Annotated in this window: 106 protein-coding genes and 3 pseudogenes (2 of these 109 running past the window's edge); 45 read left to right on the forward strand and 64 right to left on the reverse strand. The window is 71.8% G+C overall.

All coding sequences use genetic code 11. The features are described from left to right. Positions 1-638 carry the beginning of an ABC transporter family substrate-binding protein gene (locus HZZ00_RS31610; RefSeq protein ID WP_180329579.1) on the reverse strand. The gene continues 1,480 nt to the left of window position 1, outside the view, so only the first 638 of its 2,118 coding nucleotides appear in the window; it begins with the start codon at positions 636-638; the stop codon falls past the left edge of the window. Positions 639-926: 288 nt separating this feature from the next. Here HZZ00_RS31610 and HZZ00_RS31615 point away from each other — a divergent pair, with 288 nt between their 5' ends. Genes HZZ00_RS31615 through HZZ00_RS31630 form a run of 4 tightly spaced genes read left to right on the forward strand, consistent with a single transcriptional unit; the run spans position 927 to position 4,792 of the window. Continuing rightward, positions 927-1,217: a hypothetical protein gene (locus HZZ00_RS31615; RefSeq protein ID WP_180329580.1), complete on the forward strand. Its 291-nt coding sequence runs from the start codon at positions 927-929 to the stop codon at positions 1,215-1,217. Positions 1,218-1,275: 58 nt separating this feature from the next. Beyond that, a complete protein-coding gene (locus HZZ00_RS31620; protein WP_180329581.1) occupies positions 1,276-2,097 on the forward strand; it encodes a hypothetical protein in 822 nt (273 codons plus the stop codon). Continuing rightward, positions 2,097-4,025, forward strand: a complete 1,929-nt coding sequence (locus HZZ00_RS31625; RefSeq protein WP_180329582.1) for a fumarate reductase/succinate dehydrogenase flavoprotein subunit — start codon at positions 2,097-2,099, stop codon at positions 4,023-4,025. Before HZZ00_RS31620 ends, HZZ00_RS31625 begins: the two co-directional genes overlap by 1 nt. After that, a complete protein-coding gene (locus HZZ00_RS31630) occupies positions 4,022-4,792 on the forward strand; it encodes a succinate dehydrogenase/fumarate reductase iron-sulfur subunit (RefSeq protein ID WP_180329583.1) in 771 nt (256 codons plus the stop codon). The genes HZZ00_RS31625 and HZZ00_RS31630 overlap by 4 nt, the downstream gene beginning before the upstream one ends. A 13-nt stretch (positions 4,793-4,805) precedes the next feature. Here the strand turns inward: HZZ00_RS31630 and HZZ00_RS31635 are convergent, their stop codons facing one another. Beyond that, entirely contained in the window at positions 4,806-5,900 is a 1,095-nt protein-coding gene (locus HZZ00_RS31635; RefSeq protein WP_257585477.1) for a hypothetical protein, read from the reverse strand. Between the two features lie 80 nt (positions 5,901-5,980). Between HZZ00_RS31635 and HZZ00_RS31640 the strand changes: the two genes are divergently transcribed. Beyond that, complete coding sequence (locus HZZ00_RS31640) at positions 5,981-7,567, forward strand: hypothetical protein (protein WP_180329584.1); 1,587 nt, start codon at positions 5,981-5,983, stop codon at positions 7,565-7,567. A gap of 10 nt (positions 7,568-7,577) precedes the next feature. Here the strand turns inward: HZZ00_RS31640 and HZZ00_RS31645 are convergent, their stop codons facing one another. From HZZ00_RS31645 to HZZ00_RS31665, 5 genes are all read right to left on the reverse strand, one after another. Continuing rightward, complete coding sequence (locus HZZ00_RS31645) at positions 7,578-10,166, reverse strand: SpoIIE family protein phosphatase (RefSeq protein WP_180329585.1); 2,589 nt, start codon at positions 10,164-10,166, stop codon at positions 7,578-7,580. A 345-nt stretch (positions 10,167-10,511) separates the two neighbouring features. Next, positions 10,512-10,919, reverse strand: coding sequence for an ATP-binding protein (locus HZZ00_RS31650; protein ID WP_374028571.1), 408 nt, complete (start codon positions 10,917-10,919; stop codon positions 10,512-10,514). A 231-nt stretch (positions 10,920-11,150) separates the two neighbouring features. Beyond that, positions 11,151-11,570: a (deoxy)nucleoside triphosphate pyrophosphohydrolase gene (locus HZZ00_RS31655; protein WP_180329586.1), complete on the reverse strand. Its 420-nt coding sequence runs from the start codon at positions 11,568-11,570 to the stop codon at positions 11,151-11,153. 43 nt (positions 11,571-11,613) lie between these two features. Continuing rightward, a complete protein-coding gene (locus tag HZZ00_RS31660) occupies positions 11,614-11,805 on the reverse strand; it encodes an SPOR domain-containing protein (protein ID WP_180329587.1) in 192 nt (63 codons plus the stop codon). A 426-nt stretch (positions 11,806-12,231) separates the two neighbouring features. Next, a complete protein-coding gene (locus HZZ00_RS31665; protein ID WP_180329588.1) occupies positions 12,232-12,984 on the reverse strand; it encodes a GntR family transcriptional regulator in 753 nt (250 codons plus the stop codon). A gap of 260 nt (positions 12,985-13,244) precedes the next feature. Here HZZ00_RS31665 and HZZ00_RS31670 point away from each other — a divergent pair, with 260 nt between their 5' ends. Then, positions 13,245-14,447 (forward strand): serpin family protein, encoded by a 1,203-nt coding sequence (locus HZZ00_RS31670; RefSeq protein WP_180329589.1) that lies wholly within the window; start codon positions 13,245-13,247, stop codon positions 14,445-14,447. A 28-nt stretch (positions 14,448-14,475) separates the two neighbouring features. On the opposite strand, the gene HZZ00_RS31675 is transcribed toward HZZ00_RS31670, so the two are convergent. Next, positions 14,476-15,816: a DUF1266 domain-containing protein gene (locus HZZ00_RS31675; RefSeq protein ID WP_257585478.1), complete on the reverse strand. Its 1,341-nt coding sequence runs from the start codon at positions 15,814-15,816 to the stop codon at positions 14,476-14,478. A gap of 197 nt (positions 15,817-16,013) precedes the next feature. Beyond that, positions 16,014-16,667 carry a GPP34 family phosphoprotein gene (locus tag HZZ00_RS31680; RefSeq protein WP_180329591.1) on the reverse strand — a complete coding sequence of 218 codons (654 nt, stop codon included), beginning with the start codon at positions 16,665-16,667 and terminating at the stop codon, positions 16,014-16,016. A 318-nt stretch (positions 16,668-16,985) separates the two neighbouring features. Between HZZ00_RS31680 and HZZ00_RS31685 the strand changes: the two genes are divergently transcribed. Beyond that, positions 16,986-17,945, forward strand: a complete 960-nt coding sequence (locus tag HZZ00_RS31685) for a TrmB family transcriptional regulator sugar-binding domain-containing protein (RefSeq protein WP_180329592.1) — start codon at positions 16,986-16,988, stop codon at positions 17,943-17,945. On the opposite strand, the gene HZZ00_RS31690 is transcribed toward HZZ00_RS31685, so the two are convergent. From HZZ00_RS31690 to rfbA, 15 genes are all read right to left on the reverse strand, one after another. After that, positions 17,916-19,001 (reverse strand): glycosyltransferase, encoded by a 1,086-nt coding sequence (locus HZZ00_RS31690; protein WP_257585479.1) that lies wholly within the window; start codon positions 18,999-19,001, stop codon positions 17,916-17,918. The genes HZZ00_RS31685 and HZZ00_RS31690 overlap by 30 nt on opposite strands. A 29-nt stretch (positions 19,002-19,030) precedes the next feature. After that, on the reverse strand, positions 19,031-21,568 hold the full coding sequence (gene lanKC, locus HZZ00_RS31695; RefSeq protein WP_180329593.1) for a class III lanthionine synthetase LanKC: 2,538 nt from the start codon (positions 21,566-21,568) through the stop codon (positions 19,031-19,033). A 113-nt stretch (positions 21,569-21,681) separates the two neighbouring features. Then, a complete protein-coding gene (gene mpaP / locus HZZ00_RS31700; RefSeq protein ID WP_180329594.1) occupies positions 21,682-23,346 on the reverse strand; it encodes a daptide biosynthesis intramembrane metalloprotease in 1,665 nt (554 codons plus the stop codon). Then, on the reverse strand, positions 23,343-24,086 hold the full coding sequence (locus HZZ00_RS31705) for an ABC transporter permease (RefSeq protein ID WP_180329595.1): 744 nt from the start codon (positions 24,084-24,086) through the stop codon (positions 23,343-23,345). Before HZZ00_RS31705 ends, mpaP begins: the two co-directional genes overlap by 4 nt. Next, positions 24,079-24,807, reverse strand: a complete 729-nt coding sequence (locus HZZ00_RS31710) for an ABC transporter ATP-binding protein (RefSeq protein WP_180329596.1) — start codon at positions 24,805-24,807, stop codon at positions 24,079-24,081. The genes HZZ00_RS31705 and HZZ00_RS31710 overlap by 8 nt, the downstream gene beginning before the upstream one ends. Before the next feature lie 2 nt (positions 24,808-24,809). Then, the gene (locus HZZ00_RS31715; protein ID WP_070026970.1) at positions 24,810-25,007 is read right to left on the reverse strand and encodes a hypothetical protein; all 198 of its coding nucleotides are present in this window, start codon (positions 25,005-25,007) and stop codon (positions 24,810-24,812) included. Positions 25,008-25,118: 111 nt separating this feature from the next. Next, positions 25,119-25,295, reverse strand: coding sequence for a daptide-type RiPP (locus HZZ00_RS31720; protein ID WP_167381432.1), 177 nt, complete (start codon positions 25,293-25,295; stop codon positions 25,119-25,121). A gap of 82 nt (positions 25,296-25,377) precedes the next feature. After that, a complete protein-coding gene (locus HZZ00_RS31725; protein ID WP_070026971.1) occupies positions 25,378-25,575 on the reverse strand; it encodes a daptide-type RiPP in 198 nt (65 codons plus the stop codon). Positions 25,576-25,662: 87 nt separating this feature from the next. Further along, positions 25,663-26,877, reverse strand: coding sequence for a daptide-type RiPP biosynthesis dehydogenase (mpaC, locus tag HZZ00_RS31730; RefSeq protein WP_180329597.1), 1,215 nt, complete (start codon positions 26,875-26,877; stop codon positions 25,663-25,665). Further along, positions 26,877-28,154 carry a daptide-type RiPP biosynthesis aminotransferase gene (mpaD, locus tag HZZ00_RS31735; RefSeq protein WP_180329598.1) on the reverse strand — a complete coding sequence of 426 codons (1,278 nt, stop codon included), beginning with the start codon at positions 28,152-28,154 and terminating at the stop codon, positions 26,877-26,879. The genes mpaC and mpaD overlap by 1 nt, the downstream gene beginning before the upstream one ends. Further along, a complete protein-coding gene (gene mpaM, locus HZZ00_RS31740) occupies positions 28,154-28,969 on the reverse strand; it encodes a daptide-type RiPP biosynthesis methyltransferase (RefSeq protein WP_180329599.1) in 816 nt (271 codons plus the stop codon). The genes mpaD and mpaM overlap by 1 nt, the downstream gene beginning before the upstream one ends. Next, the gene (mpaB, locus tag HZZ00_RS31745) at positions 28,966-30,045 is read right to left on the reverse strand and encodes a daptide biosynthesis RiPP recognition protein (RefSeq protein WP_180329600.1); all 1,080 of its coding nucleotides are present in this window, start codon (positions 30,043-30,045) and stop codon (positions 28,966-28,968) included. Before mpaB ends, mpaM begins: the two co-directional genes overlap by 4 nt. After that, positions 30,038-31,018, reverse strand: coding sequence for an LLM class flavin-dependent oxidoreductase (locus HZZ00_RS31750; RefSeq protein ID WP_180329601.1), 981 nt, complete (start codon positions 31,016-31,018; stop codon positions 30,038-30,040). Before HZZ00_RS31750 ends, mpaB begins: the two co-directional genes overlap by 8 nt. Positions 31,019-31,128: 110 nt before the next feature. Then, positions 31,129-31,758 (reverse strand): dTDP-4-dehydrorhamnose 3,5-epimerase family protein, encoded by a 630-nt coding sequence (locus HZZ00_RS31755; protein ID WP_180333784.1) that lies wholly within the window; start codon positions 31,756-31,758, stop codon positions 31,129-31,131. Then, on the reverse strand, positions 31,758-32,639 hold the full coding sequence (rfbA, locus tag HZZ00_RS31760; RefSeq protein WP_180329602.1) for a glucose-1-phosphate thymidylyltransferase RfbA: 882 nt from the start codon (positions 32,637-32,639) through the stop codon (positions 31,758-31,760). The genes HZZ00_RS31755 and rfbA overlap by 1 nt, the downstream gene beginning before the upstream one ends. Positions 32,640-32,803: 164 nt before the next feature. Between rfbA and rfbB the strand changes: the two genes are divergently transcribed. Together rfbB and rfbD are read left to right on the forward strand one after the other, a co-directional pair. After that, positions 32,804-33,793 (forward strand): dTDP-glucose 4,6-dehydratase, encoded by a 990-nt coding sequence (gene rfbB / locus HZZ00_RS31765; protein WP_180329603.1) that lies wholly within the window; start codon positions 32,804-32,806, stop codon positions 33,791-33,793. Further along, entirely contained in the window at positions 33,790-34,749 is a 960-nt protein-coding gene (gene rfbD, locus HZZ00_RS31770; RefSeq protein ID WP_180333785.1) for a dTDP-4-dehydrorhamnose reductase, read from the forward strand. The genes rfbB and rfbD overlap by 4 nt, the downstream gene beginning before the upstream one ends. Positions 34,750-34,780: 31 nt before the next feature. On the opposite strand, the gene HZZ00_RS31775 is transcribed toward rfbD, so the two are convergent. After that, entirely contained in the window at positions 34,781-35,641 is an 861-nt protein-coding gene (locus HZZ00_RS31775) for a DUF3152 domain-containing protein (protein WP_180329604.1), read from the reverse strand. 206 nt (positions 35,642-35,847) lie between these two features. Here HZZ00_RS31775 and HZZ00_RS31780 point away from each other — a divergent pair, with 206 nt between their 5' ends. From HZZ00_RS31780 to HZZ00_RS31790, 3 genes are all read left to right on the forward strand, one after another. After that, the gene (locus HZZ00_RS31780) at positions 35,848-36,537 is read left to right on the forward strand and encodes a response regulator transcription factor (protein ID WP_180329605.1); all 690 of its coding nucleotides are present in this window, start codon (positions 35,848-35,850) and stop codon (positions 36,535-36,537) included. A 119-nt stretch (positions 36,538-36,656) separates the two neighbouring features. Further along, entirely contained in the window at positions 36,657-38,147 is a 1,491-nt protein-coding gene (locus HZZ00_RS31785) for a cell wall metabolism sensor histidine kinase WalK (protein WP_180333786.1), read from the forward strand. Next, positions 38,144-38,716 (forward strand): GerMN domain-containing protein, encoded by a 573-nt coding sequence (locus HZZ00_RS31790; RefSeq protein WP_180329606.1) that lies wholly within the window; start codon positions 38,144-38,146, stop codon positions 38,714-38,716. Before HZZ00_RS31785 ends, HZZ00_RS31790 begins: the two co-directional genes overlap by 4 nt. A 155-nt stretch (positions 38,717-38,871) precedes the next feature. On the opposite strand, the pseudogene HZZ00_RS31795 reads toward HZZ00_RS31790, so the two are convergent. After that, positions 38,872-39,330 (reverse strand): annotated as a pseudogene (locus HZZ00_RS31795) (TIGR03618 family F420-dependent PPOX class oxidoreductase). Between the two features lie 480 nt (positions 39,331-39,810). Here HZZ00_RS31795 and HZZ00_RS31800 point away from each other — a divergent pair. The 5 genes and pseudogenes from HZZ00_RS31800 (at position 39,811) to HZZ00_RS31820 (ending at position 46,750) form a co-directional block, all read left to right on the forward strand. After that, positions 39,811-40,377, forward strand: a pseudogene (locus HZZ00_RS31800) (DUF6000 family protein). 125 nt (positions 40,378-40,502) lie between these two features. Beyond that, entirely contained in the window at positions 40,503-44,027 is a 3,525-nt protein-coding gene (locus tag HZZ00_RS31805; protein ID WP_257585480.1) for an NB-ARC domain-containing protein, read from the forward strand. 657 nt (positions 44,028-44,684) lie between these two features. Beyond that, entirely contained in the window at positions 44,685-44,831 is a 147-nt protein-coding gene (locus HZZ00_RS38875) for a hypothetical protein (protein WP_257585481.1), read from the forward strand. 262 nt (positions 44,832-45,093) lie between these two features. Continuing rightward, positions 45,094-46,143: a ParA family protein gene (locus HZZ00_RS31815; protein WP_180329608.1), complete on the forward strand. Its 1,050-nt coding sequence runs from the start codon at positions 45,094-45,096 to the stop codon at positions 46,141-46,143. Positions 46,144-46,150: 7 nt separating this feature from the next. After that, positions 46,151-46,750, forward strand: a complete 600-nt coding sequence (locus tag HZZ00_RS31820) for a HEPN domain-containing protein (RefSeq protein WP_180329609.1) — start codon at positions 46,151-46,153, stop codon at positions 46,748-46,750. 41 nt (positions 46,751-46,791) lie between these two features. Here the strand turns inward: HZZ00_RS31820 and HZZ00_RS31825 are convergent, their stop codons facing one another. Both HZZ00_RS31825 and HZZ00_RS31830 read right to left on the reverse strand, forming a co-directional pair. Further along, positions 46,792-47,322, reverse strand: coding sequence for an NUDIX domain-containing protein (locus tag HZZ00_RS31825; protein WP_180329610.1), 531 nt, complete (start codon positions 47,320-47,322; stop codon positions 46,792-46,794). Between the two features lies 1 nt (position 47,323). Continuing rightward, positions 47,324-48,679: a tetratricopeptide repeat protein gene (locus tag HZZ00_RS31830; RefSeq protein WP_180329611.1), complete on the reverse strand. Its 1,356-nt coding sequence runs from the start codon at positions 48,677-48,679 to the stop codon at positions 47,324-47,326. 223 nt (positions 48,680-48,902) lie between these two features. On the opposite strand from HZZ00_RS31830, the gene HZZ00_RS31835 reads away from it, so the two are divergent. From HZZ00_RS31835 to HZZ00_RS31855, 5 genes are all read left to right on the forward strand, one after another. Next, positions 48,903-49,652 carry a hypothetical protein gene (locus HZZ00_RS31835; protein ID WP_180329612.1) on the forward strand — a complete coding sequence of 250 codons (750 nt, stop codon included), beginning with the start codon at positions 48,903-48,905 and terminating at the stop codon, positions 49,650-49,652. Positions 49,653-49,727: 75 nt separating this feature from the next. Beyond that, positions 49,728-50,639 carry a phosphotransferase family protein gene (locus tag HZZ00_RS31840; protein ID WP_180329613.1) on the forward strand — a complete coding sequence of 304 codons (912 nt, stop codon included), beginning with the start codon at positions 49,728-49,730 and terminating at the stop codon, positions 50,637-50,639. A 1-nt stretch (position 50,640) separates the two neighbouring features. Beyond that, complete coding sequence (locus HZZ00_RS31845) at positions 50,641-51,333, forward strand: bifunctional 2-polyprenyl-6-hydroxyphenol methylase/3-demethylubiquinol 3-O-methyltransferase UbiG (RefSeq protein WP_180329614.1); 693 nt, start codon at positions 50,641-50,643, stop codon at positions 51,331-51,333. A 34-nt stretch (positions 51,334-51,367) separates the two neighbouring features. Beyond that, positions 51,368-51,913: an HAD domain-containing protein gene (locus HZZ00_RS31850; protein WP_180329615.1), complete on the forward strand. Its 546-nt coding sequence runs from the start codon at positions 51,368-51,370 to the stop codon at positions 51,911-51,913. Between the two features lie 246 nt (positions 51,914-52,159). Beyond that, positions 52,160-53,461, forward strand: coding sequence for a hypothetical protein (locus HZZ00_RS31855; RefSeq protein WP_257585482.1), 1,302 nt, complete (start codon positions 52,160-52,162; stop codon positions 53,459-53,461). A 143-nt stretch (positions 53,462-53,604) separates the two neighbouring features. Here the strand turns inward: HZZ00_RS31855 and HZZ00_RS38880 are convergent. Together HZZ00_RS38880 and ychF are read right to left on the reverse strand one after the other, a co-directional pair. Continuing rightward, positions 53,605-53,784, reverse strand: a pseudogene (locus HZZ00_RS38880) (mobilization protein); the annotation flags it as partial. A 267-nt stretch (positions 53,785-54,051) separates the two neighbouring features. Beyond that, complete coding sequence (gene ychF, locus HZZ00_RS31860; RefSeq protein ID WP_180329616.1) at positions 54,052-55,140, reverse strand: redox-regulated ATPase YchF; 1,089 nt, start codon at positions 55,138-55,140, stop codon at positions 54,052-54,054. 189 nt (positions 55,141-55,329) lie between these two features. Between ychF and HZZ00_RS31865 the strand changes: the two genes are divergently transcribed. Next, on the forward strand, positions 55,330-55,869 hold the full coding sequence (locus tag HZZ00_RS31865; RefSeq protein ID WP_180329617.1) for a DUF6542 domain-containing protein: 540 nt from the start codon (positions 55,330-55,332) through the stop codon (positions 55,867-55,869). Positions 55,870-55,883: 14 nt separating this feature from the next. Here HZZ00_RS31865 and ppgK read toward each other — a convergent pair whose 3' ends face one another. Together ppgK and HZZ00_RS31875 are read right to left on the reverse strand one after the other, a co-directional pair. Then, complete coding sequence (ppgK, locus tag HZZ00_RS31870) at positions 55,884-56,633, reverse strand: polyphosphate--glucose phosphotransferase (RefSeq protein ID WP_180329618.1); 750 nt, start codon at positions 56,631-56,633, stop codon at positions 55,884-55,886. A 49-nt stretch (positions 56,634-56,682) separates the two neighbouring features. Further along, on the reverse strand, positions 56,683-57,690 hold the full coding sequence (locus HZZ00_RS31875) for a 4-hydroxy-3-methylbut-2-enyl diphosphate reductase (RefSeq protein ID WP_180329619.1): 1,008 nt from the start codon (positions 57,688-57,690) through the stop codon (positions 56,683-56,685). A 100-nt stretch (positions 57,691-57,790) separates the two neighbouring features. Here HZZ00_RS31875 and xseA point away from each other — a divergent pair, with 100 nt between their 5' ends. The 3 genes from xseA (at position 57,791) to HZZ00_RS31890 (ending at position 59,945) form a co-directional block, all read left to right on the forward strand. Further along, positions 57,791-58,999 (forward strand): exodeoxyribonuclease VII large subunit, encoded by a 1,209-nt coding sequence (gene xseA, locus HZZ00_RS31880; protein ID WP_180329620.1) that lies wholly within the window; start codon positions 57,791-57,793, stop codon positions 58,997-58,999. Then, on the forward strand, positions 58,996-59,220 hold the full coding sequence (locus tag HZZ00_RS31885) for an exodeoxyribonuclease VII small subunit (RefSeq protein ID WP_070029076.1): 225 nt from the start codon (positions 58,996-58,998) through the stop codon (positions 59,218-59,220). The genes xseA and HZZ00_RS31885 overlap by 4 nt, the downstream gene beginning before the upstream one ends. A 134-nt stretch (positions 59,221-59,354) precedes the next feature. After that, positions 59,355-59,945 carry a malonic semialdehyde reductase gene (locus tag HZZ00_RS31890; RefSeq protein WP_180329621.1) on the forward strand — a complete coding sequence of 197 codons (591 nt, stop codon included), beginning with the start codon at positions 59,355-59,357 and terminating at the stop codon, positions 59,943-59,945. A gap of 135 nt (positions 59,946-60,080) precedes the next feature. On the opposite strand, the gene HZZ00_RS31895 is transcribed toward HZZ00_RS31890, so the two are convergent. After that, on the reverse strand, positions 60,081-60,638 hold the full coding sequence (locus HZZ00_RS31895) for a DUF4245 domain-containing protein (RefSeq protein WP_180329622.1): 558 nt from the start codon (positions 60,636-60,638) through the stop codon (positions 60,081-60,083). Between the two features lie 127 nt (positions 60,639-60,765). Between HZZ00_RS31895 and glpX the strand changes: the two genes are divergently transcribed. Continuing rightward, a complete protein-coding gene (gene glpX, locus HZZ00_RS31900) occupies positions 60,766-61,800 on the forward strand; it encodes a class II fructose-bisphosphatase (protein WP_180329623.1) in 1,035 nt (344 codons plus the stop codon). 180 nt (positions 61,801-61,980) lie between these two features. On the opposite strand, the gene HZZ00_RS31905 is transcribed toward glpX, so the two are convergent. After that, positions 61,981-62,358 (reverse strand): WhiB family transcriptional regulator, encoded by a 378-nt coding sequence (locus tag HZZ00_RS31905; protein WP_070029086.1) that lies wholly within the window; start codon positions 62,356-62,358, stop codon positions 61,981-61,983. Between the two features lie 175 nt (positions 62,359-62,533). Then, entirely contained in the window at positions 62,534-63,223 is a 690-nt protein-coding gene (locus HZZ00_RS31910; RefSeq protein ID WP_180329624.1) for a DUF1707 domain-containing protein, read from the reverse strand. Between the two features lie 156 nt (positions 63,224-63,379). On the opposite strand from HZZ00_RS31910, the gene HZZ00_RS31915 reads away from it, so the two are divergent. From HZZ00_RS31915 to HZZ00_RS31930, 4 genes are all read left to right on the forward strand, one after another. Beyond that, positions 63,380-65,050, forward strand: a complete 1,671-nt coding sequence (locus HZZ00_RS31915; RefSeq protein WP_180329625.1) for a fumarate hydratase — start codon at positions 63,380-63,382, stop codon at positions 65,048-65,050. 85 nt (positions 65,051-65,135) lie between these two features. Beyond that, on the forward strand, positions 65,136-66,521 hold the full coding sequence (locus tag HZZ00_RS31920; protein ID WP_180329626.1) for an aspartate ammonia-lyase: 1,386 nt from the start codon (positions 65,136-65,138) through the stop codon (positions 66,519-66,521). Positions 66,522-66,604: 83 nt separating this feature from the next. After that, entirely contained in the window at positions 66,605-67,294 is a 690-nt protein-coding gene (locus HZZ00_RS31925) for a DUF402 domain-containing protein (RefSeq protein ID WP_180329627.1), read from the forward strand. A 293-nt stretch (positions 67,295-67,587) separates the two neighbouring features. After that, positions 67,588-69,684, forward strand: coding sequence for an ATP-binding SpoIIE family protein phosphatase (locus HZZ00_RS31930; protein WP_180329628.1), 2,097 nt, complete (start codon positions 67,588-67,590; stop codon positions 69,682-69,684). A 51-nt stretch (positions 69,685-69,735) separates the two neighbouring features. On the opposite strand, the gene HZZ00_RS31935 is transcribed toward HZZ00_RS31930, so the two are convergent. Next, the gene (locus tag HZZ00_RS31935) at positions 69,736-72,126 is read right to left on the reverse strand and encodes a transglycosylase domain-containing protein (RefSeq protein WP_180329629.1); all 2,391 of its coding nucleotides are present in this window, start codon (positions 72,124-72,126) and stop codon (positions 69,736-69,738) included. 303 nt (positions 72,127-72,429) lie between these two features. On the opposite strand from HZZ00_RS31935, the gene HZZ00_RS31940 reads away from it, so the two are divergent. The 3 genes from HZZ00_RS31940 to HZZ00_RS31950 are packed head-to-tail and all read left to right on the forward strand — an operon-like array spanning position 72,430 to position 75,979. Next, positions 72,430-72,954, forward strand: coding sequence for a PadR family transcriptional regulator (locus HZZ00_RS31940; RefSeq protein WP_180329630.1), 525 nt, complete (start codon positions 72,430-72,432; stop codon positions 72,952-72,954). After that, a complete protein-coding gene (locus HZZ00_RS31945; RefSeq protein WP_180329631.1) occupies positions 72,951-73,640 on the forward strand; it encodes an ABC transporter ATP-binding protein in 690 nt (229 codons plus the stop codon). Before HZZ00_RS31940 ends, HZZ00_RS31945 begins: the two co-directional genes overlap by 4 nt. Next, entirely contained in the window at positions 73,637-75,979 is a 2,343-nt protein-coding gene (locus tag HZZ00_RS31950) for an FtsX-like permease family protein (protein ID WP_180329632.1), read from the forward strand. Before HZZ00_RS31945 ends, HZZ00_RS31950 begins: the two co-directional genes overlap by 4 nt. A 43-nt stretch (positions 75,980-76,022) precedes the next feature. Here HZZ00_RS31950 and HZZ00_RS31955 read toward each other — a convergent pair whose 3' ends face one another. Next, entirely contained in the window at positions 76,023-76,967 is a 945-nt protein-coding gene (locus tag HZZ00_RS31955) for a LysR substrate-binding domain-containing protein (RefSeq protein ID WP_180333788.1), read from the reverse strand. A 139-nt stretch (positions 76,968-77,106) separates the two neighbouring features. Here HZZ00_RS31955 and HZZ00_RS31960 point away from each other — a divergent pair, with 139 nt between their 5' ends. Both HZZ00_RS31960 and HZZ00_RS31965 read left to right on the forward strand, forming a co-directional pair. Beyond that, positions 77,107-77,661 carry a peroxiredoxin gene (locus tag HZZ00_RS31960; protein ID WP_180329633.1) on the forward strand — a complete coding sequence of 185 codons (555 nt, stop codon included), beginning with the start codon at positions 77,107-77,109 and terminating at the stop codon, positions 77,659-77,661. Between the two features lie 3 nt (positions 77,662-77,664). Then, the gene (locus HZZ00_RS31965; RefSeq protein ID WP_070029116.1) at positions 77,665-78,198 is read left to right on the forward strand and encodes an alkyl hydroperoxide reductase; all 534 of its coding nucleotides are present in this window, start codon (positions 77,665-77,667) and stop codon (positions 78,196-78,198) included. 25 nt (positions 78,199-78,223) lie between these two features. Here HZZ00_RS31965 and HZZ00_RS31970 read toward each other — a convergent pair whose 3' ends face one another. The 5 genes from HZZ00_RS31970 to HZZ00_RS31990 form a co-directional block, all read right to left on the reverse strand. After that, positions 78,224-79,585 (reverse strand): AI-2E family transporter, encoded by a 1,362-nt coding sequence (locus tag HZZ00_RS31970; RefSeq protein WP_180329634.1) that lies wholly within the window; start codon positions 79,583-79,585, stop codon positions 78,224-78,226. 132 nt (positions 79,586-79,717) lie between these two features. Further along, a complete protein-coding gene (locus tag HZZ00_RS31975; RefSeq protein ID WP_074993130.1) occupies positions 79,718-80,431 on the reverse strand; it encodes a transglycosylase SLT domain-containing protein in 714 nt (237 codons plus the stop codon). Between the two features lie 376 nt (positions 80,432-80,807). Next, entirely contained in the window at positions 80,808-82,133 is a 1,326-nt protein-coding gene (locus tag HZZ00_RS31980) for a PhoH family protein (protein ID WP_180329635.1), read from the reverse strand. Positions 82,134-82,504: 371 nt separating this feature from the next. After that, a complete protein-coding gene (locus HZZ00_RS31985; protein WP_070029124.1) occupies positions 82,505-83,278 on the reverse strand; it encodes an isoprenyl transferase in 774 nt (257 codons plus the stop codon). Between the two features lie 659 nt (positions 83,279-83,937). Further along, positions 83,938-84,720, reverse strand: coding sequence for a class I SAM-dependent methyltransferase (locus tag HZZ00_RS31990; RefSeq protein WP_180329636.1), 783 nt, complete (start codon positions 84,718-84,720; stop codon positions 83,938-83,940). Between the two features lie 259 nt (positions 84,721-84,979). Between HZZ00_RS31990 and HZZ00_RS31995 the strand changes: the two genes are divergently transcribed. Then, positions 84,980-85,357, forward strand: coding sequence for a DUF192 domain-containing protein (locus HZZ00_RS31995; RefSeq protein WP_180329637.1), 378 nt, complete (start codon positions 84,980-84,982; stop codon positions 85,355-85,357). Positions 85,358-85,362: 5 nt separating this feature from the next. On the opposite strand, the gene HZZ00_RS32000 is transcribed toward HZZ00_RS31995, so the two are convergent. The 14 genes from HZZ00_RS32000 to HZZ00_RS32060 all read right to left on the reverse strand — a co-directional run bounded on the left by HZZ00_RS32000 (position 85,363) and on the right by HZZ00_RS32060 (position 96,392). Beyond that, positions 85,363-85,986 carry an OmpA family protein gene (locus HZZ00_RS32000; protein WP_180329638.1) on the reverse strand — a complete coding sequence of 208 codons (624 nt, stop codon included), beginning with the start codon at positions 85,984-85,986 and terminating at the stop codon, positions 85,363-85,365. A gap of 9 nt (positions 85,987-85,995) precedes the next feature. Continuing rightward, a complete protein-coding gene (locus HZZ00_RS32005; RefSeq protein ID WP_180333789.1) occupies positions 85,996-86,571 on the reverse strand; it encodes a hypothetical protein in 576 nt (191 codons plus the stop codon). Positions 86,572-86,604: 33 nt separating this feature from the next. Next, the gene (locus tag HZZ00_RS32010) at positions 86,605-87,198 is read right to left on the reverse strand and encodes a pilus assembly protein TadG-related protein (RefSeq protein ID WP_257586025.1); all 594 of its coding nucleotides are present in this window, start codon (positions 87,196-87,198) and stop codon (positions 86,605-86,607) included. Continuing rightward, positions 87,195-87,392 (reverse strand): Flp family type IVb pilin, encoded by a 198-nt coding sequence (locus tag HZZ00_RS38885; protein WP_070029141.1) that lies wholly within the window; start codon positions 87,390-87,392, stop codon positions 87,195-87,197. Before HZZ00_RS38885 ends, HZZ00_RS32010 begins: the two co-directional genes overlap by 4 nt. Before the next feature lie 125 nt (positions 87,393-87,517). Beyond that, on the reverse strand, positions 87,518-88,252 hold the full coding sequence (locus HZZ00_RS32015) for a response regulator transcription factor (protein WP_180329640.1): 735 nt from the start codon (positions 88,250-88,252) through the stop codon (positions 87,518-87,520). 11 nt (positions 88,253-88,263) lie between these two features. Next, positions 88,264-89,520, reverse strand: a complete 1,257-nt coding sequence (locus HZZ00_RS32020; protein WP_257586026.1) for a sensor histidine kinase — start codon at positions 89,518-89,520, stop codon at positions 88,264-88,266. 65 nt (positions 89,521-89,585) lie between these two features. Further along, positions 89,586-90,473, reverse strand: coding sequence for a DUF5936 domain-containing protein (locus HZZ00_RS32025; protein ID WP_074993128.1), 888 nt, complete (start codon positions 90,471-90,473; stop codon positions 89,586-89,588). Between the two features lie 11 nt (positions 90,474-90,484). After that, the gene (locus HZZ00_RS32030) at positions 90,485-91,432 is read right to left on the reverse strand and encodes a type II secretion system F family protein (RefSeq protein ID WP_180329641.1); all 948 of its coding nucleotides are present in this window, start codon (positions 91,430-91,432) and stop codon (positions 90,485-90,487) included. 7 nt (positions 91,433-91,439) lie between these two features. After that, positions 91,440-92,777, reverse strand: coding sequence for a CpaF family protein (locus HZZ00_RS32035; protein ID WP_180329642.1), 1,338 nt, complete (start codon positions 92,775-92,777; stop codon positions 91,440-91,442). A 13-nt stretch (positions 92,778-92,790) separates the two neighbouring features. Further along, positions 92,791-93,132 carry a TadE/TadG family type IV pilus assembly protein gene (locus HZZ00_RS32040; protein ID WP_180329643.1) on the reverse strand — a complete coding sequence of 114 codons (342 nt, stop codon included), beginning with the start codon at positions 93,130-93,132 and terminating at the stop codon, positions 92,791-92,793. A 1-nt stretch (position 93,133) separates the two neighbouring features. Continuing rightward, the gene (locus tag HZZ00_RS32045; protein WP_180329644.1) at positions 93,134-93,514 is read right to left on the reverse strand and encodes a TadE family protein; all 381 of its coding nucleotides are present in this window, start codon (positions 93,512-93,514) and stop codon (positions 93,134-93,136) included. A gap of 4 nt (positions 93,515-93,518) precedes the next feature. Further along, the gene (locus HZZ00_RS32050; protein WP_180329645.1) at positions 93,519-94,751 is read right to left on the reverse strand and encodes an AAA family ATPase; all 1,233 of its coding nucleotides are present in this window, start codon (positions 94,749-94,751) and stop codon (positions 93,519-93,521) included. 12 nt (positions 94,752-94,763) lie between these two features. Further along, positions 94,764-95,474 carry a Flp pilus assembly protein CpaB gene (gene cpaB, locus HZZ00_RS32055; RefSeq protein ID WP_180329646.1) on the reverse strand — a complete coding sequence of 237 codons (711 nt, stop codon included), beginning with the start codon at positions 95,472-95,474 and terminating at the stop codon, positions 94,764-94,766. A 57-nt stretch (positions 95,475-95,531) separates the two neighbouring features. Continuing rightward, on the reverse strand, positions 95,532-96,392 hold the full coding sequence (locus tag HZZ00_RS32060; protein ID WP_257585484.1) for a hypothetical protein: 861 nt from the start codon (positions 96,390-96,392) through the stop codon (positions 95,532-95,534). Positions 96,393-96,702: 310 nt separating this feature from the next. Between HZZ00_RS32060 and HZZ00_RS32065 the strand changes: the two genes are divergently transcribed. The 3 genes from HZZ00_RS32065 (at position 96,703) to HZZ00_RS32075 (ending at position 99,990) form a co-directional block, all read left to right on the forward strand. Beyond that, complete coding sequence (locus tag HZZ00_RS32065; RefSeq protein ID WP_180329647.1) at positions 96,703-98,445, forward strand: chitinase; 1,743 nt, start codon at positions 96,703-96,705, stop codon at positions 98,443-98,445. Between the two features lie 180 nt (positions 98,446-98,625). Continuing rightward, the gene (locus HZZ00_RS32070; RefSeq protein WP_180329648.1) at positions 98,626-99,012 is read left to right on the forward strand and encodes a hypothetical protein; all 387 of its coding nucleotides are present in this window, start codon (positions 98,626-98,628) and stop codon (positions 99,010-99,012) included. Between the two features lie 123 nt (positions 99,013-99,135). Then, positions 99,136-99,990, forward strand: coding sequence for a hypothetical protein (locus HZZ00_RS32075; RefSeq protein WP_180329649.1), 855 nt, complete (start codon positions 99,136-99,138; stop codon positions 99,988-99,990). Between the two features lie 247 nt (positions 99,991-100,237). On the opposite strand, the gene HZZ00_RS32080 is transcribed toward HZZ00_RS32075, so the two are convergent. The 5 genes from HZZ00_RS32080 to HZZ00_RS32100 form a co-directional block, all read right to left on the reverse strand. Further along, complete coding sequence (locus HZZ00_RS32080; protein ID WP_306856137.1) at positions 100,238-100,825, reverse strand: hypothetical protein; 588 nt, start codon at positions 100,823-100,825, stop codon at positions 100,238-100,240. Positions 100,826-100,896: 71 nt separating this feature from the next. Further along, the gene (locus tag HZZ00_RS32085; RefSeq protein WP_180329650.1) at positions 100,897-102,387 is read right to left on the reverse strand and encodes a GntP family permease; all 1,491 of its coding nucleotides are present in this window, start codon (positions 102,385-102,387) and stop codon (positions 100,897-100,899) included. Between the two features lie 105 nt (positions 102,388-102,492). Next, entirely contained in the window at positions 102,493-102,903 is a 411-nt protein-coding gene (locus HZZ00_RS32090) for a RidA family protein (RefSeq protein ID WP_180329651.1), read from the reverse strand. Beyond that, on the reverse strand, positions 102,900-103,688 hold the full coding sequence (locus HZZ00_RS32095) for an IclR family transcriptional regulator (RefSeq protein WP_180329652.1): 789 nt from the start codon (positions 103,686-103,688) through the stop codon (positions 102,900-102,902). The genes HZZ00_RS32090 and HZZ00_RS32095 overlap by 4 nt, the downstream gene beginning before the upstream one ends. Beyond that, positions 103,685-104,752 (reverse strand): sugar kinase, encoded by a 1,068-nt coding sequence (locus HZZ00_RS32100; RefSeq protein WP_257586028.1) that lies wholly within the window; start codon positions 104,750-104,752, stop codon positions 103,685-103,687. Before HZZ00_RS32100 ends, HZZ00_RS32095 begins: the two co-directional genes overlap by 4 nt. Positions 104,753-104,931: 179 nt before the next feature. Between HZZ00_RS32100 and HZZ00_RS32105 the strand changes: the two genes are divergently transcribed. Beyond that, positions 104,932-106,206, forward strand: a complete 1,275-nt coding sequence (locus HZZ00_RS32105; RefSeq protein ID WP_180329654.1) for an amino acid deaminase — start codon at positions 104,932-104,934, stop codon at positions 106,204-106,206. Between the two features lie 50 nt (positions 106,207-106,256). Continuing rightward, on the forward strand, positions 106,257-107,882 hold the full coding sequence (locus HZZ00_RS32110; RefSeq protein WP_180329655.1) for an amidohydrolase family protein: 1,626 nt from the start codon (positions 106,257-106,259) through the stop codon (positions 107,880-107,882). Positions 107,883-107,888: 6 nt separating this feature from the next. Here HZZ00_RS32110 and HZZ00_RS32115 read toward each other — a convergent pair whose 3' ends face one another. Further along, a complete protein-coding gene (locus tag HZZ00_RS32115; protein WP_180329656.1) occupies positions 107,889-108,743 on the reverse strand; it encodes a serine protease in 855 nt (284 codons plus the stop codon). Positions 108,744-108,915: 172 nt separating this feature from the next. Further along, complete coding sequence (locus HZZ00_RS32120) at positions 108,916-109,596, reverse strand: hypothetical protein (protein ID WP_180329657.1); 681 nt, start codon at positions 109,594-109,596, stop codon at positions 108,916-108,918. A gap of 124 nt (positions 109,597-109,720) precedes the next feature. Between HZZ00_RS32120 and HZZ00_RS32125 the strand changes: the two genes are divergently transcribed. Then, the gene (locus HZZ00_RS32125; protein ID WP_180329658.1) at positions 109,721-110,932 is read left to right on the forward strand and encodes a pyridoxal phosphate-dependent aminotransferase; all 1,212 of its coding nucleotides are present in this window, start codon (positions 109,721-109,723) and stop codon (positions 110,930-110,932) included. Positions 110,933-111,047: 115 nt separating this feature from the next. Next, entirely contained in the window at positions 111,048-111,464 is a 417-nt protein-coding gene (locus HZZ00_RS32130) for a hypothetical protein (RefSeq protein WP_180329659.1), read from the forward strand. A gap of 252 nt (positions 111,465-111,716) precedes the next feature. Here the strand turns inward: HZZ00_RS32130 and HZZ00_RS32135 are convergent, their stop codons facing one another. Further along, positions 111,717-113,537 carry a phosphoenolpyruvate carboxykinase (GTP) gene (locus tag HZZ00_RS32135; protein ID WP_180329660.1) on the reverse strand — a complete coding sequence of 607 codons (1,821 nt, stop codon included), beginning with the start codon at positions 113,535-113,537 and terminating at the stop codon, positions 111,717-111,719. A gap of 288 nt (positions 113,538-113,825) precedes the next feature. Between HZZ00_RS32135 and HZZ00_RS32140 the strand changes: the two genes are divergently transcribed. Beyond that, positions 113,826-113,948: the beginning of a hemolysin III family protein gene (locus tag HZZ00_RS32140; RefSeq protein WP_180329661.1), read on the forward strand. It continues 591 nt past the right edge of the window; the window shows 123 of its 714 coding nt (coding positions 1-123); the start codon lies at positions 113,826-113,828; its stop codon lies off the right edge, out of view.

Consider the following 113,948-nt stretch of genomic DNA (forward strand, 5'->3'; position numbering starts at 1 on the left):
TCGTTGAAGGCGTCGGGGGTGCCCATGACGTCCTTCGGGTACAGCGGGGAGAACAGCGACTTCCAGTCGGCGTAGGGGCGGGAGAAGGTGACCCGGACCTGGAGGTCGTTCGCGCCGCGCTCGATCTTCTCGATGCGGTCGTAGCCGGCGTTGCGGGCGGTCCAGTAGGCGGTGTCCTTGCCGGACAGGGCCCGCCACTGGGCGACGAAGTCGGCGGCGCCGATCTCCCGGCCGTCGCTCCAGACGGCCTGCTGGTTCAGCTTGTACAGCACCACCTGCCGCGGCTCGGTCTCGATGACCTTGGCCGACTCCAGGTAGGCCGGGTTGACGACCGGACGGCCGGTGGCGTCCATCCGGAACATCGAGGGCAGCGTGGCCTGGGCGACCCGGGTGGTGCCGGTGTCGGCGTCGGCCTGGTAGGTGTTCAGCGTCTCCGGGAGGGCGTCCACGGCCCACTTCAGGGTGCCGCCGTCGGCCACCTGGCCGCGCGCGACGAGATCGATGTCCTGGGCGGCGAGAGGCTTGGCCACGTCGTCGTCCGAGCCGCAGCCGGCCAGCAGCGGCACCGCGAGCACGCCCGCGGTGAGGAAGGCGGCCGGGCGCAGGACCGCGCGCAGGCCGACGCCGTGGTGGGACATCTCTGCTACCTCCGGGAAGCCGCGGGGCGTTATGATCACGTTTGGCGGTATTTGGAGCTGATCAGATCTATGCGGCTACTGAAGAGGAAAGGATCCGGCAACAACGAGCGACACGGCGGCCACGGACGGTAAGCCCACCCGTGCGGCGCAAACACACCGGGACAAGCGCCCGCACGCCTGTCCAATCGGTGCAGGCGCCTTCACAGCACCCGGTGTGACGCGCGACACTCTCTGGCGCATGAGCTATGCCGCCCGGGACCGCAGCATCCGCGGAAGTGAGGGCACATCATGTCCGTGTACGACGACCTGACCACGGTCCAGCGCAGCCTCGACGACCTCCAGCGGTCACTGGGCCGGCTGGAGCAGCAACTCGGCGGAAGCGGCCTGGAGATACGCAGGGTCCGGCTGGACGCCGACCATCTGCGCGAGAGCGTGGCGCTGCTGCGCGAGGCGGCCGCGGCCCGGGGCACCGCCCGTCGGCCCGACCTCGTCACCATCTCCGACACGCCCTACGACGTCAGCCTGTGGACGGACTCGGACGACGAGGGCCTGGGCGCCCGCGACCGGCACGCCCCCTGAGCCGTACGTCCCCCGGGCTGTTCCCCCAGTCGTTCCCTGAGCCGACCGGAGTGCTGTCTTGGCCACTGGTACGGAACACCGACGCCGCGGCGGCGGCGTGCGCGCCCCCGGGCGCGCCGCGATCGCCGCCGCCCATCTGCGGACCGACCGCTGGTGGCTGGCGCCCGCCTGCACGGCGGCCGGTCTGCTGGCCTTCGTCGCCTACTCGACCTGGCGGGCCTTCGCCAACGCCCACTACTACGCGGCGCCGTACGTCTCGCCCTTCTACTCCCCGTGCCTGGCGCAGAACTGCCGTCCCATGCACGGGGGTCCGAACGCGGACGTCTTCGGCGCCTGGTGGGGGATCTCCCCGGCGGTCATCATCCTGATCTTCCCGCTCGGCTTCCGGCTGACCTGCTACTACTACCGGAAGGCGTACTACCGGGGTTTCTGGGCGTCCCCGCCCGCCTGCGCGGTGGCCGAGCCGCACCGCTCGTACAGCGGCGAGACCCGGTTCCCGCTGATCCTCCAGAACGCCCACCGCTACTTCTTCTACGCGGCCCTGCTGGTCGCCGGGGTGCTGACGTACGACACCGCGCTGTCCTTCCGGGACGACCGGCACCACTGGGGCCACATGGGGCTCGGCACGCTGGTCTTCCTGCTCAACATCGTGCTGATCTGGTCGTACACCCTCTCCTGCCACTCCTGCCGGCACATCGTCGGCGGCCAGCTCAAGCACTTCTCCCGGCACCCGGTGCGCTACCGGGCCTGGCGGCTGGTGAGCCGGCTCAACGCCCGGCACATGCAGCTCGCGTGGGCCTCGCTGATCAGCGTGGCGCTCGCCGACTTCTACGTGTACCTGCTCGCGTCCGGTGCCTTCGACGATCCGAGGTTCTTCTGATGCCCGTGGTGGACCGCCAGGAGTGGGACGTCGTCGTGGTCGGGGCCGGCGGCGCCGGGCTGCGGGCCGCGATCGAGGCGCGCGAGCGGGGCGCCCGTACGGCGGTGATCTGCAAGTCCCTGTTCGGCAAGGCGCACACGGTGATGGCCGAGGGCGGCATCGCGGCGGCGATGGCCAACGCCAACGAGCACGACACCTGGCAGACGCACTTCCGCGACACGATGCGCGGCGGCAAGTTCCTCAATCAGTGGCGGATGGCCGAGCTGCACGCGCGGGAGGCCCCGCAGCGGGTGTGGGAGCTGGAGACCTGGGGCGCGCTGTTCGACCGCACGAAGGACGGCCGGATCTCGCAGCGCAACTTCGGCGGCCACGAGTACCCGCGCCTCGCGCACGTCGGCGACCGCACCGGCCTGGAGCTGATCCGCACCCTCCAGCAGCGCGTCGTCGCGCTCCAGCAGCAGGACTTCGCCGCCACCGGGGACCACGAGTCCGGGCTCAAGGTCTTCCAGGAGTGCACGGTGACCCGGGTGCTGAAGGACGGCGAGCCGGGCGGGGGCAGGGTCTCGGGGGTCTTCGCCTACGACCGGGAGAGCGGCCGGTTCTTCGTCCTGGAAGCCCCGGCGGTGGTCCTCGCCACCGGCGGCATCGGCAAGTCCTTCAAGGTCACGTCGAACTCGTGGGAGTACACCGGCGACGGCCACGCGCTGGCCCTGCTCGCGGGCGCGCCGCTGCTGAACATGGAGTTCGTGCAGTTCCACCCGACCGGCATGGTCTGGCCGCCGTCGGTCAAGGGCATCCTGGTCACCGAGTCGGTGCGCGGCGACGGCGGCGTGCTCAGGAACTCGGCGGGCGAGCGGTTCATGTTCGACTACGTCCCGGACGTGTTCAAGGACAAGTACGCCGAGTCGGAGCAGGAGGCCGACGGGTGGTACGACGATCCCGAACACCACCGCCGCCCGCCCGAGCTGCTCCCCCGCGACGAGGTGGCCAGGGCCATCAACGCCGAGGTGAAGGCGGGCCGGGGCTCCCCGCACGGCGGGGTCTTCCTGGACGTCTCCACCCGGATGCCGACGGAGGTGATCCGGCGGCGGCTGCCGTCCATGTACCACCAGTTCAAGGAGCTGGCGGACGTCGACATCACGGCGGAGCCGATGGAGGTCGGGCCGACCTGCCACTACGTGATGGGCGGCGTCGCCGTCGACTCGGACACGGCGGCGGCGCGCGGGGTGCCGGGGCTGTACGCGGCCGGCGAGGTGGCGGGCGGCATGCACGGCTCCAACCGGCTCGGCGGCAACTCGCTGTCGGACCTGCTGGTGTTCGGGCGGCGCGCGGGCCGGTACGCGGCCGAGTACGCGCGGGCACTGGCCCGGGAGCGGCCGCGGGTGAACGGCGCGCAGGTCGACCTGGCCTCGGCGGAGGCGCTGCGCCCCTTCTCCGTCGGGGCCGGGGGCGAGGCGGGGCCGCCGGAGAATCCGTACACCCTGCACCAGGAACTCCAGCAGACCATGAACGACCTGGTGGGCATCATCCGCCGGGAGGGCGAGATGGAGCAGGCGCTGCACAAGCTCGCCGAGCTGCGGCTGCGCGCCGGCCGGATCGGCATCGAGGGCCACCGCCAGTTCAACCCCGGCTGGCACCTGGCCCTGGACCTGCGGAACATGCTGCTGGTCAGCGAGTGTGTGGCGCGGGCGGCGCTGGAGCGGACGGAGTCGCGCGGCGGCCACACCCGGGAGGACTACCCGGGGATGGACCGCGGCTGGCGCAACGTCAACCTGCTGTGCACGCTGGCCGACCACGCCCAGGGCCGCATCCGTCTCGCCCGGGAGACCACCGCCCCGGTCCGCCCGGACCTGCTCGCCCTGTTCGAGAAGGAGGAGCTGGCCAAGTACCTCACCGACGAGGAGCTGGAAGGAGGGCTGTCCGGATGAGCGGCTACGAGGCCCGCTTCAGGGTGTGGCGCGGGGACGAACAGGGCGGCGGCCTGCGGGACTTCACGGTCGAGGTCAACGAGGGCGAGGTGGTCCTGGACATCGTCCACCGCATCCAGGCGACCCAGGCGCCGGACCTGGCCGTGCGCTGGAACTGCAAGGCGGGCAAGTGCGGTTCGTGCTCCGCGGAGATCAACGGCCGCCCCCGGCTGATGTGCATGACCCGCATGTCGGTCTTCGACCGCGCGGAGACCGTCACGATCACCCCGCTGCGTGCCTTCCCGGTGATCCGCGACCTGGTGACGGACGTGTCCTTCAACTACGAGAAGGCCAGGCAGATCCCGTCGTTCGTGCCGCCCGCGGGGCTCGGCCCCGGCGAGTACCGCATGTTCCAGGAGGACGTGGAGCGCTCGCAGGAGTTCCGCAAGTGCATCGAGTGCTACCTGTGCCAGAACACCTGCCACGTGGTGCGCGACCACGAGGAGAACAAGCAGGCGTTCGCCGGTCCGCGCTACCTGATGCGCGTGGCCGAACTGGACATGCACCCGCTGGACTCCGCCGCCGAGTCCGGCCTGGACCGCAGGCGCACGGCCCAGGACGAACACGGTCTCGGCTACTGCAACATCACCAAGTGCTGCACCGAGGTCTGCCCCGAGGGCATCCGGATCACGGACAACGCGCTGATCCCGCTGAAGGAACGGGCGGTGGACCGCAAGTACGACCCGCTGGTGTGGCTGGGCTCGAAGATCGGACGCCGCCCGTCCTAGTCCGTCGGGCGGCTCATTCCACCCAGTCCTTCCGGTACGCGCGCCAGTCCGCCTCCGTGGCGGCGAAGTCGACGTACAGGGCGACGCCGAAGCGGGTGCGGTGGGCGTCGGTGCGGGACAGGCCCAGGCGTACGCCCCGTACGGCGGCCGGGACGGTCTCCGCGTCGCCCACGTGCCCGAACCGGTTCTCGTAGTAGAACGGCAGGCCCATGAGGAGGTGGGTGGTATCGGGGGTGACCTCCAGGGCGAGGCTGGTCTGCTGGGCCACGTAGCCGCCGTACAGACTCGGCAGCGGCTGCATGGTGTCGTACGACATCACCGCGATCTGGTCCACCCGGCGGGCCACCTGCCCGAAGTATGCCTGCGACCACCACTTGGGGTGATGGGTGGTCGCGCCCCAGAAGGAGTGGAAACGCGGGAGGGGGTCGATCTGATGGGCGGCGACGGACAGCAGCGCATGCCGGGCGTGGGTGAGCCGGCGCAGGTCGTCGAGGAGGGCGAGGTAGTGGCGGTCGCCCGAGTGCAGGGGCTCCAGGTCGAAGTGGGCGCCCTGGTACCCGGCGCCGAGGATCCGCCGGGTCGAGGCGAGGATCGCGGCCCGGGTCGCGGGACGCTCCAGGCGCATCCCGGTGGGCCCCTCCGTGGCGAGGACGTCCCCGAGCCAGGCCTGCACCCGCACCCCGGGCAGCTCCCGGTGCACCGTTTTGATGAACCAACCCGCCTTCGGGTACGCGGAGTCGGGCAGTGTGCCGTCGTCCTCCAGCGGTCCGGAGTGCACGTACAGGTCCCGCACCCCGGTCCCCCGCAGCCGCCGCGCCAGCGCCCGCACGTCGGCCTCCGACTTGCGCCCGTCCACCCAGGCGTGGCCGAGCCAGAGCGCGTCCCGGTCGCGGGTGCGGGTGCCGGGGGCGGGATCACCGGCGTAGCCGACGCGCAACGCGGTCTCGCCGGCGAGGAGGGCGAGGAGCAGCAGCAGGAGGACCAGACCGAGGGCGGTGAGGGTGCGGCGCAGGACGCGGCGGGCGCGCGACCTGCCGTCGGCCGCGGGGGGTCCGGTGCCGGCCGCACCCTCGTCCGCCGCCGGTGTCGGTGCCGTCTGTGCGTCCATTCCGCCCCTCTGTCCGTCCGGTCCCCCACCCGTGTCGGCCCCGCTCGCGGAGCGCCTCACCGGCCCATACGCTCCGAAATGTGACGTCCTCCCTGATCCGGGGCCGGCCCCGGCGTGCCAAGGCGCACATACGGGCGCGGGTGACGCATGCCGTGCTGGGCGCCCTGGCGGGGGGCGGGTGGCTGATGGTGCCGTTGATGACGGTCACGGCCCGTGCTCCGGTTCCCGCCCCCTCCACCGGCCCGGTCGCGAGCGCGGCGCCGGGCCCGGGCGGGACGTCCGCGGCGGACTACGTGCTCCCGCTGATCGCGGTGGTCGCGGCGGCGGTGCTGGCGGGCTACGGCTGTCTGCGCCGCGTCCGCCGCAGCCGCACCCGTACGACCCCGGGCCCCTTCTCCGGACCCCCGCCCGAGCCGACCACCACCGACTCCGAACGCCAGGCACGCCGCGCCCTGGTCTTGGCCGACGACTGCGTACGGACGAGCCGTGAGGAGCTGTCGTTCGTGGCGGCGGGGTGCGGGGCGGCGGTGGCCGAGCCGTTCGGGCGGGCGTTGCGGGCGGCCGAGGAGGAGTCGGCCGCGGCGTTCGCCGTGTGGCGGCGGTACGAGCGGGGGCTGCCCGAGGCGTCGGCGGCGCGGCGGCAGGCGCTGGCCGGGGTGGTCGAGCGGTGCGCGCTGGCGGGGCGGTGGCTGGACGCGGAGGCGGCGGCGCTGGACCAGATACGCGGGCTGGAGGGCCCGGGCGCCGGCGATGCGCTGGAGGTGGCACGGGCGCGGGCGCGGGGGCTCGCGGCACGCGCGGTCGCCGCGCACGGCATCCTGAGCGCCCTCCGCGAGCGGTACGCCCCCTCGGCCACCGACCCCGTCACCGGTTCGGTGGAACAGGCCCAGGGCCGCCTGCTGTTCGCCACCGCCCGCCTCGGCGAGGCCCACCGGGCCGTCGTCGCGGGCGACGGCGACCGGGCCGCCCGGCAGCTGCGCGCCGGCGAGGGCGCCGTCGCCCAGGCGGAGATCCTGGTGCGCGCGGTGGAGCGGCTGGCGGCACGGCTGCGGGAGGCCGCCGCGCTGGTCCCGGCCGCGCTGACCGGCGCGGAGGCGGAGCTGGCGACCGCCCGGCACGGGGGTTCCCGGACGCCCCTGGCCGCGGGCGAGCTGCACGCCCGGCTGGCCCACGCGGACGGCGTACTCGGTTCAGTGCGCGAGGAGTTGACCGGCGCGCTGCCGTACGACCCGCTGGACGCCCTGCGCCGGATCACCCGCGCCGCCGACCGGCTGGACGTGGGCCGCTCCGGGGTGCTGGAGACGGCCGCGCTGCTCGTCGCCCGGGCCGCGGTCCGCGCGGCCGACGACTTCGTCGCGGTGCACCGGGGCGCCGTGGGCCCCGAGGCCCGCGCCCGGCTGGCGGAGGCGGTGCGGCACCTGCGCGCGGGCGACGGCACCGGCGCCGTCTTCCGGGCCGACACGGCCGCCCGGGAGGCCCGCGGTCTGGCGGAACGGGACGTCCGCGCGCACGGCAATCCCTGCCCCGGCACCGACGACCGCACGGCCGGCCTCTCCGGCGCCGTGCTCGGCGGCATCCTGCTGGCCGAGGACCCCGATGGCGGCCCCCCGGCCTGCTTCGGCGGCCCGGGGACGCGGGCCCGGAGACGACTGGCGCCGCCTTCGTGACACCATCGGTTCAGAACAGGCTGAGCAGCGCCTCCGCCGGGTCCGTGAGCGCGGCGTCGGCGCCGGGCAACGGCAGCTCGAACCACACCGTCTTGCCCCGGGGCGTCCGCCGGGACCCCCACGCCGCGCTGAGCAGCTGCACCAGTTGCAGCCCCCGGCCCCCCTCGTCGGTGTCCCGCGCCCGCCGGCGCCGGGGCTGCACCAGTCCGCCGTCCCACACCTCGCACACCAGCGTGCGGTCCAGCAGCAGCCGTAGCCGGATCTCCCCCTCGCCGTACCGCAGCGCGTTGGTCACCAGCTCGCTCACCAGCAGCTCCGTGGTGTCGACGAGCGCGTCGAGGCCCCAGCCGAGCAGCTGCGCCCGCGCGTGCTCCCGCGCCCGGCCCACGCTGCGCGGTTCCCGCGGCAGCGTCCAGTCGCCGACGGACTCGGCGGGCAGCCCCTGCACCCGGGCCATCAGCAGCGCGATGTCGTCCTCGCCGTGGTGGGTGTCGAGGGTGTTGAGGACGTGGTCGCAGACGTCCTCCAGCGGCCGCGCGGGATCGGTGAGCGCGCCGACGAACGCGTGCAGCCCCTCGTCCAGCGGGTGGTCCCGGGACTCGACCAGGCCGTCCGTGTACAGCGCGAGCAGCGCCCCCTCCGGAAGCTCGACCTCCACCTCCTCGAAGGGCTCGCCGCCCACCCCGAGCGGCATGCCGGGCGGCACGTCGAGCATCAGCGCGGGCTCGCCGGGCTCCACCAGCACCGGCGGCAGATGACCGGCGTTGGCGAACGTGCACCGCCGGGTCACCGAGTCGTACACGGCGTACACGCACGTCGCCAGGTACACCTCGGAGAGGTCCGCGTCCCGGGGCTGGCGTGCCGTGCGGGTGGCCTGCTGGATGCCGCCGGGCGTGCCGAGGCCCCGCGCGATCTCGTCGAGCGCGGAGAGGACTTCGGCAGGCTCCAGGTCGAGCAGCGCCAAGGTGCGTACCGCCGTGCGGAGTTCACCCATCGCCACCGCGGCGCGCAGCCCGCGGCCCATCACGTCACCGACCACCAACGCCGTGCGGTGGCCGGGGAGTTCGATGACGTCGAACCAGTCGCCGCCGACCTCGGTCGCCGCGTTGCCGGGCAGATAGCGGCAGGCGATGTCCAGGCCGGACGCCTCCGGGTCGCCGGGCGGCAGCAGGGAGCGCTGGAGGATCAACGCCCGTTCGTGCTCCCGGCGGTACAGGCGCGCGTTGTCGATGCAGACCGCGGCGCGCGCGGCCAGTTCCACCGCCAGGTCCCGGTCCCGGTCCCCGAACGGCTCGCTGCCCTTGGTCCGCGCGAACCGGACGAGCCCGACGACCGTGTCGTGGGCGACCATCGGCACGGCCAGCGTGGACTGCACCAGGCTGCCCTCCTCGGGCGGCACGTACCGCGGCCGGGCGGTGCGCAGGGCGTTGGCGCAGGGCGAGTGGAAGGGGAAGTGGTGGACGGCGCCGACCGAGACGGCCTCGGTGGAGCCGAACCGCGGCGCGTCGGCCACGGCGCTGGCGATGGCGACGCGCCGCAGTTCGGCGCTGCCGTCGGCCATGCCGGGCGGTGTCTCGTCACCGGTCAGCAGCCCCTGGTAGAGGTCGACGGTGGCCAGGTCGCAGAAGCCGGGGACGACGACGTCGAGGAGTTCGCGCGCGGTGGTCTCCAGGTCGAGCGAGTTGCCGATCCGGGCCCCGGCCTCGTTGAGCAGGGCCAGGTTGCGGCGGGCGGCGGCGGCCTCCCGGGCGGCGGCGCGGCGGGCGGTGACGTCGGTGGCGAGCCAGGCGACGCCGATGGTCCGGCCGCTGCCGCTGTGCACGCGGTAGAGGTTGACGGACCAGTGGCGGCGCTCCTCGGAGCCGGGGACGTTCCCGGTGATGTGCATGTCGGTGACGGGCTCGCCGGTCTCCAGCACCCGGCGCAGCGTCGCCGAGACCCGTTCGGCCTCGCCTCGCGGCAGGTAGTCGTGGACCTCCCTGCCCCGGTGTTCGTCCGGGCTGCCGCCGAAGACGGAGGCGAACCGCTGGTTGGCGCGCCGCACCCGCAGGTCGGTGTCGATGAGCAGGAAGCCGAAGGGGGATTGTCCGAATATCGCCTGGGACGCGGCGAGGTCGGTCTCGATCCGGCGCAGGGTGCGCACGTCCACGACGATGCAGACGGCCGCCCTCTCGCCCTCGACGGTCCGGGTGGGCATCACATAGACCTCGGCCAGGCCGTCCGTGCCGCGCCCGCCGTCCGGCCGGTCCGACATCCGGAAGGGCACCACGCCGGTCCACTCGCGCCCGTCCAGGATCTCCGCCATCTTGCGCTGGCCCCGTTCGCGCAGGTCGGGGTCGACGAACGCCTCTATGGGGTCCATGCCGACGGCGCGGGCGGCGGGGATGCCGAAGAGCTGTTCGGCGCGCAGGCTCCACTGGTCCACCAGACCGCCGGGGCCGATGGAGAAGGAAGCCACCTTTATGTAGTCGTACATGGAGCCGGGCGGGCTGCTCTGCCACATGGCGTCACCGGGAGCCGCCGCACCCTTCGCGGTCTGGTCCCTCGCGCCGTCCGACGGGTCCTCGGACTCCGTGGCCTTCGCTGGTATCTCGCTCACGCGAACCGTCCCCTCCAGCTCACCGCACCCGGCACCGGTCACCGGAGGCGGCTGCCCGCAGTATCCAGCACTACGGCGCCGCGCGACACGGTGTTCACGATCACAGCTCGGTCCAGACGTTTTTCGGACCGCTCCGCGACAACACTGCCACTCTTCTAACCAGGGAACACGCCCTCGAACCACACGCTCCGCACCGGCCGGCGAGCCGGAGTCACGCGAGGGGCCACGCGGCGGGCCGTGTACACCCCCTCCGCGCCCTCGGGCGCCCCTGCCTCACCCCGCACCGCCTCGTGCCACCCCATGCGCCCCCGCCCCACCGCCCCGGGGCAGGTGCTTGCGCGGACCTCACCTCGGCACGGCCAGCTCGAACCAGACGGTCTTTCCGCTCGCGCCGGGCCGGGTGCCCCAGCGGCGCGAGGAGCCGGCGAGCAGCTGGAGGCCGCGTCCGCTCTCGTCCTCGGGCCGGGCCACGCGTTCGCGCGGCGGGTCGGGGAGCGGGTCGGAGACCTCCACGAGCAGCGAGTCGTCGCCGCCGACGGGCCGCACCAGCCGGACGCCGATGGGGCCGGTGGCGTAGCGCAGCGAGTTGGTGACCAGCTCGCTGACGAGCAGCGCCGCGAGGTCGGCGACACAGTCGAGGTCCCAGCCGTGCAACTGGCCGCGCACCACGGCGCGGGCGCTGCGCACGGCGCCCGGCTCCGCGGGAAAGGTCCACTCGGCGCAGTCGCCATCGGTGTCGATCACGCCGATCACTTCCCAGGCCGCGAGCCCACCCAAGTCCGGTTTAGTGGGGTTAATGGGCCCATACCCGATATGTGATGGCCAGTACCGCCCCTGCCGTCCGTGTGTGGGTCGAACGGCCTAGACGGAGACGGCCGGCGGGTCCCGGCGGGGAGGCGCGGCAGTCGGCGGGGTGCGCGATGGCCGGCGGGTCCCGGTCGTGAGGCGTCCGGTGACCGGCGGTCCTGCCCCGAGGCGCCGCCGTCAGCGGGCCCCGGCGGCGAGGCGCGCGGCGACCTCGCGCACCGCCGGCACGTCCTGGTCCAGCCAGGGCACGTCCCACAGCTCGGCCGGGGTCAGCCAGCGCAATGCGTCGTGGTCCTCAAGGGGCCGGGGCGCGGGCGAGCCGGGGCGCGGGCGGGCGGTCCACACCCACAGGACGTACGGCTCCCGCAGGGGCCACTCGCCGGGTACGCGCTCCACCGTCTCGGCGTCGACGCCGAGTTCCTCGCGCAGTTCGCGCACCAGCGCGTCCTCGGGCCGTTCACCCGGCTCCACCTTGCCGCCGGGCAGCTCCCAGCGTCCGGCCAGTTCGGGGGGCGCGCTGCGGCGCGCGGCGAGCAGGCGGCCGCCGTCGAGCAGGGCGGCCCCCACCACCACGATCCGTCGGGTCTCGGGCGTCATGGAGCGGAGCCTACGGGAGGCTCCCTGACGCGGGCGCCACCGGTCAGTTGCGGCCGCCGTCCCCGTTCTGCGCGACGCGCTCGACCGAGTAGAGCTGCTTGTGCTCCCGGTCCTCGAAGCTGTCGGCCACCTTCTGGGCCTCGGCCTTGGTCGCGTAGCGGCCGACGCGGTAGCGATTGCCGTTGTCGTCCTGCCGTATCACGATCCAGGGCAGGGAAACCGTGCCCTCATTCATGCCCCGCACCGCCCCCATCGATCTCTTCACCCTTTCCGGCATCACGGGACCCCCATCCCGTCCGGGGCCCCCACCGGGCCTCGCCTAAGGAAACCGCAATCCGCATATGCCCGAGCGTACGCCCTACCTTCACGCACCGAATACGCCTTTTCACAAAGAGGTACGCAACCAGCCAGAACGCCGGGGGCGCACGCGAACGAATGCGCCCTCCGGGGAGGCACCGGCCCGGTCCGGGCACCCGCCGCTCCACCCCGGTTCCACCTGCGGGAACGATCCCGCGGTGACCCCGGTCCCGCACCGGGTCCGGCCGCGCGCCCGGCGCATCCGCGTACGGGACGAGCCCCGGGTGTGCGCTACGTCACTCCGGCAGTGTGTACGACGCCACGGGCACCGGTCGCGGTTTCCGGTGAACCGGCGCCCTCCCGTTCACTTCACGGGCAGGTGGTACGCCACCCGGTAGCGGTCCGCCGGGATCACCACGTCCGCCGTCTCCACCGGGCGGCCGGAGGCGTAGTAGGTCCGCTGGACGACCAGCACGACATGACCGGGGACGCCGCCGAGGAGATGGAGTTCCTCGGCGAGACCGGGGCGGGCGCCGACCTCCTCGGTGACGTTGTCCACGATGATGTCGATGGCGCGCATCCGCTCGACCACGCCCATGCCACCGAGCGGCCCCTCCTCGGGCAGCATCACCGGGGTGCGGCCGGTGAGGGCGAGCGGCTCCCAGGAGGTGGAGAGCATCATCGGCTCCCCGGCCTCGCGGAACAGGTACTTGGTGCGCATGACCCGCTCGCCGGCCTTGATCCCGAGCCGCTCGGCGATGACGCTCCCGGCCTCCGTCTGCTCGCTGCTGGACTCCCAGGTGCCGCGCACCGAGGCGTCGGCCTGCTCCTGCCGGAACGGCGTGGCGCCGCCGCCGGGGCGGTAGCCGGAGCGGGAGACCCGGCGCGGCACCGGCCGCTCCCGCACGTACGTCCCCGAGCCGGAGCGGCCCTCGACCAGCCCCTCGGCCATCAGCACCTTGCGGGCCTCCAGGGCGACCGTGTCCGAGACGCCGTACTCCTCGCGGATGCGGGCCTGCGAGGGGAGGCGGGTGTGGGGCGGCAGTGAACCGTCGACGATCTTCTTGCGGAGATCACCCGCGACACGCAGGTACGCCGGCTGCTCACCGAAAGTCACTGGCCGCTCCCATCAGGTTGTACAGACAGCAACAGCGTGGCAACCCTGGGTTGAGCCGTGCAAGCAAAGGCCAGAGAATCACTCGAAGTGATGACATCCGGCCGGGGAGGGCCGCACCCAGCACTTTCTCCCCCGCCCGGGCACCCCTTCACACCTGGTCGTACCTCCCGGACAACTCCGGGCGCCCGCGGGCGAGTCCATCGGCCCCGGTACCGTGCCTCTTACGACTTGTCGCAGGTAAGCGGGACACAGGGGGCGGAATGAAGGTGGGCAGCAGGGCCGAGGGCACCGCGCACACGGTGAACGGGCTCACGGCGCGCTGGGCGGCCGCCGCGCAGGGCGGCACGGCGTTCTCCGCCGCCGGGGTCTGGCCCCTGCTGGCCCTGCTCGCGGACGGCGCGGCGGGCCCCGCCCGGCAGGAGCTGGCGGGCGCGCTGGGCGTGCCCGCGGAGCAAGCGGCCCCGCTCGCACGGGAGTTGCTGGCGACCCTGGGCTCGACGCCCGGCCTGGACGCGGCCCTCGGCCTGTGGACGCACCACACGCTGCCGCTGCGCGACGAGTGGCGGGCCGGGCTGCCGGCCGGGGCGCACGGCGTGTTCGGGGACGACCTCGTCACCGCGCAGGAACGGCTGGACGCCTGGGCGGCCGAGCGGACCGGCGGTCTGGTCGAGCGGATGCCGGTGACGCTGGCCCGGGAGTCGCGGATGGTGCTGGCGGGCGCGCTCGCCCTGCACACCGGCTGGCGCCAGCCCTTCGACGAGCGGTCCCTCGTCCCCGAGGCGGGCCCCTGGCGCGGCCGCACCCTGCGCGGGCTGCACCGGCGCAGCGTGCGGCCCGACCGGGTGGGCGTCGCCGGCACCGCGGACGGCTTCGTCACCGCGCTGACGGTCCCCGGCGACAACGGGATCGACGTCCATCTGGTCCTCGGCGAGGAGCGCATGACGCCGGGACAGGTCCTGACGGCCGGGGTGGCCGTGGTGGAGCGCGCGCTGGCTCTCACGCCGGGCGGCGCCCTGCCGTACGGCCACGTCGGGCCCGGCCTGCACGTGGAGCGGCAGCAGGCCGCCGCGCCCGAGCCCACGTCGCTGGACGTGACGACGGTGGCGTACGAGGTGCGCGCGGACCACGATCTGCTGGCCCTGGCCGACCTGTTCGGGCTCAGGACGGCGGCGGACCCGCGGTTCGGCCACTTCCCCGGGGTGAGCGAGCAGCCACTGGCCGTGGAGCAGGCCCGGCAGTCGGCCGTGGCCCGGTTCGGCCCGCTGGGCTTTCGCGCGGGGGCGGTGACGGCCGTACAGGCCGTGTACGGCTCCGGGGCGCCCCAGGTGCGCTACGAGACCACGGTGGTCCGCGTCGCCTTCGACCGCCCCTTCGCCTTCCTCGCCACCGACCGCGACTCGCGCCTGGTCCTGCTGGCCGGCTGGGTGAACGATCCCGCACCGGGGTACGGGGGCACGTTCTAGGGTCTTCCGTTCGGACCGGGCCGGGTCGCTACCCGGCCCGCCCCGCCTCGCCCGGCAGCCGGAAGGGCACGGTGCTCCAGGGGCTGTCCGGCAGGGTGGCCAGGGCGTGGTGGGCCGCGCGCATCTCCTGGTACCAGCCGCCGAACTCCTCCTCGTCGAAGTGCAGGCAGCGGCCCAGCGCGTAGCCGGCGGAGAAGTCCGGCCAGGAGGTGTGGGCGGCCCGGGCGGCGTCGCTCGCCGCGGTGACGGCCTCGCGCAGCTCGGCGCGGGTGGCGTACCGGGCGCCGTACCCCCAGCGGGCCATCATCGAGGCGCGGCCGATGTCCCAGGCGGCGACGGAGCGCACCGTGCCGTCCGCCGGGAGCAGCCCGTCGGCGCGGAACCGGGCCTCGTAGCGCAGCACCTTGCCGACCAGGCCGACGACGTGTCCGACGAAGTCCTCCCAGTCCGCGCCGCGTTCCTCCGCCGGCAGCCCGGCCGCACGCTCGCGCAGCGTCAGCTCCACGCACTCGCGCCAGGCGGTGGCGTCGACGGCCCCCGGCCGCCCGCCCGGCTGCCGCTCGGCGAGGGCCTCGCGGGCGTCGAGGACGAACTCCCAGTACCAGGGGGTGACATCGCGGTCGAGCAGCCGCCGCTGGGTCTCCTGCCACTCCTCCCGGCCGGTCACGCCCCACCACTTGGCGAGCCGTTCGCGTTCCATGGAGAGGCCGAGCCCGTGGTAGTGGGGGTTGTTCCAGGCCTCGCCGTTGACGAAGCACATGTGGGCGCCGAGGGCCAGGCCGTGCAGGAGACGGCCGACGGGCGGGGCGCCGGTGCGCCGGGTGACCAGCCGGTCGGTGCGGCCGTCCTCGTCCCAGTGCTCCTCGTGCAGCGCCCGCCACACCTCGCGTTCCTCCTCGTCGGCCGCCATGAGCATGGGGACCGGCGTGCGGTTGTTGACGGCTATGCCGGCGACGTGGCCGGGCAGGTCGTCGGCCAGGTCGCGCAGCGTGTAGGCCTCGAAGACCACGTGCGGGTGGGGGCGGGGCAGCAGGCCGCGGGTGTAGACGGCGACGAGCCCCCCGACGGGGGTGTCGTGGACGTGGAAGGTGCGCCGGGCGGGGTCCGGCGAGGTCTCCTCGTACCGGAACGGCACGTACACCAGGTCCTCGGCGAGCGCCCGCAGATACGCGACCTGGAGATCGCCCCGGGCCTCCTCCGCCGACTCCTCGTCCGGCCACTCGCTCGCCGCGTGGCGGGTCAGCATGTCGTACAGGCGCTGTTCGAGCTCGGCGGGCGCCTGCCACGCGCCGGGCTCGGCGGGCGCCGGGATGTCCGGCCACGCCTCGTCGTGATCGTCCAGTTCGCCGACGACGTAGCGCTCTGCCACTTGCCCTCCGCTGCTCCCGTTCACCCGGCACCTCGTCCGGCACCGGGCCGCGGCCATCTTCGCCCGACGGGCGGCTGAAGATCCACTCGGGCGGGGCGCGGGGGCTGGGCGGACGAGCTGCCGGGTGACGGGGCGGGGCGGACGACGGCCACGCGGCGGGCGGGCCGGGTCCGTCCCGGTGCGGCGGCGGCCCGGGGTCAGCCCGTCAGGCCCGGGATCGAGGCGAGGAGGACCGTCACCGCGGCGAGGGCCGCCGAGACCGCGTCGCCCACCGTGCCGTCCGGCTCCAGGGCGGCGGACACCTCGGCCATGCGGGGGGCGATGCGTGCCGGGTCCGCGTCCGGCAGGGCGAGGGCGTCGAGGCCCGCCCGGTGCAGCAGGGTGAGGAGTTCGGCGGTGTCCGGGGCCGGCTCGGCGTTCGCGAGGAGCACGGCGGACAGTTCGGCGCGCAGGGCCGACAGCACCGCGGGGTCGGCCGGAGGATAGCGGTGGGAGCCGAAGACGCCGAGCCGCTTGCGGCCCTCCTGGCGGACCACGCCCTTGGCCAGCAGTCCCTCGTAGGCGGCGGTGACCGCCTCGTCGCGCACGGCCAGCAGCCACGCCTGGGGCTTGGCGTCCGGGGCGCGGCGCATCTGCGCGGCCACGGCCGCCGCCAACGGCTCGTCGTCCGGGGGCTCTTCCGTGAGGGCGAGCCCACCGTCACGCGCCACCACCCGGCCGGAGCGCACGAGGTCCAGCAGCGGCGCCGCCGCCACCGCGCAGCCCACCCGCAGCTGTTCACGCGGGGTGCCGTCCGCCTCGTCCAGCCCGAGCAGCACGATCCGCTCACCCACGGTAAGCCCAGCGTCCACAAGACCTCCCCAGTCTCTGGTCATGACGCGTCGCACGCGTCACCGGTTGCGGCCGTCAACGGCCTTGAGGATCAACGGTATTGATCCCTTCCTCCCCAACCGAAACAGGAGTACTCCACCTTCACACGGGGCACACATGTCCAGGGGAAGCACGGCGGCGCGCCGGGCGAACAGACCTATCCGGCAGGGCCGCCAGGTGACTTTACTTCCACTTTGACATGTTTCAGCCACCTATGGAAGGATCCGGTCAACTTCCAGCACCGGTGGCGACTGTTCGCGGGGGAACACATGGGCGTATGGGAATTGACCGCTTTGGGAGTGGAACCGCTGGACGAGTCCGTGTACCGGACGCTGCTGCAGAACCCCGACCTGACCAGAACGGGTCTGCTCGCGGCGCTCGGCCTGGAGGCGGCGGAACTCTGCCTCAGCCTCAAGCGGCTGGAACAGCAGGGGATGATCCACCTCGACACCGACGGGGAGCCCTCCCCCGTCGACCCGGGCATCGGCATAGAGCAGCTCGCCGAGCGGCGGTTGCGAGCCCTTCAGGAACAGCAGCTCGAAGTCCTGTCGACCACCCAGTCCTTCGTGCTGCGCGTCACCCGGGGCCGCGGCCGGACGGGCGACCCCGGCCAGGTGGAACCGCTGGACGGCGCGGACGCGGTGCACGAACGCATCGACGAACTCGCCTTCTTCGCCCGGCGCGAGGTCCTCGTCACCCAGCCGTCGTGGCTGCCGGCGCACGAGCACCTCACCGGCACCCGCGAGGCGGATCTGCGCTGCCTGCGCCGGGGCGTCGCCCTGCGGGTGCTCGCGCACCGCACCGCGCTCCGTGACCGCGAACCCGCCGGGCACCTGCGGGAACTGGCCGACCATGGCGCCGAGTTCCGGCTGCTGGACGGCAGCTTCGACCGGATCGCGGTGTTCGACCGGGAGACCGCCCTCGTCCAGACCACCGCCGACGCGACCGCACGACAGGCACTGATGGTGCGTCAGAACGTGCTGGTTCACGCGCTGCACAGCTTCTTCGAACGGTGCTGGTCCCAGGCGTCCGACGCGCTGCCCCGCCTGCGGCCCGACGAGGCGCGCGAGGGGCTGGACGAGCTGCACCTCAAGGTCCTCCAGGTGATGGCGTGCACCGACAAGGACGAGGCCGGCGCGCGGGAGCTGGGCATCTCGGTGCGCACCTACCGGGCCCGCATCGCCCGGCTGCTCCAGCACCTCAACGCGAGCACCCGCTTCCAGGCCGCGCTACTGGCCCGGGACAAGGGCTGGATCTGAGGAGCCGGCGGGCGCGCACACCGCCGTGCCCGCCAGCTCCCGCAGCAGCCGCAACTGCCGGGGCTGGATGGCGGGCAGCAGCCCGGTGGCCCGGCGGGCGTGTTCCGGACGGGCGCACAGCAGGTTCTTGGCGAGCGCGAACCGGCCCCGCTCCGGCACCAGGACGAGTTCCTCGAAGAGCTTTCCGGCGCCGGCCACCACCCGTTCGACCTCGGCCTCCAGATCGCCGTGCCAGTCCGCGGGGCGCGCGAACGTCCGGTCGGCCGCCATCCGCGTGTACCACTCCCGCATGTCCGCCAGGCACGCGGCGCGGAAGGCCGCGTCGTGCCGCCCGGCGCGCAGCTCCACCAGGAGGGCGTGCGCGGCCCTGGCGTCCGTCATGGTGATCAGCGGCATCCGGTGCGGCCGGGGCATGCGGTGCCTGCGGGTCCCGCCGTCGGTGAGCAGGACGGCGGTGGGCTCCAGCACCGTGCGGAAGACGTGCCCGGCGTCCGCCAGCCGCAGCCACAGGTCCCAGTCCTCAAGCCCGGCGCCCGCCCGCCAGCCGCCCACCGCCTCCACCAGCCCGCGCCGGTGCGCCACCCGTGACGGCTCGAACATGGGCCCCATCAACTGGAGCTGGGGGTGCCAGCAGCAGGACAGCGGGGGCAGCGGCGCCACTTCCCGCCCGGCCGCGTCGCGGTACTCGCAGCCCGTGGCGGCCATCTCGGCGCCCGCCTCCAGCATCCCGAGGACGACCCGGAGGTGGTGCGGGTACCAGGTGTCGTCGTGGTCGAGGTAGGCGATGTACGCGCCGCGGGCCGCGGCGAGCCCCGCGTTGCGCGGGCCGCTCGGGTGACCGGACCTGGCCACCCGCAGCAGGCGCACCCGCGGGTCCTCGCCCGCCGCCCGCGCCACCCAGTCCTCGGTGTCGTCGTCGCAGCCGTCGGAGACCACCAGGAGTTCCCAGTCCCCGACGGTCTGCGCCCGCACGGAGTCGATGGTCCTGGTGATCGCCCGCGACCGGTTGTACGTCGGGCAGACGACGGACACCCGGGGGGTGCCGGTGGCTGTCATGTCCGTGGGACCGTCCTTCGTCTCGGGGCTCAGCACAGCGGCAGGGCGACGGGCCGGCCGTCCAGGGCGTGCAGCGCGAGCAGCACTCCCGCCCCGCCGGTGGCCAGGTCGGTGGAGAGCCGCAGGTTCTCGTGGCCCAGGAAGGCGGGCCGTCCCTCGTGCTCCACCCGGAACAGGCCGAGGACGTCCAGCAGCCGCTCCCGCTGCCGCGCGGTGGGCTCGCCGCCCAGGCGCCGCAGGGTCAGGGCCACCCCCGCCCAGCCGTGGAAGAGCCCGGCGGTGCGGGGCATCGCGTCCCGCGCCGCGTCCAGGACACTGTCGCGGACCCGCGCGAGATCCGGGTCGGGCCGGTGGTCCAGGTAGTCCGCGAGCACCAGCGCGGTGCCCGCGCCGCCGGCCGCCAACTGCGGTCTGGAACCGGGCGAGCCGGGTGCCCAGCCGGCCGGCCCCGCGGTGTCCTGGCCGGGTTCCTCGCGCCAGCCGAGCGCCCGTACGTCGCTGTCGAGCAGCGCGCGGGCGGCGTCCAGCCAGGCGGTGTCTCCGGTGTGCCGGTACAGGGCCAGCGGGAGCAGGGCGCCGCCCGAACGGCCGCGCAGGAGACCCACGTGACCGCGGCGCGGCGGACCGGCGGCGGCCCGGGCGGCGAGCTGCTCGCCGGCCGCGAGGGCGTACTTGAGCGCGTCGTCGTCCCCGGTGGTCCGGGCGAAGTACAGCTGGGCCAGTCCGGTACCGGCCAGCCCGTCGAAGAGGCTGTCGTCCGGGGCGTCCGACTCCCGGACCCGCGCGAGGAGTTCACCGGCCGTCCCGGTACGGCCGAGCCGCGCGAGTACCCCGGCGATGCCGGACAGACCGGTCCACAGGCCGGGGGCGGGGTCGGTGAGCGCACCGGCCGCGCGCTCCAGCCAGTCCGTGTGCTCCTCGGACACCTCCTGCCCCGTCTCGGCGAGCGCCCAGAGCACGCCCGCGGCGCCGTACGCGAGGCAGGCGCCGCCCTCCGGGACGAAGAACTGCGCGGCGTCGCCGGGGAAGAGCCGGTCCGCGCGGTGCGGGGTGGCCGCCGCGACGAGGCCCGCGGCGAGCGCGCACCGCCCGTCGCCGTCCCCCGCACGGGCCGGGGCCCCGGCCGGGGGGCCGCCCGCCGTGCCCGGTCCGGCGGCGGAGGCGGCCGGTGCGAGGTCGGCGCGCACCCGGTCGCCCCAGTCGCCGGGCAGCGGATACCGCGACACCACGTAGTCGATCAGCTGGTCCACCTTGCCGGGGCCCCAGCCCATCAGCGTGGTGAGCGGCGCGAACAGGGCCAGCCGCAGGCAGCCGAGGGCGTACCGGTCGATGTCCGGGCCCCGGTGCCCGGCGGGCGCGGCGAACCCCGGGGCGGCGTGGATCTGGGTGGCGTCCGGGTCGGTCGACGCCGTCTCCAGGTCGATGAAGACGACCGTTCCGTCGGGGCGCACGAGGACGTTGCCGGGGTGCAGGTCGCCGAAGCAGACGCCCCGCTCGTGCATGGCGGCGACGCCCCGCGCCACCTCGTCGAGCACGCCGAGGGCCCAGTCCGTGTAGGCGCGGGCGCCCTGCGGGTCCGTCTCGGGGGCCTTGGGCAGGCGCCGGGTGATGGCGGTGGCGAGGGTCTCGCCCTCGACGAACTCCCGCACCAGGAAGTGGTGTTCGTGTCCCACCCGGGCGTCGAGCAGCCGCGGGAACCACGGCAGGCCGTCGAGCCGGCGCAGGCAGTCGTGTTCGCGCCGCAGCCGCGCCACGGCGTCCTCGCCCTGGGTGTCGAGTCCGGCGTACGGCCGGGCCTCGCGCAGCAGCACCGGCTCCCCGGTGCGCAGGTCGCTGCCCCGGTAGACGCCGCCGCCGTTGGAGAAGTGCAGGGCCTTCTCGGCCCGGTAGGGGAAGTCCTCCAGGGTGCCCGCCTCGCGTGCCCGCAGCGCCTCGTCGAGACAGGCGGGCGGCGTCACCCACTCCGGGGGGCGGAAGGAGGGACCGCGCCGGTCGGGCACCAGCCGTCCCTCGGGGTCCTCGATGCAGTGGACGCTCTCGCCGGTGGGCGTCTTCATGGTGCGGGCCACGAACCCGCCGTAGCGCACGTACAGCGGGCCGGAGCGCCAGCGCAGATCGCTGAGGATGTACGGTCCCGGCTCCCCGTCGAGGAGTTCGCCCAGCTCCGCCAGGACGAGCGCGAACCGCTCCTCGTCCTCGGGGTAGATGGTCACGAACTTGCCGCTGGCGCTGCGGTCGCCGTACTTGCCGTTGCGGCGCAGCAGCACCTTGCGGCTGCGGATGAACTTGAACGCGACGCCCCGCGGCACCAGATAGTCCCAGCAGCGCCGCAGGACGTCCTCGGCGTTGCCGGGGGTGGCCGAGACATGGATCTTCCAGCCCTGCGCGGGCAGCCGGTGGCCGGGCGGGGTCAGCATCGCCCAGTCCGGTCCGGTGCCGCGCGTCCAGCCCTCGGGCCCGGGGGCGGCGACGGCCGGGAAGTCGTCCGGTGCCGCCGAGTCCGCGTCGTCCCGGTCGAAGTACGGGGTGCCCGGCGGGCAGTACATCAGATGCCGAAGTATGTCCATGATCAACCGCCTTGGGGAGCTGGGGAAGAGGCGAGGGCCGGTACGCCGAGAAGGCGCGGCCGTCCGGGGGCGTGCCGCCCCGGACGGCCACGCGGTGCCCGTGGCGGCCGGGGTCAGCGCCAGAAAGGTGCCAGGTAGCGGAGGTAGAGCCAGTCGCCGACGCTGCGCCGGCCGGCGTCCACCTCGGCCAGGCCCGTGGCCGCGGCGGGCGGCCGGGGCACGCGCAGCGGCACGCCGGTGGCGGGCAGCTTCATCGAGTCGAGCCCGGCGACCGGCGCGAACACCGAGAACGGGGCCTCGACCTGCACGGTTCGGGAGCCGGCCACCCGCGCCTCGCCCAGGTCCTCGTGCAGCACGACGCCGCTGCCCTTCAGCCGCACCGTCGCGCCCGGGGTGACGGCGTCCATGTCGGCGGCGCCCGTCGCCACGAACAGCACCCGCCCGTCCCTGTGCACGAAGCCGCCGGAGACCGTGTAGGGGAGGGACACCTCCCGCGCGATGCCGGTCAGGGCGGCGAGCACGACCAGCGAGACGGCCCAGATCCGCCACCGGCGCGCACCCGCGGCACGTGCCTCGGCGCCCAGCCGCATGGCGCCCGAGTACAGGCGCAGCGCGAGGTAGGCGAGGCCCAGCGAGACGACGGTCGCGCCGACCAGTCCCATGGCCTCCAGCATGCTCTGCCACACCGTGAAGGCCATGGCGAGGACGTAGACCGGGAAGACCATGCAGGCCAGCCCGAACAGCGGTGCCCAGGGCACACCGGGCAGGGCCCGCTCGTAGCGCCCGCCGAACAGCACCCGGGCCACCAGCCGCCGCGCGTCGGTCATCGACCGGTCCCGCAGGTGGGAGATGTCGAGGTGGCTCATGAGCGCGAGGTAGCCGTCCAGCTTCACGAACGGCAGCGCGTTGAAGACCCCCGAGACGAAGGTGGTCAGCGTGAGCAGCAGCAGCGTGTCGCGGATGCCGGGGGCGCCCCCGGCCAGTGCGACGACGGCCGCGGCGATGCCCGACACCCCGCCGATGGCGGCCTGGGTGGTGATGCCGGCGAGCGCGATCCGCACCCGCTGCCCGCTGCCCGGCAGCCGCCAGCCGTCCGTGACGTCGCAGAAGAACGCCGGGGTCAGGTAGAAGAGCATCACGCCCATGCGGCTGGGCTTGCCGCCGTAGTGGCTGAGCACGATGCCGTGCGCCATCTCGTGCAGCACCGTGCCGACGTAGGTGACGACCACCAGGGTGACCAGCGTGGACACCGACACGCGGTGGCTCAGCGCGTGGGCGAGCGCGGGCAGCTGGAAGGCCAGGCAGAGGATGCCGACGACCACCAGCGCCACCAGCGCCGCCGCCCAGGAGCGGTGTGCCAGCCGGGCGGCCAGCGGCCGGAACCGGGCCAGGAACCGCTCCGGGCGCACCACCGTGAACTGGAAGGTCAGCGGGGGCACGAAGGCGAACCTGCGGCGCCCGGCGGGCTTGCGGGCCGTGCCGCTCAGCAGCTCCATCCGCTGCGCCCGGGTCAGCCCCTCCCCCACCAGCTCGGGCGTCCACGGGGCGCCGAGCACGGCGGCGATGTCGTCGGCCGTGCGGGTGCCGTCGGCCGAGCGCAGCAGCCGCGCCATCCCGGCGCCCACCCGCAGGTAGCGGCCGGCGTCGAACTGCACGATCCAGGGGGCGCCCGCCTCGGCCGGCTCGTGCACCACCACGTCCTCGGCCAGGCACGGGTACCGCGGCAGCGGCGGCGGCGCGGCGGCCTCCGGCCGCGGGCGGTTCAGCGTCGGTTTCACGGCAGGTCCCGGCGCAGGAACAGGGTCCGGCCCGCGACACCGGCGACGACGATCCAGGCGGCGAGCACCACCAGGGCCCATGGGATGGGCAGCACGCCGTCGTTGCCGCTGCGGTACACCGCGGCCATGGCCTCGTCGATGGTGAACCGGCCGATCTCCGGGGCGAGTCGCAGCAGGCCCTCGCTCACCAGCCAGGTGCTCAGCAGCAGCACGACGATGGCGACGACCTGCTGCCGGATGACGATGCCGAGCAGGCTGCCCCACAGGGCGCCCACCACGATCACCAGCATCACGCCGAGCAGCGTCCAGGTGGTGGTCGTCGTCCACTGCGGGTGCCATGCGCGGCCGGCCAGGAACAGCCAGGGGCTGGCCGCCGCCGCGGCGCCCGCGGCCAGCGCGTACACGGCCCCGGTGCCGGCCGCGGCCACGAGCTTCGCGGTGAGCACCCGGCCGCGCCCGCCGCCGAGCAGCGCCGTCCGGCAGATCGCGCCGTTGGAGAACTCGCGGGTCACGGCGAGCATGGTGGCGAGGGCGGCGACCAGTTCGACCATGAACCAGCCCTGTACCAGGGTGGAGGTCAGGTCGGCCTCGGTGGTCGTGCCCTTGGGCAGCTGGTCCAGCGCCTGGGTGAGGTAGCCGGCGTCGGCCAGCACGCACAGCAGCGCCGCGGACAGGCCGAGGGCCCACCAGGCGCGCCCGGTCCAGATCTTGCGCCATTCGGCGGCGATGAGGTCACGCATGGCTGGGCTCCTTCGCCGCCGGGCCGACGAGGTCGAAGAAGCTGCTCTCCAGGCTCACCGTGCCGTTGCGGGTGAGGTCGGCGACGGTGCCGCTGTAGCGCAGGGTGCGTTGCAGGATCACGATGTCGTCGGCGGTCTGCTCCACCTCGGCGAGCAGATGGCTGGAGAGCAGGACGGTGCGGCCCTCGTCGGCGAGGGACCGCAGGAACTGCCGCAGCCAGCGGATGCCGTCCGGGTCCAGGCCGTTGGCCGGCTCGTCCAGGATCAGCAGTTCGGGGTCGGCCAGCAGCGCCGTCGCCAGGGCGTGCCGCTGGCGCATCCCGGTGGAGAAGCCGCGCAGCTTGCGGTGGGCGTCGTCGGCCAGCCCGACCCGTTCGAGGACCTGCTCCACTCGGGAGCGGCCCAGGCCCAGGGTCCTGGCCCAGATGTTCAGGTCGCCCCGGCCGGTGGCGGCGTTGGAGGGCCCGATGCCGTCCATGGCGACACCGACGCGGTGGGCGGCGCGCGGGAGCTGCGCGTACGGGTGGCCGAACACCGTGGCCCGACCGGCGGTGGGCCGGGCCAGCCCGAGCAGCATGCGCAGGGTCGTCGTCTTGCCGGCGCCGTTGCGGCCCAGCAGTCCGACGACGCGGCCGGGTCTCACCTGGAAGGAGACGTCCTCGACCGCTGTCACCTCGCCGTAGCGCTTGGTCAGACCCTCGATGTCGACTACGTCCGTCATGCTCAGGTCCTCCCCCGGGCCCGGAGGAAGAGGCCGACACCGGCGATGATCAGCAGCTCCACGCCGATGCAGACGAGGAGGGAAGTGGTTCGCGTCCGGCCTGAGGTGAGGGCCGAGATGATGCCGGGCGCGGCCATGACGGCGACGATCCAGAAGCCCGCGAGGGCCCACGGAAAGCCGCGGGAAGCGGCCTGGGACATTGCGCATCTCTCCTTGGAGTGCTGGGCGGCACGTATATTTCCCGGGGAGGCCCTGGCCCGGATGCAACGCGACTGCATCCGGGACAGGGCACTCTCAGGGGCCGGCCCGCGTCAGGTCGCGACGACCGACGTGATGACGAGCGAGCTGTAGGTGGCGCTCACACCGGCGGACACACCGAAGCTCACGAGGAAGCTGTTCCACCAGTCGGGGGCCTCCATGCCCTCCAGCTCCTCCATGTCCAGCTCCTGCATGGACAGTTCGAGGGCGGAGTTCTTGTTTTCCTGCATCGTTCTTCACCTCCTTCCAGGGGTCTTCGGGTTGGTCGGGCTCGAGAAGCCGCGAGTCCGCGGGACCCGGGCTTCAGGAGACTCAGGTCGCCAGCGTCACGAGGGACACGTACGAGACGACCCCTCCTGCGCTCAGCCCGCTGACGAGGCTCACCACGTCAGTCCAGCCGAAGGGCGCGTCGAGCGCCTCCAGCTCCTGCATCTCCAGCTCGTGCGGCTCCAGCTCCTGCAGCGCCAGCTCGAGCGGCGCGGAGGGACCCTGGTTCTTGGCGGTCTGCATCTTCTTTCCTCCTCTCCCGGTGCGATGCCTGGTGGTGCGTCCGTCAGCGGGGGCTGACGGAAGTCTGTGCGGCGCGGGGCCGGGCGTTCAGCGGCCGGCCAGGGCGGGCGCGCCGACCGCCTCCGCCATGACCTCGTGCACGTCGGCGAGGGTGAGGGCGCCGAGCGTCGGCAGCCCCTGCCCCCAGGCCCGGACGGTGGCGCGGGCCACCTCGGCGACGCGCTCGGGCGGTGCGTCGAGGGAGCGCCGGATGCCCCAGTCGTCCAGCAGGGCGTCGATCCCCGACGCGGGATCGTCCGCGGGACCGGGTGCGGTCCGTGCGGCCGACACCGCCCGCCACAGCCGCTCCAGCCGGGCCGCCGAGCCCCAGCGGGGGTCCGGCCGGGTGATCCGCCGCCACAGCGGGGGCAGCAGGGCGGCGGCGGCCGTCATCTTGCGCACCCCGAGGGCGGTGGACAGTTCGTTGGCGAGGTACCAGCCCTTGCAGGCGCACGGGTCCCGGCCGAGGTTGAGCCACGGCTGGTGGCTGAGCCCGCTCAGCTTGGCGATCTCCAGCCGCGTCGCGTCGCCGGGCGCCGTGCCCGCGGCGCGGGCCGCCGCCACCTCGTCGCCCAGCCGCACCAGCCGCCGGAGCAGGGTCTCGGCGAACGCGTCCTCGGTCGGCAGCTCCCGGTGGTCGCCCGCGTACATCCCGGCCAGCCGGAACAGCACCTCCAGGACGCCCTCGGCGAGCAGGTCCCCGGGCAGCGTCCGGGTCGCCACGGCGTCGTAGACCGCGACCTCGGGCTGCAGCCCGTTGCCCAGCACCAGCCGTTTGCCCTCGGGCGTCGACAGGCAGACGGCGCCGCTCAGTTCGCTGCCGGTGCCCACCGTCGTCGGCACGGCGACCAGCGGCACACGGGGTGCCGAGTCGGCCGACAGCAGCACCAGCCCGCTGCGCTGACGTACCGTCAGGCGGTCGCCCACGGCCGGGTCCGAGCCCAGCAGCACGGCGAGCTTGGCCTGGTCCAGCAGGGACCCGCCGCCGATGGCGACCACGAACTCGCGGTCCGCGAGGTCCGCCGCGAGCCGGGCGACGCTCGCCAGGTCGCCGGGGCCCGACAGGACGATCCGCTCGGTGTCCCGGTCGGCCCAGGCGGCGCGCTGGCGCACCCGGGCCTCGGCCTCGCCGTCCGCCACGGCCGCGTCGACGAGGATGGTCAGCCGCCGGCCCGCGTGCCGGGTCAGCCACTGTGAGAGGCCGTCGAGGCCGTACGCCACCCGGGTCAGCGGATGCCTGCTCAGGCTCCAGACCGGCTCCATCACACCGCCTCCGTACCGGCCGCCGTGGCGGAGGCCGTTCCGGCGTGCGCGTCCACCCCGGCCCGCACCCGGTCGAGCAGTTCGTCCAGCTCGGCGTCGGTGTAGGTGAGCGCCGGCAGGATCTGCACGCCGGACACGCTGGGGTGCACGATGGCACCGGCCCGCCGGATCGCGGCGACCACGTCGGCGACCTGGTCCTGCGGCAGCGGTGAGCCGTCCGCCAGGCACAGCCGGATCGAGCGGAAGCAGCCCGCCCCGGTGGTGCCGCTCACCCGGGGGTGGGTGGCGACCAGCTCGCCGAGCGCCGCGTCGAGCCGCGCGGACAGCCGGCGGGCCGAGGCGACGGCGTCCAGCCGCCGCATCTCGGCGAGCGTCGCCAGCACCGCCGCGCAGGTCACCGGTGTCCCGGCCTGGGTCTCCCCGTGCACGAAGACGTCCCCGGAGGCGTGGAAGGCGTCCGCCACCGCGCGGGACACCAGGACGGCCGCCGCCGCGCAGGTGCCGTTGGTCAGGCCCTTGGAGGTGATGAGCAGGTCCGGGGGCGCGGGCCACTGCTGGGAGGCGAAGAGGCTGCCGACCCGGCCGAAGCCGGTGGCGACCTCGTCGGCGACCAGCAGGAACCCGTACCGCTCGCGCAGTTCCAGCAGGGTCCGCACGTACTCGGGGGTCAGCGGCACCGCGCCGGTGCCGAGGACCGGTTCCACGACGACGGCGGCGATCTGCCGGCCCTGCCGTTCGGCCAGCGCCCGTATCTCGCCGGGCTCGTTGGGGGTCACGTGCCGGACCAGCCGCTGGTCCACCCCGTAGACCGGCTGGCCGAGGTTCTCGCCGGTGAGGGCGAAGCCGCCGAAGGTCAGGCCGTGGTAGCTGTCCCGCAGTCCCACCACCAGCTTGCGGGAGCCCTCGCCGCGCAGCGCGTGGTGGTGCCGGGCCAGCTTCATCACCACGTCGTTGGCCGCGCCGCCGGAGGTGGAGAACAGCACCCGCCCCCAGTGATCCGCGCCGGCCGCCTCGACGAGTGCCCGCGCGGCCTGCCGGGCCGGCAGGTTCTCGTAGCGGAACACCGAGAGGTAGGAGGCCTCCCGCAGCGCCTTCGCACAGGCGTCGGCGATCGCCTCGTTGCCGTACCCGAGGTTGGCGTTCCACAAGCCGCTGGTTCCGCACAGGAGTTCGCGTCCGTCGAGGAAGCGCACCCGCACGCCCCGCGCGGAGACGGCGCACAGTTCGTCGTCGCCGTGCAGCGCGGTGTCCAGCAGCGACGGCCACAGTTCGGTCATCACGCCGCCTCCGCCTCGATCAGGACGTCGACGTGCCGGGGGCCGCTGGCGGGCAGTGTGTGCCGGGCGACGACGGGCAGCCCGGCGGCCGCGAGTTCCCGCTCCAGCCGCTGGGCGGCGAGCACCCGGATGGAGGTGGTCAGCACCTCGATCCGGTCGGCCGCGGCGGCCTCGCGTTCGGGCGGCAGGATCGTGACGCCGCGCGCCGGGGCGCCGGGCGGCCAGTGCTCGATCATCCGGTAACGGCGGCCGCTCGCGCCCCGCACCTCGAAGTCCAGGTCGGCCTCGGCCCCGGCGTCCGCGGCGCGGTCGACGGTGGACAGCAGGAACGTGCCGCCGGGCCGCAGATGGGCCCGTACCGAGGCGAGCAGTCCGGCCCGGCCGGCGTCGTCGAGCAGCGAGACCGAGGTGGTGCCGAGCACCACGAGGCCGTAGGTGCGCCCCAGGTCGAAGGCGGACATGTCCCCCCGCACTGGCGTGCAACGTGCCCGCGCCCCGGCCGGGAGCGTCGCGAGCCGCTCCCGCAGCAGGTCCAGCATGCCTTCCTTGAGCTCCAGCGCGGTGACCTCGCGGCCGAGCGCGAGCAGCGGCAGCGTCAGCCGGCCCGAGCCCGCGGCGAGTTCGAGGACCGGTCCGGTGCCGCCGCGGGCCACCCGCAGCAGTTCCCGTATCTCGCTGGTGTCGGTCGCGGCCAGGTCGTGGTAGACGGGCACGCCCACCTCGTCGTACAGATCGTGCAGGACCACCCGGTCCCCGTATCCGGCCAGCACCCGCGCGGCCAGACCGGGCGGTGACAGCGGCGGCGCGGTGGTCATACGCCCACCTCCGCCGGGGCGCCGGCCGTGGCGGGCAGCAGGGGCGCGCCGCGCTCGGCGAAGAAGTCGAGGACCTGGCGCACCGCGGCCGCGTCCGCCCCGTCGGCGGCCGTCGCCGGGTCGCCGTGCACGAGCAGTCGCTCCGCCGTCCGCGCGGCCCGGCCGCCGAGCCGGAAGGTGCGGTCGTGCCCGGGCACCCGGACGTACGCCGCCTGCGGGGTCCAGGCCAGGAAGGGCACGGCGGGGTCCTGGGCGTCGAAGGCGCCGGTCACGTCGGCCAGTTCGGCCGTGAGGCGTCCGCCGAAGCCGGAGATCCGCACGTCGGAGACGCCGTGCACCTGGAGGTCGCGCAGCATGTCCAGGGCGGCGAGGTACCGGCCCAGCCAGGGGCGTTCGGCCACGGCGGGCCCGCGGACCGCCTCGGGCACGGCGCGGCCGAGGGCCACGGCGGGGGCGGCGGCCGTCGCCGCGGTCCAGGCTGCGGACAGGTCGGCGGCGCTGTCGCCCGCCGTGCCCAGCCGGGTGCCCTGCGGGGAGACGGACACGGCGCCGTCGGCCGCGATCCAGAGCCGGGTGCCGGGGCCGTCGTCCGGCGCGGCCTCGCCCAGGGCGCCGAGGTCGGCGATCTGCACGGCCGGGCTGACCGCGAACGCCTCGAACTCGCCCGTCTCACGGGCCCGGTCGGCGTCGGCGAGGAACGCCTCGAAGTCGGGTTCGCCGGCCACCCGGACCAGGGTGGTCCCGAGGAGCGACATGTAGGGGCTCGTGCCGTAGTCCTGCACCTGGAGGAAGATGGCGCCGCCGATCGACGCGTCGCCGCCCGGCTCGCTGAGCGAGCCCTCGAAGCCCACGACGGTGGCGCCCGACGGCCCGTGTTCCTCCCCGTCCTGGTCGCCCGGGACGAGCACGAGTGTGCGGGGGCCCACGACGTCCGAGGCGAGCACGGCGGGCAGCCGGTCGGCGTCCTCCAGGACGACGGTCGCGCTCCCGCCCCCGGCCGTGCCGCCGGCGAGCGGCCGGCCCGTCGCCCAGGACCGCAGGTGCCTGCCCGTACGACTGATCAGAGCCTCATTCACCGGAGTTCCTCCGCTCGGCGCCGACCGCCGCGAGGATCTTCTTCAGATCCTCCATGGCGGCTTTCGGGCCATAGAGATTGCACACACCAGTCAGATTGAGCACGACTTCCTGGACGCCGGCCATTCTGAATTCGCCAAGCTGTTTGGCGACCTGTTCCTCGTCGCCGAAGACAAATGCGCCGGCGTCCGCCATGAGCCGTCCCGCGGATTTCGGATCGAGATTGGAGAAATCGATTCCGGCCCGCCCCAGCATGTCGATGTAATGCGGGGCCTGCATGTGTCCCGAATTGCTCGCGAGGACGAACTCGGCCACGTCCCGGCCCGGCCGCTCCAGCGCGACGGGCACCATCGCGGTCACCCGCGGCGCGGTCCGTCCGGCCTTCTCGGCGCCCTCCCGCAGCGCGGGGCGCACGACCTCGTCCAGGTAGGCGGCGGGAGTCAGCCAGGTGACGGCCACGTCGGCCAGCTCGCCGGCCAGCCGCGCCATGCCGGGCCGCAGCACCCCGAGGCCCAGCTCCACCGGCGGGGCCATGACCGGCCCCATCTGGGCGTGGCACGAGTAGTACTCGCCCCGCACGTCGACCACGTCACCGTCGAGCAGCCCCCGCACGATGGTCAGGTACTCACGCACCGCCGTGAGCTGGCTGCGGTACGGCGCGCCGAGCAGGCTCTGCTGGAAGGTCCTGGCGCCCGGCCCGAACCCGGCGACGACGCTCTCGCCGGTCGCCATGGCCAGGGTCTTGACGAGGTGGGCCGCCTCGAAGGGGTGGCGCAGCGGCATCAGCGTGACCCCGAGGCCGGTCGGCACCCGGAATCCGGCGCCCGCGACGGCGGAGAGGGTCTGGAAAGGCTCCATCAGCATGCTCTGTCCCTGCCAGAGCCGCCGCGCTCCCGTCCATTCGACCAGGGCCGCATAAGGCAGTACCTGCTCGGGCCGTCGCTGCAGGAAAGGAACCAGTACGGAGTAATCCACTTGCTCTCGCCCCCCTTCACGGTGTGCTCAGACACTTTCATACCGGGGAGCTTTTATGGAGAGGTCGTGCTTGCAGCTTCGTGCAAGGTGGTCTTGCACGAAGCTGCACATCACAACGATCCGTCTTTTCGCCCCGGTGCGACCGGCCGGGAACCGCGCCGCGCCGCGCGCCGGCAGGTGGCGTGGTCGGGGAGGAACCCGGCGGCGCGGGCCTCGGCGAGCGAGGGGGCCGCGGCGTCGCGCTCGGACAGCACGGGGTCGTCCACCGGCCAGTCGATGCCCAGTTCGGGGTCGAGCGGGTGGACGGCGTGCTCCGCCGCGGGGTTGTACGTCGCGGAGCAGAGGTAGTTCAGCGTCATGTCGTCGGTGAGCGCGCAGACCGCGTGGCCGAGGCCTTCCTCCAGGTAGACGGCCCGGTGCCGTACGTCGTCCAGCCGGACGGCCTCCCAGCGCCCGTACGTCGGCGAGCCGACGCGCAGGTCCACCACCACGTCGAGCGCCGCGCCCCGGACGCAGGTGACGTACTTGGCCTGGCCCGGCGGCACGTCCGCGAAGTGCACCCCGCGCACCACGCCGCGCGCGGAGACGGAGATGTTGCCCTGGGCGAGGTCCAGCGGGCGGCCCACGGCCTCGGCGAGCCGGTCGAACCGGTACCACTCCAGGAAGACGCCCCGGGGATCGGTCCAGGTCCGCGGCAGGATCTCCCACGCCCCGGCGATGCCCAGCTCACGGATCTCCATCACGCCACCCCGTCCCGCTCCTCGTCGAGCAGCCCGAGGAGGTAGCGGCCGTACCCGCTGGCCATCAACGGGCGGCTCAGCTCCCTCAGTTGCGCGTCGTCGATCAGTCCGCTGCGCCAGACGGCCTCCTCCACGCAGCCGACCTTCATGCCCTGGCGTTCCTCGATCACCCGCACGTACTCCGAGGCCCCCACCAGGGAGTCGAACGTGCCGGTGTCCAGCCACGCGGTGCCGCGGTCCAGGACGGTCACGTTCAGCTCGCCCCGCTCCAGATAGGCCCGGTGGACGTCGGTGATCTCCAGCTCGCCGCGGGCGCTGGGGGTGAGGCCGCGGGCTATCCCCACCACCCGGTTGTCGAAGAAGTACAGGCCGGGGACGGCGTACCGGGAGCGCGGCCGGGCCGGCTTCTCCTCGATGGAGACGGCGCGGCCCTTCTCGTCGAACTCCACGACGCCGTAGGCCGACGGGTCGGCCACCGGGTAGGCGAAGATGCGCCCGCCGACCGGATCGGTGTACCGCCGCAGGCGGGTGTCCAGTCCCGCGCCGTGGAAGATGTTGTCGCCGAGGGCGAGCGCCACCGGCTGGTCGGCGATGAAGTCGGCGCCGAGCACGAACGCCTGGGCGATGCCCTCGGGACGCTCCTGCACCCGGTACTCCAGCCGCAGCCCGAACTGCGAGCCGTCGCCCAGCAGCCGCCGGAACTGCCGCTGGTCCTCGGGGCCGGTCAGGACGAGGATCTCCCGGATGCCGGCCAGCACCAGCGTGGTGAGCGGGTAGTAGATCATCGGCTTGTCGAACACCGGCATGAGCTGCTTCGACACGGCCCTGGTGACCGGCCACAACCGGGACCCGGTGCCGCCGGCGAGAAGTAGTCCGCGCATGGTCGCCGGAAGCCGGGCGCCGCACGGCCCCCGAACTTCCTGACCTCCTTTCGTACTTGCGTACGATCCCGTCACCCTCGCCGGAGACGCAGGGTGACCCACGGTCGCTGTCCCGTGATCATCTCGGTGACACACACGCTCGCGTCAAGCTACAGTTCGAATCCATGCGGCTCCTCGTGACCGGCGGCGCCGGTTTCATCGGCTCGGAATTCGTCAGATCGCTTCTCTCGTCACCGGATCCCGTACACCGCGGCCTGCGGATCACCGTCCTGGACGACCTGACCTACGCCGGGGTCATGGCGAACCTCGCCCCGGTCGCCGAACACCCGGGGTTCACCTTCGTCCGCGGCGACATCTGCGACGCGGACCTCGTCGACCAGGTCCTGCCCGGCCATGACGCCGTGGTGCACTTCGCGGCCGAGTCGCACGTCGACCGGTCCATCGCGGGGGCGCGTCCGTTCGCCGTGACCAATGTGCTCGGCACCCAGACGCTGCTGGACGCGGCCCACCGCCACGGCACCGGCCGTTTCGTCCATGTCTCCACCGACGAGGTCTACGGCTCGATCGACTCCGGCGCGTGGACCGAAGAGAGCCCGCTCGCACCCAACTCGCCGTACGCCGCCTCGAAGGCGGGCTCCGATCTGCTGGTCCTCGCCGCCCACCGCACCCACGGCCTGGACGTGGTGGTCACCCGCTGCTCCAACAACTACGGCCCGTACCAGTTCCCGGAGAAGCTGATCCCGCTCTTCGTGACCAACCTGCTCGACGGCCGGCACGTGCCGCTGTACGGCGCCGGCCGCAACGTCCGCGAGTGGCTGCACGTCGTCGACCACTGCCGGGGCATCGACCTGGCGCTGCGCAAGGGGCGCGCCGGGCAGGTCTACCACCTGGGCGGCGGCCGGGAACTGACCAACAGCGAGTTGACCGGCCTGCTGCTGGCGGCGACCGGCTCCGGGTGGGAGATGGTGCGGCGGGTGCCCGACCGCAAGGGTCACGACCTGCGCTACGCCCTCGACTGCGGCAAGGCCGAGGCCGAACTCGGCTACACGGCCGAGGTGGAGTTCGAGGACGGGCTGGCGGACACCGTGGCCTGGTACCGCGAGCACCGCGACTGGTGGGAACCGCTGAAGTCCGCGCGTCCGGCGGCGCGTTGACCGGGACCCACGGCACCGGCCGACCGGTCAGATGGCTCGTCACGGGCGCGGGCGGCAAGCTGGGCCGGGACCTGACGGCCGTCCTCGGGGCCGACCCGCGCGCCGAGGTGACCGCCCTGCGCCGGGCGGACCTCGACATCACCGACCGGGCCGCCGTGCGCGCCGCCGTCCCCGGCCACGACGTCGTGGTCAACACGGCGGCGTGGACCGACGTGGACGCGGCCGAACGCGCCGAGGACGCGGCCACCGAGGTCAACGGCACGGCGGTACGGCACCTGTCCGAGGCCTGCGCCGCCTCGAACGCCCGCCTGCTGCACGTCTCGACCGACTACGTCTTCGCCGGCGACGCCGTCACGCCCTACCCGGAGGACGCGCCCACCGCGCCGGTCAACGCGTACGGCCGGAGCAAACTGGCCGGCGAACAGGCGGTGACCTCGACGCTTCCGGACACGGGCTATGTCGTGCGCACCGCCTGGCTGTACGGCGAACACGGCCGCGACTTCGTGAAAACGGTGCTGTCGCGGACCGCGGCCGGAGCGCCCATGTCCGTCGTCACGGACCAGCACGGCCAGCCGACCTGGTCCCGCGACCTGGCCGTCCTGCTGGTCCGCCTCGGCCGCGCGGCCCTGGCCGGCGACGCCCCGCCCGGCATCTACCACGGCACCGCGTCCGGCCGCACCACCTGGTTCGGGCTGGCCCGCGAGATCCTCGCCCTCGCCCGCCGCGACCCCGGTCTGATCCACCCCACCACCTCCGCCGTCTTCCCCCGCCCGGCCCCGCGCCCGGCGTACAGCGTCCTCGCCCACCACCGCTGGAGCGCGTGCGGGATCGCCGCGCCGCCTCCGTGGCAGGAGTCCCTCGCGCGGGCCCTGCGCAACCGACCGCACCCGCGGGAAGGGGAGCCCCCGAAGGACCCCGGTACCGGCTCGCCGCGGGCGGCCCGCGGGGACGGTTAGGACCGGGCCGAAGGCCGACGCGGGGCGACGGCTACCGCACCGTCGGCCCGGAGACGAAGGCACCGCTGCGGTCGTACGGCCAGGCGTTGGCGACGCATCCGTGCAGGCCCTTGATCTGCTGCATCATCACGGGCGCCAGGCGACCGGGCCCCGGGCAGGTGGTGTGCGTGTAGCCCAGGAAGTGCCCCATCTCGTGGTTGACGATCAGTGCCCGGTAGTCGTGGATCGGGCCGTCGAACGTGGGCGAGCCCTCGACCCAGCGCTTGAGGTTCACCACGACCCCGCCGGGGACCTCGCAGTTGTACTCGCCCCCGGTGTCCTGGTGGATGCCCGCCCAGCACAGGGCGTCCGCCGTCCCCGGCGTCGCGATGCTCACCGTGAGGTCGTGCGGCTGTCCCGCGCTCACCAGCTGGAACGCGAAGGCCGGGTTGCGGGTCCAGCCCCGGGGGGCGGCGAGTATGTCCGCGATCTCGTCGGCCGCCTGGGCCGGTGAGATGTCGAGTCCGGTCTCGATCTTCACGACGTAGCGGAGCGGACGCGACCCCCGCCCGACCTTGGCGCCGCCGGCCCGTGCGGTGACGAACGCGCCGGTGCCCTTCGCCGGAGCCCCGGAGCCGGTGGCGGACCGCGCGGGGGTGGGCGGCGGAGCGGCCCTGGACTTCGAATGCGACTTCGACTTCGACGTGGTCGTGGACGTGGGGGAAGTGCTCACCGCGCTCCGCGGCTGCGGCGCGCCGCTCGACGCGTCGCTGCGGCCGTCCAGGAGGACGGCGGCGGTGACCAGCAGTCCGGCGACCGTCGGCAGGGCGACCAGCCAGCCCCTGCCCCGCCGTCTTGGACGCCGCCGACGACGCGAGGAGCGGCGGCGTTCGGCCCGGTGAGAAGAGTGCATGGCAGCTCAAGCTGGCCATCGCAGATGATCACCATGAGCGCGAATCATCACGGAACGGTAACGAGTGGCGTCCCGGCGGCTCGTGCCGCCGCGGGCCGGACCACCGGCCGGCGGCCCTCGGCCCGGTGTGATCATTTGGTAACAGCTCCCGTCCCGGGGCCCTTCCCCCGGACGGTCGCCGTTGGCGATCTGCCTACACTCCCGAGGTGCCACGAGTTCTGCTTGTCGAGGACGACCCAGACGTACGCGAGGCCGTCCGGCTGGGCCTGCGGCATCAGGGGCATGAGGTCCTCGCCGCCGAAACCGGGGAGGAGGGCTGCGAACACCTCGGCTCCTTCCGCCCCGACGTCGTCGTGCTGGACCTCATGCTGCCCGGCATGTCCGGTCTCGACGTGTGCCGGCGCATCCGGGACCGCGACCAGGTGCCGATCGTCATCGTGACCGCCAAGGGGGACGACGTCGACGTGGTCGTGGGGCTGGAGGCCGGCGCGGACGACTACGTGGTCAAGCCCGTCCGGGCCCGGGTGCTCGACGCCCGCATACGGGCCGTGCTGCGCAGGCAGGACGCGTCCGTCCCGAACACCGTCCGGCCCAGGCCGCAGTCGCACGGCGAGCTGGTCATCGACCGGGCCGGACTCGTGGTGACCCACCGCGGCGAACGCGTGGCGCTCGCCCCCTCCGAACTGCGGCTGCTGCTGACCCTCTCGGCCTCGCCCGGCCAGGTGTTCAGCCGCCAGCAACTGCTGGAGATGGTCTGGGAGCACAGCTACTACGGCGACATCCGGCTCGTGGACGCCTGTGTGAAGCGGTTGCGCGGCAAGCTCGGCGAGCCAGCCGGCCGGCCCCGGTACATCCAGACGGTGCGGGGCTTCGGCTACCGCTTCGGCACCTCGTGAACGGCCCCGTGCGCCTGCGCAAGCCCGACCGCGAGACCGCCTCGGCCGGAGCCGGGACCGGGCGTGCGGGCGAAGCCGCCGGCCCCGGTTCCGGGCGGGTGCCGTTCCTCCGGGCGGCCCTGGCGCGCGTCCCGCTTCCGCTGCGCGGTCTGCGCCCCCGGCTGATCGCGGCCTTCGTCCTGGTGGCCACGGTCAGCGCGCTGAGCACCGGGGCACTGGCCTTCCGGGGAGCGCGCACGGGGGTGCTCCAGCAGAGCCAGGACGCCGTGATCAAGCAGTTCCGGACCAGCGTCAACGCCGTGGCCGTCTACACACCCCCGGAGCCGGACGCCTCGGAGCTCCAGCGGGCGGTGGACCAGGTGCTGCACGCCAACCCGGAACAGGGCTGGCGGGTCATGGCGACGTACGGCGACCGCCGCGCCTGGGCGCCGAGCGCCGACTTCGGCAAGCTGAGCCCGGAACTGCTCCGGTCCGTGCGGACCAGACGCGCCGCGGTGTTCCAGCGGGTGAACGCCGACGGGCATTCCTACCTCGTCGTCGGGATGCCGGTCACGTACGCCACCGGCGCGGGCGCGGAGCCCGGGCTCTCGGGAATGGCGATGTTCCTGGTGGTGCCGCAGAACACCGAAGAGGCGTACGTCGAGGTGATGGTCGGCAACATCGAGCGCGCCACCCTGGTGGCCCTGTGCCTCGCCGTCGCCCTGGCGCTGCTGGCCGCGAGCGGCGTGCTGCGTCCCGTGCGGGCGCTGCGCGGTGCGACGCGCCGGATGGCGGAAGGGCACCTCGATGTCCGGCTGGCCGTCAGCGGCTCCGACGAACTGGCCGATCTGTCGCAGTCGTTCAACGACACCGCGGCCGCGCTGGAGCAGTCGGTGGCGGAGCTGCGCCGTCTGGAGGCCCAGGCGCGCCGCTTCGTCGCCGACGTCTCGCACGAACTGCGCACACCGCTGGCCGCGATGTCGGCGGTCACCGACGTGCTGGACGAGACCGCGCTCCACCTGGACCAGGAGTCGGGCCACGCGCTGCGGCTCGTGCGCGAGGGGACCAGCCGGCTGAGCGCGCTGGTGGAGGACCTGATGGAGATCTCCCGCTTCGACGCGGGCGCGATCGAACTCCACCTGGACGAACTGGACCTGGCCGAGTCCCTGACGAACACCCTCGCCGCGCGCGGCTGGCAGGACCGGGTGGAGACGCGGGTGCCCGGACCGGGCGTGCTGCGCACGCGCGTGGATCCGCGGCGGCTCGACGTGGTGCTGGCCAATCTGGTCGGCAACGCGCTGCGGCACGGGGCACCGCCGGTGCGGCTGACCATGGAGCGGGAGGAGCGAGCGGACGGGGCGTGGGCCGTCATCAGGGTGAGCGACAACGGGCCGGGGATCGCCGAGGAGGCGATGCCGCACATCTTCGAACGCTTCTACAAGGCGAGCACCTCACGGACCAGGAGCCGGAACAGCGGACTGGGACTGGCCATCACCGCGGAGAACGTGCGGGTGCACCAGGGCCGCGTCAGCGCGGCGAACCTGCCCGGCGGCGGCGCGGAGTTCACGGTCGAACTCCCGCTGCGGCGCGACTCGGCCGACGGCGACGACACCGACGGGAGTTCCCGGTGAAGGGCTCACGCGTACCCGCACTGCTGGCCGGACTCGCCGCGGCGCTCCTGACGGCGTCCTGCGGGGTGCCCAGGTCCGGCGTCATCGAGGCCGGCGAACCGGCGAGCGGCATGGCCGCTCCCGACCACCAGTCCCCGCCGCCCACCATGACCCCCGTCTACTTCCTGCACGGCGGCGAACCGAGGCCGTACCCGCGCGAGATCGACGGCCCCGGGGACTACGCGGGCGCCGTGCGCGCGCTGTTCGACGGGCCGTCCACGAGCGAGACCCCGACGGCCACCACGGAACTGCCCCGGCTGCCGGGCCCACCAGAGGTGACGACCGTCAACGACGGCACCCTCTCCGTCCGGCTGCCCCGCGGTGTCCCTCCCCTCGGCCGCACCGCCCTGACGCAGCTGGTCTGCACGGTGGCCGGCGTCCCCCGGCCGCCCGCCCCCCAGCCCACGTCCCCCTCCGGCGCCGCCTCCTCCGCGGCCACCGCCACCCCCGCGACTCCCCCGTCCGTCCTCGTCCACGGAACCGGCTGGACGACGACCGGCTCCACCGCCTCGTGCCCCGACCCGGCCTAGGGCTGACCTGATGAACAGCCAGTGGGCCCGGCTGTGTGGACGCGGCGGCAGCTGATAGACGGCATACGGTCGGCTGGGGCGCGGGCGACCAAGCAGGCGACCGGACCCTCGCAGCCCTCAACGAGTGGCTGTGACCAGCACGGACCCGCTATGTCCTAGCCGTCGATGTCGAGCGCCGTGCCGTACAGGCGGTCTACCTTCAACCGGATGACCACCCGGCGCTCGGCAACCAGCTGCTCCAGGAACGCACCTTCATCCTCCGGCTTCGCTGCCTGCGGGATCATCTCAAGGAGTTCCCGCCCGACGGCGTCGCCGGGAACGGTCGTGCTCTCGGAGACCTCGGCCTCGCCTTCAGCAACAGCAAACGACCACACGTCGCCACCTTGCACATGAAGCGCCGCACGCGGGTTACGCAGGAGATGCCCGACCTTGACCCGGTCGGCCGTCATCGAGAACCGCACCATGCGGGCTTCGGGATCCCAGCTGTACAGCATGGTGGTCAGGTGGGGGTGACCACTGCGCTTGACGGTGGCGAGTGTGCCGAACTACTCCTTGCCAAGCAGGCTGGAAAGGGCTTCGTCGGACAGTGGACGAGGTGCTGGACCTTGAGTCATGACCTGATCAACGTCCATGGCCGCCCCGCAATTTCATGGACGTGCCGGCGAGCCGCCACCGGCGACACGACGCAGCCGGGATGCACGACCGCTCCAGCCGCGCCGCACCCCATGGCGCCCTCGGCACATACGGTTCCAGACGGCGAAATCCCTGGCGCACCGGCCGGAGTCGCGAGGAGACTGCGCAGGTGAGCGACTCCTGCCCCTGTCCCTGCCCCGGGCACCGGGTGCTGGACGCGCCGCCCCCTCCCCGAAGGGTCCGGTTCCGCCGGCGCACCATGGCCGGCGGGCGAACACGGACTCCCTGACCGAGGCCCGGCGCGGCCACCGGAAGCCTCCGAAGCCTCCGTCGGCGACGGCATACTCGTCGCCCTCACCTGGATCGACCGCAGCGACCTGCACCCGGAGAGGTGACCGATGCCGTCCCAGCACCCCGAGGAGATCGGCTACGGCCATGTGGTCGAGCGCTACGTGACGAGGATGTACGCGGGCCTCCCGCGCTACCTCGTACTGAACAGCGGGCGCTTCCTGAGCCCCCGGTGGTGGCACACCAGCCGCTTCACCCGACACCTGCTCGCTGACGCCGCCACGATCACCGACGAGGAACTGGAAGCCCTGCTCGGGTACGAATGGCGCTCGCGCCTCACCGCCGCCTGGCTGATCGGCGTCGACCGCCGCGAACGGTTCCGGGCACGCATCGGCGACCTGCTCCTGGCCAGCGAGGTCTGCTACGCCGGCAGCGCCTACTGCTTCGCCCTGGCCCGCTTCGGGACCCACGCCGACGCCGAGATCCTCACCGCCTACCTCGACCACCACCTCCCCCGCACCGACCTCCACTAAGACCAACCCGCCGCCCTGGGCGCCCTCCTCCGCCTCGACGCCCACCTCGGCACCCACCACTCCGACCGTCTCACGGAGCCAGGCGGCCTCTGGGACGAGTGGGTCAAGGGCGTGCAACACCTCGGCTACCCCAGCTACACCCCCGCCGAACAGCGCCGCTGGACTGACCTCCAATGCGACTTCACCAACGGCTGGTCCCGTGCGTAGGGGACGGCTCGTGGCGGGTTGTGAACGGTTGCAACACGAACTGACAGTGGTGTCCTGCATCCTGGAGGGCGAAACCGAGGCCAAGGGGGAATCGCCATATGGGCGGAGTCGATACGGCACGCGGCATGAGTTTCCAGACGGCGTGCGCCATTCTGCAGCTCATCCGCACTCCGGAGGAGTACCCGGAGGCCGAGACCTTCCGGGTTGAGGGCGCCGATGAGGCCATCGACTTCGAAGTACGCGACGCGCAGGGACGGCCGCTGCTGCTGGCACAAGCGAAGACTCGCGTCGAGCCGGGCTCATGGTCAGGTCCGGAACTGATACGGCTGGCTCGACGCTGGGGCTCTGCAGATCCCGAAGGCACGGCGGTGCTGCGGTTCCTCTCGGACGCTCCCGTGCACTCGTCGGGACATGCCCTGCGGAACGCGGTGGCACGTGCCCGGGCCATGCCGGACCCTGACAAATGGCTGGCAGAGTGCAAGGACGAAGTGCCAGCCTCGATCGGGCTGTCCGTAAACGACCACGCCTTACTCCGCCGGCTGGAGATCGATACCCGGATCGGACCGTGGGAGCAGATCCTCGACCAGGCCCGGTTGGAGCTGCTGCGCCTGTCACCCGTCGCCATGGCGGCGGAGGACATCGACAGCACGGTCGACGCGCTGTTTGTGAAGATGTTTCAGTGGTCCGGGGACCACCTGCTCGCCAGGCGCACGTTCCGGTTGGCCGAGCTTCCGAGCATCCTGCGCGGACGCCGCGGCACGCCTGCGGCCGAGGGGGTCAAGCCGCCCGGGCCCGGCCGCGCACTCTTCCGTGAGGTCCCTTCGGCCGCCGGTGTGCGCGGCCGGAGCAGGGAGCTGGCGACGCTCAGGGAACGGTTCAGCAAAGAGCCCGATGCTGGGACACCTCGGGTGGTCGTGTCCGGACTCGGCGGGATCGGCAAATCGAGCATCGCACGGCTGTATGCCCACCGACACCGAGACCAGTACGACTTTGTCTGGTGGATCCCGTCCGACACCAGGGAGGACGTCATCGCCGCGTATCGGCGGATGGTCGCCGAGGAGCGGCAGGACACCGAGCCAGCCACCGACGTGGAGATCCTCACTCAGGTCGGCCTTCGACTAGCACACCTAGGCTCCAGGCTGTTGCTCGTCTACGACAACGTCGCGGACAAGGAGCAGCTGCAAGGTCTGCTGCCGACCTGCGAGGGCGCGCATGTGTTGGTCACCACCCGCGACTCGGCCTGGGCTGCGGCAGACGGCGGGCTAGTCGTTGAACGGATGATGGCCGAGGAGGCCGCTGTCTGGGCTGGAGAACGGTTGCCACATATCTGCGAGTCCGAGGTATCCGCGCTGGTCAACGCAGTGGAGGGCATCCCGCTCGGCATCGCCCAGGCCATCGGCTACATCGCGGCGACCCAGTGCCCGGTCGGCGTCTATCTGACTGAACTCGCGAACTGCCGAGCCCAGTTGCTCGATGACCGCGGCTTCGTACCGCTCGACTACCGGGAGGGCGCGACGCTGACCGCAGCGGTCACCCTGAGCGTGAAACGGGTACTCGATCAGGCGCTGCACTCGTCCGACGACCTGGGACAGCATCTCCCCGCTGCGGTGCTCGCCCGCTGCGCCCTGCTCGCCCCAGACTTCATTCCGCTCCATCTCGCGACACTCGATCTGCCGACCGGATCCGCCGTCTACAGAGCTGTGGCGGAGCTGCGCAGATTCTCCCTGGTCGACCCTCGAGACGGATTTCTTGCAATCCACCGCATCGTCCAGGAAGTCATCCGCGCGATGATGGACAGCGAGGCCGTCAAGGCGATGCAAGGACGCTTCCAGTACGAGCTGGTGAAGCGACTGGTGGACTGCCAGAAACAGCACTCATGGGCCGAGGCCGCCACTCTGATCGAGCACGCGGTTCATGTGGCGCACCGCGTGACGAGCAGCGGCCATGCGGACGCCAACACCGTGGCCCTGCTGGCCAATGTCGCAGGAGCGATCTCAAACATCCACGGTGATCTGGCGCGCAGCGAGGGATTGTTGCGTGAGGCTCTGACAATCGCGGAGCACGCCGACCAAGAGGCAATCGACGATCCCGTCTACCGGCGAGCCGCCACGATGACGACACTGGCCCAGTGCCTGATAAACCAGTCGCGGTTCGATGAGGGCGCGCAGGCGGCACAGATTGCCTGGACTCTGTTGGAAGGCATGGACGCCCTCGACGCCGAAGGTGTCGAGCATCTGCTGTTGGCCCACGTCGCCCACATGCGCGCAGCAGTGGCAACGGACCGCTTCGCTGACTTCGCCCGCGCCAACGCCAGGCTCGAGGCGGTTCTACAGCGCGAGGATGTGGCTCCCTCGACAGCCTTGGGGATCCGATTGGAACAAGTGCAGTCGCTCGTGTGGATCCAGAACTGGGACGACGCGGCTATGGCCATCAGCCAGGCCAAGGCAGCAGCTCCGGCAGACGCCGAGACGAGTGCGGAACTGCGCTTCCTAGACGCCATCGTCAAAGCATCCACGGGTCGGTTGGAGGAGGCCCTTGCCGTCACTGCAGGAATCCCCGAGCCCGCCGAGCGGGAAGCCGTGAACATCATGCGCCACCACGCGGACCATATGGTGGACGCGGCCCATGCCCTGATGGTGGGCAGTCTCCACAGGCAGAAGAAGGGACTACCCACTGACGCCTGGATCCTGCAAGCCGCAGGGTTGTTGATCGACCAGGCTGAGGCGCTGCTCGTGGCACACACCGAAGCCGGACCGGACGTACTGGCCCACGTCCCGCACCGACGCGCTGTGCTCGCCTGGACCCGATACCTTCTGGGGCATCCAGACGGTGACCTGGAAGTGTGCCGCGCCCTGATGCGAGAGAGCCTCGAACTGTTCGAGGCCGCGGGGCAGAGTCACGTACCGCTTGCGGTCACAGCCAGCCAGTTCCTGGAGCTGCGTGAAGAGGATCTCCACGACGAGCCTTCCGAAAAGTCGACCCTGGAGGGGCCTGCTCACTTTCCGTTGCCGCCGTCGGGGGGCAACGGAAGGTATCCGATAGCCGAATACCCCTGGCACAACGCCGTAGCTCTCGCCCGGGCCGTTCCACTTGATGCGCGCTCGCTTTACAGCCTGCTTGGGGCCACCTCTTATCATCTAGGTGGGCAAACGGCGCCCTCTCCCGCCTTCCTCGCGCTGGCATTCACCACGGCCCTACGCTCCCTCGGACTGGAGTGCCGTCTGATCCCTACCAAGTTGCGGGTGACCCGGAGCGACGGCGGATCGGTCGACCTGCCGGACTGGGGACTTCCGCCCATGGTCACGCAGAACGGGGAAGTCCGGGGGCACGTAACCGTCTGGTGCGAGGAAGCAGCGCGGTTGGTAGACCCGGCCCTACTGATTGGCCAGAGCCGGCTCGCCCCGGACGCTGCGGAGCGCGAGATCTTCCGGTCCCCCGTAGTCTTTCCGGCGCCCGATCTGAACGCTCTGCTCGGCATCAGCCCGGCCACCCACCGAGAGGGATATCTACTCGCTTACGAGTTCCGCCTCGACTGGGAGGAGCGCCTCCGTGGGGCGATTGAGTACCTGGACAAGGAGGCTGTAGCCAGCCTTGCGCGAGTACTGGCCGCTTCCGCCACCCTGGCCGCCGACACCGGTCTCTATGGCTGAGAACGTCTCACCGGGCTGAAGTTCTGCGGACTGCTGGGGACAGCGCAACGGCCTGACCTGCATAGCCGCAGGTCAGGCCGCCTCTAGGCACGCGATCACACGTTGAAGCGAATGCCTGCGGCTCGATCCTGACCTGCGGCGGAGCCCATTCCAGGGCTCTGACCAGGGATTTCCTTGTTGCCGGGCGTTGGCTCCAGACGGCTGTTTACGGGTGTCCTGCGGACTGGCTGCGGAATGGGCGCCCCCGCCGCTCGCCCGGCACAATGCTCAGATGCTCGATTTCGACCTCGCCACCTACGCCCCCGAGTGGCTTCGCGACCATGCCGCGATCACCGCCAGCCACGGCGACCGGCTGCGTGCACTGGTCGGGAAGACACTGGCACGTACCTGGCTGCTTTGGGACGACGCGAACGACACATGGTTCGCCGATGGTCCCGTTCTGCTCGACTTCGACGGAGAGCAGATCGAGATCCAGCACCAGAAGTTCGACGACATCTCGGTGGGCTGGAACTCCCTCCCTCCCCCCCCCCCCCCCCCCCCCCCCCCCCCCCACGGGTCCGTCCGTTGGCCTGGGTTCGACCTGCGTTGGCGCCACGATGCGGTGCCGGCCCAGGCGTCACTCCATGGCCAGGTGCTACAGGAGATCGAGCTCCTGGAATGGGGGGCAACGATGCGGCGCAAGGGATGGTGGCCATCGGGTTCGTCTTCCCACACGACCGGGTCACCGTCTTCAGCGCGCTCGATGAGAACGGCCTGAAGTTCGCGGCGCCCGAGCCCGGCTACGTACCCCATCCCCTGCGGTAGCTGCGCCTGCCTCGCTATCCGAAACCGGTCGACCGGCAGGCTGATCGGCTACCGCCGCGGCGTTCTGGGACACCGCAGTTCAGTCTCCACCACCTACCTCGTCGTCATAGCCCCTCCGGAGCAGGCAAGCGGATACCGTGATTGCCAGAGGTCCGGCAGACCAGACGGTAGGGACCGGACACCAGACGCTGCCACACCTTGCCTACCGGTGAATGAACTGCTAGCCACACCGACCCGCTGTCTACCAAAAAAGGAATGGCCAATGCAGAAAATCGCAGTATTCAACCACAAGGGCGGCGTCAGTAAGACGACGACTGTATTCAACCTCGGATGGATGCTGGCCGAGCAAGGCAAGAATGTCCTGATGGTGGACTCAGACCCGCAATGCAACCTCACCGGCATGGTGCTTGGATTCCGCGGTGCGAATGACTTGGAGCAGTTCTACCAGACTCAGGGAGAGAATACGATCCGATCGGGAGTTACTCCTGCTTTTGAGGCTCAGCCGCGCTCAATCCAGGCGGTTGAGCCAGTCCCCGTAAGTGGCCGCACCGGCCTTCACCTATTGGCGGGCGATCTACGACTCGCCGAATACGAAGTGACACTTGGGATCGCGCAAGAACTATCGGCGGCTATCCAAGCCCTCCAAAACCTCCCTGGGAGCCTCAACTTCCTCATCGACGAGACGGCGAGAGCGATCGGGGCCGACTACGTACTGATTGACATGAGCCCGGGGCTCGGCGCCATCAATCAAAACCTCGTCACTATCAGCGACTACCTCCTCCTCCCGACCTCTCCAGATATCTTCTCCGTTATGGCGATCGATTCACTCGCCAGAATCCTCCCCCGTTGGCAAGCGTGGGCAACCCAAGCCAGTAATATGCCTGTCCTCCGCGATGCTGCATACCCATTCCCAGATCCAAGCCTCAAAGTGCTGGGAACGGTAGTTCAGAAATTCCGCCCCAGGAAGGGCAGCCCCGCCAAGGCATTCCAGCAATGGATCAATGAGATTGACGGCGCTGTAGAGAGTCGCCTCCATCCTGCCCTGGAGGGTGCGGGGTTGCTTCTCGATCCGGCAGTCTACGCCGCATCCGGCGTCGCCAAGTCACTGAACCTGGCTTTGATCGCAGACTTCAACAGCCTCATTTCTCGCTCGCAGGAGCATTCGACTCCCGTATTCGCCCTCACCGAGGAGCAGCTAAGCGCAGCTGGAGACGTATTGGACAATTTCATCACCTCCCGAAACGCCTTCCATGCAGACTTCAGCAACCTTGCCACACGGATCGACAAAATGATCCAAGACTCGCAGGTGTAGCATTTCAATGCCAGCCGCAGAGATTTCACTCTTCAGACAGAACATCTCCTACGCTAGAGATCTAATTGCCACGGCCGCCGCTCTGCGAGCCACAGTGACAGCGGCGATCAGCACAGATGATCTACTGCGATCCGCGCTAGTTCAAGGAGTCAGCGCGTTCGACCATTTCGTGCACGAAGAAGTGCGCGCCAGAATGATCGAGACTCAACTTGGCAACCATCAGAGATCCAAGGGGTACGACAGGTTTCGCGTCAGTCTCTCATCCGTCAATTCCGCACTACGAAATGGCGGGGCCTCCTGGCTAGAGGAGGAGATCAGAGAGCAGCACGGATACTTGAGCTTTCAGCAGCCAGATAAGGTCGCAGATGCCTTCCGGTATGTCACAGACGCCTCACTCTGGGTGGATGTTGCGGCCCACATGGGCAAGAAGCCGGAGGACGTCAAACGCCAGCTGAAACTAATCGTCGACAGGCGGAACAAGATCGCGCATGAGGCCGATACCGACCCAACCCCTCCTCGCTCGCGCTATCCGATCAGTGATACCACGGTCCGCGACAGTCTCGATTTCCTTGAGCAGGTAGTAGATGCAATTTTTGCGGTGACATAGCCAACCCGGGCGAAATTTCCAACGCCCCTGACACGCGATTTCTAGCGCCATCCGTCAAGGGATACCTGTGTGCCACCGTCAAGGTAGTGACGGAGAGCACTGGCTGTGGTGTCCACGAAGGCGTCGGGGATGGCGTTGGCATCGACCCAGCGGACCTGGGAGTGCTTGCGGGGTTCGCGGTTTTCGGGGTCGCCAGTCCACTCGTGAGCTGCGAAGACGACTGTGAGGAAGCCATTGGGGGCTTCGACGCCCCAGGCGCCATGGATGATGTGGGCAACCTTGAGGGACTCGGGCTTCACGGTGAGGCCCGTCTCCTCGTAGAGCTCGCGGACTGCAGTCTCCGTGATGGGTTCGCCCGGCTCGCTCTTGCCGACGGGGAGGTCCCACATTCCCTGGGCGAACTTGGCGTTTTCGCTACGTTGGAGGAGGACGACGCGGTTGGTCGCCGTGTCGTGGACGATGACAGCCGCGACCAGCAGGGTCATCGATTCGAGCGCCGGCTTGAGAGCCTTCGGCTGATCATCGGTCTGCTGGGTCACGGTGTTCCCTTCATCGGGCGGGTTGTTGGGCATGTTAGGCGAGGGCCTCGCGGACGCGGCGGGCGAGATCGGCGGCGCCGGGAACGCGGCGGCGCTGGTAGACCGCGAGGGTGGAGCGGATCGAGGTGATCGCCTTGCGCGTGCGGTCGGAGGTCATGCCTTCCATGAGGACCAGGGCTTGGGTCCAGGCGGCGACGGCTTCGTCGGCGCGGGCCTGGGCGCCAAGGCTGTCGCCGAGGTCTGCGTGGGTGAGGGCGTGGACGCGCTTGTACTTCGCGGGGTCCCAGCGGGTGAGGGCGTCTCGGTGCTGCTGTTCGGTGCCGATGTGGTCGGCCAGGTCGGTCAGAGTGCGGGCGGTGTGGCTTGCCACGGTGCCGGCGGCCGGGCCGCTTACGCGGGAGTAGCTGGGCTGGGGGCCGTCATCGCGGAGGAGGGCGTCCTCGGCGGCGAGCAGGGCGCGCGCGGCCGACGGATTCTCGTTGGTGGCGGCATAGGCGCGGGCGTGGGTGATGTGGAGGAGCGCCTCGGTCTTCCCGTCGACGTGGCCGAGACCTGCGCGTAGGGCACCTTCGACAAGGTCGACGCAGTGGTGGGGTTGCTTGAGGCTGAGGGCCTGGTGGGCGAGGGCACGCATCATCCAGGCGGCGTGGCCGTAGGGGTCAGCTTCGCAGGCGAGCTTGTAGCCGACCTGGTAGTAGCGCTGGGCGGCGCCTTCCTGACCAAGGTCGTGGTGCTTCCACCCTGCGAGGTAGGCGAGTTCGGCGACAGCGCCGAAGGTGGCCCGACGTAAGGATTCGCTGGGGAAGCGTCCGCGCAGCATGGGGGCGGCTGTATCGGCGAGGTACGCGGTGACGGTGGTCAGGCCGTGGCCGCCGCCGAGGCGCTCGTCGGCGGCGCTGAAGGCCGCGGTGATCTGTCGTACGACGCCCACGTCCTCCGCGCCGACCATGGACGTGCCGGTGCGGGCGCGGAGCATGCGGGCGGTGGCCTCGTGGTCGTAGCCGAGCGGCATGGCGACGCCGGCGGTGGTGAAGGCCGCGATGGCGAGGAAGCGGCGGCGTTCAACGTCGGCACGACCGAGGTCGGTGACCGCGAGGACGGGGTCGGATTCCGTGGGCTCTTCATCATCACCGGTCTGCAGGCCGATCTCGGTCTGGGTGACCGTGTGCCCCGCTCGGCGGGACAGCGCCTCGGCCAGGTACTGGCCTATCCGACCCGACGGAGCGCGGGTGCCGTTCACCCAATGCGAGATGGCCGACTTGTTGGTCCGGAGGATCTCGCCGTTCTCGGCGGCGATGCGCCGCACGTCTCTGGCGAGGGCCTCGTAGGTGCAGCCGGACGCGTAGATGACGTCGCGCAGACGGGAGTTGGGTTCTCTCTGCGTCGCCACGATCGCCTCCGCCCTGGAGCTGTAAACCGCGTATACCGTTTCGACTGCCTTCCACCGTACCCACTGAGCGTGACCACCGGTTCACTTATCAGCAGCCGCCCGGAACGGCGCGACCGTTATCCAGGCTCCCCCTTGGACCGTGCGGCACCCCAGAAGTTTTCTACGCCACACCGGCTCGGGCATTCCTGTGCCCGAACCCGGCAGATCAGAGACGGAGACCACGGTGACCACCATCGACACCACGGCCATCACGGTCGAGCTGCCCGAGGCGTTCGACCCGCGCTGGAGCCGCCTGCCCGGCATCGAGGTTGGTGGCCGGCGCATCACGATCGACCCGGCCGAGTACTTCTTCCGCTTCGAGTCGAACACGTGGCTCGTCGCCGACTGGGAGCTGGTCAAGGCCCATCTCCTGGACGTGGACGAGACGACCGAGAGCACGGTCGAGCAGCTCGCGCTCGACTTCATCAAGCAGCACAGCGAGTCCACGTCCGACGCGGCACGCGTCCTGGCCACCGCGTACGAGGTGTACGCGTACCTCTTCCGCGACGAGCACCTGGCCGGCCTCGGCCTGCCGCAGATCACCGCCGAGCACCTGCGGATGCTTCGCGAGGCCGCCACGCTCATGGCGCTCAACAAAGTGGAGCTGAACGGGCACATCTCCAACGTCGGCCCGTGCTGGTTCTTCCCCGCCGCCACCTCCGTCGTCTTCGACCTGGACGAGGAGATGGGCGGGATGCTCGACGAGGTCTACCACGGCGGCTGGTTCAACGAGCAACGCCGCATCGAGTCCATCAAGGCCCACGCGGCGCTCGGAGGCCGGCTCGTGCACGGCTGCCAGTCCGTGCCGGACCAGTCCGGCGGCGTGGTCGCGCCCTACGGTGCCTCGATGGCGAACTTCCGCGACGACCTCGCCGCGTTCAAGGCGGGCTGGATCGAGCAGGTCTACGCCCACCGACTGAACCCCGCCGCGTAACCCAACCGATCAGGCTCCGGGGCGGGCCGGTATCTCTCGCCCGCCCCGGATGCCACATCTCCCCGGAGCCCTCCTGTGACCACGAACCCCAGCGCCGAACTCCTCGACAACCTGCTCACCGCGACCGGCCAGACCACCGCCGCACGGGAGGAGGTGCGCGTGTGGTCCATGTCCGGAGTCGAGCGCGTCACCTTCCCCGACGGCTCCGCGGCCATCTTCAAGTACGCCAAGAAACCCTTCGACAGCGAGGACCAGGCCCTCCGCCTGGCCCACACACTCGGCGTCCCCGTCCCCCAGGTCCACGCCTCCGCCGTCCTGGACGGCTGGCTCGGCATGCTCATGGAGGACCTCGGACCCTCCGTCCGCGAGGCCGATGACCTCGACGGCGTCGCCGCAGCCGTGATCCTGCACGGCACCCGTACGGCTCCGCCCTTGCCCGTTCTCGACCAGGAACGACTGCGGACCCTGCCGGCCCGGGCGTTGGAGCACCTCGAACGGCTGCGTAAGGCGGACCGGTGGCAGGATGCCGACGACGTCGAGGACGCGCTCGACCGGATCGCCCAGGCCGCCGAGGCCCGCTCGGCCGGATCGACCATCGCCCCCTTCGGCTGGGTGCACTCCGAGTTCCACCCCACCAGCCTCCACATCGGCGAGCGCGGCTGGCGGCTGCTCGACTTCGCCCGCGCCTTCACCGGCCCCGGCTTGCTCGACCTCGCCAGCTGGCACGGCACCATCGAGCCCCCGCGCCCCATCAGCCTCCGCGTCTTCCTTGAGCAGTACGTCACCGCCGGCGGCACCCCCGACGCCCTCGCCCCGCGCGGCGGGCTCACCGCCGAGAACTGGGCCCTGGGCTGGCACCGCATGTGGGCCGTCGAGTGGTTCATGGAGCAGTCCATCCGCTGGCTCAACGACCCGGCCACCGACCCCACCTACATCAAGGCCGTCCGCCGCCACCTCACCGACGTCCTCCACCTCCTGGAGATCTGACGTGCTCGCCCAGGCATCCCCCTGGCACGTCCACGCGCTCCAGCGCACCGCCGCCGGCCTCGCCGAACCCCTCTCCGTACCCGCCCGGATGGAATGGACCACGAGACCCGGCCAAGGTCCCGGAGCTGACATCCTCGGCGGCGACCTGCCCGGCAAGCGACTCCTGGAACTCGGCTGCGGCCCCGGCCACAACGCTGCCCACCTCGCCATCCGCCACGGCGCCCACGTCACGGGCGTCGACCTGGTCGGCCTCCAGGTCCGCCGCGCCCGCTCCCACTACGGACGGCTGAACAACCTCGCCTTCGTCGCCGGCCACGCCCTGCACTACCTGCACGCCTCCGACGGGCAGTTCGACGCGATCTACTCCGTCTTCGGCGCCGTCGGCCTCGTCGCCCCCGAGCTCCTGCTCCCGGCCATCGCACGACGCCTCGCGTCCGGCCGTGTGCTCGCCTTCTCCGTCCCCCACCCGCAGCGCGGCGGCCGCAGTCCCTCGGGTGACGACCGTCCCCGCCGGGACCACGTCACCCTCCCCGACCGCACCCGGCTCCCCATCGCCCGATGGGAGTTCGATACCGACCGTTGGGAGAGGCACCTCAGCCGGGCCGGCTTCTGGCTCACTTCGGCCCAGGAGTTCAACGACCCCCGCATGGGCCACTGGCCCACCACCCTGCTGATCCGCGCCCGCAAGCTCTGACCAGCCACTCGCCCCGGCTTCCCCGGAGGAACCGATGCGCCCGCCTTACCTGCTCCTCGACATCGACGGCGTCCTCATACCCTTCCCCGACGCGCACGGCTCGACCCCGGCCACCCACGCCCGCCACGACGTCGTCCCCACCGGCCGGAGCGCCGACAACCCGGTCACCGTCTGGCTCGACCCCGTCCACGGCCCCATGCTCATGGACGTGATCCGCACCGGCCTGGTCACCCCGGTCTGGTGCACCAGCTGGCGCCAGGACGCCACTGCCCTCATCGGCCCGCTCCTCGGCCTTCCACCCCTGTCGTACGTCGATCTCCCGCGTCCGCAGATCACCACCAGCCATCCCGACGGCTACCTGTGGAAGCGCGACCACGTCGACGCCTGGCTGGGCGACGCCCCCGCTGTGTGGATCGACGACGACTTCACCGGCCTCGACCATGAATGGGCGGCGGAGCGCACTGCGAAGGGAACGTCGACCCTCCTCATTCAGCCCGACCCACACCACGGGCTGCAGCCCGAGCACCTGACCAGGCTCACGACGTGGGTCTCGCAGTTACCCATAGCCCGCGCTGCCTGACGCCCTGATGCCCTCGCTGCCACGAGCAGTGAGGGCATCAGAGTGTCGAGCGTGAGCCGTCTTCGGTCTGTGGCACGTATCGGTGGCGCTGGTGTCGGAGTCGGCTGGAACACTGCGGTCGTGATCAACGAGATGACCCCAGACGTTCCTAATGGGCCCGCCAGCTCCCTGCCACCCAGAGCGCAGGCAGAGCTCACCGGCACCGCCTGGGAAGAGCTGCCGCACGTCTGTACGGGCCGGCACGGTGTGCCTGACACACCGGACATCCTCGGCGCTGTGCTCGCCGCCGACCCGGCCCGCCGGGTACGGGCGACAGGCGATCTGTACCGGCTGCTCCTCAATCAAGAGCAGGTGTTTCCGGCGACCGCTCCGGCAGCCTTGGTCCTGGCCAATCTTCTCGACGATCCGCGCACCCTCGCCGAAGACCGGTGGGAGCGCAGGGCCGGTCGGCGGTCGCTTCGCGCCGAACTGCTGAACTGGCTGGCTTCGTTCGCCGACATCGCCCGCCTGGACGTCGAGGACGGCGTCGGCACGGCGCAGGCTCTGGACGCCGCCCGTGCGGCAAGGCCGATACTCCACGACCGCATCGCGGACTTCTGCGACGCCGACGATCCACTGGTGAAGGAGGCCGCGCTCGCGGCCACCGCTCTGCTCCTGGCCGACCCCTCCCTCACCTCGTCCGTACCCCGGTACGCGCCCGCCGTTCGCAAGGTCCTTGCCGTGAGCGCCGACTCGTACTACCGGTGGATCGCTCGGGAACGGCTGGCTGCCTGGGGTGAGGACGTCACCTGTCTCGTCACTGCGGAGGAGGAGCGCCGCGCGGCACTGGACCGGGCAGGCTCGCTGGCGGAGGACCCGTTCGGCGGCCAGGAGCAGGAGCAGGCGGTCCGCTGGCTGGAAGAGCAACCCGAGGACACCGCGGCTCCGGAACGACTCGGCCGCCAGCGTGAGGACCGGACCCGGCCCATACCGGCCGCCGCTCATGAGCCGGTACCCGAGCCGCCCGTGGCCGCCGCTGGAAGCGAGGCGGGGTACCGCGGGCCGTGGCGGATCGCCCGGGAGGAGGAGCGCGCTGAGTGGGCGTTCACGCCGTACGTAGGAGTCGGCCCCCTGCACTTCGGGATGACCTTGGAGGAGATCACCCACGTCCTCGGCGAAGGACCGGCCGTCTCGTCCTACTCCCACCACGGCGAAGGCCAGCAGCTCGACTACGCCGACTTCACCGAGAGCGGGATCAGGGCCCTCTTTCACGACGGCCGCCTGGGGTGCGTCGCCGCAGACGCCCTCACCGGCCCCCAGGTGCGGCTGGACGCAGTCCCGCTGACCGGCTGCGCGCCTTCCCAGGTGGAGGACTGGCTCGTCCACCGCCCAACACGACCCGGCGGTCTGGCGTACAGCGTCGCCGGCGATCCGGTCTTCGCCGACCTCGGCCTGGCGATCCGCTCCCAGCGGGCCGGCGACATCGTCCTGACCCGCCCCCTCTTCCTGCTCCACGACTGGCTCGACCTGTGGCACGCACTGCCCAGCGAGGAGTGGAACTGCTCGTGAAGCATTGTTCGCCGGTCGGCCTCGCCTGAGCGCAAGGCCGACCGACCGGAGTGGCAGCACGTCCACTCGGGCGATATCGGGGACGTAAAACACCGGCCGAGCGGGGAATCAACGTAAGCAGTTCTCTGCGCTGGCCGGGGTAAGCGGTGCCGACTGCGTTCTTCGGGCCTCATGGCCACTGGTGTGACCGGAGGGTGTGGCGTGGCGAACATGGCCGAGGGGCCGCCGGTGGCGCTTCGCATACGAGCCGCTTGCGTCCGCCGGTTCGGCTGAGCGGTGACGCGCCAGTTGAGGACCTCGGCGGGGCGCTCGGCGCTGTCGAGGCAGGCAGGACGGGGGCGTCGATATCCCGCCAGGAGAGCTGCTCGGCGGGCGGTTGGATATCGGCTGGCGGCTGAGTGCTCGGGGCGACTGAGACGGCTGCGGGCGGGCAGATGGTCTCGCTATGCCCTCCCCGGCTCGGGCGTCCCCTGGCGCTCGGCCTTCTGCTCCGCCACCCCTGGGGCAAGCGCGGACGAAGCCTCGTCAGAGATTCGCAAAGGCCGCCCAACCCACTCCACCGCAGGTCGGACGGCCTTTCGCCGGGCGGATCAGACGTTGAACCTGAACTCCACCACATCCCCGTCCTGCATCACGTAGTCCTTGCCCTCCATGCGCGCCTTGCCCTTCGCGCGGGCCTCCGCGACCGAGCCGGCGGAGACCAGGTCGTCGAAGGAGATGACCTCGGCCTTGATGAAGCCCTTCTGGAAGTCGGTGTGGATCACACCGGCGGCCTCGGGGGCGGTGGCGCCCTTCTTGATGGTCCAGGCGCGGGATTCCTTGGGGCCGGCCGTGAGGTAGGTCTGCAGGCCGAGGGTGTTGAAGCCGACGCGGGCCAGGGTGGCGAGGCCCGGCTCCTCCTGGCCGACGGACTGGAGGAGTTCGAGCGCCTCGTCCTCGTCCAGCTCGGCGAGGTCCGCCTCCAGCTTGGCGTTGAGGAAGATCGCCTCGGCCGGGGCGACCAGGGCGCGCTGCTCGTTCTTGAAGTCCTCGTCCGTCAGCTCGTCCTCGTCCACGTTGAACACGTAGAGGAACGGCTTGGCGGTGAGCAGGTGCAGGTCGTGCAGCAGCTCGGACCGCTCGGTGCCCTGGACGATGCCGTGCGCGAAGAGCGTGTCGCCCTTCTCCAGGATCTCCTTGGCCTCCTCGACCGCCTTGACCTTCGGCGCGACGTCCTTCTTGATCCGGGACTCCTTCTGGAGCCGGGGCAGGACCTTCTCGATGGTCTGGAGGTCGGCGAGGATCAGCTCGGTGTTGATCGTCTCGATGTCGTCCTTGGGCGAGACCTTGCCGTCGACGTGGACGACGTTCTCGTCCTTGAAGGCGCGGATCACCTGGCAGATGGCGTCCGACTCGCGGATGTTCGCGAGGAACTTGTTGCCGAGGCCCTCGCCCTCGGAGGCGCCGCGCACGATGCCGGCGATGTCCACGAAGTCGACCGTGGCCGGAAGAATGCGCTCCGAGCCGAAGATCGAGGCGAGCTGGGCGAGGCGGCCGTCGGGGACGCCGACGACGCCGACGTTGGGCTCGATCGTGGCGAACGGGTAGTTGGCCGCCAGCACGTCGTTCTTGGTCAGGGCGTTGAACAGGGTCGACTTGCCGACATTGGGCAGGCCGACGATTCCGATCGTGAGCGACACGTTGCGACTTCCCGTGGATGAGAGGGCCAGGAGCTGGGGGCTGCCAGGCCCTAGGAGGACACTGGCCGATCCACCAGTCTACGGCGTTCCGCGCGGCGGCCTCCCCGGAGCGTCGCCGGTCCGGCCAACGTAGGCCGATCGGCGTGTCTGGGGAGCGACTGGGCACATAAACAGACCTAAGTTGGTCCAATGGAGCAGCACAGAACGCGACCCCCGAACGACGGACGGCGGCGCCCCGCGCCCCGCGCCCAGCTGCCGCCGCAGGCCCGGCGCCGCCCGGGCGGACCGGAGGCGGGGCGCGGCGCGGGCCGGCCACGCCCGGCCCGGCCGGTGGCGCCGGGCCGGCGGCTGCCGAACCCCCGGCTCACCGGGCTCGGCGGGGGGCTGTTCTGTGTGGCGGTGATGTTCCTGCTGGGCTGCCTCGACCAGTTGCTCCTCGACGGCTCGCTGCCGGTGTACGGCGTTCTGTTCCTGCCGGTGTGCGTGCTGACCGCGCTGTGGGTGCGGGCCGGGGACGTGCTGACCGCGCCGGTGGCCGTGCCCATCGCGTTCGCCGCCGGGCTGCTGGTGGTCGCCGACGGGCGCGAGGGGCTGCTCGGCCGGCTGATGGGTCTGGCGACCGGGCTGGCCACCCAGGCCGGCTGGCTGTACGGGGGGACGCTGATCGCCGGGGTGATCGTGCTGGTCCGCCGGGTGCAGTGGGTGCGGCGGCGCAGGAAGCGCTGCTGAGCCGCCGCGTCCGGCTACGGCCGTTGCTGCGCCGCTCTCATCGCGGCGCCCACGATCCCCGCGTTGTTCTGGAGCTGCGCGGGGACGATCTCCGCCTTGACGCCCTTGATGTGCGGCAGGAACTTGTCCGCCTTGCGGCTGACGCCGCCGCCGATGATGAACAGCTCCGGCGAGAACAGCATCTCCACGTGCGCGAGGTACTTCTGCACGCGGCGCGCCCACTGCTCCCAGCTCAGCTCGTGGTCCTCCTTGGCCTTGCTGGACGCCTTCTTCTCGGCGTCGTGACCGCCCAGCTCCAGGTGGCCCAGCTCGGTGTTGGGGACGAGGACGCCGTCCACGAAGACGGCGCTGCCGATGCCGGTGCCGAAGGTGAGCAGGACCACGGTGCCCGCGCGGCCGCGGCCGGCGCCGAACTGCATCTCGGCGACTCCCGCCGCGTCCGCGTCGTTGACCACGGTCACCGGGAGGCCGCCGAGTCTGCCGCCGAACAGGGCGCGCGCGTCGGTGTCGATCCAGCTCTTGTCGACGTTGGCCGCCGTACGGACCACGGCGCCGCCGGTGACCACGCCGGGGAAGGTCAGCCCGACCGGGCCGGTCCAGCCGAAGTGGTCGATCACCTGCTTCACCCCGTCGGCCACGCCGTCGGGCGTCGCCGGGTGCGGGGTGAGCACCTTGCAGCGCTCCTGGGCGAGATCGCCCCTGTCCAGGTCGACAGGGGCGCCCTTGATGCCCGAACCGCCGATGTCCACGCCGAAGATCTGCATGGCACCACGTTACGACGGGCCACCGACGGTCACGCCCGCAAGGCCGCGATCACTCCTCGGCGGCGCCCGAGCCACCGCGCCCGGCGACCAGGGCGGCCGCCTCGTCGCGCAGGTCGCGGCGGAGTTCCTTGGGCAGCGAGAAGGTGATGGACTCCTCGGCGGCCTTGACGATCTCCACGTCCGCGTAGCCGCGCTCGGCGAGCCATTCCAGGACCTGCTCGACCAGCACGTCCGGGACGGAGGCGCCGGAGGTGACGCCGACGGTGGTCACGCCGTCCAGCCAGGCCTCGTCGATCTCGTCGGCGAAGTCCACCAGGTGGGCGTCGCGGGCGCCGGCGAGCTTGGCGACCTCGACCAGCCGCTTGGAGTTGGAGGAGTTGCGCGAGCCGACCACGATGACCAGTTCGGCCTCGGCGCCCATCTGCTTCACGGCCAGCTGTCGGTTCTGGGTGGCGTAGCAGATGTCGTCGCTGGGCGGGGAGACGAGGCCGGGGAACTTGGTCTTCAGGGCGTCGACGGTCTCCATGGTCTCGTCCACGGAGAGGGTGGTCTGGGACAGCCAGACGACCCGCTCGGGGTCGCGGACCTCCACCTTGGCGACGTCCTCGGGGCCGTCGACCAGCTGGATGTGGTCGGGGGCCTCGCCGGAGGTGCCGATGACCTCCTCGTGGCCCTCGTGCCCGATCAGGAGGATGTCGTAGTCCTCCTTGGCGTACCGGACGGCTTCCTTGTGGACCTTGGTGACCAGGGGGCAGGTGGCGTCGATGGTGGCGAGGCGGCCCTGCTTGGCCTCCTCGTGCACGACGGGGGCGACGCCGTGGGCGGAGAACATGACGATGTTGCCGGGGGGCACCTCCTCCGTCCGCTCGACGAAGACGGCACCCTTCTTCTCCAGGGTCTGTACGACGTACTTGTTGTGGACGATCTCGTGTCGCACGTAGATCGGGGCACCGTACTGTTCCAGGGCCTTCTCGACGGCGATCACGGCGCGGTCCACGCCGGCGCAGTAGCCCCGGGGGGCGGCGAGCAGGACACGGCGGCCAGGCGAAGCGGTCATGGTCCCATCGTAGGGGTCGTACGGCGGCGCCGGGATCGGCACGGCCCCGCACGGCTGCGGCCCGGCGGCTCTGTCGGTGCCGGCCGTTACTCTCGGGCGCATGGCTTTGAAGACGACCCCCGAGGCGCCGTTGCCGGTCGGCGAGGTCTCCCGGCTGATCGGCGGGTGGATCGACCGGCTCGGCGCGGTGTGGGTCGAAGGGCAGATCACGCAGTTGTCGCGGCGGCCCGGCGCCGGCGTCGTGTTCCTGACGCTGCGCGACCCGTCGTACGACATCTCGGTCAGCGTGACCTGCTACCGGCAGGTGTTCGACGCGGTGGCCGACGTGGTCGGCGAGGGCGCCCGGGTCCTGGTGCTCGCCAAGCCCGAGTGGTACGCGCCGCGGGGCCAGCTGTCGCTGCGTGCGGCGGAGATACGGCCCGTGGGCGTCGGCGAGCTGCTGGCCCGCCTGGAGCAGCTGAAGAAGGCGCTCGCGGCCGAGGGGCTGTTCGCGCCGGAGCGCAAGAAGCGGCTGCCGTTCCTGCCCCAGCTGATCGGCCTGGTCTGCGGCCGGGCCTCCGCCGCGGAGCGGGACGTGCTGGAGAACGCCCGGCACCGCTGGCCCGCCGTCCGCTTCGAGGTGCGCAACGTCCCCGTCCAGGGGGTGCACGCGGTGCCGCAGGTGGTGCAGGCGGTGCGGGAGCTGGACGCGATCGAGGACGTGGACGTGATCATCGTCGCCCGCGGCGGCGGCAGCGTGGAGGACCTGCTGCCGTTCTCCGACGAGCAGCTGGTGCGGGCGGTGGCGGGGTGCCGTACGCCCGTGGTGTCCGCGATCGGGCATGAACCGGACACCCCGCTCCTCGACCTGGTCGCCGATCTGCGCGCCTCCACCCCGACCGACGCGGCGAAGAAGGTCGTACCGGACGTGGGCGAGGAGCTGGCGCGGGTGCGGATGCTGCGGGACCGCGCCCGGCGTTGCGCGCAAGCGCTGCTGGACCGCGAGGAGCGCGGCCTGGCGCACGCGCTGGCCCGGCCCGCGATGGAGGATCCGCACCGGATGGTCGACGAGCGCGCCGACCACGTGGCCTCGCTGGCCGAGCGCGGCCGGCGCACCCTGGGCCACCTGCTGGACCGCGCGGACTCGGAGCTGGCGCACACGCACGCGCGCGTGGTGGCCCTATCCCCCGCGGCCACGCTGAAACGCGGCTACGCGGTGCTCCAGCGGGCCGACGGGCACGTGGTGCGCGATCCGCAGGAGGTGTCTTCGGGCGAGGCGCTGCGCGCGCGGGTCGCCGACGGTGAATTCAAGGTGAAGGTGGGCGAATGACGGACCGGACCGAGGAAGCGCTCTCGTACGAGCAGGCGCGGGACGAACTGATCGAGGTCGTACGGCGGCTGGAGGCGGGCGGCAGTTCGCTGGAGGAGTCCCTGGCGCTGTGGGAGCGCGGGGAGGAGCTGGCCAAGGTGTGCCGGCGCTGGCTGGAGGGGGCGCGGGCCCGCCTGGACGCGGCGCTCGCGGAGGAGGAGGCCGAGGAGGAGGGCGAGTAGCCCGCGAGCGGGGTGGCTGTGAGGCGGATCACCCCGCCACAGCGTTTGTTGAATGTTAAACCTCGCGTGGCGTAGGGTCGTGCCGTCAGCCGCGGTCCGCGAGCGGACCGTACGCACCCCCGAGGAAGGCACGCATGTCTCTCGTCCTTGACCCCGCCGCCCAGGATCTGCTGTTCCGCGAGGCCCGCACCGCGAACACCTTCACCGACGAGCCGGTGAGCGAGGAGCAGGTCCAGGCGATCTACGACCTGGTCAAGTACGGCCCCACCGCCTTCAACCAGACCCCGCTGCGCATCACCCTGGTCCGCTCCCCCGAGGCCCGCGAGCGCCTGCTGCCGCACATGGCCGAGGGCAACCGGGCCAAGACCGCAACCGCCCCGCTGGTCGCGATCCTCGCCGCGGACAACGAGTTCCACGAGGAGCTGCCGGCCCTGTTCCCGGCGTTCCCCGCGGCCAAGGACGCCTTCTTCGCCGAGCGCCCGGCCCGTGAGCGCTCCGCCGCGATGAACGCCGCCCTCCAGGCCGCCTACTTCATCGTGGGCGTGCGCGCCGCGGGCCTCGCCGCCGGCCCGATGACCGGGTTCGACTTCGAGGGCGTGCGCAAGGAGTTCCTGGACGACGACCACACCCCGCTGATGATCGTCAACATCGGCAAGCCGGGTCCGGACGCCTCCTACCCGCGCTCCCCGCGCCTGGCGTACGAGGACGTCGTCACGACCGTCTGAGCCGCCCCCGGCGACAAGAAGAGGCCCCCGGCGACGCCGGGGGCCTTCCTTCTGTGCGGGGGTTCTCGGTGCGGGGCTTCGGGCCCGGGAGCCGCCGCGCCGGGCTCGCGGTCCGGGGCGGTCGCCCGGCGCGCGCTACGACGCGGACGGCGTCGGCACCGGCGTCCTCGCCAGCTTCAGCGCCGACACCATCTTCGTGAGGTCGGCGAAGGACCCGGTGCCCGCGACCACCGTGGTGGAGCCGGGCGTGTCCTCCAGGACGAGGGCCTCGTAGCGGCCGCCGGAGTAGCGGGTCCAGGTGCGGCCGTCGATGTGCTCGGCCCGCCGGGTGGCCTTCGCGCCCTGGCTGGCCTGGTCGATGAAGGCGTCCCGCTTCTGCGTGGACTGCTCGATCTGGACATACTGGGCGTCAGGGGTCTGGAAGCCCAGGTGCCAGTAGTCGCCGTTCGCGCCGTCGTAGCTGACGGAGGTGGCCTTCCAGGAGTCGGACAGGCCCTCGGGTGCCGCCACCGGGTAGCTCGCCGCCCTGCGGGCCGTGAGCAGCTCGACCCGGTAGTCGACCCGCTTGAGGTCGGGAGCGTGATTGTCGTGCGGGATGGCGAGGAAGTAGACGACCGCCGCCGCGATGCCGATCAGGGCCAGGGAGAGGATCATGTCCCGGGCCGTCTTCTGCTTGCCTTTCGAACCTGCCACGCCCCCTATCGTCGCAGGTGCCCCGAGCGCTCAAACGTGGGGTCCCCTGCTCATTTTGTCTGCCTAACGATAGAGTCATGGCCAAGACCCTCATCCGGCCGTCGCCGTATCAGAAAGGTGCGCCCCGATGACCGAAAATCATCACCTGCCCTCCGAACTCGATGTTCCTGCCGAGGCTCCCGACCGCAACCTCGCCCTGGAACTCGTCCGGGTGACCGAAGCCGCGGCGATGGCCGCCGGCCGCTGGGTGGGGCGCGGCGACAAGAACGGCGCCGACGGCGCCGCGGTGCGTGCCATGCGGTCCCTCGTCTCCACCGTCTCGATGAACGGCGTCGTCGTCATCGGCGAGGGTGAGAAGGACGAGGCGCCGATGCTCTACAACGGGGAGCACATCGGTGACGGCACCGGCCCGGAGGTGGACATCGCCGTCGACCCGATCGACGGCACCACACTGACCGCCAAGGGCATGCCGAACGCGATCGCCGTGCTGGCCGCCGCCGAGCGCGGCGCCATGTTCGACCCGTCCGCCGTGTTCTACATGGACAAGCTGGTCACCGGCCCCGAGGCCGCGGACTTCGTGGACATCGACGCGCCGGTGGCCGTGAACATCCGGCGGATCGCCAAGGCGAAGAAGGCCACGCCGGAGGACGTCACCGTCGTCATCCTGGACCGGCCCCGGCACGAGGGCCTGATCAAGGAGGTCCGGGAGGCCGGCGCGCGCATCAAGCTGATCTCCGACGGCGATGTCGCCGGCTCCGTCTACGCGCTGCGCGAGGGCACGGGCGTCGACCTGCTGCTCGGCATCGGCGGCACGCCGGAGGGCATCATCTCGGCCTGCGCCGTGAAGTGCCTGGGCGGCACCATCCAGGGCAAGCTGTGGCCCAAGGACGACGCGGAGCGCCAGCGGGCGATCGACGCGGGGCACGATCTGGACCGGGTGCTCACCACGGACGACCTGGTGTCCGGGGAGAACGTCTTCTTCGTCGCGACCGGCATCACCGACGGCGAGCTGCTGCGGGGCGTGCGGTACCGCTCGGAGACCGCGCTGACCGAGTCGATCGTGATGCGCTCGAAGTCGGGGACGGTGCGCAGGATCGATTCCGAGCACCGGCTGAGCAAGCTGCGCGCGTACAGCGCGATCGACTTCGACCGAGCGAAGTAGCCGGCGCCGGGCCTGTCCGGCCGTGCGCGTCGCCGCCCGCGGGGCGGCCGCGCGGTGTCGAACAGGCCCGAAGGGGGCGCGGGCCCTCCCGCGGCCGCGGGTCCGGACGGCTCGCCGCGCGGTGTCCGCGTCCTGGGGGCGGGACACGGCGCCCCGCGCCGGCACGGTGCCCGGCGCGGCTCAGCCGGCTATGCGGTCCTGCGCCGCCACGCGCGCCGCCTTCTTCAGGTCCAGGTCGCGGCGGCGGCGCCGCGCCAGGACCACCCTGCGCTCCGCGGCCGTCAGACCGCCCCAGACGCCGTAGGGCTCGGGCTGGAGGAGGGCGTGTTCGCGGCACTCGACCATGACCGGACAGCGGGCGCAGACCCGCTTGGCCGCCTCCTCGCGGGACAGCCGGGCGGCGGTCGGTTCCTTCGACGGGGCGAAGAACAGGCCCGCCTCGTCACGTCGGCACACCGCCTCGGTGTGCCAGGGCGCGTCCTGGTCCCGCTCCCGCGCCGGCACCCGCTGGGCCGGTACGGCAGCTACCTGCACGGACGAATGCGGCGGTTGCAGCACGGTCTGCTCCTGACGACGGCTTCGCGAGCGAGAGACGATGCAGCAAGCCCTACCCGCTGTACGCGGGCCTATGCACTGCGTCCCCAACGGCCGGTGCGCGGCGGCTCGTTCACGCCCCCGGCCTCTCGCCGGGGGCGGGCCCGGAGCCTTCCGGTCACCGGCGCGTTCGCGACCGTCAACGGTCCAGGTGTTTGCGCAACTTGCGGTCGATCTTGTCGTGAACCCGCTCCATGATGTCCTCGACGAGCTTGCCGCGCCGGGGGCGGGCCTCCACGTTGCCGAGCACGGCCCAGCCGTCGACGTAGACGACCGGCGCGTCGCTCTGCGGGGAGTCGAGCGCGGCCACCTCGAAGCTGCCGAGGACACCGCCGCCGCTGCCGCGCAGCGTCACGTTCTCCGGGACGCGGACCTGGACGTCGCCGAAGACGGAGACGGCCTTGATCACGACCTGCTGGTACTCGAAGATCGCCTCGCTGAGGTCGATCTCCACGCTGCCGAAGACCGCGTACGCGTGCAGCCGGCGGCCCGGGCGCCAGCGGCCCCGGCGGACCGCGCTGCTGAGCACGGCCACCACGTTGTCGGACTCCGCGGGCATCGCGTCCGCGGGACGGGGCGGCACCGGGGCGGGGCCCGGGGCACGCCGGTGGGCCGCGGGCAGGTCCTGGACGAAGACCTCCAGTTCGCCGACCGTCTTGGCGTTCAGCACGCCGTCCACGCGCTCGGCGTGCTCGTCGGCGGTGAGCCGGCCCTCGGCGAGGGCCTCGCGGAGGATGTCGGCGACCCGGTCGCGGTCGGCGTCGGAGGCGCGCAGGGCGGAGACGCCCGGTGCGGCGTCCTGGGTTCGGGCGGGCTTCTGAAGGTCCACGGCAGCAGCGTACCGAAACGCGATAGATCGCGACTAGGGTTCGGGGCGACCCGACTGAGCCTTACCTCACAGGTTCGTGCTTTCCGGCAGGTTCTACGCTGGTGGGGCCCGCCAGCGTCGGCGGGCGCCGTCCGTCACAGTGAGGAATGGGCTGAGATGCCTGAGTTCGCGTACACCGACCTGCTCCCCCAGGGAGAGGACACCACCCCCTACCGGCTGGTCACGTCCGAGGGCGTCTCCACCGTCGAGGGCCCGGACGGGCGGACGTTCCTCAAGGTGGAGCCGGAGGCGCTGCGCAAGCTGGCCGCGGAGGCCATCCACGACATCCAGCACTACCTGCGCCCGGCCCACCTCGCCCAGCTGCGCCGCATCATCGACGACCCCGAGGCGTCCGCCAACGACAAGTTCGTCGCGCTGGACCTGCTGAAGAACGCGAACATCGCGGCGGCGGGCGTGCTGCCGATGTGCCAGGACACCGGCACCGCGATCGTCATGGGCAAGCGCGGGCAGAACGTGCTCACCGAGGGCGCGGACGAGAAGCACCTCTCGCACGGCATCTACGACGCCTACACCAAGCTGAACCTGCGCTACTCGCAGATGGCTCCGCTCACCATGTGGGAGGAGAAGAACACCGGCTCCAACCTGCCCGCGCAGATCGAGCTGTACGCGACGGACGGCGGCGCCTACAAGTTCCTGTTCATGGCGAAGGGCGGCGGCTCGGCCAACAAGTCCTTCCTGTACCAGGAGACCAAGGCCGTCCTGAACGAGGCCTCCATGATGAAGTTCCTGGAGGAGAAGATCCGTTCGCTGGGCACGGCCGCGTGCCCGCCGTACCACCTGGCGATCGTGGTCGGCGGCACCAGCGCCGAGTTCGCGCTGAAGACCGCGAAGTACGCCTCCGCGCACTACCTGGACGACATGCCGTCCGAGGGCTCCCCGCTCGGCCACGGCTTCCGGGACAAGGAGCTGGAGGAGAAGGTCTTCGAGCTGACCCAGAAGATCGGCATCGGCGCCCAGTTCGGCGGCAAGTACTTCTGCCACGACGTGCGCGTGGTCCGGCTGCCCCGGCACGGCGCGTCCTGCCCGGTGGCCATCGCCGTCTCCTGCTCGGCCGACCGCCAGGCCGTCGCCAAGATCACCGCCGAGGGCGTCTTCCTGGAGCAGCTGGAGACGGACCCGGCGCGGTTCCTGCCGGAGACGACCGACGAGCACCTCGACGAGTCCTCCGACGTGGTGGAGATCGACCTCAACCAGCCGATGGACACCATCCTCGCCGAGCTGACCAAGTACCCGGTCAAGACCCGGCTGTCGCTGACCGGTCCGCTGGTCGTGGCCCGTGACATCGCGCACGCCAAGATCAAGGAGCGGCTGGACGCGGGCGAGGAGATGCCCCAGTATCTGAAGGACCACCCGGTGTACTACGCCGGCCCGGCCAAGACCCCCGAGGGCTACGCCTCCGGTTCCTTCGGCCCGACCACGGCCGGCCGGATGGACTCCTACGTGGCGCAGTTCCAGGCCGCCGGCGGCTCCAAGGTGATGCTCGCCAAGGGCAACCGCAGCAAGCAGGTCACCGACGCCTGCGAGGCCCACGGCGGCTTCTACCTCGGCTCCATCGGCGGCCCGGCCGCCCGCCTCGCCCAGGACTGCATCAAGAAGGTGGAGGTCCTGGAGTACGAGGAGCTGGGCATGGAGGCCGTCTGGAAGATCGAGGTCGAGGACTTCCCGGCGTTCATCGTCGTGGACGACAAGGGCAACGACTTCTTCCAGGACCCGGCTCCGCAGCCGACGTTCACGTCGATCCCGGTGCGCGGTCCGGGCCTGGCCTGACCCACCGGGCGGGTCGGGCCGTCCGTACTGCTCCGGACGGCCCAGCCCGCGGAACAACGCCGCGTCCCGGACCGCTGTACCCGGTATGAGCGAATACCGCATCGAGCACGACTCCATGGGTGAGGTCCGGGTCCCGGCGCACGCCAAGTGGCGGGCGCAGACGCAGCGCGCCGTCGAGAACTTCCCGGTCTCCGGGCAGCACATCGAGCGTGCGCACATCGAGGCGCTGGCGCGGATCAAGGGCGCCGCGGCGAAGGTGAACGCCGAACTCGGCGTGCTGGACGAGGACGTGGCCCGGGCGATCCAGGAGGCGGCCGAGGAGGTCGCGCGGGGGGACTGGGACGAGCACTTCCCCGTCGACGTCTTCCAGACCGGTTCGGGCACCTCGTCCAACATGAACACCAACGAGGTGATCGCCACCCTCGCCGGCGAGCGGCTCGGCCGGGACGTGCACCCGAACGACCACGTCAACGCCTCGCAGTCGTCCAACGACGTCTTCCCCTCCTCCATCCACATCGCGGCCACCGCCGCCGTCACCCGCGACCTGGTCCCGGCGCTGGAGCACCTCGCCGCCGCCTTCGAACGCAAGAGCGCGGAGTTCGCCGACGTGGTGAAGTCGGGGCGCACGCATCTGATGGACGCCACGCCCGTGACGCTGGGCCAGGAGTTCGGCGGGTACGCGGCCCAGGTGCGGTACGGCGTCGAGCGGCTGCGCGCCTCGCTGCCGCGGCTGGCCGAACTGCCGCTGGGCGGCACCGCGGTGGGCACCGGCATCAACACCCCGCCCGGTTTCTCCGCCGCCGTCATCGAGGAGGTCGCCCGCGTCACCGGGCTGCCGCTGACCGAGGCCCGCGACCACTTCGAGGCGCAGGGCGCCCGGGACGGCATCGTGGAGACCAGCGGGCAGCTGCGGACCATCGCGGTCGGACTGACGAAGATCGCCAACGATCTGCGCTGGATGGCGTCCGGGCCGCGCACCGGGCTCGCCGAGATCCGGCTGCCCGACCTCCAGCCGGGCTCCTCGATCATGCCGGGCAAGGTCAACCCGGTGGTGCCGGAGGCCGTGCTGATGGTCGCCGCGCAGGTGGTCGGGAACGACGCCACCATCACCACCGCCGGTGCCGCCGGGAACTTCGAGCTGAACGTGATGCTCCCGGTCATCGCCAAGAACGTCCTGGAATCGATCCGGCTGCTCGCCAACGTCTCGCGGCTGCTGGCCGACCGGACCGTCGACGGCATCACCGCCGACCGCGAACGCGCCCGCGAGTACGCCGAGTCGTCGCCGTCCGTGGTGACCCCGCTGAACCGGTACATCGGGTACGAGGAGGCCGCCAAGGTGGCCAAGAAGGCCCTCGCGGAACGCAAGACGATCCGTCAGGTCGTCCTGGAGGGAGGCTACGTGGAGCGCGGCCGGCTGACCGAGGCGCAGCTGGACGAGGCGCTGGACGTGCTGCGGATGACGCGTCCGTAACCGCGAGCGAAGCTTTCCGGCCACCCGCGGCGACCGTGACCCGCGCCGCAGCGCCGCGTCCGCGCGGCACCTAATATCTGTCCATGACGGACGACGCGACGATGCGACAAGCGGCGGCGGGTCACGCGGCGTACTGGGCGCCGGGGACCCCGATCCTGTGGCGTTACCGGGAGAACGGCGGCGAGCGGTTCCACATCGCCCGGCCCGTCACCGTCGTACGCGACGACGCCGAACTCCTCGCGGTCTGGCTGGCCCCCGGCACCGAGTGCGTGAAGCCGGCCCTGGCCGACGGCACCCCGGTGCACCGCGAGCCGCTGGAGTCCCGCTACACCAAGCCGCGCACGGTGCGCCGCGGCCGCTGGCTGGGCACCGGGGTGCTGAAGCTGGCCCAGCCCGGTGTGCCCTGGTCGGTGTGGCTGTTCTGGGAGCCGGGCTGGCGGTTCAAGAACTGGTACGTCAATCTGGAGGAACCGCTGGTCCGCTGGGCGGGCGGGGTGGACTCCGAGGACCACTTCCTGGACATCGACGTACGCCCGGACCGCAGTTGGCACTGGCGCGACGAGGACGAGTTCGCGCAGGCCCAGCGGGACGGCCTGATGCCCCCGCGGACCGCCGAGCGGGTCCGGGCGGCCGGGCGGGCGGCGGTCGCGGCGATCGAGGAATGGGGGCCGCCGTTCTCGGACGGCTGGCCGGGGTGGCGACCTGACGACTCCTGGGCGGTACCGTCACTTCCCGAGGACTGGGACCGCACGCCCGCGCATGTGTCCTCATGAGACTCTTGATGCGCCCCCGGGCAAGAAACGTAGGATCGTCCTCCGCAAGGGCGCTTCGGAGCGACAACTTCCGGGGTGTGCGCCGGGCTTGACCGATCGTCACCGAGGGGCGGCAAGGACGTGAACGAGGGGTATCAGGGCAGCACCGGCCGCGCAGGGATCGCCGGTGGCACGGGAACATCCTCCGGGCACGCGGAAAATCCGTTCCCGGGACAGGTATTGCGGGTATCGGGACTTCTGCGGGACCAACTGCGCGCCCGGCGCGCAGCCCCGGACGGATGGATGCGACACGCGTGACGGAGCAGCCCACCTCCTTCGAGCGCCCTCAGCCGGGCGCCGACCCCGCGGAGGGCCGCGGGGCGCTTGTGCGTGCCCCGGAACCGGTCGGCGCCCCCGCCTTACCCGTGCAGTCACGGGCCGACGGGACGCCCTCGGGACCGGGGACGGCCACCCCGTGTGGCCAGGCAGAGGACGGCAAGGGGAAGGAGCCCCCAGTCAACGGCCCGGAGCACTCCCAGCCCGCCACCGCGGACGCCGGCGCGGCCCATCGGCCGCGCCCCGCACCGGAGGCCATCCCGCCGCAGCCCGGCGCCGACCAGGAGCGGGCGCCGGGCGGCCCGGAGCGCCGTACCGGGCGGGGCCTGCCGCCGGGGCGGCCCATGCCGATGCGGCGTGACGGGGACCGGCTCAGGTTCGTGGGCGCGGCCACCCGGCGGATCGCCCGCGGTCTGGACCTGGACGAGATCGTGATGGGTCTGTGCCGGGCCACGGTGCCGACCTTCTCGGACGCGATCCTGGTCTATCTGCGCGACCCGCTGCCGGTCGGCGACGAACGGCCCACCGGACCGGTGGTGCTGCGGCTGCGCCGTACCGACCGCATCCCGGAGGAGCGGGACACCGACGGGGTCCTGCTGCCCCAGGCGTTCGAGCCGGAGCCGGAGCCGATCGCGCTGGCGGAGCTGTCGTCGCTGACGACGGAGCTGTGCGAGGTGCGGCCCGGCGGCGCGCTCAACGAGGTGCTGCGCGGGGTGCGCCCGGTGTTCGCGGACGCGCCGGCCGCCCGGGCGGCGCTGCCCGAACTGCTGGGCGAGGGCGCGGAGGCGCTCGTGCCGTCCGGCCAGCACGCGATCCTCGCGCCGCTGCGCGGCCGGCGCCGGGTGATCGGCGCGGCCCTGTTCCTGCGCCGCCCCGAGCGGCCGGCGTTCGAGACGGACGACCTGCTGGTGGCGGCCCAGCTGGCCACGCACAGCGCGCTCGGCATCGACAAGGCGGTGCTGTACGGCCGTGAGGCCTACATCGCCGACGAGTTGCAGCGCACCATGCTGCCCGAGACCCTGCCCCGCCCGACGGGCGTGCGGCTCGCCTCGCGGTACCTGCCCGCGGCGGAGACCGCGCGGGTGGGCGGCGACTGGTACGACGCGATCCCGCTGCCCGGCAGCCGGGTCGCGCTGGTGGTCGGCGACGTCATGGGCCACTCCATGACCTCGGCCGCCATCATGGGCCAGCTGCGCACCACCGCGCAGACCCTGGCCGGCCTCGATCTGCCGCCGCAGGAGGTGCTGCACCACCTGGACGAGCAGGCGCAGCGGCTCGGCACCGACCGCATGGCGACCTGTCTGTACGCGGTCTACGACCCGGTCACGCACCGCATCACCATCGCCAACGCCGGCCATCCGCCGCCCGTGCTGCTGCACCTGGGCGGGCGGGCCGAGGTGCTGCGGGTGCCGCCGGGCGCGCCGATCGGCGTCGGCGGGGTGGACTTCGAGGCGGTCGAGCTGGACGCGCCCGCCGGGGCCACGCTGCTGCTGTACACCGACGGCCTGGTGGAGTCCCGGCTGCGGGACGTGTGGACGGGCATAGAGCAGCTGCGCGAACGGCTCGCCGCCACCGCGCAGCTGACCGGCCCGGACCATCCGCCGCCGCTGGAGGCCCTGTGCGACGAGGTCCTCGACATGCTCGGTCCGGGCGACCGGGACGACGACATCGCGCTGCTCGCCGCCCGCTTCGACGGGATCGCGCCGAGCGATGTGGCGTACTGGACGCTGGAGCCGGAGGAGACGGCCCCCGGCCAGGCCCGCCGGCTGGCCCGGCGCGCGCTCGCCCGCTGGGACATGGAGGACCTCACCGACTCGGTGGAGCTGCTGGTCAGCGAGGTGGTGACGAACGCCGTGCGGTACGCGTCCCGGCCGGTGACGCTGCGGCTGCTGCGCACCCATGTGCTGCGCTGCGAGGTCGGTGACGACGTGCCGCAGCTGCCCCGGCTGCGGCAGGCCCGCGCCACGGACGAGGGCGGCCGGGGCCTGTACCTGGTCAACAAGATGGCCCGGCGCTGGGGCGCGACCCGGCTGAGCACCGGCAAGGTGGTCTGGTTCGAGCTGCACCGCGGCTGAGCCGGAATGAGGGAGGGGCGCCCGGTGTGCACCGGGCGCCCCTCCCTCCCTCTACTGCTGTTGCTGGTGCCGTTGCTGCTGCTGTTGCAGCTGTTCCCGATCGCCACCGAGCTGTCCCAGCGGGTTCTCGTCCGTGGGGTCGGTCGTCGGCGACTGCGACGGCGACTGGCTCGGGGACTGGGACGGCGACTGCGACGGCGACTGGCTCGGCGACTGCGACGGCGACTGGGACGGCGAGCCGGACGACGTCGGGGTGCCGGACGGCGACTGCGACGGCGACTGGGACGGGCTCTGGCTGCTCATCGTGGGGGTCGGCGTCTCGACGGCCGCGCCCTGCGAGGTGTCCAGGTCGAACTTGGCCGCGTGCGTCACCCCGAAGGTGTAGGCCGCCCAGATCTCGGCCGGGGGGCCACCGCCGTTGACGCGGCCGCCGCCCAGGGCGCCCGTCAGGGGCACGTGGTCCTGCTTCTTGACCGCCGCGCCGTTGCAGCCGGTGCCGCCCGCCTGGCCGGCCTCGCCGAACAGGCCGACGGAGGTGACCAGGTCCGGGGTGTAGCCGGTGAACCAGGCCGAGAGGTCGCAGTCGGAGGTACCGGTCTTGCCCGCGACCTGCTGGCCGGCCCGCAGCGGGTTGTTCGCCACGCTGCGGCTGGCGGTGCCGTCGTCGACCACGCCGGTCAGCACCGAGGTCACGCTGTCGGCGGCGGTACGGCTGATCACCGGGCCGCCGATCGGGTTCGGCATGGTGACCTTGCGGTCCTTCTGCTCGGCGTCCTTGACGATGGTCGGCGTGACCTTGTTGCCGTGGTTGTCGAGGGTGGCGTAGATCCCGGCCATCTCCAGCGGGCTCGCGCCCATCGAGCCGAGCGTCTGGGCAGGGACGGGCTGCATGCCCTCGGTGTCCATGCCGAGCTGCTTGGCCGTGCTCATCACCTTGCTCATGCCCACGTCGACGCCCATCTGCGCGAAGACGGAGTTGACCGAGTCGTTCATGGCCTTCTGGACGGTGATCGGACCGTAGTTCACGTCGTCCTCGTTGGGCGGGCCGAAGCCGACCCTGGCGCCGTGGTCCACGACCTGGCGGCCGCTGGTGCCGTCGTACACCGTGTCGGCGTTGATCGGCTTGCCGTCCTGGGTGACGGAGCCCTGCTGGAGCGCCGCGGCGAGGATCACCGGCTTGAAGGTGGAGGCGGGCTGGTAGTCCTTGCGGGTGGCGTTGTTGGTCCAGTGCTTGAAGTGGTCCGTGCCGCCGTACATGGCGACGATCTTCCCCGTCTTGGGGTCCACCGAGACCGCGCCGGCCTGCACGTCGCCGTCGACCTTGCGCTGCTTGGGGTCGAGCCTGCCGGTCAGCTGTTCCTTGACGGCCCGTTCCAGCGCGGCCTGCTTCTTCTTGTCGACGTTGAGGGTGATGGTCCAGCCGCGGTTGACCACCTGCTGCACGGCGTCCTGGTGGCTGATGCCCTCCTCGGACATCAGCTGGTCCTCCAGCTGCTGGTTGGCCAGCTCGACCAGGTAGCCCTTCTCGCCCTCCTCGCCGGGGGTGCCCTTGGGCTCCTTCGGCACGGGGAACTTCATGGCCTGCCGCTTGGCCGGGTCCAGCCAGTGCTGCTTGACCATGTTGTCCAGGACGTAGTTCCAGCGCGCCTGCACCAGCTTCTTGCCGGTGGGCGTCGCCGCCGCCCAGTCGTACTGGCTCGGCGCCTGGAGCAGCGCGGCGAGGTACGCGCCCTGTTCGACCGTCAGGTTCTGGGCGTCGGTGCGGTAGTAGGCCTGGGCGGCGGCCTGGATGCCGTAGGCGCCGCGGCCGTAGTAGCTGGTGTTGATGTAGCCCGCGAGGATGTCGTCCTTGGATTTCTTCTGGTCGACCTTCAAGGAGATGACCATCTCCTTGAGCTTGCGGGTGACCGTCTGGTCCTGGCTCAGGTAGTAGTTCTTGACGTACTGCTGGGTGATGGTGGAGCCGCCCTGGGTGCCCCGGCCCATCGCCGTGTTGTACAGACCGCGGGCGAGACCCCTGAGGTCGATGCCGGAGTCCGTGTAGAAGGTCTTGTTCTCCGCGGCGACGAAGGTGTGCTGCACGTCCTTCGGGACCTTGTCCAGGTCCACGCTCTCGCGGTTGGTCTCGCCGACGCGGGCGAGCAGCGTGCCGTCGCTGTACTTGTAGACGTTGCTCTCCTGGGTGGCGAGCGCGTTGCCCTCGGGCACGTCCACCACCATGTACAGCACGGCGAAGCCGGCTATCCCCAGCAGGCATATCCCGAAGAACGTGCCGAGGATCTTCTTCCAGGAGAAGATCCGGCGCAGGAGGCTCTTGCGGGGCGCTCCCCCGGCGGCCGGCCCCGCCGACCGGTTGCCGGTCTCGGGTGCCGAGCGGCGACGCTGGGGCGCCGCGCGGTGGCCGCCGCGCTGTCGCGCTCGTCTCTCTTCCGCTCGTCCCATGGGTCTACCGCTCCGCTTCCGTCTCGTTGGTCAGCTCCGAAAGCTAACACCCGCCTATATGACAAAGGGCAACCGATCCGCTCTTTTACGGACGTGAGAATCAGCACCCACCCCAAAGGAACCGACGGTTACGAGGGGCCCGGGGTTGCCCGTCCAGCGGAAGTCTTCTCGCCCCTGTCCCGGCACGGCGGCCTGTCGAGAAACCGTGACAAAGGGTCCTCACCTGCGAGGTCGTCCCCTCCGCGATGCTCTGCACACACCGTGTATACCTACTGCGTATACACGGTGTGTAGGGTGCTGCCCATGTCCATCGGTCACACCCTCCTAGGGCTCCTGGAGTCCGGCCCGCGCCACGGCTACGACCTCAAGCGGGCCTTCGACGAGAAGTTCGGTCAGGACCGGCCCCTGCACTACGGCCAGGTCTACTCCACGATGTCCCGGCTGCTGAAGCACGGCCTCGTCGAAGTCGACGGCATCGAGGCGGGCGGCGGTCCCGAGCGCAAGCGGTACGCCATCACCGAGGCCGGCGTCACCGACGTCCAGCGCTGGCTCGCCACCCCGGAGAAGCCGGAGGAGTACCTCCAGTCGACCCTCTACACCAAGGTCGTCCTCGCGCTGCTCACCCACCGCGACGCCTCCGTCGTCCTGGACGTCCAGCGCGCCGAGCACCTGCGCAGCATGCGCATCCTGACCGACCGCAAGCGCAAGGGCGACCTCGCCGACCAGCTGATCTGCGACCACGCCCTGTTCCACCTGGAGGCCGACCTGCGCTGGCTGGAACTGACCGCCGCGCGCCTGGACAAGCTGCGGGCGGAGGTCGCCTCGTGACCACTCCCCCCGGTTCCCTGCTGGCCGCGCACGACCTGCGCAAGGCGTACGGCCCCACGGTCGCCCTCGACGGCGCCGAGTTCTCCATCCACCCCGGCGAGGTCGTCGCCGTCATGGGCCCCTCCGGCTCCGGCAAGTCGACGCTGCTGCACTGCCTCGCCGGCATCGTGCCGCCCGACTCGGGCTCCATCGTCTACGCCGGGCGCGAACTGGCCGGCATGAGCGACGCCGAGCGCAGCGCGCTGCGCCGCAGCGAGTTCGGCTTCGTCTTCCAGTTCGGCCAGCTGGTGCCCGAACTGACCTGCGTGGAGAACGTGGCCCTGCCGCTGCGGCTGAACGGCACCTCCCGCAAGGAGGCCGAGCGGGCCGCCCTCGCCTGGATGGGGCGGCTGGAGGTGGACGGCCTCAAGGACAAGCGGCCCGGCGAGGTCTCCGGCGGCCAGGGGCAGCGCGTCGCGGTGGCGCGGGCGCTGGTCACCGGGCCCCGGGTGGTGTTCGCGGACGAGCCGACCGGCGCCCTCGACTCGCTCAACGGTGAGCGCGTGATGGAGCTGCTGACCGACGCGGCCCGCTCCACCAACGCGGCCGTCGTCCTGGTCACCCACGAGCCCCGGGTCGCCGCCTACTCCGACCGGGAGATCGTCGTGCGCGACGGCAGGTCCCGGGACATGGAGCGCGCCATATGAGCGCACGCCAGTGGGGCAGGGACCTCGGTCTCGGCTTCCGGTTCGCCTTCACCGGGGGCCGCGAGGGCTGGACCCGGGTACTGCTGACGGCGGTCGGGGTCGGCCTGGGCGTGGCCCTGCTGCTGCTGACGACCGCGATCCCGAACGCGCTGGCGGTACGGCACGACCGGGACCAGGCCCGCGCGGACTACACGTACGGCCCGGCCCGGCCGAAGGCCGAGAACACCCTGGTGATCGCCGACACCGACACCGAGTTCCGCGGCCGCAACGTACGCGGCCGGCTGGTGGAGCCGGAGGGACCGAAGGCGCCCGTCGCGCCGGGCCTGTCGGCGTACCCGGCGCCGGGCGAGATGGTGGTCTCCCCCGCGCTCAAGGAGTTGCTCGGCTCGGACGAGGGCAAGCTGCTGCGCGAGCGGCTGCCGTACCGGATCACCGGCACCATCGGCGAGTCCGGGCTGGTGGGCTCGCAGGAACTCGCCTACTACGCCGGGGCGAAGAACCTGGCCCCGAAGATCAACGGCTTCCAGACCGCCCGGATCGACACCTACGGCTCGCCGAACAAGCCCCCGGCGGACCGGACGGACCCGGTGCTGCTCCTGCTGGTGCTGCTCGTGTTCGTGGTGCTGCTGATGCCGGTCGGCGTGTTCATCGCGACCGCCGTGCGCTTCGGCGGCGAGCGGCGCGACCGCAGACTGGCCGCGCTGCGCCTGGTGGGCTCCGACAGCCGGATGACCCGCCGGATCGCGGCGGGCGAGGCGCTGGCCGGATCGCTGGTCGGGCTGGTCTTCGGCACCGTCTTCTTCTTGCTGGGCCGCCGGTTCGCGGGCTCGGTGGAGGTCGTGGACATCAGCGTGTTCCCCGACTACCTCGACCCCTCGCCCGCGCTGGCCGCGCTGGTCGCCCTCGCCGTCCCCACGGCGGCGGTGCTGGTCACCCTGTTCGCGCTGCGCGGTGTCGTCATCGAGCCGCTGGGCGTGATGCGGACCGCCAGGCCCGCGCGCCGCCGGCTGTGGTGGCGGCTGCTGCTGCCGCTGGGCGGCCTCGCCCTGCTCTCCCCGATGATCGGCAAGGGCCGCTCGGACGGGGAGTTCAACCAGTACATGGTGACCGGCGGTGTACTGCTGCTGCTCGTCGGCGTCACCACGCTGCTGCCGTGGGCCGTGGAGGCGGTGGTGGCCCGGCTGCACCGCGGCACGGTGGCCTGGCAACTGGCGGTGCGGCGGCTCCAGTTGAGCAGCGGCTCGGCGGCCCGCATGGTGAACGGCATCGCCGTCGCGGTGGCCGGGGCGGTGGCGCTCCAGATGCTGTTCGCCGGCGTCCAGGGCGACTACACCAAGGACACCGGGAAGGACCTCACCCGGGCCCAGATGCAGATCAACCTGTCCCACGGCACCCCCTTCCGCACGGCCGCCGACCCGTTCGCCACGACCAAGGGCGTGCGCAAGGCCGTCTCGCTGGGCAGCACGTCGCTCGGGGACAAGGACTGGCACACCGGGCCCGACAGCACGGTGCTGATGGTCGCCGGCACCTGCGCCTCCCTGCGCGAGGTGGCCCGGCTGCCCTCCTGCCGCGACGGGGACGCCTTCCTGGCGACGGGCGGGGTCCAGGACGACGACCCCGCCATCACGAAGCTCACCCGGCCGGGCCGGGTGCTGCACATCGACCCGGCCGACGGCACCGGCCGCGGTCCCGACGTGCGCTGGACCGTACCGGCGGGCCTCAAGCCGGCCCGCGCGATCACCAGCCCCAACGGCACCAAGGACAGCGCCGTCCTGGTGACCCGGTCCGCGCTGCCCGACCGGGTGGACCGGGTGCTGGACGGGGCGGTGTACGTCACGGTCGACCCACGGGTGCCCGGGGCGTCCGAGTACATCCGCAACACGGCGGCGAAGGTCGACCCGTTCGCCACCGCGATCGAGTGGTCGGCGACGGAGGAGTCCAAGAAGTTCACCTCCATCCGCACCGGTCTGTACGCCGGCGCGATCTGCGTGCTGGCCCTGATCGGCGCGAGCCTGCTGGTCACCCAGCTGGAGCAGCTGCGCGAGCGCAGGAAGCTGCTGTCGTCGCTGATGGCCTTCGGCACCCGGCGGCGCACCCTGGGCCTGTCGGTGCTGTGGCAGACCGCGATCCCGGTCGCGCTCGGCCTGCTGCTCGCGGCGGCCGTCGGGCTGACGCTGGGCGGGGTGCTGCTGAAGATGGTGGACTCGCCGCTGGGCGTGGACTGGCCGAGCGTGCTGACGATGACCGGCGCGGGCGCGGGGGTGGTCCTCGCGGTCACCCTGCTGAGCCTGCCGCCGCTGCTGCGGCTGATGCGGCCGGAGGGGCTGCGGACCGAGTGACCCTTGTGCGCCGAGGGCCCCTCCCCCGACCGGGGCGGGGCCCTCAGTCGTCGCCGAGGACGCGTACCGGCAGCGCCCGCATCGCCTCGCGCAGGGCCGCCGCCAGCTCCTCGTACTCGGCACCGCGTGCCGCTCCCGCGCGCATCGCCAGGGCGATCCGGCGGCTCGGGGCGGGATCGGCGAAGTAGCCGGTGAGCAACTGGCTGCTGCGGGTGGTCTCCAGCTTGAGCGCGGTGCGCGGCAGCAGGGTGCAGCCGAGGCCGCCGGCGACCAGCTGGACCAGGGTGGACAGCCCGGCGGCGGTGGTGGTGACCGGGGCGTCGGCGCGGCCCGCCTCGCGGCAGATGTCCAGGGCCTGGTCGCGCAGGCAGTGCCCCTCGTCCAGGAGCAGCAGATTGAGTTCCTTCAGCGCCTCGCGCCCGATGCCCTCGCGGCCGCCGAGCCAGTGGTCGAGCGGGGTGACGAGCACGAAGTCCTCGTCGAACAGGGGCAGTTCGGCTATGCCGGGCACCCCGAGCGGGACCGCGAGCAGCAGCAGGTCGAGCCGGCCGGTGCTCAGTCCGTCGACGAGGCTCCCGGTCTGCTCCTCGTGCACCTGGAGGTCCAGGTCCGGATAGCGTTCGTGCACGAGGCGCAGCACGGTCGGCAGCAGATACGGTGCCACGGTCGGGATCACGCCGAGCCGGAGCGCCCCGGTGAACGGCGCCCGGACCGCCTCCGCCTCCTCCAGGAGGGTGCCGACGGCGTCCAGCACGGCCCTGGCCCGCACGGCGAGGCGCTCCCCCGCGGGCGAGAGCAGTACCTTGCGCGTCGTACGCTCAAGGAGGGTCACGCCGAGTGTCTCCTCCAGCGCCGAGACCGCGCCGGACAGGGCGGGCTGGCTCATCCCGATGGCCGCCGCCGCGTCCCTGAAGTGCAGGTGCTCCGCCACGGCGGCGAAGGCCCGCAGCTGGGCGAGGCTGGGCTGCCTCCGCTTGCCGTTACCCATAGTCACTGATAGATACCTCCGATCAACACGACCGAGTGTAGCTATTTCCCTAATCAATGCACCCTGTGCCAACATCGTCAGAGTCCAACCCATGGGAATCACCCTCAAAAGGGGTGTTTCTTCGCTGCAAGGAGAGCGTGTGCTCACTGTCGGTGACAAGTTCCCCGAGTTCGATCTGACCGCCTGCGTCTCGCTGGAGAAGGGCAAGGAGTTCGAGCAGATCAACCACAAGTCCTACGAGGGCAAGTGGCTGGTCGTGTTCGCCTGGCCGAAGGACTTCACCTTCGTCTGCCCGACCGAGATCGCCGCGTTCGGCAAGCTGAACGACGAGTTCGCCGACCGCGACGCCCAGGTCCTCGGCTTCTCCGGTGACTCCGAGTTCGTGCACCACGCCTGGCGCAAGGACCACCCGGACCTGACCGAGCTGCCCTTCCCGATGATGGCCGACTCCAAGCACGAGCTCATGCGTGACCTGGGCATCGAGGGCGAGGACGGCTTCGCGCAGCGCGCCGTGTTCATCGTGGACCCGAACCACGAGATCCAGTTCACGATGGTCACCGCCGGTTCCGTGGGCCGTAACCCCAAGGAGGTCCTGCGGGTCCTGGACGCGCTCCAGACCGACGAGCTGTGCCCCTGCAACTGGAGCAAGGGCGACGAGACCCTCGACCCGGTCGCGCTGCTGGCTGGTGAGTGACCCATGTCGCTCGACTCGCTGAAGTCCCGGATCCCGGACTACGCCAAGGACCTCAAGCTCAACCTGGGCTCGGTCATCGGCAACTCCGACCTGCCGGCGCAGCAGCTGTGGGGCACGGTGCTGGCCACGGCCATCGCCTCGCGCTCCCCGATCGTGCTGCGCGAGCTGGAGCCGGAGGCGAAGGCGAACCTCTCGCCGGAGGCGTACACCGCGGCCAAGTCCGCGGCCGCCATCATGGCGATGAACAACGTCTTCTACCGCACCCGGCACCTGCTGTCGGACCATGAGTACGGCACCCTGCGCGCGGGCCTGCGGATGAACGTCATCGGCAACCCGGGCGTGGAGAAGGTCGACTTCGAGCTGTGGTCGTTCGCGGTCTCCGCGATCAACGGCTGCGGCATGTGCCTGGACTCGCACGAGCAGGTGCTGCGCAAGGCCGGCATGGAGCGGGACACCATCCAGGAGGCCTTCAAGATCGCCGCCGTCGTGCAGGCGGTCGGCGCCACCCTGGAGGCCGAGGCCGTCCTGGCCGAGTAGGTCACCGTTGTTCCCTGGACCCCGTTCACCCCTGGTGAGCGGGGTCCTCGGCGTTCGGCTGCTCCTGCGCCGCGGGTTCGGCGGGGGCCGCGACCGGTTCCGGCTCGGGCCCGTGGACTTCGGCCGAGTACTGGCGCAGATAGCCCACCACCGTGTTGGTCACCGCCACCAGCGGTACGGCCACCACCGCGCCGCCGATACCGGCCACCATGCCGCCGGCCGCCACGGTCAGCACGACCGCGAGGGGGTGCACCCGCACCGCGCGGCCCAGGATGAAGGGCTGCAGCACATGGCCCTCGATCTGCTGCACGGCGAGGACCACGACCAGGGTCATGACGGCGGTGAAGACACCCTGGGTCACCAGGGCCACGATCACCGCGAGTGCCCCGGAGGCGACCGCGCCGACCAGCGGGATGAACGAGAACAGGAAGATGAAGACGGCCAGCGGGACCGCCATCGGCACATCGAGGAAGTAGATGCCGATGCCGATGAAGATCGCGTCGATCAGGGCGACCAGGACCGTGCCGCGCACATACGCCGTCAGGGTGCGCCAGGCGCGCGGACCGGCACCGGCCACGCCCTCCCGGGCGGCGGAGGGCACCAGCTTCAGGAACCACTGCCAGATGCGCTTGCCGTCGTAGAGCAGGAAGAGCGTGGAGAAGAACACCAGCAGGATGCCGGTGAGGGCCTCCACGATGACCTGAACGCCTTCCAGGCCCGCGGACGTTATCTGGTCGGCGTTGGCGCCGATCGCCTCGCGCAGGTTCTTGGCGATCTGGTTGATCTGCTTGTCGGTGACGTGGAAGGGGCTCTTCAGCAGCCAGTTGCGCAGATCGTCGATGCCGGACTGGATCTGGGTGGAGAGCGTGTCGATGTTCTCCATGACCTGCCAGGTCACGAACCAGCCCATCAGGCCGATGACGACGAAGCCGCTGATCGCGGTGAGCGCGGTGGCCGGGCCGCGCGGCACCCCGCGGCGGGTGAGCCGGGCGACGGTCGGTTGCAGCAGCGCGGTGACCAGCAGCGCGATGACGAAGGCGAAGACCACCAGCTGGATGGCGCTGATGACCCGCATCAGCACCCAGACGGTGCCCGCCAGCACCAGCAGCCGCCAGCCCGCCTCGGCCGCGACCCGCACCCCCCAGGGCACGGCCTGAGCGGGATCGGGGCGGGCGACGGGCACCGACGGCACGGGGCGGCGGGCGTGCGGCACCGCGTCGGCCGCCCCATCGGTCACCGACTGCTCGGCACGGGCCGGTGCGGGCGCGGACGGCGCCCTGGGGACCGCGTCCTCCTGCTCGACCTCCACGCGGCGGGCGTCCAGCCGTTCGCTCATCTCGGTGAGACCGGCGCCCAGCTTGCCGAGCCACCCTGGTACTCGCGACATGATCCGTCCTCTTCCCCCGCTTCTCGCCACCACTCCCCCCATGGAGTCGTGCGGTTACGACCGTACAGGGCGAAAGCCCCTTCCCAGAGGACGGGAAGGGGCTGCGCGAGGTTGAGCGTGGCGGGACGGAACTCAGTAGTTCCCGTTGGCCTGCCAGTAGGTCCAGGCGTCACAGGGGCTGCCGTAACGCTGGTTCATGTAGTTCAGGCCCCACTTGATCTGCGTGGCCGGGTTGGTCTGCCAGTCGGCACCCGCGGAGGCCATCTTGCCGCCGGGCAGGGCCTGGACGAGGCCGTAGGCGCCCGACGAGGGGTTGACCGCGCGGTAGTTCCAGCTGGACTCGTGGTTCACGATGTTGCTGAAGCACTGGAACTGGCCGGACGGCACGATCTGACGGGCCATGGCCTGGATCTGGGCGATGGTGTAGGAGCCCTGCACCGGGAAGCTGGCGTTGATGTCGCCACGGCTGGCGGCGGCCTTGGTCTCCGCGCGCTGCTTGGCTTCCTCGGCCGCCTTCTCGGCGGCGGCCTTCTTCGCGATCGCGGTCTCGGCGGCGGCCTTGCGGGCCGCCTCCTCGGCGTCCTTCTTGGCGCTCGCGTCCGCGGCGATCGCCTGCGAGTCGGCCTGCTGCGACAGGGTCGCGGACTGGACCTGGGCCTGCTGACCCGTCGGTATGTCCGCGAGGAGCGTGGTGTCGGCTGCTGCCGTCGGCTCCGCGGCGTCGTTGTTCTGCGCGACGCTGCCCGAGGCAACTCCGACGACGCTTCCGACGGCGGTGACCGCGGTGGCCGAGGCCACTGCGAATCCCCGGACCGAAATCCGGCTCACACGGTTTCCTTCCAGCATCGCCCGCTTCGGTGACCCTGGCGGACGCAATCGTGCCCCTGGCACTGGCCTCCCAACTGCGGGGTCACGGGAGGCGCGGGCCCGGTGGGCAACTCCCCCTGCGGGGAGCGCCGCGTGGTGCTCGGGCGGCATACGACGAACTCTATGGAGTTGGTGCGTTTGTGGTGCCGGACCGCTGGGGGTACGGCTGTGTCGTATGCGGGGCCTGACAGGACTGAGACTCTGCCGTAACCGGACGCCGAGTGGCAATTCCGAGTTGAGTGTGAAAGCTCACATCCCGTTTGGCCCAAGGGGATTCCGGAAAGCCCCACACACGAAGACGCCGCCCGCTAGGCTCTGATGCCTTTGCCGGGCGGCGCCAACGGGTGCTATCGGCTCAGATATGGCCGTCTTCGAGCATTTCGGTCACCAGGGCGGCGATCTGCGACCTCTCCGAGCGTGTCAGCGTGACATGCGCGAAGAGCGGATGCCCCTTCAGCTTCTCCACCACGGCGACGACGCCGTCGTAGCGGCCGACTCGCAGGTTGTCCCGCTGCGCCACGTCATGGGTGAGCACCACCCGGGAGTTGGCGCCGATCCGGGACAGCACCGTCAGCAGCACGTTCCGCTCCAGCGACTGCGCCTCGTCCACGATGACGAACGCGTCGTGCAGCGAGCGGCCGCGGATGTGGGTGAGCGGCAGCACCTCCAGCATGCCGCGCGCGGTGACCTCCTCGATGACCTCCCGGCTGGTGACCGCCGACAGCGTGTCGAAGACGGCCTGCGCCCAGGGGCTCATCTTCTCCGCCTCGGTGCCCGGCAGATAGCCCAACTCCTGCCCGCCGACCGCGTACAGCGGCCGGAACACCATGACCTTCTGGTGCTGCCGGCGCTCCAGCACCGCCTCCAGACCCGCGCACAGCGCCAGCGCCGACTTGCCGGTGCCGGCCCGGCCGCCCATGGAGACGATCCCGACGTCCGGGTCGAGCAGCAGATCGAGGGCGATGCGCTGCTCGGCGCTGCGGCCCTTGATGCCGAACGCCTCCCGGTCGCCGCGCACCAGCCGGACGTTGCCCTCCGCGGTGACGCGCCCGAGCGCCTTGCCGCGCTCCGACTGGATGGTCAGGCCGGTGTGCACGGGAAGGCCGGCGGCCTCCGGCACATAGAGGTGTCCCTCCTCGAAGAGGATGTCCACCTGCTCGCCGGGGAGCGACAGTTCGCTCATCCCGGTCCAGCCGGAGTTCTCCGTGATGGCCAGCTCGGCCCGGTACTCCTCGGCGAGCAGGCCCACGGACGACGCCTTGATGCGCAGCGGCAGGTCCTTCGAGACGACGGTGACGTCGAACCCCTCGGCCTGCAGATTGCGGGCCACCGCGAGGATGCGCGAGTCGTTGTCCCCCAGGCGGTAGCCGGTGGGCAGCACGCTGGGGTCCGAGTGGTTGAGCTCGACACGCATGGTCCCGCCGAGTTCCCCGATCGGGATGGGGGCGTCCAGGCGGCCGTGCCGCACCCGGTACTCGTCCAGCAGGCGCAGCGCCTGACGGGCGAAGTACCCGAGTTCGGGATGGTGCCGCTTGGCCTCCAGCTCCGTGACCACCACGACGGGGAGCACCACCTCGTGCTCCTCGAAGCGGATCAGGGCGTTCGGGTCGGCCAGCAGGACGCTGGTGTCGAGAACATAGGTGCGCCGGTCTGGCTTGTGGCGCTTTGTGCTGGTCACCACGGAAGGACGTACCCCCTCGGATGAGGTCGGGGAGCGACGAAGTGGAAGCCGGGCCGGGAGGGCGGGAAAGACCGGGCCGGTCGGCGGCCCGTGCGCGCGGCGGGCCGGGAGCCGGACCTCCGCGGCTGCTTCCGTGCCGGTATCGCACGGTCGGGCTGGTGCAAGGGGCCTCCCGGGCGGACGACCCCGAGCCGCCCGCTGAGATCCGACGCCCGGGTCGGGCATCGACCTGCTTGCTCTATGCCCTCGAACAGGCGCCGCCATGCAAAAGCGGCCACCGGCACGACGGTGAACTCCTCGTTACTTCCGCCCGAAGCGGGGTACACATGGGCCCCGCCGGTCGGGTGACCGGCGGGGCCGTGGTCCGAGGCTCAGCCGCCGTACCGGCGGTGACGTGCGGCGTAGTCGCGCAGCGCGCGCAGGAAGTCGACCTTGCGGAAGGCCGGCCAGTAGACGTCACAGAAGTGGTACTCGGAGTGGGCGGTCTGCCAGAGCATGAATCCGGACAACCGCTGCTCGCCACTGGTGCGGATGACGAGGTCGGGGTCGGGCTGGTCGCTCGTGTAGAGGTGACGGCCGATCATGTCGATGTCGACGGACTCGGCGAGGTCCTCCATCGCGACGCCCTTGTCGTGGGCGTCGAAGAGCATGGAGCGCACGGCGTCGGCGATCTCCTGCCGGCCGCCGTAGCCGATGGCCACGTTGACCACTATCCCCTTGATGTGGGCGGTGGCCTCCTCGGCCTCCTTCAGGGTGGCCTGCATACCCGCGGGGAGGAGGTCCATGGCGCCCACGTGGTGCACCCGCCAGCGGCCGTCGGCGGCGAGGGTGCGCACGACGTCCTCGATGATGCCGAGCAGGGGGACCAGTTCCTCCTGCGGACGGTCGAAGTTGTCCGTGGACAGCAGCCACAGGGTGACGACCTCGACATCGGTCTCGGTGCACCAGCCGAGGAACTCCTCGATCTTGTCGGCACCGGCCCGGTGGCCGTGGACGGTGGTGGAGCCGGACGCCTTCGCCCAGCGGCGGTTGCCGTCCATGATGACGCCGATGTGCTTGGGCACCTGAGCGTGGTCGAGGTGGCCCTCCACCCGGCGTGCGTAGAGCCTGACCAGCAGGCCGCGCAGTTTGTCGCGCAGGTTCACGTGGCCCTCCGGAGGGTTTGGCGCGGGGTACGGTGCCGGGCCCGTCGAGCCTACCGCTGCCAGGGGCCTGGTCCGGCCAGGGGCCTGGGGGGTGGGCGGGTATCGGGACGCCGGGCCTCGACCTTGGGACGCGCGCCGGGCGCCTGGCGGTTCCCGTCCGCGGACAAGAAAAAACGGGCCGGTCCGTGGGGGGGAGACGGACCGGCCCGAGGGGGGGTTTCCACCATAACCCTTCGTGAGGGCGAATGGGGGCATCGGCGGGCCAGAACTACTCTCCGCAATCACCCGGAGACGCCCTGATGGCCACGGAATGACGGATTCCGAGGGCTCTCACGGCCATCTGGCGACAGAATCCCAGGTGAAACCGGCCGGATACGAATGAATCCGAAGAGATTGCACCATCTTGTGGCCACATCGGCGTGTTGCCCGAGGTTCCCTCCGATGGGCTACCCGGTCAGCGAACGACGCCTTGACGGCTCCCCCGCGCACCGGGAAGGCGATCACCGGGCGCCATGGCACCGCGCAGCCCCCTCCGCTGCGCGGTACCCCTCGCGCTGCTTTGCGGGCGCGAATTGCGTTGGTCTGAACTTACGTGACGGGTGAGGCTGGTGTGAACAGTGTCCGATAACGATGTGGACACCGCGCCCCTGACGGAGGGCCTAACGGGGCTTGCGGGCGTCCACGAGATGCCGCGCGCTGTGCGCGACGAACGGGCCCTCCCGCTCGATCCGCTCGTGCAGCGACCGCAGTTGGGGCTCGTACGCCTCGACGGTGAACCCGGGCACCATCCAGACGACCTTGCGCAGGAAGTGGACAACGGCGGCGATGTCATGGAATTCCATCCGCAGCCGCTCCGCCCGCAGCCCCACGATCTCCAGGCCCGCCGCCTCGGCCGCGGCCCGCTCCCGCTCCGGGTCACGGGCACCGCGCACGGACTCCGGCTGCGGCCCGAGGAAGTGCTCGACCAGTTCGAAGACGCTGGCGGGCCCGACGTGCTGGGCGAAGTACGTGCCGCCGGGCCGCAGCACCCGTGCGATCTCGGCCCAGTGGGGCGTCACCGGGTGCCGGCTGAGCACCAGGTCGAAGGCCTCGTCGGCGAACGGCAGCGGCGCGTCGTCCGGGGCGGTGACGACCACCACACCGCGCGGCCGCAGCAGGGCGGTGGCCTTGGCCGCGTTCGGCGCCCAGCCCTCCGTGGCGGCGATCAGCGCCGGCCGGGCCGGGGCGGCCGAGTCGAGGGCGAAGGCCAGCACCTCGCCGCCGCCGGTCTGGACGTCCAGCGCGGCCTCCGCGCGGCTCAGCCGCTCCCCCGCCGACCGGGCGTACCCCCACGAGGGCCGGGCCTCGGTGGCCCGCCCCTCGAACCAGGAGAAGTCCCATCCCTCGGTGGGCACGGCGGCCCCCTCGGCCACGAGTTCTGCGAACGACGGCTTTCCTGTCACGGGCACCGATGATGGCAGAGCACGAGCGGCCGGGGCCTCCGGTTTTCCCCTGGGGGCAACGGCCCGGGGAAGCGGCCCTCCCACGGCCGCGGTTCGTCGAGCCCCGCCGCTTCCGCCGTCCGGGCGAAGGCCCGCGGCCGCGCGGGCGGCAGCCGCGGCCTTGAACACGACTGCGAGTGCGGTCATGAAGGTCTTCCCGGCGGGGAGAACGTGAGGGACGAACGCTTTACGGGGCACGCTTGTCGACCGCGGAGGAAACATGGCACGACGACGCTGGCGGGACGGCCGGGGCACGCTGGGCGTGCCCGGCGGGACCGGTGCCCGGGGTACGACCGTCCCGCTGGAGATCGCCGCCTCCTACCGCGCCCGCACCCGGGGCCTGCTGGGCCGCACCTCCCTCGACGGCGCCATGCTGCTGTCCCCGGCGAACTCGGTGCACACCTTCGGCATGCGCATCCCCATCGACGTCGCCTACCTCGACCGCCGCCTGACCGTTCTGTCGGTCCGCACCATGCGCCCCGGCCGCCTGGGCCTGCCCCGCCCGCGCGCCCGGCACGTGCTGGAGGCGGAGGCGGGCGCGATGGCGGAGTGGGGCGTGCGGGCCGGGGTGCGGGTGGAGCTGACGGCGAACGGGTGACGCGCTCACCGCGCGGTGCGCGGGAAGGACACCTCCACCCGGCGGTTCTTGCGGCGGCCCTCCTCCGTGGAGTTGTCGGCGATCGGGTACTGCTCGCCGTAGCCGCGGACCTCGAAGGTGATGTCCGGGCTGCCGAGGTCCTGGGCGAGGACCGACTGGACGGTGTTGGCGCGCTGCCGGGAGAGCAGGACGCCGTGGGCCGAGGAGCCGAGGTCGTCGGTGAAGCCGAAGACGCGGACCTGGGTGGCGTGCTGTCTGCGGATCTCGTCGGCGATCGCGGCGATGCGGGCCTTGGCGTCGGCGCCGAGCGACGAGCTGTCCTTGCCGAAGAGGACTTCGGCCTGGAGGGCGAAGGTGACGTCCGCGTTGGTGTCCTCACGGCGTTCGTCCCCGCTCTGGTCCTCCACCACCGACTTGATGTCCAGCACCTTGGGCGTGGCCAGCGTGGCGCCCTCCGGGAGCTTCAGGTCCGGGTCGTGGGGGTCGATCCTCACCGGGGCGGCGGCCGACGGCGCGGTGTCGGGCGGTTCGGTGGGGTCCGTGCCGGTGGCGTGCGCGGCAGGGGGTACCGCGCCGAGCAGGAGGGCCGCGGCCGCTAGGGTGAGCGCGAGACGGGGTCGGGTGGTCACGGCGGCCCCTCAACCGGAGATGTGGAGGGTGGCGGAGGAGAAGGTGGGCAGCTGGAACTCCACCTCGTTCACGGGTGGCGCCGGGAACTGCATGAAGACGGCGAGGGTGTCACCGGCCCGCAGGGTCGAGAAGCCGGTGGTGGTCAGCGGCCGGCCCTCGGTGTCCCGCAGCACGTAGTACCGCTTCTTGCCCTTCGGGTCGACCAGGGTGGCCCCGCCCAGTGACCGCCCGTTCTTGATGATCTCGGTCTCGTTGCCGCTCAGCGCGGAGGGGATGACGACGCTCTGGGAACCGTCGTTCTTCAGGGTGCCGTTGACGGTGACGAATCCGCCGGAGTCCCGCTGCGCGGAGGTGATCTGGAGGCCGAGCCCGTCGGAGCCCCGCAGTTCGGCCAGCGGCTGGTCCGACCGGCCCTCCTGGGTGCCGGGGTCCGACCCGGTCGTCGTGGAAGCGGATGCCGAGTGGTCCGGCCGCTTGCCGTCGTCGCCACCGCCGCCGCAGCCGGCCGCGCCGGCGGCCAGAGCGGCCACGACGGCCAGTGCGGCCGTCCCTCTGCGGGCTCTCGCGGTGAACCGCATGCTCATCATCCGCTTCCTTCGTCACTCATCGTTCGCTTGTCAGTCGGCCAGATGGACGTCGAAGAGGTCGTCGGGACCGGGGAGTCCCGACGGATCGTCCGGTTCGAGGTCCCACACCCTGTCCTTGCAGGTGAGCCGGGGCAGCGGGGCCTTGGCGGCGCCCTCGGCCGGGAGCTCGAAGGTGCACAGCGGTTCGATCTCGGCGGTGGCGGAGGCGGTCGACCTGAACTTCTCGGTCCCGGGTACGACCGAGCGGCCGACGGACTTGTCCGTGCGCACCTCGGTCCGGTACTCCAGCGGGCCCGGCGGCGAGCACGCGGTCAGCCGGGCGTCGTTGCGGGCCGCGAGTTCGCCGGCCCGGGCGCAGGGGTCGCCGAGGATCGGCGTACGGCCGTCGAAGACGTCCTGCCACTTCGCCGGGTCCCGCAGCACCTTCAGCCACTGGCCCGCGAGTTGGTCCCGCACGTCCTGGGCCGCCGCGAGCGCCGAGGCGTCGGCGGCGGTCTGGGCGCCGCCCCGGTTCACCGCGGCCTGGCCGACCGCGAGGTAGGCGAACGCGAGAAAGAGCAGGCCCGCCACCACCGTGAGATAGATGGGGAAGGCCTGCCCTGCGTCACGGCCCGGCCGGGTCAGCCGCCGGTGACCTCGGAGATCTTCGAGGTGATCGCGTCGTAGATCGTCTGCCCGATGCTCGTCCCGGTGATCGCCAGCACGATCGCCACGACCACCGCGATGATGCCGAGGTACTCCACCGCCGTCTGCCCCCTGTCGCCGCGGGCGGCGCGGGTCATCAGATACGTCACGGTGGTGTTGAACCATCTGCTCACGGTTGTCCCCTCCAGCTTCGTCTCCGATCCCGGCACCGTACGGCGGGGTGTGCCGGCCGGCCGAGGGTCCCTGGGCCCAACCATGGGCCCATCGCGCGGCGTTGGCGTCGGCGCGGGCGGGCATCTCAGGCCACCCCCAGCCATTTCGCGGCGGCCTGGGATCTGGTCGTGGCCTGGAGCTTGGCGAAGATGCGGTTGATGTGGTTCTTGACCGTCTTCTCGCTGATGAAGCAGGCGGCGGCGATCTGCTGGTTGGTCATGCCGGACGCGATGAGGTCCATGATCTCCGCCTCCCTGACACTCAGCCGGAACCGCGACCGGGACGACTGTCCCATAGTGGATTGCAATTGTGAAGGAGGAGGGAGTGTATTTTGGACGCCGATTGCGGGGAGTTGAGGTTCCGCGTGTGCAGGTGCACTTCTCCGCAGCTCGTCGAGTAACGCCCTGGTCGCCCCGGGCGTGACGTGCGGCCTGCCCTCGTGGACGTCCCGTACGGCCCGTACCAGCTGCTCGGTGGTGAACTCGCCGTGCACCAGGTATCCCCCCGCCCCCAGGCGCAGCGCCTCCCGCACCGTCCGCGAGTCATGGCTGTAGGTGAGCATCATGACGGGCGCGAGACGCAGCAGGTGCGGCAGAGCCGCCAGGCCGTCGACCCCGGGCATGCGGACGTCGAGGAGGACGACGTCCGGGCGGTGCCGCAGCGCGGCCTCGTACGCCTCGCGGCCGTCCGTCGCCTCCGCCACCACGGTGGTGTCCGCGCGGTCCGCGAGCAGCGCCGTCAGGCCCGCACGGACCACGGGGTTGTCGTCGGCCACCAGCAGCCGCAGCCGGGCCGGTGGCGGGAACACGTGCCGGCGCATGGGGTGCCTCCTTACAGGGGCGGGGCGGCGGGCAGGGGGAGTTCGACGCGTACCTCCGTGCCCCGGGTGTGGGTGCCGCGGCCGACCCGGATGCGGGCGCCCGCCTGGGCGGCCCGCTCGACCATGCCGAGCAGGCCGAAGTGGCCGGAGGAACGCAGGTGTTCCAGCGTGGTGCCGGGCGGGAGGCCGCGGCCGTCGTCGTGGACGGTCAGACGCAGCGACCCGCCGTCGACGGCGACCCGCACGTCCACCTGGGTCGCCTCCGCGTGCCGCTGGGCGTTCTCCAGGGCCTCCGTGGCGATGGACAGCAGGGCGCGGGAGCGGTCGGCGGACAGCGGGGGCAGGGTGGCCGGGGGGTCCGGGCAGGCACAGGTCACCTTGAGGGTCGTACGCGCGGCGAAGTCGCTCACCACGCCGGCCAGTTCCGACCAGAAGGGCGGGGCCGAGCCGGCCGGTTCGCGGCGCAGGTCCGTCAGCAGTTCCCGGGACTCCGCCGCCGCCCGGCGGGCCGAACGGGAGACCAGTGCGGCCTGTTCCCGCAGCCGGTCCGGGTCGGGGTCGGCGGCCGAGGCGGTGGCCGCGAGGCCGTCGGCGGCGAGCGCGACCCCGTACAGGGTCTTGGCCAGGGAGTCGTGCATCTCCCGGGCCAGGCGGGCCCGTTCGGCGCTCACCGCCTCCGCCGCCGCGAGCCGCGCCCGTACCGCCGTCAGCGCCTCGGTGGCGGCGCCGAAGCGGAGCATCAGTCCGCGCAGGGTCGAGCCCATGGCACCGGCGACGACGCACAGGCCGGGCAGCAGCAGGGCCTCGGCCACGGAGGCGCCGCGGCCGGCCTTCAGGGTGATGTGGACGACGAACAGGATCAGCGCCTGGAGGGAGGCGAAGCAGGCCGCCCCGCGCCAGCTGTAGAGCAGGCCGGCCAGCAGCGGGGTGCAGACGCCGACGTAGGCGAGGGTGGTGTCCGGGCCCGCCGAGACCAGCAGGAGGGAGCCGAAGAGGGTGTCGGCGGCCAGCAGGCTCGGGTGGCGCAGCAGCAGGGGGCCGAAGCGCTCCCAGTCGCGGAAGAGGACGTAGGACACCATGAAGGTGACGATCACGGCCGCACCGACCAGCCGGACGCCCAGGCCGGGCGCGGCGTTCAGCAGGGCCGCCGGGGCCGCCACGACGATCATCGCCAGCCGGAAGCCGAACACCTGCCGGCACAGCGCCTGCAACGCCCGGACCTGCAATTGCTCCGACGGCGGCTCGTCCGCCCGCCCCGCCGGTCCCAGAAGTCCCGTGACACACCTCCTCGTCACCCCCCTCAACCGCTCGACGCGCCCGGCCGTCACGCCCTTCACTTCCCCGTGAGCGATCCGAAGTCCACCCCGGAACCCAGCAGCAGTCCCGCGCCCAGCAGCAGCATCGTCGCCGGGACCATGAACGTGGTGATCATCAGCGTGGCCTTGGGCACCGCGCGGGCGGCCTTGCGGCGGGCGTTCTGCGCGTCGGTGCGGCGCATGTCCTTGGCCAGCGACACGAGGGTGTCCACGATCGGCGCGCCCAGTTCCTCGCCCTGCTGGAGCGCGGTGACGAACATGGCGACCTGCTCGGAGTCGTTGCGCCGGCGCAGCTCCGCGAAGGCCTGGCGGCGGCTCATGCCGAGGTCCATCTGGCGCAGGGTGATGCGCAGTTCGTCGGCCCAGGGGCCCTCGTAGCGGGAGGCGACCCGGTCCAGGGCCTGCCGGAAGCCGAGCCCGGCGCTGACCACGACCGCCAGCACGTCCAGGAAGTCGGGCAGGGTCCGCTCGATGACGTCCTTGCGCACCCGGATCGCCGACCAGATGCCGACCTCGGTCCAGAACGCGCCGAAGAGCAGCAGCAGTACGGCCACGAACCACTGGCCGCGCAGCAGGAACACCAGGCAGCCGACCCCGCCGAGGACGCCGTAGACCGCGCGGCGGGCGGCGTAGCGGTCGATGGTCAGGCCGCCGGGGTTGCCCGCGAGGTCGATCCGGCGCCGGTACCTGGCGACCAGGCGGGGCCCCATCAGGCGCAGCACCAGCGGGGCGTAGCGCATGCCCATGCGGTCGATGACGGAGCCCACCGCGCCGGTGCGGGTGGCACCCACCTCCAGGGCGATGGCGAGGTCGCCGGGGAGCTTGGCGTCGGCGCGGTACATGCGCACGCCGGTGAAGATCCCCCAGACGGCGACGCCCGCCAGCAGGGCGAGCAGCAGGGCCATGGCGTGTCTCCTCAGACGTCGATGCGGCTGAGCCGGCGGATGAGGACGAAGCCGACGGCGTACAGCGCGAAGGCGATCAGCACGCAGATCTGGCCGGCCGGGGAGCCGGTCATCCGGGCCAGGGCGCCGTCGCGGACGCCGTTCATCAGGAACAGCGCGCCGATCCCGAGCGCGGGCACGGCGTACGACGTCATGGTCACCTGGGACAGCTGGGTGCGGATCTCGCGCCGGGTCTCCTTGCGCTCCTCCAGGGTCTCGGTGAGGTTGCGCAGGGCGGAGACGACCTGGCCGCCGGCCCGGTTGGCGAGGACCAGCGTGGTGACGAGGACGACCAGCTCGCGCGAGGGCAGCCGGTCGGCGAGTTCGCCGAGGGCGTCGTCCAGGGAGTGTCCGACGGACAACTGGTCGGCGACCTTGGCCAGTTCCTCGCCGGCCGGGGCCTCCAGTTCCTCGGCGGCCATCCCGATGGCGGTGCGCAGGGCGAGTCCGGCCTGGGTGGCGTTGGCCAGGATGCGGGCGAGTTCGGGGAGCTGGCCGATGAACCGCTCGATACGGCGCTGGCGCTGCCAGTTGAGGAACTGCACCGCCGCCCACACGCCCAGCAGCCCGGCGATCGGCCCGAAGAAGGGGGCGAGCGCGGCCTGCCCGATCAGCCAGAGCGCGGCGACCGTGACCAGCATGGCGACGAAGAACTCGCCCGGCGTGACGTCCAGTCCGGTGGTGGCCAGGCGCCGTTCGAGCCGGCGGCCGGGGCGGGTACGGCGCAGCCGCCGGTCGAGGTCGCGGAAGTACCGCCGGCGGCCGGGGGCGGCGGGTGGCGGGCCGGTGTGCGAGAGGCGGTCCACGAGGGCGGCGCGCCGGGCCCGGCCCCGGGCGTGGCTGTGCACGCCGGCCACCGCGAGGACGCAGGCGAGCAGCGTCGCCCCGAGGGTGAGCTGGACGAGGGTGTGGAGTTCCATGTGGGGCCTACCTGGCTTCTCGGGTGGCGAGCTGGTCGGCGGTGCGGGCGACACCGAAGGCCTGGGGGACGGGCTGGCTCGCCATGTGGAGGCGGTCGGCGGTGCGGCGGGGCAGCGGGAAGTAGGCGAAGTCGCCGTACACCCGGCCGTCCGCGGTCATCGGCCGGGCGTCGAAGCGGGCGACGGTGGCCAGCCGGTAGGGCTCCCCGCCGTGGCTGTCGAGCAGCGCGATCTCGGTGATGCGGCGGGCGCCGTCGGCGAACCGGGTGAGCTGGACGATCACGTCGACCGCGCTGTTGATCTGGTCGTGCAGGGCGACGAAGGGCACCTCCACGTCGGACATGGAGGCGAGGGTCTGCAACCGGGTGAGGGCGTCCTCGGCGCTGTTGGCGTGCACGGTGGCCAGCGAGCCGTCGTGGCCGGTGGACATCGCCTGGAGCATGTCGAGGGACTCGCCGCCGCGGACCTCGCCGACCACGATCCGGTCGGGCCGCATCCGCAGCGAGTTGCGGACCAGGTCGCGGATGGTGACCTGGCCCTTGCCCTCGACGTTGGGCGGCCGGGACTCCAGCCGGACCACATGGCTCTGCTGGAGCTGGAGTTCGGCGGAGTCCTCGATGGTGATGATGCGCTCGTGCGGCGGGATGAGGCCGGACAGGGCGTTGAGGAGGGTGGTCTTGCCGGTGCCGGTCGCGCCGGAGACGATGATGTTGAACTTCGCCCGCACCAGTCCCGCCATCAGGTACACCATCGGCTCGGCCAGCGAGCCCAGACCGATCAGCTCCTGGAGGGTGAAGGAGCGCGGGAAGCGGCGGATGGTGAGGACGGGGCCGGTCAGCGACAGCGGCGGGATGATGACGTTGACACGCTCGCCGGACGGCAGCCGGGCGTCGACCATCGGGTTCGACTCGTCCACCCGGCGGTTGACGGTCGACACGATCCGCTCGATGGTCTGCATCAGCTGGTCGGTGGAGACGAACCGCAGCGGCAGCTGCTCCACCCGGCCGGACCGCTCCACGAAGACGGCGTCCGGGCCGTTGACCATGATCTCGGTGATCGAGGCGTCCTCCAGCAGGGGTTCGAGGATGCCGAGGCCCAGCGCCTCGTCCACCACCCGCCGGATCAGCTGGGAGCGCTCGACCGTCGACAGCACCGGTCCCTCGCGGCTGATGATGTGGCCGAGCACCCGCTCCAGCCGGCTGCGCCGGTCGGCGGCGGCCAGCGAGCCCATCTCCGCGAGGTCGATCTCCTCCAGCAGCTTGGCCCGGTAGGCGGCGACCAGATGCCCGTCCTCGCCCCGTCTGCCGTGCTCCTCCGGAGTGCTGATGCGTGCCCGCAGGCTCATGGTCCCCTGCTCCTCAGTGGTCGAGCGGCATGGTGGCGGACTTGGTGGCGTCGCCGAAGCTCCAGACGATCTTCGGGATGCGAACGGTGGCGGTCACGGTCACGGAGCCGCCCCCGCGGCCGGACGAGCAGCGCACGTCGATCCCGCCGCCGACCGCCGCGGCGCACGCCTGCTGGGCGTCCTGCCGCAGCGACGCGGCGCGCGCCCCGGCCCGGGCCGCCGTACCGGCCTGCTCGGCGGCGTAGGCGACGGCCCCGAGCTGGATGCCGGCGAGCGCCACGATCAGCAGGACGGGCACGAACCCGAGGTATTCCAGGGCGACTTGTCCCCGGTCGCGTTCTCTCCTGTGCGCCATCTCAGTCCTTCACCTCTTCCACCGCGCCCGCGTGGCCGTGCACCGTGAAGGGGAAGGAGGCCAGGCCGGGGAAGAGCACCGGGACCTTGAGGGAGACATCGGCCGTCACATAGCCGGAGCCGCCGCAGCGCACCGCCGCGTTCCCGCGCCACGCCGCCGACAGGTCCTTGCGTCCGGCCGCCGAGCAGGCCGCCTCGCGGGCACCGCCCGGCGCCGCCGCCGTACCCGCGCGTACCGCCTCGTCGGCGGCGTTCCCGGCGAGCGTGAAGGTGTACCCCACCAGGACGGCCTGCCACATCAGCACCAGCGTGAGGAGGATCAGCGGTGTCATCCCGAGGAACTCGATGCTCACCTGGCCCTCGTCCGTGTCCCGCCGCGTCATCGGTTCACTCCTTCCGCCGCCGGAAGCCGCCGGCCGCGCGCGCCGGACCCCGGTGCGCGCCCTCGGCCGCCCGCGCGAGCCCCAGCTCCCCGGCGAGCGCCCACAGGGCCTGTTTCACGGTGCTGCGGCCGTCGAGTTCGTGCACCCGCCCGGCGTCCACCACCGCCTGGAGCTCCTTGAAGTTGGCGGGTACGGCGGTGCGCGCGAGTCCCGTGCCGGTGATCCGCTGCACCAGCGCGGGCTGGATCTCGGTGTGCCGGCTGTGCCGGTTGACGACGGCCGTGGTCTCCTCGGCCTTGCGGATCTGGAGCCGGTCCCACATCCGCACGGTCCGCTTGGCGGCGCGTACGGCGATCACGTCCGGCGTGGTGACCAGCAGCGCGGTGTCCGCCGTCTCGACCGCGGCGGCGCCGGCCCCGCCGAGCTGGGCGCCGCAGTCGATGACGACGACCTCGTAGCGCGAGCGCAGGGCGCGCACGATCTGCCGGACGGCCCGGTCGGTGACCTCCTCGCCGCGTTCGCCCTCGGCGGGCGCGAGCAGCAGGGACAGCCCGGTGTCGTGGCGGAAGAGGGCGTCGGCGAGGACGCGCGGGGAGATGTCGGTGATCGCGGCGAGGTCGGCCACCGACCGGCGGAACTGGATGTCCAGGTAGGAGGCGACGTCGCCGGACTGGAGGTCGAGGTCGACCAGGGCGGTGGGCCGTCCGGATGCCTGTGCGGCGAGCGCCAGCTGCACGGCGGTGAGCGTGGCCCCCACCCCGCCCTTGGCGCCGCTGACGGTGACGACGGTGCCCCCGCCGCCGGCCGCCGCCTCCCCGCCGTGCCCGAGGTGGCGTCGTACCTCCGTGGACCACTGGGCGACGGCCTGCACCCGGCCCGCCAGTTCGTCGTACGACAGCGGGAGCGCGACCAGTCCCCGGGCGCCGGAGTCCATGGCGGCGGCGAACAGACCGGGGCTCGCGTCACTGGTGACGAGGATGACGCCGACGGCCGGGAAGCGCAGGGCGATCTCCCGGATCAGCTCCAACGCCGGTGACGGGCCGATGCGTTCGTGGACGACGAGCACCTCGGGGAGTTCGTCCACGGACTCGGCGGCGAGCCGGGCGAGGGCGTCGACCAGCTGGGTGGAGTCGGTCAGCGGCGGCTGCGGCTCGGCGTCGGGCAGCTGGCTGAGCAGGGTGACGAGGGAGCGGACGGCGTCCGGGTCGGCGCCCGCCGGGAGGATCCTGGTCGGCATGCGGGCCGCCTCTCACTTGTCCGTGGCGAGTTCGTAGGTGCGGTCCTTGTCCGGCACGCCGCTCTCGCCGCCGGGCGCGACCAGCGCGAGCCGGACGCGCTGGGCGAAGGACTCGGCGTAGGTGACGCGCTGGGCGTCGAGGGTGGACAGCGCGAAGGTGATGGGCACGGCCTCGCTGGGCTGCTGCGGGCCGTTCTTGGCGGCGTCGGGGTCGAGGGCGGTGATCCGGCCGACGTCGAGGACGCGCGCGTCGGTCACGATGATCTTCGACTGGTCCGGGTCGCCGTCCTTCTTCCCGGCGAAGGTGGCGTAGACGTTGACCCGCGACCCGGGAGTGATCTTCCCGGCCACGCCGGTCGCCGCGTCGATCATGATGGCGACCTCCTGCTGCCCCGGCTGGAGGGCGGGCTGGTCCACGATCATGTCGCTCTGCAGCAGTGATCCGGCGTGCAGCGTGGTGACGGCGGTCTTGCCCTGGATCTGCCGCAGGTCGGTGACGGCGGTCCCGGACAGCCACCTCTTGGGCATCCGGATCTTCACGAACTGCCCCGCGTCCAGGGCGGTGTACGGCTTGACGTCGGAGCGCACCCGGTAGGCGGTGACCTCGGGGCCGACCTTGGAGTCCACGTCGTGGATGACGGACAGCACGCCGGCGAACGCGCCGAGGGCGCACAGGACCGACAGGATCAGCAGGATCACGCCGCGGCGCTGACGGGAGTTCATGAACCGTGCAACCTCATTGGGGGAATCGGTCGTTCGGGATGTGGACGTGTGCTCGGGTCAGGCGGGCGTGCGGGGTTCGAGGGCGCGGGGCGTCGCGGGCTCGTGGGCGGGCGGGACGGCGGAGCAGAAGACGCAGCGGTCGCCGATGACGTCGAGTCCGCACCAGTGACAGGTGGACTGCCGCACCGAGGTGACCAGTTGGTAGAGGACGGAGAGGTCGTCCAGGTGGCCGCAGAACTCGATCAGGCGGCCGGTGCCCCACCAGGTGCGGGATTCGGCGGGCAGCGGGGTCTCGCGCACACCCTGGGCCTGCCACTGGGCGCCGAGCCCGGCGGCCCAGTCGGCGGGCAGCTGTCCCTTGGCGAGGAGCAGCCAGGTGGGGAATTCGGGGCCCTTGAGGGTGGCGCCGGGCACGGCCTTGACGAGCTGGGGCTCGGGGTGGGCGAGTACGGCGAAGCGGGTGCCGGGCATCCAGGACTTGGCGTGCGCCCTCAGCCCGACCGGCACCCGGTCCAGCCGGGCGACGGAGCCGAGGACGGCGCCGGCGTGGATGTAGTGGGCGAGCAGCCGCCCGGCGGAGGCGAGCACCCCGGGACTGAGGTCGCAGGAGGCGAGCTGCCGTAACTGGCGGGCGAGCACGGCGACTCCGAGGGGCGGCAGGTCGGGCCGGAACAGGGCGATGCGGTCGCTCTCCAGCAGCGAGCGCAGGGTGTACAGGCGGCGCACGACGGGTTCCGGGGTGGCCGCGGAGCACACGACGACGACATGCCCGTACCGCTCGACGAGGGCGTGCAGTTCGGTGAGCGCGTGGTCGAGCGGGTGCCCGTCGAGGCCGTCCAGCACGACGGCGGGCATGGTGCGTTCGTCCTGTGGCGGCAGTGCCAGGTCGGCACTGGTCACGGCAATGGCTGTTGGCACGCGCCGCTCCCCGGTGACTTCACTGCGTGACTACCCGAGCACTGTATCCACGGGTGTGTGGCCGGAGAACAGCGTCGGTGGAGCCGGTGTGGAAGTCGACGCGTCAAGTCGCCGCAAAGGGGGGCAAGTCGACCGGCCGACCGGGGGAGGCTCCGGCGCGCGCCGGGGCGGGCACGAGCGGGCGACCGCAGACGGTTTCGGTCTGGACCTCTTGACAGCGCAATTGGTCTGGACCAACTTGTGTGTGCACCGATGGCCACCGGTTCCACTCCCCACCCGGCAACTTCCCCACGACTCCCCGGAGGTCCCCGTGGACCGCGCACCAGGCACCCCCAGACCGCTTCGCGGCCGACGCCGGCCGGCGGCATGGGCCGCCGCCACCACCCTCGCCCTCGCGGCCGCGGGCCTCGCCGCCACCGCCGCCCCGGCCGCCGCGGCGGACGTCAACAACGTCGTCAACGCCGGCTTCGAGTCGGGCCTGTCCAACTGGACGTGCAGCGCGGGCAGCGGTACGACGGTCTCCTCCCCGGTCCACTCCGGCACCGGCGCCCTGAAGGCGACCCCGGCCGGGCAGGACAACGCCCAGTGCACGCAGACGGTCGCGGTCAAGCCCAACTCGTCGTACACCCTGAGCGCCTGGGTCCAGGGCGGCTACACCTACCTGGGCGTGACGGGCACGGGCACGACGGACGTCTCCACGTGGACCCCCGACACGACCACCTGGAAGCAGCTGTCGACGTCCTTCACCACGGGCGCGTCGACCACGTCGGTCACCGTCTACACGCACGGGTGGTACGGCCAGGCCGCCTACTACGCCGACGACGTCTCCCTCTACGGACCCGACGGCGGCGGCACCGGCGGCGGCACCACGCCGCCCCCCGCCGTCCCGGCCGCCCCCACGGGCCTCACGGTCTCCGCCAAGACCTCCTCCTCGGCGACCCTCACCTGGTCCACGTCCTCGGGCGCCACGGGCTACAACGTGTACGAGAACGGCGCGAAGGTCAGTTCCACGACCGGCACGTCGGCGACCGTGACCGGCCTGTCCCCGGCCACCTCGTACAGCTTCCAGGTGAGCGCGACGAACGCGGCGGGCGAGTCGCAGAAGTCGGCCGCGGTGACCGCGACGACCGACTCCTCCGGAACCGGCGGTGGCGGCACGGGCGGTTCGCTCCCGAAGCACGCGGTGACCGGCTACTGGCAGAACTTCAACAACGGCGCCAAGGTGCAGAAGATCTCGGACGTCCCCTCCGCGTACGACATCATCGCGGTGGCCTTCGCGGACGCGACGACGACACCGGGCGCGGTCACCTTCAACCTGGACTCGGCCGGCCTCGGCGGCTACACGGTCGACCAGTTCAAGGCCGACATCAAGGCCAAGCAGGCGGCGGGCAAGAAGGTCATCGTCTCCATCGGCGGCCAGAACGGCACGGTGTCGGTGAGCGACTCGGCCTCGGCGACGAACTTCGCGAACTCCGTCTACTCGCTGATGCAGACGTACGGCTTCGACGGCGTCGACATCGACCTGGAGAACGGCCTGAACGCGACGTACATGACGCAGGCGCTGCGCGCCCTGTCGGCGAAGGCGGGCCCGTCCCTCGTCATCACGATGGCCCCGCAGACGATCGACATGCAGTCCACGTCCGCCTCCTACTTCCAGACGGCGCTGAACATCAAGGACATCCTCACCGTCGTCAACACGCAGTTCTACAACAGCGGTTCGATGCTCGGCTGCGACGGCAAGGTCTACAGCCAGGGCACGGTCGACTTCCTGACGGCCCTCGCCTGCATCCAGCTCCAGGGCGGCCTCGCCCCCTCCCAGGTGGGCCTCGGCGTCCCCGCCTCCACCAGCGCGGCGGGCAGCGGCTACGTCTCCCCCTCCGTCGTCGACAACGCCCTCGACTGCCTGAGCGCCGGCACCAACTGCGGCACCTTCAAGCCGTCGAAGACCTACCCCGACCTCCGCGGCGCGATGACCTGGTCCACCAACTGGGACGCGACCTCGGGCAACGCCTGGTCGAACGCGGTGGGCGCGCACGTGCACGCGATGCCGTGAGCTGACGCCGCCCGACCCACGGCGCCCGGACTCCCCTACGAGTCCGGGCGCCGACGCGTGTGCGCGTTTTCGGCCAGTCCCGCCCGATTCGCGTTGCGGGAGGCGAGGCGGCGGTGTGATGCTCCCGGGCGTGACGGGTCAGGGGAGCGGAATGATCGGATCACCATGCACACTCGAAGCATGCAGGCGGTACATGCACTAAGCAGGTTCGGTGAGCTAGCCTGGTTCAAACTGCCAGCGGAATACAACGACGTCTACAAGTATTTTCAGGTTCCCTATATGGGGTGGCGCTACAAAACACCTCGCAACGAGGTCACAGAACTCATCGAAGGCACCGTCGCAGAACTGCCTACACAGATCGAATGGTTGCTCGACAGGACGCGGAGAAACTGGGTCCTGCTGCCCGGCAGAGTCCAGGAAGAGGCGCACGGCTTGATGGACCCGTCATTCTCCGAAACCGTCCATTCCATAAGCTCCAGCGACCAGGAATTCTGCCTCAAGGCCCTTGCGGATTTCAATCTCATCATCAAGCATCTAGAGAATATCCGGGTTCCAGAAGTCCAATAGCGGCCGCCTGTCAGGCAGGAGAGGTCACGCGAAAAACAGTGTGCGAAGCCCGTAAGCTTTCTGGATCCGACACCCTAGTCCGGTTCACCGGCGGCTGCTTGGTCCGCCGAGAGAGGGGTTCGCATGTGCATCTCGACCAGTGAGGCCGCCTTCTCCGGGACGGTGCTCTACTGCGGGCGACGGCGGCACCCCGAGCACGGGCTCATTCACGTGCTCGGGTATCAGAACACCGTGGCGAACCTGGCGGACGGTCCGAACGCGATGCTGCTGCATCTGCCGACCCGTCGGCTCGTGCCGGAGCAGTTCGTGTCGGTCGGGTGGGACGGGGACGTGCTGCGGCGGATGGTCGACGCCGTCGCCGCTCCGCCCGTGGAGGCCGACGGCATGGCGGTCATGGACTGGTTGGGTGCCGAGTCCGAACCCGTGGTGCGGGTCTTCGACCACGACGTCTACACCGTGTTGCTCGCCGACGACCCCACGCTGATCCACACCGCGCTCCATCGCGTGCCCTGGAGACGCAGGCCGCGCATCGAGCCGGAACTGCTCGCCTTCTACGCCGAGCACTTCCCGGATCACGCGATAGCGCTGTGCTGCTTCGACAACACCGACGCGCGGCAGGCCAAGCCGCTCATCGTCTGGTACCACCCGAACGATCCCGACCAGCTGACGGTGCCCGCGCTCGACAGCCACACCGGAGGGGCACCGGACCTGGATGCCCGTGTGGCCGTGGACCACTGGGTCCTGTTCTCCAGCGACGAAGCGGGGGACGAGTGGGGCGCGGCCGTCGAGTACCCGAAGCGGATGCGGCACCGGCTGCGGGGGTTCCTGCCCGACAGGGTCGTGGGCCGGTACTACGGCGACACCCGACCGACGCTGATCAACGGCGACTTCGGAATCGAACACCGGCATCTGCTGTCCGGTGACCTGGACCGGGTCGAGCGGCGCAGCCCCTCATGGTCGGGCACTTCCCGGGGCTGAGCGGAAGGCGTCTTCGACGGACAGGTCCTCGATCGCACGGCGTCTCAATGCGTGAACGCCGCGAACCAGGGATGTGCTGCCTGCCGGGGGCTCGGGCCAACGGTGCCCTTCAAGCTCCTCGATCGACTTGGTTTTGTTGACGAAGACCGAGAGCATCGGGCCCTTTCAAGGGACTCAAGCGCGTTGCAGTCGCCGTTCGATGAGCCGGCCCCCGAAGGAGCCGGCTCGTGGGCAGCGGAGGGGTGGCTCAGTCGCCGTCCTCGAAGTACGCGTCCAGGACCGCGTCCAGCTGCTCGTCCCACTCCTTGAAGCGGGACCGGGACGGGGCCTCGATCTCGATCGGGTACCAGCGCCGCTCCGGGGTGTGCACCGTGATCGTGTAGCGCTTGCCGAAGCGCGGGGTCTCCGACTCGACCGCGGCGATCTCGTCCCAGCCGAACTCGCAGGACTCCTCGTCCAGGCTGAGCCGGACGCCCTTGTGGTCGGCCACTATCCTGGCGCGCCGGTCGGCGGCCTCGAAGACCGGACCGTCGGACGGGGCATCGGACGGGCCGTCGGACGGCGCGTCGGCCGAGGCGTCGTCGGGCGAGGGCGGGGCGTCCTCGGTCGGGGCGTCGAGCGCCCCGGCCTCGTCCACCGCCGTCTTCTCGGCAAGAGGCTCGTCGGCCTCCGGCTCCGGGGAGGACTTCGGCTCCGACGGCGACGCCGGCCCCGTGATCCCCGGGATGAAGGCCGGGTCGAACCCGGCGCCCGTCACGGGCTCGCTCGTCACCGCTTCCGCCTTCAACGCTTCGGTGTTCAACGGATTGCTGCTCGATCCTATGCGCTGCTCCACGGCGGCAGTATGGACGACTTCCCTGTGCCGGAACCAGTCAGCCCGCGCGTCGCGTCGGCAACTTATCTCCCTCACACAAACAGGCTTACGACCCCGGCCACGGCGAAACCGGACACGGACAGCACCGACTCCAGGACGGTCCACGTCCGCAGCGTGTCGCGCTCGCTGATGCCGAAGTACTTGGCCACCATCCAGAAACCGCCGTCGTTGACGTGCGAGGCGAAGATGGAGCCCGCCGAGATGGCCATGATGACCAGGGCGGTGAAGGGCTGCGAGGCGTGGTCCCCGGCGAGCAGCGGGGCCACGATGCCCGCCGTCGTCACGATCGCCACCGTCGCCGAGCCCTGCGCCACCCGCAGCACCAGCGAGATCAGGTACGACAGGACGATCACCGGCAGGCCCACGCCGTGGAAGGTGTCCGACAGGGCCTGGGCCACGCCGCTCGCCTTCAGCACGGCGCCGAAGACCCCGCCCGCGCCCACCACCAGCAGGATGTTGCCCACCGGCTTCAGCGAGGAAGTGGACACGGTCTCCAGGGACTTGTAGGACCAGCCGCGCCGGATGCCCAGCAGGTAGTACGACAGGAGCAGGGCCGCGGTGAGGGCGACGAAGGGGTGGCCCAGGAACTGCAGGAAGGAGCGGAACGGGGAGGGGTCCAGGGCGATCGAGGAGAAGGTGGCCGCGAGGATCAGGATCAGCGGTGTGCCGATGATGGCCAGGACGGTGCCGAGCGGCACCGGGCGCTCCTGCGCCGGTACTCCCTGCGCGCGCTGCTCGGCCAGCACCGCGCGCTTCGCCTCCTCGGCCGCCTCCACCATGTCCTGCGGTACGGCGACGAAGACCCGCTTGCCGATCCAGGCCGCGTACGCCCAGGCCGCGGCGACGGCGGGCAGTCCGCAGACGACGCCCATGAGGATGATCCAGCCGAGCTGGACGTGCAGCAGGCCGGCGGCAGCGACCGGGCCGGGGTGCGGGGGCAGGAAGGCGTGGGTCATGGACAGGCCCGCGAGGAGGGGCAGGCAGTAGAGGACGATCGATTTGCCGCCGCGCCTGGCCGCCGCGTAGACGAGCGGGGCGAGGACGAAGATGCCCACGTCGAAGAAGACCGGTATGCCGAAGATCAGGCCGGTCAGGCCCATGGCCAGCGGGGCGCGCCGCTCGCCGAAGAGGGACAGCAGGCGCTGGGCCAGCACCTGGGCGCCCCCGCTGACTTCGAGGATCGCGCCGAGCATCGTGCCGAGGCCGATGATGATCGCGACGTGGCCGAGGATGCCGCCCATGCCGGACTCGATGGTGGAGACGGCGCTCGAACTCTGGACGGTGCCGAAGAGTTCGGTGACCGACAGGCCGGACAGCAGGCCGACGGCTATGGAGACGGCGAGCAGCGCGACGAAGGGCTGCAGGCGCGCCTTGATGATCAGGAAGAGCAGCAGGGCTATGCCGAGGGCGGCGATGGTGAGGAGGCCGGGGGTGCCGTCCATGAGGAGGAGCAGGCCGCCGGTGTGCGGCGGGGCGGCGGGGGCTGGGGCCGCGAGCGTGAACGCCGGTGGGAAAAAGGACATTCGGGGGTCCTCTTCGTGGGGTCATGGTGCTTTCGGGCAGGGGGGAGCGCGGCACGGCGCCCCGGAGGGTGCCGTGCCGAGTGCGTCGTACGGGGGGGGTGAGGATCAGCCGAGGACGGCGAGCGCGTCGATCTCGATCAGGAGGCCGGGCGGAAGGCCGACGTAGACCGTGGTCCGGGCGGCGGGCGGCTGGGTGAGGGCCTGGTCCTCGAAGTAGGCGTTGTAGATGTCGTTCATCTCCGCGAAGTGGTCCACGTCCGTGAGGTAGACGCGGATCATCATCACGTCGTCCCAGCTCGCGCCGCCCTCTTCCAGGATCGCCTTGACGTTGGCGAGGGTCTGCAGCGTCTGCTCGCGCAGGGTGGGTCCGGCCGGGGTCGGGGGCTTGCCCTCCTCGGCGGGCAGGAAGCCGACCTGGCCGGCGACCTGGAGGATGTTGCCCTTGCGCACGCCGTGCGAGAACTTCGCGGGCGGGGTGGTGTGGGTCTTGGGGGTGAGTGCGATCTTTTCGGTCATACATGATCCTTACGGGCGTTCTGCGATGGTTGTTCCGTGACGGGAGGTCTGCCGGAGAACTCGGCGCTGATGGCGTCCGCGGTGCGGCGGACGAGCGGGAGGAGGGCGAGCAGTTCGTCGGCGGTGACGACGACATTGGGGGCGGAGACCGACATCGCGGCGGCCACCCGGCCGTCGGCGCCGCGGATCGGCGCGGCGACGCAGTTGATGGACTCCTCGTGCCCGCCGAGGTCGGTGGCCCAGCCCTGGTCGCGGACCTTGGCCAGCTCGCGGAGGAAGGCATCGGCGTTGGGGGTGGAACGGGGGGTGTACGAGGGGTAGTCCAGCTTTTCGGCGAGGGCCCGGCGTTCGGGTTCGGGGAGATCGGCGAGGAGGAGCTTGGCGACGGCGGCGACGGTGATGGCGACGGGCTTGCCGACGCGGGAGTACATGCGGACCGGGTAGCGGCTGTCCACCTTGTCGATGTAGAGGACCTCGTGCTCCTCGTAGACGGCCAGGTGGACGGTGTGGCCGCACTGTTCGTTCAGCCGTACGAGATGGGGGTGGGCGATCTCGCGGACGTCGAGGTTCTCCATCGCCTCCTGGGCGAGGGCGAAGAGGCGGGCGCCGAGGCGGTAGTGCTGGTCGGACTGGCGGTAGACCAGGCCGTGTTCGTGCAGGGTGCGCAGGAGCCGCAGGGCCGTGGACTTGTGGACGCCGAGCCGGTCGGCGACCTGGCCGAGGTCGGCGGGTCCCTCGGCGAGCAGCGGCAGGATGCTCAGGGCGCGGTCGACGGTCTGACTCATGTGGGGTTCGCCTCCTCCGGTGCCCGCTCGGCCTGCGTCCAGCCGGGGGCGAGTCGAAGTCTCCCCCATGCCGGCGCGTCCAGGCCGACGAGGCGGTCGGCGTGCCCCCGGCCGGGGGGTGCGGCGAGGTCGGTGGGCGTGGTGAGGGCCGCGGCGGCGACGAGATGGCCGTAGCGCAGCCGTTGCCGTACGGGAAGCCCGCGCAGGGTGGCGGAGAGGAAGCCCGCGGCGAAGGCGTCGCCGGCGCCGATGGTGGACACGACCTGGACGTGGGGGGCGGGTTCGAAGACGCGGTGGGGTACGGCGTCGGCGGCTGCCCGATCCTCCGGGCGGCCGTGCGCCGACGGGTTCGGGGCGTTTCCCGCGTCCGTGTCCCCCAGGGGCCCCCGGGCGAACGCCGTCGCTCCCCTCTCCCCCTCCTTCACCACCAGCACCCCCGGCTCGGGCAGCACCCCCCTGATCGCCTCCGCACCGCCCGTGACGCCCCATGCCTCCTCCGCCTCGTCCGCGCCCACGAAGACGATGTCGGCGCGCCGCGCCAGCTTTAGCAGCACCGCCGCCTCGTCCCGCTCCGGCCACAGCGCGGGACGGAAGTTCACGTCGAAGGAGATCAGGGGGCCGTCGGCGCGCGGGGCCGTCAGGTGCCACAACAGCGCGCGGCACTCCGGCGACAACGCCGCCGTGATGCCGGACAGGTGCAGCACCCGGCACGCCCGTACCGCCGCCGTGTCCATGTCGGCCGCGGACATGGCGGACGCCGCCGAGCCCGCCCGGTAGTACGCCACCTCGTGCGCGCCCGTGGCGCGGTCCGCCCCGGTGCGGAAGTAGATGCCGGTGGGGCGGGCGGGGTCGCGGTGGACGGCGGAGACGTCGACGCCGTGGTCGGCGATCCGGGCCAGCAGATGGTCGCCGAAGCCGTCCGCGCCCACCCGGCTCACCCACCGCGTGGCATGGCCGAGGGCGGCCAGCGCGCAGGCCACGTTGGACTCCGCGCCGCCGATCGCGCGGTCGAAGGACGGTACGTCCGCGAGCCGCCCCGGGCGGGTGGGCACGAAGGTGACCATGGACTCGCCGAGCGCGACGACATCCACGTACTCCACCTCGTAAGCAGCGTCGTCGATGATAACTCCTGTCGATGTCCGGGGTGGCGGCTCCGTTGACCGGGTGTCGGCGAGATGCTAGACAGCAGGAGCACTGCATGCAATGGACGTTGCACATATTGCAACGGCAGAGAGGGGCTCGCATGGGTACCGAGGCGCTCGGCCGTCTGGCCGAGGAACGGGTCGACCACCGCTTCAAGGGGCTCCCGCCGGACGCCCACGGCCTTACCGTGCGCGAACTGGCCGCCCAGCGCCGCAATCTGTTCGACGCGGAGGGCGGCTTCACCACGCCCCTCCTCGTCCTGTCCGCCGAACGGCTCGCGCACAATCTCGCGCTCATGGAGTCGTACACGGCCCGCCACGGTCTCGCCTTCGCCCCGCACGGCAAGACCTCCATGGCGCCCCAGCTCTTCCACCGCCAGATCGAGCACGGCGCGTGGGGCATCACGCTGGCGGTGCCCCACCAGGTGCGGGTGGCACGGGAGTTCGGCGTCCAGCGGGTGTTCCTCGCCAATGAGCTGGTGGACGCCCCGGCCCTGCGCTGGATCGCGGCGGAGCTCGCCGCCGACCCCGGTTTCCGCTTCGTCTGCTACGTGGACTCCGTGCGCGGGGTCGAGCTGATGGACGCCGCGCTGCGGGGCGCCGGCCGTCCGGTGGACGTCGTCGTGGAGCTGGGCGCGGGCGAGGGCGCGCGGACCGGCGTGCGGTCGGCGGCGGACGCCCGGGCCGTGGCCGAGGCGGTGGGGCGCACGGACACGCTCCGGCTCGTCGGCGTGGCGGGGTACGAGGCCCAGGTGCCGGACGCCGATCCGGCGCGGGTGCGCGCGTGGCTGCGTCAGCTGGTCGCGCTGACGACCGAGTTCGACAAGGACGGGCGGTTCGCGGGCGCCGGGGAGATCGTCGTGAGCGCCGGCGGGAGCGAGTGGTTCGACGCCGTCGCCGAGGTGTTCGCCGAGGTGCCCGCGCTCTCCCTGCCGGTGCTGAAGCTGCTGCGCTCCGGCGCGTACGTCAGCCACGACGATGTGCACTACCGGCGGCTCACGCCGTTCAACCGGGTGCCCGAGGAAGGGGCGCTGGAGCCCGCCTTCCGGCTCTGGGCGCAGGTGGTCTCGCGGCCCTCGCCGACGGAGGCGTTCGTCAACGCGGGCAAGCGGGACGCCGCCTACGACCTCGATCCGCCGGTGGCGCAGGTGGTGCGCGGGGACGACGGCGCCGAGCGGCCGGCGGCCGGGATCGAGGTGACCGCGCTGTCGGACCAGCATCTGTGGCTGCGCACCGAGGCGGACGCCGGTCTCCAGGTGGGCGACTGGGTCGGCTTCGGGCTGTCCCACCCGTGCACGGTCTTCGACAAGTGGCAGCTGATCCCGGTGGCCGAGGCGGACGGCACGGTGGTCGACTACATCCGTACCTGCTTCTGATACATCCGCACCTGCTTCTGACCGCACACGGACCATTCGGAGGGGCCGGCATGGAGGACCTGGTCGTACGGGACGCCGAGGTGGTCGACGGCAGTGGCGAGCCGTCGTACCGGGCCGACGTGGTGGTCGACGGCGGGCGGATCGTCTCGATCGTCAAGGAGGCCGCGGCGGCCGGCTGCCAACGGCCGAGCGCCATGCGGGAGCTGGACGCGGAGGGGCTGGTCCTCTGCCCCGGCTTCATCGACATGCACGCCCACTCCGATCTCGCCCTGCTGCGCGATCCCGACCACAGTGCGAAGGTCGCGCAGGGGGTCACCCTCGAAGTGATCGGCCAGGACGGGCTGTCGTACGCCCCGGTGGACGAGCGCACGCTGGAGGAGGTGCGCCGGGCGATCACCGGGTGGAACGGGTACGGCGAGGACATCGACTTCGACTGGCGCACGGTCGGCGAGTACCTCGACCGGCTGGACCGAGGGTTCGACGGGCGCGGGATCGCCGTGAACGCCGCGTATCTGATCCCGCAGGGCACGGTCCGGGCGCTGGTCATGGGCTGGGAGGACCGCCCGGCGAGCCCAGAGGAGCTGGCCCGCATGCGGGAGTTGGTGGCGCAGGGGCTGGAGCAGGGCGCGGTGGGGCTGTCCTCGGGGCTCACCTACACCCCGGGGATGTACGCCGGTGACGCCGAGCTGACCGAGCTGTGCCGGGTCGTCGCCTCGTACGGCGGTTACTACTGCCCGCACCACCGGTCCTACGGCGCCGGCGCGCTGGAGGCCTACGCCGAGATGGTGGAGCTGGCCGGGCGGGCGGGCTGTCCGCTGCACCTGGCGCACGCGACGATGAACTTCGGGGTGAACGCGGGGCGCGCGGGCGAGCTGCTGGACCTCCTCGACCACGCCCTGGACGCGGGCGCGGACATCACCCTGGACACCTACCCCTACACCCCGGGCTGCACCACCCTCGCCGCACTGCTGCCGAGCTGGGCGAGCGAGGGCGGCCCGGAGCGGGTCCTGGCCCGGCTCGCCGACCCGGCGGCGGCCGGGCGGATCCGGCGGGAGCTGGAGGTGACCGGCTCCGACGGCTGCCACGGGGTGCCGGTCGAGTGGGACACCATCGAGGTGTCCGGGGTGGCCGATCCGGCACTCGGCGCCCATGTGGGGCGTACCGTAAGCGAGTTGGCGGAGGAGCGCGGCGAGGAGCCGTGGGAGGCGGCCCGCCGGCTGCTGGTCGAGGACCGGCTCGGCACGACGATCCTCCAGCACGTCGGCCACGAGGAGAACGTCCGCGCCATCATGCGCCACCGCGCCCACACCGGCGGCTCGGACGGCATCCTGCGGGGCGCGAAGCCGCATCCGCGGGCCTACGGCACCTTCCCGCGCTACCTCGGGCACTACGTGCGGGAGTCGGGGGTGCTGTCGATGGAGGAGTGCGTCGCCCATCTGACCTCGCGGCCCGCGGCCCGGCTGCGGCTGCCGGACCGGGGACTGGTGCGCGAGGGCTACCGGGCGGACCTGGTGCTGTTCGACCCGGAGACGGTCGCGTCCGGTGCCACCTTCGCCGCGCCCCGGGCGCTGCCGGCCGGCATTCCCCATGTGCTGGTCGACGGCCGCTTCGCCGTCGAGGACGGCCGGCGGACGGATGTGCTCGCGGGCCGCTCCGTCCGCCGTACGCCCGTGTGAGGACCGCTACGGCTTGGGCAGGACGCAGGCCGCCGCGCCGAGGTCGAGCTTGTTGCCCGTGGTGAAGCAGGCCGGGATCTGGTAGGTCTCCTCGGCGTAGTTGATGCCCTGGCGGACGGTGACGTTGCCGCTGGAGTCCACCTCGCACGGGTTGTTGACCGTGCAGCGCTGGCCGTCCTCGTTGCCGGTGTTGTTGACGGCTATGACCTTGCCGGTGGTGGTGTCGATCACCGGGGAGCCGGAGGTGCCGCCGATGGTGTTGCAGCTGGAGGTGTAGCGGATCGAGTCCTTCCAGGTCCAGTCGCCTTCCTTCAGCCGGTAGACGAAGCCGTCGATGTTGCAGCTGTAGGTCGTCTTCCAGTACCCGGAGACCACCTTGATGGCGGTGCCCGCGGTGGGGTGGGTGTCGCTCACGGTGAGCGCGTTGATGCCGTAGCTGCTCTTGATCTGCGCGTAGGTGCTGGTGAGGCGGTAGATCGTGACGTCCGTGTCCGTCATCGTCGAGTAGACGACCTGGTTGGCGCGCAGCGTGGCGATCTTGCTGCCGGAGGCGTTCAGCAGACCGAAGGTGCGGCTGGAGGACTGGCCGGTGATGACCTGGCCGGGATCCGGGAAGCCGGTCTCCAGGCAGTGGCCGTTGGTGAGCACCAGCGCGGGGTCGCTGTCGGCGGAGCCCGCGAAGCGGATGATCGAGCCGGAGCAGTCGCTGAGCGAGACGGTGCCCGCGAAGTTCACGGTGACCGCGGACGGCTTGACCTGGTGCGGGGCGGGTGCGGCGGTGAGCGGGGCGGCCACCGCGGGAGCCGCGCCCAGCCCGGCCAGGGCCAGGGCGGACAGCGCGGCAAGGAGAGGCTTGTTCATGTGGGGGTCCCCTCGTACGACGGGGGCGACCGGAGGGAGTACCGGCCGCCCAAGCTTTGTCATGCGCATTCTCAGCGCAGCGAGGGAACGGGAACAAGAAGCGGGATCAGGACATAGGGGTTTCCCTGTGTGGCACCTGTGATCAACTCGGGTCGCGCGCGCGGCACTTGACTCAGTGGAAGTGCCTGCCGCGGCCGTGGCGCCAAGCGGGGGCGGACCGGGTGGGGGCGGCGGTCGTCGGGGGCTGGGAGGTGGGTGAGGGCGGAGGCGCGGCACTGGTCCGGGTGGGCGCCGGGGCGGTGGTGGCGGGGGCGACGGTCCTGGCCGGCGTGGTCCGGGGCGCGGCCGGGGCGGACGTCGTCGGGACGGCGGCACCGCCGCCCCCGCCTCCGGCGGCGCTGCCGGAGGCGGGGGCGGACGTCACCGGGGCCACGGCGTCGGCGGGCGCGCTCTCGGAGGCGCCGGCCCGCCCGCTCCCCTTGGGGCGGGACGCGGCGGGGTCGTCCGAGCCGCCGGCCACGCCCGCGATCAGCGCGACGGCGCCGGCGACGCCGAGCGCTCCGGCGACGGCCGCGAGCCGGCGGCGGCCCGCCCTGCGCCGCCGCTCCTGCCGCCGGCGCCCGGCACGGCCCTCCCCGGGGGCGGCCGCACCGGGGCCGGGCGCGTCGAAGCCGGTGAGCGGGGGCAGCTCGCGGGTCTCGTCGTAGGCGTTCTGCCAGCCGTGGGCGGCGGCGGGGTCGGCGTACTCCTCATAGGACGGAGCGGGACCCGGCCGCGGGAGGAACACGGGCGGAGGGACGGACCCCTCCTCGGCTCTGGGCGGCTCCGACTCGTACTCGCGTTCGCTGGACACGACAGCGGATTCTAGGGAGGCGGGGGAGCACCGAGACAGCCGTAGGGGCATTCCGGGCAAATCCATGTCTCACGTGGCGGAAAACACCACCCATCGCTCACGGCCGGGCCCTAAGCTCACGCGTATGCAGGTGATCCAGTCGACCAAGCTCGCCAACGTCTGTTACGAGATCCGGGGCCCGGTTCTCGAGGAGGCCATGCGGCTTGAGGCGGCGGGCCACCGCATCCTCAAGCTCAACACCGGCAACCCGGCCGCGTTCGGTTTCGAGTGCCCCCCGGAGATCCTGGAGGACATCCTCCGCAACGTCTCCACGGCGCACGGCTACGGCGACGCCAAGGGCCTGCTGGCCGCCCGCCGCGCGGTGGTCATGCACAACCAGACCCTCGGCATCGAGACCGACGTCGAGCACGTCTTCATCGGCAACGGCGTCTCCGAGCTGATCGTGATGGCGATGCAGGGCCTGCTGGACGACGGCGACGAGGTCCTCGTACCGGCGCCGGACTACCCGCTGTGGACGGCCGCGGTCTCGCTGTCCGGCGGCACGGCGGTGCACTACCGCTGCGACGAGCAGTCCGACTGGATGCCCGACCTCGCCGACATCGAGAGCAAGGTCGGCGACCGCACCAAGGCGATCGTCATCATCAACCCGAACAACCCCACGGGCGCGGTCTACGACGAGACGGTGCTCAAGGGGCTGACGGACATCGCCCGCCGGCACAACCTGCTGGTCTGCTCCGACGAGATCTACGACAAGATCCTCTACGACGGCGCCACGCACACCCCGACGGCCAAGGTCGCCCCCGACCTGCTCACGCTGACCTTCAACGGCATGTCGAAGGCGTACCGGGTGGCCGGGTACCGGGTGGGCTGGATGTCGATCTCCGGCCCGCGCGCCCACGCCGACTCCTACATCGAGGGCCTGACGATCCTGGCGAACATGCGGCTGTGCGCCAACATGCCGGGCCAGCACGGCGTGGTCGCCGCGCTCGGCGGCCGCCAGTCGATCCAGGACCTGGTGCTGCCGGGCGGGCGGCTGAAGGAGCAGATGGACACGGCGTACGAGCTGCTGACGCAGATCCCGGGCGTGAGCTGTGTCCGGCCGAAGGGCGCGCTGTACCTCTTCCCGCGCCTGGACCCGCAGGTCTACAAGATCCGGGACGACCGGCGGATGGTCCTCGACCTGCTGCGCCAGGAGAAGATCATGGTGGTGCAGGGCACGGGCTTCAACTGGCCCGAGCCGGACCACTTCCGGGTGGTCACCCTGCCGACCGTCGGGGACCTGAAGGACGCGGTGACCCGGATCGGTACCTTCCTGGACGGCTACACCCAACCCTGACCTGGCACGACGGCGAGCCCATCGTAGTCGACGGGCTTCAGTCCGTGACCCGACTCAACTTTAGACGAAATCCAAGCTAGGATGGTTTCCTGTCAGAGCACAGGAGGCCATCCCCATGTACGAACCGATCCGCACCAAGTCGGTCCACAGCACGATGGCCGGCACCCCCTCCGACTTCCCCCACCGTTCGCGCGAGGAGGAGCTGGACATCCAGCTCGCCGGGCATCTCGCCGCGCTGCTCGCGGTCACCGACGAGCTGCGGGCACTGACGCCCTCCGCCGGTCTGGACGCGGCCGCGCAGCGGCTGGCCGGTGAGGTGAGCCGGCTGCGGGGCGGTACGCCCCTGCGCGCGGCGCCCGCCGCCGACGGCGACCCCGTGGCACTGCACCGGCGGGCGCACGCCCTGGCCGGGCGGGCGCTGGTGGTCGCCGCCTCGCGCGCCGACACGTCGGCGGCGATCCTGTCCGCCGAGCGGATGGACGCCCACACGGCCGCCCTGGCCGACCCGAGGGTACTCACCACCGCCGGCTGACCCGCCCCGGACCCCGCGGGGGTCCCCACGACCGGCCCCGGTCCGCGCGCACCCGCAGCGACGCGCGGACCGGGCGCCTCAGAACCGGCCGTCCACCGACGCGGACACATGCGCGCACCGGGCCGGGACCCTTCGCCGTACGCCGTTGTACGGTGCGGGCCCCGGCCCGGTGCGTTGCGGTTCCGCGGCCGGCCTTCGTGACGACTATTGCTGGTCAGGGCTAGTCGGACCGGCCGCGGAGTTCTCGGGGGCTCAGCCCAGGCGCTCGACGAGCGCGTGGTACTGGTCCCACAGCTCCTTCGGGGTGTGGTCGCCGAAGGTGTCGAGGTGCTCGGGGACCAGCGCGGCCTCCTCGCGCCAGACCTCCTTGTCGACCGTGAGCAGGAAGTCCAGCTCCGCCTCGGAGAGTTCGAGGCCGTCGGTGTCCAGGGCCGACTTCGCCGGCAGGATGCCGATCGGGGTCTCGACGCCCTCGGCCTTGCCGTCCAGACGCTCCACGATCCACTTCAGGACACGGGAGTTCTCGCCGAAGCCGGGCCAGACGAACTTGCCCTCGTCGTTCTTGCGGAACCAGTTGACGTAGTAGATCTTCGGCAGCTTGGACTGGTCCTTGTCCTTGGCCACGTTGATCCAGTGCGCCATGTAGTCGCCCATGTTGTAGCCGCAGAACGGCAGCATGGCGAACGGGTCGCGGCGCAGCTCGCCGACCTTGCCCTCGGCGGCGGCGGTCTTCTCGGAGGCCACGTTGGCGCCGAGGAAGACGCCGTGGTTCCAGTCGAAGGACTCGGTCACCAGCGGCACCGCGCTGGCGCGCCGGCCGCCGAAGAGGATCGCCGAGATCGGCACGCCCTTGGGGTCCTCCCACTCGGGAGCGATGATCGGGCACTGCGAAGCCGGCACGGTGAAGCGGGCGTTGGGGTGGGCGGCCGGGGTACCGGAGGCCGGCGTCCAGTCGTTGCCCTTCCAGTCGGTCAGGTGGGCCGGCGCCTCCGGCGTCATGCCCTCCCACCAGACGTCGCCGTCGTCGGTGAGCGCGACGTTGGTGAAGACCGCGTTGCCCCACAGGGTCTTCATCGCGTTGGCGTTGGTGTGCTCGCCCGTGCCGGGCGCCACGCCGAAGAAGCCGGCCTCGGGGTTGATCGCGTACAGGCGGCCGTCCTCGCCGAAGCGCATCCAGGCGATGTCGTCGCCGATGGTCTCCACGGTCCAGCCGGAGACCGTGGGCTCCAGCATGGCGAGGTTGGTCTTGCCGCAGGCGCTCGGGAACGCGGCGGCGACGTACTTGGCCTCGCCCTGCGGCGGGGTGAGCTTGAGGATCAGCATGTGCTCGGCGAGCCAGCCCTCGTCGCGCGCCATCACGGAGGCGATCCGCAGCGCGTAGCACTTCTTGCCGAGCAGGGCGTTGCCGCCGTAGCCGGAGCCGTAGGACCAGATCTCGCGCGACTCGGGGAAGTGGGAGATGTACTTGGTCTGGCTGCACGGCCACGGCACGTCCGCCTGGCCCGGCTCCAGCGGGGCGCCCACGGTGTGCACGGCCTTGACGAAGAAGCCGTCGTCGCCCAGCTCGTCGAGGACGGCCTGGCCCATGCGCGTCATCGTGCGCATGGAGACGGCGACGTAGGCGGAGTCGGTGATCTCCACGCCGAGCGCGGAGAGCGGGGAGCCGAGCGGGCCCATGCAGAAGGGGACGACGTACATGGTGCGGCCGCGCATCGAGCCGCGGAACAGGCCCTGCGCGCCGGTGAAGATCTCCCGCATCTCGGCGGGGGCCTTCCAGTTGTTGGTCGGGCCCGCGTCCTCCTCCTTCTCGGAGCAGATGAAGGTGCGGTCCTCGACGCGCGCGACGTCGGTCGGGTCGGAGGCGGCGTAGTAGGAGTGCGGGCGCTTGACCGGGTCGAGCTTCTTGAAGGTGCCCCTGGTCACGAGCTCCTCGGCCAGCCGCTCGTACTCGGCCTCGGACCCGTCGCACCAGACCACGCTGTCCGGCTGCGTCAGTTCGGCGATCTCATTGACCCAGGAGATCAGTTCCTGGTGGTTGGTGGGAACGCTGGTAGCCGAGTTGTCGCGCGCCACGGTTGCTCCTAAGTGAGGGATTTTGTCCTTGTTGCCCCGTGGGGGCTGCGACCCGGACGCTTCGCCATCGCTCATCCGGTGCCGACTGCACTCATTTGATCATCCGCCTGTAGTGCCCATCTGTCCAGGGGGTCTCACAGGTGAGCGACGTGAGGTCGACCACGGTTCCAGGGGTGTTTGCGTTTCCTTTACATTCGTCTGGATTTCGGCTGACGGTTTTTTTGCATCCACCCGACCGACGAACGCCCCTCACACCTGACTTACGGCGGCGTAGGTACCATGCGGCGCATGAATACGTCCGTCCCCGACGCGCCCATGGACACGCCGGCCGGCGGCCGCGGCCCCATGGCGCTCTCCTTGCCGCACCCGGTCAAGCCCAGGCTGCGTGGCTGGCTGCACCTCGGCATGTTC

The organism is Streptomyces sp. NEAU-sy36 (assembly GCF_013423905.1).
GTDB classification, from domain to species: domain Bacteria; phylum Actinomycetota; class Actinomycetes; order Streptomycetales; family Streptomycetaceae; genus Streptomyces; species Streptomyces misionensis.

Bases quoted from the DNA above. Each gene is read 5' to 3' on its own strand.
- HZZ00_RS31630 (WP_180329583.1), top strand. From the start codon at position 4,022: ATGAGCGGCTACGAGGCCCGCTTCAGGGTGTGGCGCGGGGACGAACAG.
- HZZ00_RS31655 (WP_180329586.1), bottom strand. From the start codon at position 11,570: ATGACGCCCGAGACCCGACGGATCGTGGTGGTGGGGGCCGCCCTGCTC.
- HZZ00_RS32015 (WP_180329640.1), bottom strand. From the start codon at position 88,252: ATGCGCCGGCACGTGTTCCCGCCACCGGCCCGGCTGCGGCTGCTGGTG.
- HZZ00_RS31920 (WP_180329626.1), top strand. From the start codon at position 65,136: ATGAGCGAATACCGCATCGAGCACGACTCCATGGGTGAGGTCCGGGTC.
- HZZ00_RS31725 (WP_070026971.1), bottom strand. From the start codon at position 25,575: ATGCAGACCGCCAAGAACCAGGGTCCCTCCGCGCCGCTCGAGCTGGCG.
- HZZ00_RS31875 (WP_180329619.1), bottom strand. From the start codon at position 57,690: ATGACCGCTTCGCCTGGCCGCCGTGTCCTGCTCGCCGCCCCCCGGGGC.
- HZZ00_RS31775 (WP_180329604.1), bottom strand. From the start codon at position 35,641: ATGCACTCTTCTCACCGGGCCGAACGCCGCCGCTCCTCGCGTCGTCGG.
- HZZ00_RS32125 (WP_180329658.1), top strand. From the start codon at position 109,721: ATGCAGGTGATCCAGTCGACCAAGCTCGCCAACGTCTGTTACGAGATC.
- HZZ00_RS31995 (WP_180329637.1), top strand. From the start codon at position 84,980: ATGGCACGACGACGCTGGCGGGACGGCCGGGGCACGCTGGGCGTGCCC.
- ppgK (WP_180329618.1), bottom strand. From the start codon at position 56,633: ATGCAGATCTTCGGCGTGGACATCGGCGGTTCGGGCATCAAGGGCGCC.
- HZZ00_RS32085 (WP_180329650.1), bottom strand. From the start codon at position 102,387: ATGTCCTTTTTCCCACCGGCGTTCACGCTCGCGGCCCCAGCCCCCGCC.
- HZZ00_RS31925 (WP_180329627.1), top strand. From the start codon at position 66,605: ATGACGGACGACGCGACGATGCGACAAGCGGCGGCGGGTCACGCGGCG.
- HZZ00_RS32105 (WP_180329654.1), top strand. From the start codon at position 104,932: ATGGGTACCGAGGCGCTCGGCCGTCTGGCCGAGGAACGGGTCGACCAC.
- HZZ00_RS31890 (WP_180329621.1), top strand. From the start codon at position 59,355: ATGTCTCTCGTCCTTGACCCCGCCGCCCAGGATCTGCTGTTCCGCGAG.
- HZZ00_RS38875 (WP_257585481.1), top strand. From the start codon at position 44,685: ATGGGGGGCAACGATGCGGCGCAAGGGATGGTGGCCATCGGGTTCGTC.
- HZZ00_RS31950 (WP_180329632.1), top strand. From the start codon at position 73,637: ATGAGCGCACGCCAGTGGGGCAGGGACCTCGGTCTCGGCTTCCGGTTC.
- rfbA (WP_180329602.1), bottom strand. From the start codon at position 32,639: ATGCGCGGACTACTTCTCGCCGGCGGCACCGGGTCCCGGTTGTGGCCG.
- HZZ00_RS32090 (WP_180329651.1), bottom strand. From the start codon at position 102,903: ATGACCGAAAAGATCGCACTCACCCCCAAGACCCACACCACCCCGCCC.
- HZZ00_RS31710 (WP_180329596.1), bottom strand. From the start codon at position 24,807: ATGACGGACGTAGTCGACATCGAGGGTCTGACCAAGCGCTACGGCGAG.
- HZZ00_RS32030 (WP_180329641.1), bottom strand. From the start codon at position 91,432: ATGGAACTCCACACCCTCGTCCAGCTCACCCTCGGGGCGACGCTGCTC.
- HZZ00_RS31755 (WP_180333784.1), bottom strand. From the start codon at position 31,758: ATGGAGATCCGTGAGCTGGGCATCGCCGGGGCGTGGGAGATCCTGCCG.
- HZZ00_RS32075 (WP_180329649.1), top strand. From the start codon at position 99,136: ATGTGCATCTCGACCAGTGAGGCCGCCTTCTCCGGGACGGTGCTCTAC.
- xseA (WP_180329620.1), top strand. From the start codon at position 57,791: ATGGCTTTGAAGACGACCCCCGAGGCGCCGTTGCCGGTCGGCGAGGTC.
- rfbB (WP_180329603.1), top strand. From the start codon at position 32,804: ATGCGGCTCCTCGTGACCGGCGGCGCCGGTTTCATCGGCTCGGAATTC.
- HZZ00_RS31915 (WP_180329625.1), top strand. From the start codon at position 63,380: ATGCCTGAGTTCGCGTACACCGACCTGCTCCCCCAGGGAGAGGACACC.
- HZZ00_RS31975 (WP_074993130.1), bottom strand. From the start codon at position 80,431: ATGCTGGAAGGAAACCGTGTGAGCCGGATTTCGGTCCGGGGATTCGCA.
- lanKC (WP_180329593.1), bottom strand. From the start codon at position 21,568: ATGGACATACTTCGGCATCTGATGTACTGCCCGCCGGGCACCCCGTAC.
- glpX (WP_180329623.1), top strand. From the start codon at position 60,766: ATGACCGAAAATCATCACCTGCCCTCCGAACTCGATGTTCCTGCCGAG.
- HZZ00_RS32095 (WP_180329652.1), bottom strand. From the start codon at position 103,688: ATGAGTCAGACCGTCGACCGCGCCCTGAGCATCCTGCCGCTGCTCGCC.
- HZZ00_RS31690 (WP_257585479.1), bottom strand. From the start codon at position 19,001: ATGACAGCCACCGGCACCCCCCGGGTGTCCGTCGTCTGCCCGACGTAC.
- HZZ00_RS31850 (WP_180329615.1), top strand. From the start codon at position 51,368: ATGCGCCCGCCTTACCTGCTCCTCGACATCGACGGCGTCCTCATACCC.
- HZZ00_RS31660 (WP_180329587.1), bottom strand. From the start codon at position 11,805: ATGAATGAGGGCACGGTTTCCCTGCCCTGGATCGTGATACGGCAGGAC.
- HZZ00_RS31935 (WP_180329629.1), bottom strand. From the start codon at position 72,126: ATGGGACGAGCGGAAGAGAGACGAGCGCGACAGCGCGGCGGCCACCGC.
- mpaD (WP_180329598.1), bottom strand. From the start codon at position 28,154: ATGACCGAACTGTGGCCGTCGCTGCTGGACACCGCGCTGCACGGCGAC.
- HZZ00_RS32110 (WP_180329655.1), top strand. From the start codon at position 106,257: ATGGAGGACCTGGTCGTACGGGACGCCGAGGTGGTCGACGGCAGTGGC.
- HZZ00_RS31965 (WP_070029116.1), top strand. From the start codon at position 77,665: ATGTCGCTCGACTCGCTGAAGTCCCGGATCCCGGACTACGCCAAGGAC.
- HZZ00_RS32045 (WP_180329644.1), bottom strand. From the start codon at position 93,514: ATGACGCGGCGGGACACGGACGAGGGCCAGGTGAGCATCGAGTTCCTC.
- HZZ00_RS31885 (WP_070029076.1), top strand. From the start codon at position 58,996: ATGACGGACCGGACCGAGGAAGCGCTCTCGTACGAGCAGGCGCGGGAC.
- HZZ00_RS32040 (WP_180329643.1), bottom strand. From the start codon at position 93,132: ATGGCGCACAGGAGAGAACGCGACCGGGGACAAGTCGCCCTGGAATAC.
- HZZ00_RS32050 (WP_180329645.1), bottom strand. From the start codon at position 94,751: ATGCCGACCAGGATCCTCCCGGCGGGCGCCGACCCGGACGCCGTCCGC.
- HZZ00_RS32115 (WP_180329656.1), bottom strand. From the start codon at position 108,743: ATGAACAAGCCTCTCCTTGCCGCGCTGTCCGCCCTGGCCCTGGCCGGG.
- HZZ00_RS31720 (WP_167381432.1), bottom strand. From the start codon at position 25,295: ATGCAGGAAAACAAGAACTCCGCCCTCGAACTGTCCATGCAGGAGCTG.
- HZZ00_RS31815 (WP_180329608.1), top strand. From the start codon at position 45,094: ATGCAGAAAATCGCAGTATTCAACCACAAGGGCGGCGTCAGTAAGACG.
- HZZ00_RS32025 (WP_074993128.1), bottom strand. From the start codon at position 90,473: ATGGCCCTGCTGCTCGCCCTGCTGGCGGGCGTCGCCGTCTGGGGGATC.
- HZZ00_RS32070 (WP_180329648.1), top strand. From the start codon at position 98,626: ATGCAGGCGGTACATGCACTAAGCAGGTTCGGTGAGCTAGCCTGGTTC.
- HZZ00_RS31615 (WP_180329580.1), top strand. From the start codon at position 927: ATGTCCGTGTACGACGACCTGACCACGGTCCAGCGCAGCCTCGACGAC.
- mpaM (WP_180329599.1), bottom strand. From the start codon at position 28,969: ATGACCACCGCGCCGCCGCTGTCACCGCCCGGTCTGGCCGCGCGGGTG.
- HZZ00_RS31715 (WP_070026970.1), bottom strand. From the start codon at position 25,007: ATGTCCCAGGCCGCTTCCCGCGGCTTTCCGTGGGCCCTCGCGGGCTTC.
- HZZ00_RS32100 (WP_257586028.1), bottom strand. From the start codon at position 104,752: ATGGTCACCTTCGTGCCCACCCGCCCGGGGCGGCTCGCGGACGTACCG.
- HZZ00_RS31825 (WP_180329610.1), bottom strand. From the start codon at position 47,322: ATGCCCAACAACCCGCCCGATGAAGGGAACACCGTGACCCAGCAGACC.
- mpaC (WP_180329597.1), bottom strand. From the start codon at position 26,877: ATGGAGCCGGTCTGGAGCCTGAGCAGGCATCCGCTGACCCGGGTGGCG.
- HZZ00_RS31820 (WP_180329609.1), top strand. From the start codon at position 46,151: ATGCCAGCCGCAGAGATTTCACTCTTCAGACAGAACATCTCCTACGCT.
- HZZ00_RS31865 (WP_180329617.1), top strand. From the start codon at position 55,330: ATGGAGCAGCACAGAACGCGACCCCCGAACGACGGACGGCGGCGCCCC.
- HZZ00_RS32005 (WP_180333789.1), bottom strand. From the start codon at position 86,571: ATGAGCATGCGGTTCACCGCGAGAGCCCGCAGAGGGACGGCCGCACTG.
- HZZ00_RS32035 (WP_180329642.1), bottom strand. From the start codon at position 92,777: ATGAGCCTGCGGGCACGCATCAGCACTCCGGAGGAGCACGGCAGACGG.
- HZZ00_RS31805 (WP_257585480.1), top strand. From the start codon at position 40,503: ATGAGTTTCCAGACGGCGTGCGCCATTCTGCAGCTCATCCGCACTCCG.
- HZZ00_RS31705 (WP_180329595.1), bottom strand. From the start codon at position 24,086: ATGCGTGACCTCATCGCCGCCGAATGGCGCAAGATCTGGACCGGGCGC.
- HZZ00_RS31635 (WP_257585477.1), bottom strand. From the start codon at position 5,900: ATGGACGCACAGACGGCACCGACACCGGCGGCGGACGAGGGTGCGGCC.
- cpaB (WP_180329646.1), bottom strand. From the start codon at position 95,474: ATGAACTCCCGTCAGCGCCGCGGCGTGATCCTGCTGATCCTGTCGGTC.
- HZZ00_RS31955 (WP_180333788.1), bottom strand. From the start codon at position 76,967: ATGGGTAACGGCAAGCGGAGGCAGCCCAGCCTCGCCCAGCTGCGGGCC.
- HZZ00_RS31625 (WP_180329582.1), top strand. From the start codon at position 2,097: ATGCCCGTGGTGGACCGCCAGGAGTGGGACGTCGTCGTGGTCGGGGCC.
- HZZ00_RS32130 (WP_180329659.1), top strand. From the start codon at position 111,048: ATGTACGAACCGATCCGCACCAAGTCGGTCCACAGCACGATGGCCGGC.
- HZZ00_RS31970 (WP_180329634.1), bottom strand. From the start codon at position 79,585: ATGTCGCGAGTACCAGGGTGGCTCGGCAAGCTGGGCGCCGGTCTCACC.
- HZZ00_RS31940 (WP_180329630.1), top strand. From the start codon at position 72,430: ATGTCCATCGGTCACACCCTCCTAGGGCTCCTGGAGTCCGGCCCGCGC.
- HZZ00_RS31670 (WP_180329589.1), top strand. From the start codon at position 13,245: ATGAAGGTGGGCAGCAGGGCCGAGGGCACCGCGCACACGGTGAACGGG.